The 111,480-nt window shown below is 57.0% G+C and carries 106 protein-coding genes, 5 tRNA genes, 3 other RNA genes and 1 riboswitch (2 of these 115 only partly in view); of the genes, 78 read left to right on the top strand and 36 right to left on the bottom strand.

Translation table 11 applies throughout. The features are described 5' to 3' along the window. Nucleotides 1-951, bottom strand: the 5' portion of a protein-coding gene (locus AB6T85_RS05540; RefSeq protein ID WP_253454882.1) for a citrate synthase. 330 nt of this gene lie to the left of the window's left edge; only the first 951 of its 1,281 coding nucleotides appear in the window; its start codon is at nt 949-951; its stop codon lies off the left edge, out of view. A gap of 607 nt (nt 952-1,558) precedes the next feature. Here AB6T85_RS05540 and sdhC point away from each other — a divergent pair. From sdhC to AB6T85_RS05410, 26 genes are all read left to right on the top strand, one after another. Then, a complete protein-coding gene (gene sdhC / locus AB6T85_RS05535; protein ID WP_253454881.1) occupies nt 1,559-1,948 on the top strand; it encodes a succinate dehydrogenase cytochrome b556 subunit in 390 nt (129 codons plus the stop codon). Next, nucleotides 1,942-2,289: a succinate dehydrogenase membrane anchor subunit gene (sdhD, locus tag AB6T85_RS05530; protein WP_125288605.1), complete on the top strand. Its 348-nt coding sequence runs from the start codon at nt 1,942-1,944 to the stop codon at nt 2,287-2,289. Before sdhC ends, sdhD begins: the two co-directional genes overlap by 7 nt. Nucleotides 2,290-2,292: 3 nt before the next feature. After that, nucleotides 2,293-4,059 carry a succinate dehydrogenase flavoprotein subunit gene (gene sdhA, locus AB6T85_RS05525; RefSeq protein ID WP_253454880.1) on the top strand — a complete coding sequence of 589 codons (1,767 nt, stop codon included), beginning with the start codon at nt 2,293-2,295 and terminating at the stop codon, nt 4,057-4,059. 15 nt (nt 4,060-4,074) lie between these two features. Continuing rightward, nucleotides 4,075-4,791 carry a succinate dehydrogenase iron-sulfur subunit gene (locus AB6T85_RS05520; RefSeq protein ID WP_253454879.1) on the top strand — a complete coding sequence of 239 codons (717 nt, stop codon included), beginning with the start codon at nt 4,075-4,077 and terminating at the stop codon, nt 4,789-4,791. A gap of 159 nt (nt 4,792-4,950) precedes the next feature. Further along, nucleotides 4,951-7,758: a 2-oxoglutarate dehydrogenase E1 component gene (gene sucA, locus AB6T85_RS05515; RefSeq protein ID WP_253454878.1), complete on the top strand. Its 2,808-nt coding sequence runs from the start codon at nt 4,951-4,953 to the stop codon at nt 7,756-7,758. Between the two features lie 14 nt (nt 7,759-7,772). Further along, nucleotides 7,773-8,987, top strand: coding sequence for a 2-oxoglutarate dehydrogenase complex dihydrolipoyllysine-residue succinyltransferase (gene odhB, locus AB6T85_RS05510; RefSeq protein WP_253454877.1), 1,215 nt, complete (start codon nt 7,773-7,775; stop codon nt 8,985-8,987). Between the two features lie 106 nt (nt 8,988-9,093). Beyond that, nucleotides 9,094-10,260 (top strand): ADP-forming succinate--CoA ligase subunit beta, encoded by a 1,167-nt coding sequence (gene sucC, locus AB6T85_RS05505; RefSeq protein WP_301253167.1) that lies wholly within the window; start codon nt 9,094-9,096, stop codon nt 10,258-10,260. Further along, nucleotides 10,260-11,132 (top strand): succinate--CoA ligase subunit alpha, encoded by an 873-nt coding sequence (gene sucD, locus AB6T85_RS05500; protein ID WP_125288610.1) that lies wholly within the window; start codon nt 10,260-10,262, stop codon nt 11,130-11,132. The genes sucC and sucD overlap by 1 nt, the downstream gene beginning before the upstream one ends. Before the next feature lie 561 nt (nt 11,133-11,693). Beyond that, complete coding sequence (gene cydA / locus AB6T85_RS05495) at nt 11,694-13,253, top strand: cytochrome ubiquinol oxidase subunit I (RefSeq protein WP_369894976.1); 1,560 nt, start codon at nt 11,694-11,696, stop codon at nt 13,251-13,253. 2 nt (nt 13,254-13,255) lie between these two features. Continuing rightward, on the top strand, nt 13,256-14,395 hold the full coding sequence (cydB, locus tag AB6T85_RS05490) for a cytochrome d ubiquinol oxidase subunit II (RefSeq protein WP_301729833.1): 1,140 nt from the start codon (nt 13,256-13,258) through the stop codon (nt 14,393-14,395). A gap of 15 nt (nt 14,396-14,410) precedes the next feature. Continuing rightward, the gene (gene cydX / locus AB6T85_RS05485; protein ID WP_253454874.1) at nt 14,411-14,506 is read left to right on the top strand and encodes a cytochrome bd-I oxidase subunit CydX; all 96 of its coding nucleotides are present in this window, start codon (nt 14,411-14,413) and stop codon (nt 14,504-14,506) included. Nucleotides 14,507-14,782: 276 nt separating this feature from the next. Next, a complete protein-coding gene (gene ybgC / locus AB6T85_RS05480) occupies nt 14,783-15,178 on the top strand; it encodes a tol-pal system-associated acyl-CoA thioesterase (protein ID WP_301289557.1) in 396 nt (131 codons plus the stop codon). 5 nt (nt 15,179-15,183) lie between these two features. After that, nucleotides 15,184-15,861 (top strand): Tol-Pal system protein TolQ, encoded by a 678-nt coding sequence (gene tolQ / locus AB6T85_RS05475; RefSeq protein WP_253454872.1) that lies wholly within the window; start codon nt 15,184-15,186, stop codon nt 15,859-15,861. A 9-nt stretch (nt 15,862-15,870) separates the two neighbouring features. Then, complete coding sequence (tolR, locus tag AB6T85_RS05470) at nt 15,871-16,299, top strand: colicin uptake protein TolR (protein WP_125288616.1); 429 nt, start codon at nt 15,871-15,873, stop codon at nt 16,297-16,299. Between the two features lie 26 nt (nt 16,300-16,325). Next, nucleotides 16,326-17,702: a cell envelope integrity protein TolA gene (gene tolA, locus AB6T85_RS05465; protein WP_301729831.1), complete on the top strand. Its 1,377-nt coding sequence runs from the start codon at nt 16,326-16,328 to the stop codon at nt 17,700-17,702. A gap of 133 nt (nt 17,703-17,835) precedes the next feature. After that, a complete protein-coding gene (tolB, locus tag AB6T85_RS05460) occupies nt 17,836-19,128 on the top strand; it encodes a Tol-Pal system beta propeller repeat protein TolB (RefSeq protein ID WP_253454869.1) in 1,293 nt (430 codons plus the stop codon). Between the two features lie 42 nt (nt 19,129-19,170). Next, complete coding sequence (pal, locus tag AB6T85_RS05455; protein WP_253454868.1) at nt 19,171-19,701, top strand: peptidoglycan-associated lipoprotein Pal; 531 nt, start codon at nt 19,171-19,173, stop codon at nt 19,699-19,701. Between the two features lie 9 nt (nt 19,702-19,710). Then, nucleotides 19,711-20,499 (top strand): cell division protein CpoB, encoded by a 789-nt coding sequence (cpoB, locus tag AB6T85_RS05450; RefSeq protein WP_301729830.1) that lies wholly within the window; start codon nt 19,711-19,713, stop codon nt 20,497-20,499. A 164-nt stretch (nt 20,500-20,663) separates the two neighbouring features. Continuing rightward, a tRNA-Lys gene (locus AB6T85_RS05445) sits at nt 20,664-20,739 on the top strand. A 13-nt stretch (nt 20,740-20,752) separates the two neighbouring features. After that, nucleotides 20,753-20,876, top strand: a non-coding RNA gene (locus AB6T85_RS05440) — RtT sRNA. A 32-nt stretch (nt 20,877-20,908) separates the two neighbouring features. Beyond that, nucleotides 20,909-20,984: transfer RNA gene (locus AB6T85_RS05435), tRNA-Lys, on the top strand. 82 nt (nt 20,985-21,066) lie between these two features. Then, nucleotides 21,067-21,142 (top strand) — tRNA-Lys (locus tag AB6T85_RS05430). Between the two features lie 12 nt (nt 21,143-21,154). Next, nucleotides 21,155-21,278, top strand: a non-coding RNA gene (locus AB6T85_RS05425) — RtT sRNA. A gap of 63 nt (nt 21,279-21,341) precedes the next feature. After that, nucleotides 21,342-21,417, top strand: a tRNA-Val gene (locus tag AB6T85_RS05420). A gap of 4 nt (nt 21,418-21,421) precedes the next feature. Continuing rightward, a tRNA-Lys gene (locus AB6T85_RS05415) sits at nt 21,422-21,497 on the top strand. A 31-nt stretch (nt 21,498-21,528) separates the two neighbouring features. Then, nucleotides 21,529-21,653, top strand: a non-coding RNA gene (locus AB6T85_RS05410) — RtT sRNA. Nucleotides 21,654-21,662: 9 nt separating this feature from the next. Here the strand turns inward: AB6T85_RS05410 and AB6T85_RS05405 are convergent. Beyond that, nucleotides 21,663-23,093 carry an AlkA N-terminal domain-containing protein gene (locus AB6T85_RS05405; protein WP_369894973.1) on the bottom strand — a complete coding sequence of 477 codons (1,431 nt, stop codon included), beginning with the start codon at nt 23,091-23,093 and terminating at the stop codon, nt 21,663-21,665. A gap of 167 nt (nt 23,094-23,260) precedes the next feature. Here AB6T85_RS05405 and AB6T85_RS05400 point away from each other — a divergent pair, with 167 nt between their 5' ends. The 3 genes from AB6T85_RS05400 to pnuC all read left to right on the top strand — a co-directional run bounded on the left by AB6T85_RS05400 (nt 23,261) and on the right by pnuC (nt 25,670). Next, a complete protein-coding gene (locus tag AB6T85_RS05400) occupies nt 23,261-23,758 on the top strand; it encodes a methylated-DNA--[protein]-cysteine S-methyltransferase (protein WP_253454865.1) in 498 nt (165 codons plus the stop codon). 135 nt (nt 23,759-23,893) lie between these two features. Then, complete coding sequence (gene nadA / locus AB6T85_RS05395; protein ID WP_253461066.1) at nt 23,894-24,934, top strand: quinolinate synthase NadA; 1,041 nt, start codon at nt 23,894-23,896, stop codon at nt 24,932-24,934. A gap of 28 nt (nt 24,935-24,962) precedes the next feature. Continuing rightward, on the top strand, nt 24,963-25,670 hold the full coding sequence (gene pnuC / locus AB6T85_RS05390; protein WP_253454864.1) for a nicotinamide riboside transporter PnuC: 708 nt from the start codon (nt 24,963-24,965) through the stop codon (nt 25,668-25,670). Here the strand turns inward: pnuC and zitB are convergent, their stop codons facing one another. Together zitB and AB6T85_RS05380 are read right to left on the bottom strand one after the other, a co-directional pair. Beyond that, nucleotides 25,671-26,600, bottom strand: coding sequence for a CDF family zinc transporter ZitB (zitB, locus tag AB6T85_RS05385; protein ID WP_301253501.1), 930 nt, complete (start codon nt 26,598-26,600; stop codon nt 25,671-25,673). 142 nt (nt 26,601-26,742) lie between these two features. Then, the gene (locus AB6T85_RS05380; protein ID WP_253454862.1) at nt 26,743-27,093 is read right to left on the bottom strand and encodes a YbgS-like family protein; all 351 of its coding nucleotides are present in this window, start codon (nt 27,091-27,093) and stop codon (nt 26,743-26,745) included. Between the two features lie 295 nt (nt 27,094-27,388). Between AB6T85_RS05380 and aroG the strand changes: the two genes are divergently transcribed. After that, on the top strand, nt 27,389-28,441 hold the full coding sequence (gene aroG / locus AB6T85_RS05375) for a 3-deoxy-7-phosphoheptulonate synthase AroG (RefSeq protein WP_253454861.1): 1,053 nt from the start codon (nt 27,389-27,391) through the stop codon (nt 28,439-28,441). 56 nt (nt 28,442-28,497) lie between these two features. On the opposite strand, the gene gpmA is transcribed toward aroG, so the two are convergent. From gpmA to galT, 4 genes are all read right to left on the bottom strand, one after another. Continuing rightward, the gene (gpmA, locus tag AB6T85_RS05370; protein WP_253454860.1) at nt 28,498-29,250 is read right to left on the bottom strand and encodes a 2,3-diphosphoglycerate-dependent phosphoglycerate mutase; all 753 of its coding nucleotides are present in this window, start codon (nt 29,248-29,250) and stop codon (nt 28,498-28,500) included. A 145-nt stretch (nt 29,251-29,395) separates the two neighbouring features. Next, complete coding sequence (gene galM, locus AB6T85_RS05365) at nt 29,396-30,427, bottom strand: galactose-1-epimerase (RefSeq protein ID WP_301729827.1); 1,032 nt, start codon at nt 30,425-30,427, stop codon at nt 29,396-29,398. Then, nucleotides 30,421-31,569, bottom strand: coding sequence for a galactokinase (galK, locus tag AB6T85_RS05360; protein WP_253454858.1), 1,149 nt, complete (start codon nt 31,567-31,569; stop codon nt 30,421-30,423). The genes galM and galK overlap by 7 nt, the downstream gene beginning before the upstream one ends. A 2-nt stretch (nt 31,570-31,571) precedes the next feature. Further along, on the bottom strand, nt 31,572-32,618 hold the full coding sequence (gene galT / locus AB6T85_RS05355; RefSeq protein WP_369894969.1) for a galactose-1-phosphate uridylyltransferase: 1,047 nt from the start codon (nt 32,616-32,618) through the stop codon (nt 31,572-31,574). A gap of 914 nt (nt 32,619-33,532) precedes the next feature. Here galT and AB6T85_RS05350 point away from each other — a divergent pair. Beyond that, on the top strand, nt 33,533-34,216 hold the full coding sequence (locus AB6T85_RS05350) for a hypothetical protein (RefSeq protein ID WP_253454856.1): 684 nt from the start codon (nt 33,533-33,535) through the stop codon (nt 34,214-34,216). A gap of 498 nt (nt 34,217-34,714) precedes the next feature. Here AB6T85_RS05350 and modF read toward each other — a convergent pair whose 3' ends face one another. After that, a complete protein-coding gene (modF, locus tag AB6T85_RS05345) occupies nt 34,715-36,178 on the bottom strand; it encodes a molybdate ABC transporter ATP-binding protein ModF (RefSeq protein ID WP_369894967.1) in 1,464 nt (487 codons plus the stop codon). 76 nt (nt 36,179-36,254) lie between these two features. Then, nucleotides 36,255-37,034 carry a molybdenum-dependent transcriptional regulator gene (modE, locus tag AB6T85_RS05340; RefSeq protein ID WP_253454854.1) on the bottom strand — a complete coding sequence of 260 codons (780 nt, stop codon included), beginning with the start codon at nt 37,032-37,034 and terminating at the stop codon, nt 36,255-36,257. Between the two features lie 144 nt (nt 37,035-37,178). Between modE and AB6T85_RS05335 the strand changes: the two genes are divergently transcribed. The 4 genes from AB6T85_RS05335 (at nt 37,179) to modC (ending at nt 39,994) form a co-directional block, all read left to right on the top strand. Next, nucleotides 37,179-37,334: an AcrZ family multidrug efflux pump-associated protein gene (locus tag AB6T85_RS05335; protein ID WP_253454853.1), complete on the top strand. Its 156-nt coding sequence runs from the start codon at nt 37,179-37,181 to the stop codon at nt 37,332-37,334. 145 nt (nt 37,335-37,479) lie between these two features. After that, on the top strand, nt 37,480-38,250 hold the full coding sequence (gene modA, locus AB6T85_RS05330; RefSeq protein WP_301729826.1) for a molybdate ABC transporter substrate-binding protein: 771 nt from the start codon (nt 37,480-37,482) through the stop codon (nt 38,248-38,250). After that, a complete protein-coding gene (modB, locus tag AB6T85_RS05325; protein ID WP_253454851.1) occupies nt 38,247-38,942 on the top strand; it encodes a molybdate ABC transporter permease subunit in 696 nt (231 codons plus the stop codon). The genes modA and modB overlap by 4 nt, the downstream gene beginning before the upstream one ends. Next, a complete protein-coding gene (gene modC, locus AB6T85_RS05320) occupies nt 38,936-39,994 on the top strand; it encodes a molybdenum ABC transporter ATP-binding protein ModC (RefSeq protein ID WP_253454850.1) in 1,059 nt (352 codons plus the stop codon). The genes modB and modC overlap by 7 nt, the downstream gene beginning before the upstream one ends. Before the next feature lie 324 nt (nt 39,995-40,318). Here the strand turns inward: modC and AB6T85_RS05315 are convergent, their stop codons facing one another. Next, the gene (locus tag AB6T85_RS05315; protein WP_253454849.1) at nt 40,319-41,137 is read right to left on the bottom strand and encodes a pyridoxal phosphatase; all 819 of its coding nucleotides are present in this window, start codon (nt 41,135-41,137) and stop codon (nt 40,319-40,321) included. A 149-nt stretch (nt 41,138-41,286) separates the two neighbouring features. Here AB6T85_RS05315 and pgl point away from each other — a divergent pair, with 149 nt between their 5' ends. Next, the gene (gene pgl, locus AB6T85_RS05310; RefSeq protein WP_301251304.1) at nt 41,287-42,282 is read left to right on the top strand and encodes a 6-phosphogluconolactonase; all 996 of its coding nucleotides are present in this window, start codon (nt 41,287-41,289) and stop codon (nt 42,280-42,282) included. A 33-nt stretch (nt 42,283-42,315) separates the two neighbouring features. On the opposite strand, the gene AB6T85_RS05305 is transcribed toward pgl, so the two are convergent. Genes AB6T85_RS05305 through curA form a run of 3 tightly spaced genes read right to left on the bottom strand, consistent with a single transcriptional unit; the run spans nt 42,316 to nt 44,541 of the window. Beyond that, nucleotides 42,316-42,792 (bottom strand): kinase inhibitor, encoded by a 477-nt coding sequence (locus AB6T85_RS05305; RefSeq protein ID WP_253454847.1) that lies wholly within the window; start codon nt 42,790-42,792, stop codon nt 42,316-42,318. Between the two features lie 14 nt (nt 42,793-42,806). Continuing rightward, a complete protein-coding gene (locus AB6T85_RS05300) occupies nt 42,807-43,487 on the bottom strand; it encodes a type 1 glutamine amidotransferase domain-containing protein (protein ID WP_253454846.1) in 681 nt (226 codons plus the stop codon). Between the two features lies 1 nt (nt 43,488). Next, nucleotides 43,489-44,541: an NADPH-dependent curcumin/dihydrocurcumin reductase gene (gene curA / locus AB6T85_RS05295; RefSeq protein WP_253454845.1), complete on the bottom strand. Its 1,053-nt coding sequence runs from the start codon at nt 44,539-44,541 to the stop codon at nt 43,489-43,491. 657 nt (nt 44,542-45,198) lie between these two features. Between curA and AB6T85_RS05290 the strand changes: the two genes are divergently transcribed. From AB6T85_RS05290 to AB6T85_RS05275, 4 genes are all read left to right on the top strand, one after another. Then, nucleotides 45,199-45,798 (top strand): fimbrial protein, encoded by a 600-nt coding sequence (locus AB6T85_RS05290; protein WP_369894962.1) that lies wholly within the window; start codon nt 45,199-45,201, stop codon nt 45,796-45,798. A 69-nt stretch (nt 45,799-45,867) separates the two neighbouring features. After that, a complete protein-coding gene (locus AB6T85_RS05285; protein ID WP_253454843.1) occupies nt 45,868-46,608 on the top strand; it encodes a fimbrial biogenesis chaperone in 741 nt (246 codons plus the stop codon). Between the two features lie 23 nt (nt 46,609-46,631). Then, nucleotides 46,632-49,106 (top strand): fimbria/pilus outer membrane usher protein, encoded by a 2,475-nt coding sequence (locus tag AB6T85_RS05280; RefSeq protein WP_301729823.1) that lies wholly within the window; start codon nt 46,632-46,634, stop codon nt 49,104-49,106. Nucleotides 49,107-49,143: 37 nt separating this feature from the next. Beyond that, on the top strand, nt 49,144-50,181 hold the full coding sequence (locus AB6T85_RS05275) for a fimbrial protein (RefSeq protein ID WP_253454841.1): 1,038 nt from the start codon (nt 49,144-49,146) through the stop codon (nt 50,179-50,181). Nucleotides 50,182-50,190: 9 nt separating this feature from the next. Here AB6T85_RS05275 and bioA read toward each other — a convergent pair whose 3' ends face one another. Beyond that, on the bottom strand, nt 50,191-51,480 hold the full coding sequence (gene bioA / locus AB6T85_RS05270; protein WP_253454840.1) for an adenosylmethionine--8-amino-7-oxononanoate transaminase: 1,290 nt from the start codon (nt 51,478-51,480) through the stop codon (nt 50,191-50,193). Nucleotides 51,481-51,566: 86 nt separating this feature from the next. Between bioA and bioB the strand changes: the two genes are divergently transcribed. The 4 genes from bioB to bioD are packed head-to-tail and all read left to right on the top strand — an operon-like array spanning nt 51,567 to nt 55,156. After that, nucleotides 51,567-52,598: a biotin synthase BioB gene (gene bioB, locus AB6T85_RS05265; protein ID WP_253454839.1), complete on the top strand. Its 1,032-nt coding sequence runs from the start codon at nt 51,567-51,569 to the stop codon at nt 52,596-52,598. Continuing rightward, a complete protein-coding gene (gene bioF / locus AB6T85_RS05260; protein WP_253454838.1) occupies nt 52,599-53,753 on the top strand; it encodes an 8-amino-7-oxononanoate synthase in 1,155 nt (384 codons plus the stop codon). Next, nucleotides 53,734-54,492: a malonyl-ACP O-methyltransferase BioC gene (bioC, locus tag AB6T85_RS05255; protein ID WP_369894961.1), complete on the top strand. Its 759-nt coding sequence runs from the start codon at nt 53,734-53,736 to the stop codon at nt 54,490-54,492. The genes bioF and bioC overlap by 20 nt, the downstream gene beginning before the upstream one ends. Further along, on the top strand, nt 54,485-55,156 hold the full coding sequence (gene bioD / locus AB6T85_RS05250) for a dethiobiotin synthase (protein WP_253454836.1): 672 nt from the start codon (nt 54,485-54,487) through the stop codon (nt 55,154-55,156). The genes bioC and bioD overlap by 8 nt, the downstream gene beginning before the upstream one ends. Nucleotides 55,157-55,191: 35 nt before the next feature. Here bioD and AB6T85_RS05245 read toward each other — a convergent pair whose 3' ends face one another. Then, on the bottom strand, nt 55,192-55,908 hold the full coding sequence (locus AB6T85_RS05245) for an ABC transporter ATP-binding protein (RefSeq protein ID WP_253454835.1): 717 nt from the start codon (nt 55,906-55,908) through the stop codon (nt 55,192-55,194). Between the two features lie 897 nt (nt 55,909-56,805). On the opposite strand from AB6T85_RS05245, the gene uvrB reads away from it, so the two are divergent. Further along, nucleotides 56,806-58,827 (top strand): excinuclease ABC subunit UvrB, encoded by a 2,022-nt coding sequence (gene uvrB / locus AB6T85_RS05240; RefSeq protein ID WP_369894959.1) that lies wholly within the window; start codon nt 56,806-56,808, stop codon nt 58,825-58,827. Between the two features lie 53 nt (nt 58,828-58,880). On the opposite strand, the gene AB6T85_RS05235 is transcribed toward uvrB, so the two are convergent. Next, complete coding sequence (locus AB6T85_RS05235; protein WP_301251295.1) at nt 58,881-59,789, bottom strand: gluconeogenesis factor YvcK family protein; 909 nt, start codon at nt 59,787-59,789, stop codon at nt 58,881-58,883. Between the two features lie 177 nt (nt 59,790-59,966). After that, nucleotides 59,967-60,100: riboswitch (molybdenum cofactor riboswitch) on the top strand. Between AB6T85_RS05235 and moaA the strand changes: the two genes are divergently transcribed. The 8 genes from moaA (at nt 60,087) to AB6T85_RS05195 (ending at nt 64,809) form a co-directional block, all read left to right on the top strand. Further along, nucleotides 60,087-61,076 (top strand): GTP 3',8-cyclase MoaA, encoded by a 990-nt coding sequence (gene moaA, locus AB6T85_RS05230; RefSeq protein ID WP_253461063.1) that lies wholly within the window; start codon nt 60,087-60,089, stop codon nt 61,074-61,076. Its footprint overlaps the riboswitch before it by 14 nt. A gap of 15 nt (nt 61,077-61,091) precedes the next feature. Further along, complete coding sequence (gene moaB / locus AB6T85_RS05225; protein WP_369894958.1) at nt 61,092-61,607, top strand: molybdenum cofactor biosynthesis protein B; 516 nt, start codon at nt 61,092-61,094, stop codon at nt 61,605-61,607. 3 nt (nt 61,608-61,610) lie between these two features. Further along, a complete protein-coding gene (gene moaC, locus AB6T85_RS05220; protein WP_253454831.1) occupies nt 61,611-62,096 on the top strand; it encodes a cyclic pyranopterin monophosphate synthase MoaC in 486 nt (161 codons plus the stop codon). Beyond that, on the top strand, nt 62,089-62,334 hold the full coding sequence (moaD, locus tag AB6T85_RS05215) for a molybdopterin synthase sulfur carrier subunit (RefSeq protein WP_253454830.1): 246 nt from the start codon (nt 62,089-62,091) through the stop codon (nt 62,332-62,334). The genes moaC and moaD overlap by 8 nt, the downstream gene beginning before the upstream one ends. 1 nt (nt 62,335) lies before the next feature. Then, nucleotides 62,336-62,788, top strand: a complete 453-nt coding sequence (gene moaE / locus AB6T85_RS05210; protein ID WP_125288839.1) for a molybdopterin synthase catalytic subunit MoaE — start codon at nt 62,336-62,338, stop codon at nt 62,786-62,788. Nucleotides 62,789-62,909: 121 nt separating this feature from the next. Then, a complete protein-coding gene (locus AB6T85_RS05205; protein ID WP_369894957.1) occupies nt 62,910-63,998 on the top strand; it encodes a DUF1615 domain-containing protein in 1,089 nt (362 codons plus the stop codon). Between the two features lie 108 nt (nt 63,999-64,106). After that, entirely contained in the window at nt 64,107-64,490 is a 384-nt protein-coding gene (locus AB6T85_RS05200) for a type II toxin-antitoxin system RelE/ParE family toxin (protein WP_253454828.1), read from the top strand. Continuing rightward, the gene (locus AB6T85_RS05195; protein WP_301251287.1) at nt 64,483-64,809 is read left to right on the top strand and encodes a helix-turn-helix domain-containing protein; all 327 of its coding nucleotides are present in this window, start codon (nt 64,483-64,485) and stop codon (nt 64,807-64,809) included. Before AB6T85_RS05200 ends, AB6T85_RS05195 begins: the two co-directional genes overlap by 8 nt. A 50-nt stretch (nt 64,810-64,859) precedes the next feature. Here AB6T85_RS05195 and AB6T85_RS05190 read toward each other — a convergent pair whose 3' ends face one another. After that, complete coding sequence (locus AB6T85_RS05190) at nt 64,860-66,803, bottom strand: methyl-accepting chemotaxis protein (protein WP_301729817.1); 1,944 nt, start codon at nt 66,801-66,803, stop codon at nt 64,860-64,862. Between the two features lie 227 nt (nt 66,804-67,030). Here AB6T85_RS05190 and AB6T85_RS05185 point away from each other — a divergent pair, with 227 nt between their 5' ends. Beyond that, a complete protein-coding gene (locus AB6T85_RS05185; RefSeq protein ID WP_125288836.1) occupies nt 67,031-67,741 on the top strand; it encodes a Bax inhibitor-1/YccA family protein in 711 nt (236 codons plus the stop codon). A gap of 29 nt (nt 67,742-67,770) precedes the next feature. Here the strand turns inward: AB6T85_RS05185 and AB6T85_RS05180 are convergent, their stop codons facing one another. From AB6T85_RS05180 to AB6T85_RS05170, 3 genes are read right to left on the bottom strand one after another with little or no spacing between them, the layout of a single operon-like run. Beyond that, nucleotides 67,771-68,739: a lysylphosphatidylglycerol synthase domain-containing protein gene (locus tag AB6T85_RS05180; RefSeq protein WP_369894955.1), complete on the bottom strand. Its 969-nt coding sequence runs from the start codon at nt 68,737-68,739 to the stop codon at nt 67,771-67,773. Beyond that, nucleotides 68,739-69,989 (bottom strand): cardiolipin synthase ClsB, encoded by a 1,251-nt coding sequence (gene clsB, locus AB6T85_RS05175; protein WP_301251285.1) that lies wholly within the window; start codon nt 69,987-69,989, stop codon nt 68,739-68,741. Before clsB ends, AB6T85_RS05180 begins: the two co-directional genes overlap by 1 nt. Beyond that, nucleotides 69,986-70,747 carry an endonuclease/exonuclease/phosphatase family protein gene (locus AB6T85_RS05170; RefSeq protein WP_253454823.1) on the bottom strand — a complete coding sequence of 254 codons (762 nt, stop codon included), beginning with the start codon at nt 70,745-70,747 and terminating at the stop codon, nt 69,986-69,988. Before AB6T85_RS05170 ends, clsB begins: the two co-directional genes overlap by 4 nt. A gap of 186 nt (nt 70,748-70,933) precedes the next feature. On the opposite strand from AB6T85_RS05170, the gene AB6T85_RS05165 reads away from it, so the two are divergent. The 4 genes from AB6T85_RS05165 (at nt 70,934) to AB6T85_RS05150 (ending at nt 75,374) form a co-directional block, all read left to right on the top strand. Further along, the gene (locus AB6T85_RS05165; RefSeq protein WP_253454822.1) at nt 70,934-71,314 is read left to right on the top strand and encodes a YbhQ family protein; all 381 of its coding nucleotides are present in this window, start codon (nt 70,934-70,936) and stop codon (nt 71,312-71,314) included. Between the two features lie 319 nt (nt 71,315-71,633). Then, nucleotides 71,634-73,046 carry an ATP-dependent RNA helicase RhlE gene (gene rhlE, locus AB6T85_RS05160; protein WP_301251284.1) on the top strand — a complete coding sequence of 471 codons (1,413 nt, stop codon included), beginning with the start codon at nt 71,634-71,636 and terminating at the stop codon, nt 73,044-73,046. A gap of 88 nt (nt 73,047-73,134) precedes the next feature. Then, nucleotides 73,135-74,082: a tRNA dihydrouridine(16) synthase DusC gene (dusC, locus tag AB6T85_RS05155; protein WP_301251283.1), complete on the top strand. Its 948-nt coding sequence runs from the start codon at nt 73,135-73,137 to the stop codon at nt 74,080-74,082. A 101-nt stretch (nt 74,083-74,183) separates the two neighbouring features. After that, nucleotides 74,184-75,374: an MFS transporter gene (locus tag AB6T85_RS05150; RefSeq protein ID WP_369894954.1), complete on the top strand. Its 1,191-nt coding sequence runs from the start codon at nt 74,184-74,186 to the stop codon at nt 75,372-75,374. Between the two features lie 34 nt (nt 75,375-75,408). Here the strand turns inward: AB6T85_RS05150 and AB6T85_RS05145 are convergent, their stop codons facing one another. Further along, nucleotides 75,409-77,016: an inorganic phosphate transporter gene (locus tag AB6T85_RS05145; RefSeq protein ID WP_253454818.1), complete on the bottom strand. Its 1,608-nt coding sequence runs from the start codon at nt 77,014-77,016 to the stop codon at nt 75,409-75,411. Between the two features lie 220 nt (nt 77,017-77,236). On the opposite strand from AB6T85_RS05145, the gene AB6T85_RS05140 reads away from it, so the two are divergent. Next, nucleotides 77,237-78,250, top strand: a complete 1,014-nt coding sequence (locus tag AB6T85_RS05140; RefSeq protein ID WP_253454817.1) for a DUF481 domain-containing protein — start codon at nt 77,237-77,239, stop codon at nt 78,248-78,250. 58 nt (nt 78,251-78,308) lie between these two features. Here AB6T85_RS05140 and treB read toward each other — a convergent pair whose 3' ends face one another. The 3 genes from treB to AB6T85_RS05125 all read right to left on the bottom strand — a co-directional run bounded on the left by treB (nt 78,309) and on the right by AB6T85_RS05125 (nt 83,190). Beyond that, on the bottom strand, nt 78,309-79,730 hold the full coding sequence (treB, locus tag AB6T85_RS05135) for a PTS trehalose transporter subunit IIBC (RefSeq protein ID WP_253454816.1): 1,422 nt from the start codon (nt 79,728-79,730) through the stop codon (nt 78,309-78,311). A gap of 247 nt (nt 79,731-79,977) precedes the next feature. Continuing rightward, nucleotides 79,978-81,204 carry a L,D-transpeptidase family protein gene (locus tag AB6T85_RS05130; protein ID WP_369894953.1) on the bottom strand — a complete coding sequence of 409 codons (1,227 nt, stop codon included), beginning with the start codon at nt 81,202-81,204 and terminating at the stop codon, nt 79,978-79,980. A gap of 171 nt (nt 81,205-81,375) precedes the next feature. Next, complete coding sequence (locus tag AB6T85_RS05125) at nt 81,376-83,190, bottom strand: glycoside hydrolase family 15 protein (protein ID WP_369894952.1); 1,815 nt, start codon at nt 83,188-83,190, stop codon at nt 81,376-81,378. 142 nt (nt 83,191-83,332) lie between these two features. Between AB6T85_RS05125 and AB6T85_RS05120 the strand changes: the two genes are divergently transcribed. After that, the gene (locus tag AB6T85_RS05120; protein ID WP_253454813.1) at nt 83,333-84,109 is read left to right on the top strand and encodes an SDR family oxidoreductase; all 777 of its coding nucleotides are present in this window, start codon (nt 83,333-83,335) and stop codon (nt 84,107-84,109) included. Nucleotides 84,110-84,148: 39 nt separating this feature from the next. Here the strand turns inward: AB6T85_RS05120 and AB6T85_RS05115 are convergent, their stop codons facing one another. Beyond that, nucleotides 84,149-84,724 (bottom strand): DedA family protein, encoded by a 576-nt coding sequence (locus tag AB6T85_RS05115; RefSeq protein WP_253454812.1) that lies wholly within the window; start codon nt 84,722-84,724, stop codon nt 84,149-84,151. A 219-nt stretch (nt 84,725-84,943) separates the two neighbouring features. Between AB6T85_RS05115 and AB6T85_RS05110 the strand changes: the two genes are divergently transcribed. The 3 genes from AB6T85_RS05110 to AB6T85_RS05100 all read left to right on the top strand — a co-directional run bounded on the left by AB6T85_RS05110 (nt 84,944) and on the right by AB6T85_RS05100 (nt 89,170). Next, nucleotides 84,944-85,531, top strand: coding sequence for a Yip1 family protein (locus AB6T85_RS05110; protein ID WP_125288822.1), 588 nt, complete (start codon nt 84,944-84,946; stop codon nt 85,529-85,531). Between the two features lie 179 nt (nt 85,532-85,710). Then, nucleotides 85,711-86,649, top strand: coding sequence for a D-alanyl-D-alanine endopeptidase (gene pbpG / locus AB6T85_RS05105; RefSeq protein WP_253454811.1), 939 nt, complete (start codon nt 85,711-85,713; stop codon nt 86,647-86,649). Nucleotides 86,650-86,734: 85 nt separating this feature from the next. After that, nucleotides 86,735-89,170 carry a DUF3772 domain-containing protein gene (locus AB6T85_RS05100; RefSeq protein WP_301251280.1) on the top strand — a complete coding sequence of 812 codons (2,436 nt, stop codon included), beginning with the start codon at nt 86,735-86,737 and terminating at the stop codon, nt 89,168-89,170. Between the two features lie 281 nt (nt 89,171-89,451). On the opposite strand, the gene dld is transcribed toward AB6T85_RS05100, so the two are convergent. Next, entirely contained in the window at nt 89,452-91,185 is a 1,734-nt protein-coding gene (gene dld / locus AB6T85_RS05095) for a D-lactate dehydrogenase (RefSeq protein WP_369894949.1), read from the bottom strand. A 148-nt stretch (nt 91,186-91,333) separates the two neighbouring features. Here dld and bglX point away from each other — a divergent pair, with 148 nt between their 5' ends. Then, nucleotides 91,334-93,631, top strand: a complete 2,298-nt coding sequence (bglX, locus tag AB6T85_RS05090; RefSeq protein ID WP_253454808.1) for a beta-glucosidase BglX — start codon at nt 91,334-91,336, stop codon at nt 93,629-93,631. 56 nt (nt 93,632-93,687) lie between these two features. On the opposite strand, the gene AB6T85_RS05085 is transcribed toward bglX, so the two are convergent. After that, nucleotides 93,688-94,173, bottom strand: coding sequence for a GNAT family N-acetyltransferase (locus AB6T85_RS05085; protein ID WP_253454807.1), 486 nt, complete (start codon nt 94,171-94,173; stop codon nt 93,688-93,690). A 153-nt stretch (nt 94,174-94,326) separates the two neighbouring features. On the opposite strand from AB6T85_RS05085, the gene AB6T85_RS05080 reads away from it, so the two are divergent. Continuing rightward, complete coding sequence (locus tag AB6T85_RS05080) at nt 94,327-94,503, top strand: hypothetical protein (RefSeq protein WP_253454806.1); 177 nt, start codon at nt 94,327-94,329, stop codon at nt 94,501-94,503. Between the two features lie 154 nt (nt 94,504-94,657). Here the strand turns inward: AB6T85_RS05080 and AB6T85_RS05075 are convergent, their stop codons facing one another. Both AB6T85_RS05075 and AB6T85_RS05070 read right to left on the bottom strand, forming a co-directional pair. Further along, the gene (locus AB6T85_RS05075; protein WP_369894948.1) at nt 94,658-95,032 is read right to left on the bottom strand and encodes a lysozyme inhibitor LprI family protein; all 375 of its coding nucleotides are present in this window, start codon (nt 95,030-95,032) and stop codon (nt 94,658-94,660) included. Beyond that, nucleotides 95,029-95,226: a hypothetical protein gene (locus tag AB6T85_RS05070; RefSeq protein ID WP_369894947.1), complete on the bottom strand. Its 198-nt coding sequence runs from the start codon at nt 95,224-95,226 to the stop codon at nt 95,029-95,031. Before AB6T85_RS05070 ends, AB6T85_RS05075 begins: the two co-directional genes overlap by 4 nt. A 221-nt stretch (nt 95,227-95,447) precedes the next feature. Here AB6T85_RS05070 and AB6T85_RS05065 point away from each other — a divergent pair, with 221 nt between their 5' ends. From AB6T85_RS05065 to idi, 3 genes are all read left to right on the top strand, one after another. Beyond that, nucleotides 95,448-96,320: an oxygenase MpaB family protein gene (locus AB6T85_RS05065; protein ID WP_369894946.1), complete on the top strand. Its 873-nt coding sequence runs from the start codon at nt 95,448-95,450 to the stop codon at nt 96,318-96,320. A 100-nt stretch (nt 96,321-96,420) separates the two neighbouring features. Then, the gene (locus tag AB6T85_RS05060; RefSeq protein WP_253454802.1) at nt 96,421-97,527 is read left to right on the top strand and encodes a suppressor of fused domain protein; all 1,107 of its coding nucleotides are present in this window, start codon (nt 96,421-96,423) and stop codon (nt 97,525-97,527) included. An 85-nt stretch (nt 97,528-97,612) separates the two neighbouring features. Next, complete coding sequence (gene idi / locus AB6T85_RS05055) at nt 97,613-98,161, top strand: isopentenyl-diphosphate Delta-isomerase (protein WP_369894945.1); 549 nt, start codon at nt 97,613-97,615, stop codon at nt 98,159-98,161. Here idi and AB6T85_RS05050 read toward each other — a convergent pair. Beyond that, nucleotides 98,130-99,620, bottom strand: a complete 1,491-nt coding sequence (locus AB6T85_RS05050) for an MFS transporter (protein WP_369894944.1) — start codon at nt 99,618-99,620, stop codon at nt 98,130-98,132. The genes idi and AB6T85_RS05050 overlap by 32 nt on opposite strands. 183 nt (nt 99,621-99,803) lie before the next feature. Here AB6T85_RS05050 and osmF point away from each other — a divergent pair, with 183 nt between their 5' ends. The 4 genes from osmF to AB6T85_RS05030 are packed head-to-tail and all read left to right on the top strand — an operon-like array spanning nt 99,804 to nt 103,546. Then, on the top strand, nt 99,804-100,721 hold the full coding sequence (gene osmF, locus AB6T85_RS05045) for a glycine betaine ABC transporter substrate-binding protein OsmF (protein WP_301251268.1): 918 nt from the start codon (nt 99,804-99,806) through the stop codon (nt 100,719-100,721). A gap of 14 nt (nt 100,722-100,735) precedes the next feature. Then, entirely contained in the window at nt 100,736-101,890 is a 1,155-nt protein-coding gene (locus AB6T85_RS05040; protein WP_369894943.1) for an ABC transporter permease, read from the top strand. Further along, nucleotides 101,887-102,819 (top strand): ABC transporter ATP-binding protein, encoded by a 933-nt coding sequence (locus AB6T85_RS05035; protein ID WP_301251265.1) that lies wholly within the window; start codon nt 101,887-101,889, stop codon nt 102,817-102,819. The genes AB6T85_RS05040 and AB6T85_RS05035 overlap by 4 nt, the downstream gene beginning before the upstream one ends. Nucleotide 102,820: 1 nt before the next feature. Further along, on the top strand, nt 102,821-103,546 hold the full coding sequence (locus AB6T85_RS05030; RefSeq protein WP_253454796.1) for an ABC transporter permease: 726 nt from the start codon (nt 102,821-102,823) through the stop codon (nt 103,544-103,546). Here the strand turns inward: AB6T85_RS05030 and AB6T85_RS05025 are convergent. Then, the gene (locus tag AB6T85_RS05025; protein WP_125288804.1) at nt 103,533-103,637 is read right to left on the bottom strand and encodes a protein YohO; all 105 of its coding nucleotides are present in this window, start codon (nt 103,635-103,637) and stop codon (nt 103,533-103,535) included. The two genes, AB6T85_RS05030 and AB6T85_RS05025, sit on opposite strands and share 14 nt — an antisense overlap. A 132-nt stretch (nt 103,638-103,769) precedes the next feature. Then, nucleotides 103,770-104,501 carry a MerR family transcriptional regulator gene (locus tag AB6T85_RS05020; protein WP_253454795.1) on the bottom strand — a complete coding sequence of 244 codons (732 nt, stop codon included), beginning with the start codon at nt 104,499-104,501 and terminating at the stop codon, nt 103,770-103,772. Between the two features lie 217 nt (nt 104,502-104,718). On the opposite strand from AB6T85_RS05020, the gene AB6T85_RS05015 reads away from it, so the two are divergent. The 6 genes from AB6T85_RS05015 to ybiB all read left to right on the top strand — a co-directional run bounded on the left by AB6T85_RS05015 (nt 104,719) and on the right by ybiB (nt 110,359). Beyond that, nucleotides 104,719-105,249: a GNAT family N-acetyltransferase gene (locus AB6T85_RS05015; RefSeq protein WP_369894941.1), complete on the top strand. Its 531-nt coding sequence runs from the start codon at nt 104,719-104,721 to the stop codon at nt 105,247-105,249. 152 nt (nt 105,250-105,401) lie between these two features. Beyond that, nucleotides 105,402-105,674 (top strand): type II toxin-antitoxin system RelE family toxin, encoded by a 273-nt coding sequence (locus AB6T85_RS05010; protein WP_301251263.1) that lies wholly within the window; start codon nt 105,402-105,404, stop codon nt 105,672-105,674. A gap of 70 nt (nt 105,675-105,744) precedes the next feature. Continuing rightward, nucleotides 105,745-106,113 (top strand): helix-turn-helix domain-containing protein, encoded by a 369-nt coding sequence (locus tag AB6T85_RS05005; protein ID WP_253454792.1) that lies wholly within the window; start codon nt 105,745-105,747, stop codon nt 106,111-106,113. 187 nt (nt 106,114-106,300) lie between these two features. After that, the gene (locus AB6T85_RS05000; RefSeq protein WP_369894939.1) at nt 106,301-107,077 is read left to right on the top strand and encodes a DUF3750 domain-containing protein; all 777 of its coding nucleotides are present in this window, start codon (nt 106,301-106,303) and stop codon (nt 107,075-107,077) included. 127 nt (nt 107,078-107,204) lie between these two features. Further along, nucleotides 107,205-109,367: an ATP-dependent DNA helicase DinG gene (dinG, locus tag AB6T85_RS04995; RefSeq protein ID WP_253454790.1), complete on the top strand. Its 2,163-nt coding sequence runs from the start codon at nt 107,205-107,207 to the stop codon at nt 109,365-109,367. 20 nt (nt 109,368-109,387) lie between these two features. After that, nucleotides 109,388-110,359 carry a DNA-binding protein YbiB gene (ybiB, locus tag AB6T85_RS04990; protein ID WP_253454789.1) on the top strand — a complete coding sequence of 324 codons (972 nt, stop codon included), beginning with the start codon at nt 109,388-109,390 and terminating at the stop codon, nt 110,357-110,359. 196 nt (nt 110,360-110,555) lie between these two features. On the opposite strand, the gene AB6T85_RS04985 is transcribed toward ybiB, so the two are convergent. The 3 genes from AB6T85_RS04985 to AB6T85_RS04975 form a co-directional block, all read right to left on the bottom strand. Beyond that, nucleotides 110,556-110,708, bottom strand: coding sequence for a hypothetical protein (locus tag AB6T85_RS04985; RefSeq protein ID WP_253454788.1), 153 nt, complete (start codon nt 110,706-110,708; stop codon nt 110,556-110,558). Further along, complete coding sequence (locus AB6T85_RS04980) at nt 110,689-111,264, bottom strand: hypothetical protein (RefSeq protein ID WP_253454787.1); 576 nt, start codon at nt 111,262-111,264, stop codon at nt 110,689-110,691. Before AB6T85_RS04980 ends, AB6T85_RS04985 begins: the two co-directional genes overlap by 20 nt. 95 nt (nt 111,265-111,359) lie before the next feature. After that, nucleotides 111,360-111,480 carry the 3' end of a M20 aminoacylase family protein gene (locus AB6T85_RS04975; protein ID WP_301251258.1) on the bottom strand. The gene runs 1,034 nt beyond the window's last position, so the window shows 121 of its 1,155 coding nt (coding positions 1,035-1,155); its start codon lies off the right edge, out of view; it ends in the stop codon at nt 111,360-111,362.

The following is a 111,480-nucleotide window of genomic DNA, read 5'->3' as shown; positions in this document are numbered from 1 at the left end:
CGTGGCGCGCGGATCGTAGTTCTTATACACGCGATGGCCGAAGCCCATCAGGCGGAAAGAGTCGTTCTTGTCTTTCGCACGACGCAGGAATTCCGGGATATGCTCAACCGTTTTGATCTCTTCCAGCATACGCAGGCAGGCTTCGTTGGCGCCGCCGTGCGCCGGTCCCCACAGGGAAGCGATGCCCGCAGCGATACAGGCGAACGGGTTAGCGCCGGAAGAACCAGCTGTACGCACGGTAGAAGTGGAGGCGTTCTGTTCGTGATCCGCGTGCAGGATCAGAATACGATCCATGGCGCGTTCCAGCACCGGGTTGACCACGTACTCTTCGCAAGGCGTAGAGAACATCATGTTCAGGAAGTTACCGGCATAGGAAAGGTCGTTGCGCGGATAGACGAACGGCTGGCCGATGGAATACTTGTAGCACATGGCGGCCACGGTCGGCATTTTCGACAGCAGACGGAAAGCGGCGATTTCGCGGTGACGCTCGATATTCACGTCCATCGCATCGTGATAGAAAGCCGCCAGCGCGCCGGTTACGCCGCACATGACCGCCATCGGATGGGAATCACGACGGAAGCCGCGGAACAGATGGTGGATCTGCTCGTGGATCATGGTGTGGCGGGTAACGATAGTGCTGAACTCTTCAAACTGCTCTTTGGTTGGCGCTTCGCCATTCAGCAGGATATAGCACACTTCCAGGTAGTTAGAGTGCAGCGCCAGCTGGTCGATAGGGTATCCACGGTGCAGCAGAACGCCTTCGTCGCCGTCGATATAGGTAATTTTGGATTCGCAAGAGGCGGTGGAGGTAAAGCCCGGGTCAAAAGTGAAATAACCTTTAGAACCGAGGCTACGGACATCGATCTCTTCCTGGCCTAGCGTGCCGCTCAGTACGTCGAGTTCGATAGCGTCTTCGCCGGGCAGGTTAAGCGTTGCTTTTTTATCAGCCATTTAAGTCTCCTTAGCGCCTTGTCGATGAATCTATGACATCTGAAACGCCGTTATGTCCACCGCTGCGGGTAAGCAGTATCAACTCTGTGGCATCTTATTACGTGCAGGGTACAGAGTGACGGCGCCTATGGGCCGGAAGGGCACAATCAGGCTTTGTTTAGCAGTTGTTAAAGATTCGGTATGGTCGTAACTTGTTAACCTGATGCTTAATAAGTTTAGCTCACCAATGTTACATAACTTGTGCTTAGGGGAAAGTGTATCCCCATAACTTTTGTGCATCATAGAACTTTTCGCGCTCAGTTTGTAACAAAAATGTTGAAGTTTTGTCAAATCAGATAATTAAATTTGTACAATTTGTGAAAAACGTGAGTGAGATCACTGTTCCATCTATTTTTCACCAAGATGTTTGTAGGGGAATTGTAATGAGATTGTGATCGACCTATACTGCCGCCAGGTCTCCGGAATACCCTGACACCAGGAGCCACCCAGCGTTTTAGCGCCACAATTAACACTGGATGTTGCTGTTTTGGTGCCGGTTCACAGTCCGAATGCTTATGTATTTGGCTGTCACCTTCAGGACCGGAGGAAGCAAAATAAGAAAGGCTCTGTGGGCAAAACCGTGAAAAAACAAAGACCTGTCAACCTGGATCTCTCAACGATCCGGTTTCCCGTTACCGCAATCGCGTCCATTCTCCACCGCGTGTCCGGCGTCATTACGTTTGTTGCCTTGGGCATACTGCTTTGGTTATTGGGCCTGTCGCTGTCGTCGCCCGAAGGCTTTTTGCAGGCGTCTGCCGTTATGCAAAGCTTCTTCGTTAAATTCATCATGTGGGGCATTCTCACCGCGCTGGCGTACCATACCGTCGGTGGGATACGTCATATGTTAATGGATTTTGGCTACCTGGCAGAGACGCAGGTGGTGGGAACGCGTTCGGCGCAAATCTGCTTTGGTATCACCGTCGTGCTTTCAATTCTGGCTGGAGTCCTCGTATGTTAAGCAACGCTTCCGCATTAGGACGCAATGGCGTTCACGACTGGCTGCTGGTGCGCGCCACATCTATTGTGATGACGCTCTACATCCTTTACATCCTCGGCTTTATCGTAATGACGGACACGCTGACTTACGACATCTGGCGCGGTTTTTTTGCCTCCTCCGTAACGAAAGTGTTCACGCTGCTGACGCTGTTCTCCATTCTGATGCATGGCTGGATAGGGATGTGGCAGGTGCTGACAGACTACATCAAACATCTGGCGACGCGTCTGCTGTTGCAGATGGCGATTGTGGTAGTGCTGTTTGTCTATGCGATTTATGGAACCGTCGTTGTGTGGGGTGTGTAAAAAATGAAGTTGCCAGTCAGAGAATTTGATGCCGTCGTAGTCGGCGCAGGTGGTGCAGGTATGCGTGCCGCACTGCAAATTTCCCAATCGGGCCAGACCTGTGCCCTGTTATCTAAAGTATTCCCGACCCGTTCCCACACCGTGTCCGCGCAGGGCGGTATTACCGTCGCGCTGGGCAACAGTCATGAAGACAACTGGGAATGGCATATGTACGACACGGTGAAAGGTTCCGACTATATCGGTGACCAGGACGCCATTGAATATATGTGCAAAACCGGCCCGGAAGCGATTCTGGAGCTGGAGCATATGGGCCTGCCGTTCTCCCGTCTGGACGATGGCCGTATCTATCAGCGTCCGTTCGGCGGCCAGTCGAAAAATTTCGGCGGCGAGCAGGCGGCACGTACCGCGGCAGCGGCTGACCGTACCGGCCACGCGCTGCTGCATACGCTCTATCAGCAGAACCTGAAAAACAAGACCACCATCTTCTCCGAGTGGTATGCGCTGGATCTGGTGAAAAACGCCGACGGCGCGGTGGTCGGCTGTACCGCACTGAATATCGAAGATGGCGAAGTCGTCTACTTTAAAGCAAAAGCCACCGTGCTGGCGACCGGCGGCGCAGGCCGTATCTATCAGTCCACCACCAACGCACACATCAATACCGGTGACGGCGTGGGCATGGCGCTGCGCGCCGGCGTGCCGGTGCAGGATATGGAAATGTGGCAGTTCCACCCGACCGGCATTGCTGGCGCGGGCGTGCTGGTGACGGAAGGCTGTCGCGGCGAAGGCGGCTACCTGCTGAACAAGCACGGCGAGCGCTTTATGGAACGCTACGCGCCTAACGCCAAAGATCTGGCCGGACGCGACGTGGTTGCCCGCTCGATGATGATCGAAATCCGCGAAGGCCGCGGCTGCGAAGGCCCGTGGGGCCCGCATATCAAGCTGAAGCTCGATCATCTGGGTAAAGATGTGCTGGAAGCGCGTCTGCCGGGTATCCTGGAGCTTTCCCGCACCTTTGCCCACGTCGATCCGGTCAAAGAGCCTATCCCGGTTATCCCGACCTGCCACTATATGATGGGCGGCATTCCGACCAAAGTGACCGGCCAGGCGATAACGCTGAACGAGCAGGGCGAAGACGTCGTGGTGCCGGGTCTGTTTGCCGTAGGCGAAATCGCCTGCGTATCCGTACACGGCTCTAACCGTCTCGGCGGCAACTCGCTGCTGGATCTGGTGGTATTTGGCCGCGCGGCTGGCCTGCATTTACAGCAGTCGATGCTGGAGCAGGGCGAGCTGCTGGACGCTACCGATGAAGAGATCGACGCCTCGCTGGCGCGCCTGAACCGCTGGAACAATAACGAAACCGGCGAAGATCCTGCCGAGCTGCGTAAAGCGCTGCAAACCTGCATGCAGAACAACTTCTCGGTATTCCGCGAAGGCGACGCGATGGCAAAAGGTCTGGAAGAGCTGAAAGTCCTGCGCGAGCGGCTGAAAAGCGCCCGTCTGGACGACCGTTCGCCTGACTTCAATACCCAGCGTATTGAGTGTCTGGAGCTGGATAACCTGATGGAAACGGCTTACGCCACCGCGGTTGCCGCCAACTACCGTACGGAAAGCCGTGGCGCGCACAGCCGCTTCGATTACCCGGAACGTGACGACGCAAACTGGCTGTGCCACAGCGTCTATCTGCCGCAGAGCGAAAGCATGACTCGCCGTGAGGTGAACATGGAGCCGAAACTGCGCGCGGCTTTCCCGCCGAAAGCCCGTACCTACTAGTTCGCGGAGCATATGATGAGAATCGAATTTTCAGTTTATCGTTATAACCCGGACGTCGATGACGCGCCGCGGATGCAGGACTATAGCCTGGAGTCGGAAGAAGGGCGCGATATGATGCTGCTGGATGCGCTAATCCGTCTGAAAGAGAAAGATCCGACGCTGGCTTTCCGTCGCTCCTGCCGCGAAGGCGTCTGCGGCTCCGACGGCATCAATATGAACGGTAAGAACGGCCTGGCCTGCATTACGCCGGTTTCCGCGCTCGGCGCGGGAAAACGTAAAATTGTGATCCGTCCCCTGCCTGGATTGCCGGTCATCCGCGATTTGGTAGTAGACATGGGCCAGTTCTACACTCAATATGAAAAAATTAAGCCTTACCTGTTGAATAATGGGCAAAATCCACCGGCTCGCGAGCACCTGCAGCAGCCGGAACAGCGGGAAAAACTGGACGGCCTGTACGAGTGTATTCTTTGTGCGTGCTGTTCCACTTCCTGCCCGTCGTTCTGGTGGAACCCGGACAAGTTTATCGGGCCGGCGGGGCTGCTGGCGGCCTACCGTTTCCTGATCGACAGTCGCGATACGGAAACCGGTGCACGCCTGGATGACCTTAACGATGCGTTCAGCGTATTCCGCTGCCACAGCATTATGAACTGCGTCAGCGTTTGTCCGAAAGGGCTGAACCCGACGCGCGCCATCGGCCATATCAAGTCGATGCTGCTGGCGCGAAGCGCTTAAGCGCAGACCGTCCGGGAGCCTGGCTCCCGGTCGTTTTATCAGGCCGGGTTTTGCTTAAGCGGAACACGGCCGAGGGCAAGCCGCTGACGCGGCGCGGGGCTTAGCTGTTCCGTTACATAATCACGGCAACAAAAAAGCGTAATGCTTTAAGGGATCACAATGCAGAACAGCGCGATGAAACCCTGGCTGGACTCCTCCTGGCTGGCCGGCGCGAATCAGACCTATATAGAGCAGCTCTATGAGGACTATCTGACCGATCCTGACTCTGTCGATGCGGCCTGGAAAACGCTGTTTCAGCAGCTTCCGGGTCACGGAGTCAGGCCAGAGCAATTCCACTCCACCACTCGCGAATATTTCAAGCGTCTGGCGAAAGATGCCTCTCGCTATACCTCTTCCGTCAGCGATCCCGACACCAACGCCAAGCAGGTGAAGGTGCTCCAGCTGATTAACGCCTTCCGCTTCCGTGGCCATCAGCAGGCCAATCTCGATCCGCTGGGCCTGTGGAAACAGGAGCCGGTGCCGGATCTGGATCCCGCGTTTCACGATCTGACCGAGGCCGATTTCCAGGAAACCTTTAACGTAGGTTCCTTCGCCTTCGGCAAAGATACGATGAAGCTGGCCGATCTGTTCAGCCTGCTGCAGCAAACCTACTGCGGCTCGATCGGCGCGGAATATATGCATATCACCAACACCGAAGAGAAACGCTGGATCCAGCAGCGCATTGAATCGGTGGCGGGCCAGGCCTCTTTCTCTACGGATGAGAAAAAAGGCTTTCTGAAACAGCTGACCGCTGCGGAAGGGCTGGAGCGCTATCTGGGCGCGAAATTCCCCGGCGCGAAACGCTTCTCGCTGGAAGGCGGCGATGCGCTGGTGCCGATGCTGAACGAGATGATCCGTCACGCGGGCAAAAGCGGCACGCGCGAAGTGGTGCTGGGTATGGCGCACCGTGGTCGTCTGAACGTGCTGATCAACGTGCTGGGCAAAAAGCCGCAGGACCTGTTCGACGAGTTCTCCGGCAAGCATAAAGAGCATCTCGGCACCGGCGACGTGAAATACCATATGGGCTTCTCGTCCGACGTGGAAACCGAAGGCGGCATGGTGCATCTGGCGCTGGCGTTTAACCCGTCGCACCTGGAAATCGTCAGCCCGGTAGTCATGGGATCGGTTCGCGCCCGTCTGGATCGTCTGGACGAGCCGCGCAGCAGCAAAGTGCTGCCGATCACCATCCACGGCGACGCGGCCGTTACCGGCCAGGGCGTGGTGCAGGAAACCCTGAACATGTCGCAGGCACGCGGCTATGAAGTTGGCGGCACCGTGCGCATCGTGATCAACAACCAGATTGGTTTCACCACGTCTAATCCGCAGGATGCGCGCTCCACGCAGTACTGTACCGACATCGGTAAAATGGTGCTGGCGCCGATCTTCCACGTCAACGCTGACGATCCGGAAGCGGTGGCGTTTGTTACCCGCCTGGCGCTTGATTTCCGTAACACCTTCAAGCGCGACGTCTTTATCGATCTGGTTTGCTACCGCCGCCACGGCCACAACGAAGCCGACGAGCCAAGCGCAACGCAGCCGGTGATGTACCAGAAAATCAAAAAGCATCCGACGCCGCGTAAGCTTTACGCCGACCGTCTGGAAGCGGAACAGGTCGCCAGCCTGGAAGACGCGACGGAGATGGTCAATCTCTATCGCGACGCGCTGGATGCCGGTGAATGCGTGGTGCCGGAATGGCGTCCGATGAGCCTGCACTCCTTTACCTGGTCGCCTTACCTGAACCACGAGTGGGACGAAAGCTATCCGGCGACGCTGGATCTGAAACGCCTGCAGGCGCTGGCCAAACGCATCAGCACCGTGCCGGAAGCGATTGAAATGCAGTCGCGCGTGGCCAAGATCTACAACGACCGCGCCGCGATGGCCGCAGGCGAGAAGCCATTTGACTGGGGCGCAGCGGAAAACCTGGCCTACGCCACGCTGGTAGACGAAGGCATTCCGTGCCGTCTGTCCGGCGAAGATATGGGCCGCGGCACCTTCTTCCATCGTCACGCGGTGATCCATAACCAGGCCAACGGCTCTACCTATACGCCGTTACAGCATATCCATAACGGTCAGGGCACGTTCCGCGTCTGGGATTCCGTGCTCTCTGAAGAAGCGGTGCTGGCGTTTGAATATGGTTACGCCACGGCGGAACCGCGCACGCTGACTATCTGGGAAGCGCAGTTCGGCGACTTCGCCAACGGCGCGCAGGTGGTTATCGACCAGTTCATCAGCTCCGGCGAGCAGAAATGGGGCCGCATGTGCGGTCTGGTGATGCTGCTGCCGCACGGCTATGAAGGGCAGGGGCCGGAGCACTCCTCCGCGCGTCTGGAACGCTATCTGCAACTCTGCGCCGAGCAGAACATGCAGGTTTGCGTGCCTTCCACGCCGGCGCAGGTTTACCACATGCTGCGTCGTCAGGCGCTGCGCGGGATGCGTCGTCCGCTGGTGGTGATGTCGCCGAAATCGCTGCTGCGTCATCCGCTGGCGGTCTCTTCGCTGGAAGAGCTGGCTAACGGCAGCTTCCAGCCGGCGATTGGCGAAGTCGACGATCTCGATCCAAAAGGCGTTAAGCGCGTGGTGCTCTGCTCCGGCAAAGTCTATTACGATCTGCTGGAAAAGCGGCGTAAAAACGAGCAGACCGACGTGGCTATCGTCCGCATTGAACAGCTCTATCCGTTCCCGCACAAAGCGGTGCAGGAAAAACTCCAGCAGTACGCGCACGTGCATGATTTTGTCTGGTGTCAGGAAGAGCCGCTGAATCAGGGTGCCTGGTACTGTAGCCAGCATCATTTCCGTGAGGTAGTGCCGTTTGGTGCTTCATTACGTTACGCCGGTCGTCCCGCTTCGGCCTCGCCGGCAGTTGGCTATATGTCCGTTCACCAGCAGCAGCAGCAAGATCTGGTTAATGACGCGCTGAACGTTAATTAATTAAAGGAAAAATAATGAGTAGCGTAGATATTCTCGTTCCCGACCTGCCTGAATCCGTCGCCGACGCCACCGTAGCGACCTGGCACAAAAAACCTGGCGACGCGGTCAGCCGTGACGAAGTGCTGGTAGAAATCGAAACCGACAAAGTGGTGCTGGAAGTGCCTGCTTCCGCCGACGGCGTGCTGGAAGCGATTCTGGAAGACGAAGGCGCCACCGTAACTTCTCGTCAGGCGCTGGGTCGCCTGAAAGAAGGCAACAGCGGCGGCAAAGAAAGCTCCGCCAAAACGGAAGAGAAAGAGTCTACTCCGGCGCAGCGCCAGAGCGCCTCGCTGGAAGAAGAGAGCAACGACGCGCTCAGCCCGGCTATCCGTCGCCTGATTGCCGAACACGGTCTGGAGCCGTCGGCGATCAAAGGCACCGGCGTGGGCGGACGTCTGACCCGTGAAGACGTAGAGAAACACCTGGCGAAAGCGCCAGCTGCCAAAGCCGCCGAGCCGAAAGCGGCTGAAGCCGCGCCTTCGCTGGCTGGCCGCAGCGAAAAACGCGTGCCGATGACTCGTCTGCGTAAGCGTATCGCCGAGCGTCTGCTGGAAGCGAAAAACAGCACCGCGATGCTGACCACGTTTAACGAAGTCAACATGCAGCCGATCATGAACCTGCGCAAGCAGTACGGCGAAGCCTTCGAAAAACGTCACGGCATCCGTCTGGGCTTTATGTCCTTCTACCTGAAAGCGGTAGTGGAAGCCCTGAAGCGCTTCCCGGAAGTTAACGCCTCTATCGACGGCGAAGATGTGGTTTACCACAACTACTTCGACGTCAGCATCGCGGTATCCACGCCGCGCGGCCTGGTTACGCCGGTGCTGAAAGATATCGATGCGCTGGGCATGGCGGATATCGAGAAAAAAATCAAAGAGCTGGCGATCAAAGGCCGTGACGGCAAGCTGACCGTAGACGAACTGACCGGCGGTAACTTCACCATTACCAACGGCGGCGTCTTCGGCTCGCTGATGTCCACGCCGATCATCAACCCACCGCAGAGTGCCATTCTGGGGATGCACGCGATCAAAGATCGTCCGATGGCGGTCAATGGTCAGGTGGTGATCCTGCCAATGATGTATCTGGCGCTCTCTTACGATCATCGCCTGATCGACGGCAAAGAGTCCGTGAGCTTCCTGGTCGCGATCAAAGAGCTGCTGGAAGATCCGTCTCGTCTGCTGCTGGACGTTTAATTCCTGTCGGGCGCGGTGAAAGCCGCGCTCAACCCTATGTGTGGCCAAAGCGCTGGCATACTGCCGGATTTGGCCAAGTCTTTTCCGAACTGGATGGATTAACAACATGAACTTACATGAATATCAGGCAAAACAGCTGTTTGGCCGGTATGGTTTACCGGCACCTGTCGGCTATGCCTGCACCACTCCACGCGAAGCAGAAGAAGCCGCTTCTAAAATTGGCGCTGGCCCGTGGGTCGTGAAATGTCAGGTTCATGCCGGAGGCCGTGGTAAAGCGGGCGGCGTGAAGGTAGTAAAAAGCAAAGAAGAGATCCGCGCATTTGCCGAGCACTGGCTGGGCAAGCGTCTGACCACTTACCAGACCGACGCTAACGGTCAGCCGGTCAACCAGATCCTGGTGGAAGCGGCAACCGACATCGATCAGGAACTTTACCTGGGCGCGGTCGTGGATCGCGGCACCCGTCGCGTAGTCTTTATGGCCTCGACCGAAGGCGGCGTGGAAATTGAAAAAGTGGCGGAAGAGACGCCGCATCTGATCCACAAAATGGCGCTGGATCCGTTAACCGGCCCGCAGCCTTATCAGGGCCGCGAGCTGGCGTTCAAACTGGGCCTGACCGGCAAACAGGTTGGTCAGTTCACCAAAATCTTTATGGGTCTGGCGACCATGTTCCTGGAGCGCGATCTGGCGCTGGTCGAAATCAACCCGCTGGTGATCACCAGGCAGGGCGATCTGATCTGCCTGGACGGCAAGCTGGGCGCAGACGGCAACGCGCTGTTCCGCCAGCCGGAGCTGCGTGAAATGCGCGATCCAAGCCAGGAAGACTCCCGCGAAGCGCACGCTGCGCAGTGGGAACTGAACTACGTGGCGCTGGAAGGTAATATCGGCTGTATGGTTAACGGCGCAGGCCTGGCGATGGGCACCATGGACATCGTGAAGCTGAGCGGCGGCCAGCCGGCTAACTTCCTGGACGTTGGCGGCGGCGCCACCAAAGAGCGCGTGACCGAAGCGTTCAAAATCATCCTTTCTGACGACGCGGTGAAGGCCGTCTTCGTCAACATCTTCGGCGGCATCGTCCGCTGCGACCTGATTGCTGACGGCATCATCGGCGCGGTAGCGGAAGTGGGTGTTAACGTGCCGGTCGTGGTGCGTCTGGAAGGAAACAATGCCGAGCTGGGCGCGCAGAAACTGGCGGACAGCGGCCTGAATATTATTGCAGCAACCAGCCTGAGCGACGCGGCGCAGCGCGTTGTTGCCGCAGCGGAGGGTAAATAATGTCCATTCTGATCGATAAAAACACCAAGGTAATCTGCCAGGGCTTCACCGGCGGACAGGGCACTTTCCACTCCGAGCAGGCGCTGGCTTACGGCACCCAGCTGGTTGGCGGCGTAACGCCAGGCAAAGGCGGCACCGAGCATCTGGGCCTGCCGGTTTTTAATACCGTGCGTGAAGCGGTAGAAGCCACTGGCGCCACCGCCTCCGTAATTTACGTTCCGGCGCCGTTCTGCAAAGACGGCATCCTGGAAGCGATCGACGCGGGCATCAAACTGATTATCACCATCACCGAAGGTATCCCGACGCTGGATATGCTGACCGTGAAGGTGAAGCTGGATGAAGCGGGCGTGCGTATGATTGGCCCGAACTGCCCTGGCGTTATCACCCCAGGCGAATGCAAAATCGGCATCATGCCGGGCCACATTCATAAGCCAGGCCGTATCGGCATCGTGTCCCGTTCCGGCACGCTGACCTATGAAGCCGTGAAGCAGACTACCGATATCGGTTACGGCCAGTCCACCTGCGTGGGCATCGGCGGCGACCCGATCCCTGGCTCTAACTTTATCGATATCCTGAAACTGTTCCAGGACGATCCGCAGACTGAAGCGATCGTCATGATCGGCGAGATCGGCGGCAGTGCGGAAGAAGAAGCCGCCGCCTTTATCAAAGAGCACGTGACCAAGCCGGTTGTCGGCTATATCGCAGGCGTTACCGCGCCGAAAGGCAAGCGTATGGGCCACGCGGGCGCGATTATCGCAGGCGGTAAAGGCACGGCGGACGAGAAGTTCGCGGCGCTGGAAGCGGCCGGCGTGAAAACCGTGCGCAGCCTGGCCGATATCGGCGATGCGGTGAAAGCGGTTCTGCCGCAGTAAGCCGGATCCATCTTCTCATCAGGGCTGCCTCAGGGCAGCCTTTTTTATTTTTGCATTCATGCCGGAATATTGGTTAAGCTTTCTTATTAATAAGCTAATATAATGCAAAGCTTTCTGTAAAATAACGCGATAAAATTAACCCCGCCGGTAAATATTACAAAATTGTTTTCTGTATTGAATATTAATTAAATTAAATAATCCTCTTTGTTAAAATAATCCCTTTCATATTTACTTTATCGCAATTAATTAATCGCGATCAAAGAAACGCAAGTTATTTACGCTTCGGAGGCTGGCTAAAAATCAGCTTTGGGATTAAATTGCTCTGCGTCAAAAAATCAGCTTTACGCTTTTAATTATAAAAAGGGACTTCCTGTGTCGATCGCAAATTTTCCCGATCTCTATCCTGCAAAAACAGCAACGGCGCGGGCCCGCTGATTTTTTCTCATTAACATTATTCACTTACCTACAGGGTTACGTCACCCCGATGAGGAGCGATCCTGTTGCGCCATACGCTGGCCGCCCGGCGCATGGACAAAACTGAGCACGGAGCAAGGAGTCAACATGTTAGATGTGGTCGAACTGTCGCGTTTACAGTTTGCGCTAACGGCGATGTACCATTTTCTGTTTGTCCCTTTAACGCTGGGAATGGCGTTTTTGCTGGCAATAATGGAAACGGTTTATGTGCTGTCAGGCAAACAAATCTATAAAGATATGACGAAATTCTGGGGGAAACTCTTCGGTATTAACTTTGCGCTTGGCGTGGCCACCGGCCTGACGATGGAATTCCAGTTCGGCACCAACTGGTCTTATTATTCCCATTACGTCGGCGATATATTCGGGGCGCCGCTGGCTATTGAAGGCCTGATGGCTTTTTTCCTTGAATCCACCTTTGTCGGCATGTTCTTTTTCGGCTGGGATCGGCTGAGTAAAGTGCAGCACCTGACGTGCACCTGGCTGCTGGCGTTAGGCTCTAACCTGTCGGCGCTGTGGATCCTGGTGGCGAACGGCTGGATGCAGAATCCCGTCGGCTCAGAATTCAATTTTGAAACCATGCGCATGGAGATGGTTAGCTTTTCCGAACTGATCCTCAATCCGGTGGCGCAGGTCAAATTTGTGCATACCGTTGCGGCAGGCTACACCTGCGGCGCCATGTTCATTATGGGCATCAGCGCCTTCTATCTGCTGCGCGGTCGCGATATCGCTTTTGCTAAGCGCTCTTTCGCTATTGCCGCCAGCTTCGGCATGGCAGCCGTTCTGGCCGTGATCCTGCTGGGCGACGAGTCGGGCTATGTGGTCGGCGACGTGCAGAAAACCAAGCTTGCCGCTATCGAAGCGGAATGGGAAACGCAGCCCGCGCCGGCGGCCTTTACGCTGTTCGGCCTGCCCGATCAGCAGGCGCAGCAAAACCGCTACGCCATTCAGATCCCCTGGGCGCTGGGCCTGATCGCTACCCGCTCTGTGGATCAACAGGTTACCGGCATCAAAGATCTGATGGCGCAGCATGAGATCCGCATCCGCAACGGGATGCGCGCTTACCAGCTGCTGGAACAGCTACGGGAAGGCAACAGCGATCCGGCAGTACGCGCCGCCTTTAACCAGGCGAAGCAGGATTTGGGTTACGGGCTGCTGCTGAAACGCTATACGCCAAACGTAGCCGATGCCAGCGAGGCGCAGATCCGTCAGGCCACGCAGGATTCCATCCCACGCGTCGCGCCGCTCTATTTCGCTTTCCGCATCATGGTGGCGTGCGGCGTGCTGATGCTGCTGGTTACCCTCTGCTGTTTCTGGAGCGTTATTCGCAACCGCATCGGTCATAGCCGCTTCCTGCTGAAATGCGCGCTGTACGGCATCCCACTGCCGTGGATTGCGGCGGAAGCCGGCTGGTTTGTCGCCGAATATGGCCGCCAGCCGTGGGCGATTGGCGAAGTGCTGCCGACGGCCGTAGCCAACTCATCGCTGACCACGGGGCAAATCCTGTTTTCGCTGCTGCTTATCTGCGGGCTTTACACGCTGTTTTTGCTTGCCGAGATGTACCTGATGTTTAAGTTCGGCAGGCGCGGGCCAAGCAGCCTGAAAACAGGGCGTTATCACTTTGAACAGGCCACCGGAACAGGAGTTTAACCATGATCACCTATGAACTGTTGCGTTTCGTCTGGTGGGTACTGATTGGCGTGCTGCTGATCGGCTTCGCGGTTACCGACGGGTTTGATATGGGCGTTGGGATGCTTGGCCGTCTGATTGGCCGCAACGACGTTGAGCGCCGTATTATGATCAACACCATCGCGCCGCACTGGGACGGCAATCAGGTATGGCTTATCACCGCAGGCGGCGCGCTGTTTGCCGCCTGGCCGATGGTCTACGCCGCCGCCTTTTCCGGCTTTTATGTGGCGATGATGCTGGTGCTGGCCTCGCTGTTTTTCCGGCCGGTAGGATTCGACTACCGCTCCAAAATAGAAAATCCGCGCTGGCGCGGCATGTGGGACTGGGGCATTTTTATCGGCAGCTTTGTGCCGCCGCTGGTTATTGGCGTGGCGTTTGGCAATCTGTTACAGGGCGTGCCTTTCTATGCCGATGAATATCTGCGTCTGTTCTACACCGGCAGCTTCTTCCAGCTGCTGAACCCGTTTGCGCTGCTGGCAGGCGTGGTCAGCGTCACCATGATCCTGACTCAGGGCGCCACTTACCTGCAAATGCGCACCACGGGTGAGCTGCATCTCAGATCCAAAACGATCGCGCAGATCGCCACGCTGGTGATGATGGCGGGCTTCGTGCTGGCCGGTATTTGGGTGAAGTACGGCATTGAAGGCTATCAGCTGGTGTCCACGCTGGATCACAATGCGGCTTCCAATCCGCTGGCGAAAGAAGTGACCCGCGTAGCGGGCGGCTGGCTGGTAAACTTTACCCATCAGCCGCTGCTGTGGATTATCCCGGCGCTGGGCGTGCTGCTGCCGCTGTTTACCGTTATCTGTTCACGGATGAATAAAGGCGGCTGGGCGTTTCTTTGCTCTTCGCTGACGGTAGCCTGCGTGATCCTGACGGCGGGCGTGGCGATGTTCCCGTTTGTGATGCCTTCCAGCAGCATGATGAACCATAGCCTGACCATGTGGGACGCCACTTCCAGCCTGCTGACGCTGAAAATCATGACCGTTACGGCCGCGATCTTTGTGCCGCTTATTCTGATTTACACCAGCTGGTGCTACTACAAAATGTTTGGCCGCATCACGCGCGCGCAGATAGAAGCCAACACGCATTCCCTTTACTGATTAAGGAGCAGAACGATGTGGTATTTTGCCTGGATCCTCGGCACGCTGCTGGCCTGCGCCATCGGGGTGATTACCGCGCTGGCTATCGAACATCTCGATAAGCGCGCATAAAAGAATTTTACTGCCTGCCGTAATAAAAGCGGGATAATAACGGATCGGTTCGCCGGTCCGTTTTTCCTGCTCGTCGCCGCTGCTCTCCTTCGTTAACCCGGCTTTTTTCAGCCCTGGGTTATGTCAGTAAACGTTTAAGATTTCTCCCTAAATCCACATAATTGTTTCCGGAAGATAATTATTTTGTTTAGCCTCTGGCAATCCATTCCAAAGGCGTATGCTCTTGCGTATAGTAGCAACGTTTAAAAAGTTATACCGGGATGTAGAGTGAGTACAATGCTTTTTCGATGGCCGGTGCGTGTCTACTATGAAGACACCGACGCCGGTGGCGTGGTTTACCATGCCAGCTATGTCGCTTTTTATGAACGGGCACGAACCGAGATGCTGCGCCAGCACCATTTCAGTCAACAGACGCTGCTGGAACAGCAGGTCGGTTTTGTCGTGCGTCGTCTCACGGTTGATTACCTGGCCGCCGCGCGTCTTGATGAACTTCTTGAGGTGCAGAGCGAGGTCGTCAACATGACCAGAACGACCATGACATTCGCACAACGTATTGTTAATGCAGAAGGCCGGACGCTGAATGAAGCCGAAGTCCTGATCGCCTGCATCAATCCACATCTGATGAAGCCCATTGCGCTTCCCAAGTCTATTGTCGCGGAGTTCAAGCAGTGACTGACATGAACGTTCTTGATTTGTTCCTGAAGGCGAGCCTTCTGGTCAAACTTATCATGTTGATTTTGATTGGCTTTTCTGTTGCCTCCTGGGCAATCATTATTCAGCGCACCCGTATTCTGAATGCGGCGGGCCGTGAAGCCGACGCGTTTGAAGACAAATTCTGGTCGGGCATTGAGCTGTCGCGCCTGTATCAGGAAAGCCAGGCGCGCCGTGATGAGCTGGCCGGATCTGAACAAATTTTCTATGCCGGCTTTAAAGAGTTCGCCCGGTTGCATCGTGCCAACAACCACGCGCCGGAAGCGGTGGTGGAAGGCGCAACGCGCGCCATGCGCATCTCGCTGAACCGTGAGCTGGAAGCGCTGGAAAACCATATTCCTTTCCTGGGCACGGTTGGCTCGATCAGTCCTTACATCGGCCTGTTCGGTACGGTCTGGGGCATCATGCACGCCTTTATCGCGCTGGGCGCGGTAAAACAGGCCACGCTGCAGATGGTGGCGCCGGGGATTGCCGAAGCGCTGATCGCGACCGCTATCGGTCTGTTTGCCGCTATTCCGGCAGTTATGGCGTATAACCGCCTCAACCAGCGCGTGAACAAGCTGGAGCAGAATTACGATAACTTTATGGAAGAGTTCACCGCTATTCTGCACCGTCAGGCTTTCTCCAGCGAGAACAGCAGGTAGGAGTGACCTATGGCCAGAACGCGCGGTCGCCGTAAACGCGACCTGAAGTCCGAAATCAATATTGTTCCGCTGCTCGACGTTCTGCTGGTACTGCTGCTGATCTTTATGGCGACGGCGCCGATTATCACCCAGAGCGTAGAGGTGGATCTGCCGGACGCCACGGATTCCAAAACGGTGTCCAGCGACGATAATCCGCCGGTGATTGTTGAAGTGGCGGGCGTGGGACAATACACCCTGGTGGTCGATCACGATCGCATGGAACAGCTGCCGCCGGAGCAGGTCGTCGCTGAAGCGCAGCGCCGTATCGAAGCGAATCCGAAGACGGTGTTTCTGATCGGCGGCGCGAAAGAGGTGCCTTACGATGAGATCATCAAGGCGCTGAACCTGCTGCATCAGGCGGGCGTGAAGTCGGTTGGATTAATGACGCAGCCGATTTAATTTCGGACCGTTTTTGGGAATCGAAAGTGTCGAAGGTAACCGAACAGAACGATAAGTTAAAACGCGCCATCATCATTTCAGTGATCCTGCATATCTTTCTGATTGCGTTACTGATCTGGAGCTCGTTTGACGAACATATCGACGCCAGCAGCGGCGGCGGCGGGGGTAGCGACATTGATGCCGTCATGGTCGATCCTGGCGCTATCGTCGAGCAGTACAACCGCCAGCAGAATCAGCAGAGCGACAGCCAGCGCGCCGAGCAGCAGCGTCAAAAGCAGGCGAAGCAGCAGGCGGAAGAGCTACAGCAGAAGCAGGCTGCGGAACAGCAGCGTCTGAAAGCGCTGGAAAAAGAGCGGCTGGAGGCGAAGCAGGAAGCGGCGCAGGCTGCGGAACAGAAGAAAGCGGAAGAGGCCGCGAAGCAGGCCGCAGAACAGCAAAAAGCTGAGGAAGCGGCGAAGCAGGCGGCCGAGCAGCAGGCCGCGGCGCAGGCAGAGGCGAAAGCCAAAGCCCAGGCGGATGCCAAAGCGGCCGCGGCGGCAGAAGCGAAAGCCAAAGCCCAGGCGGATGCCAAAGCGCAGGCCGATACGCAGGCGAAAGCCGCGGCGGACGCGCAGAAGAAAGCGGAAGCCGAAGCGAAAAAAGCCGCGGCGGATGCTAAAAAAGAAGCGGAAGAAAAAGCGGCCGCGGCGGCGCAGGCGGCTAAAGTGAAAGCGGCGCAGGAGGCAAAAGCCAAAGCGCAGGCCGATGCGAAAGCCCAGGCTGCTGCCGAAGCGAAGGCGGCGAAAGAGAAAGCCGCCGAAGAAGCCAAAGAGAAAGCGGCGCAGCAGGCGAAAGAAGCCAAAGAAAAAGCGGCCGAGGCGGCGAAGGCAAAAGCGGCTGAGGAAGCAAAAGAGAAAGCCGAAGCGGCGGCGAAAGCGAAGGCCGAAGCGGCGGCAAAAGCCAAAGCGGACGCAGCCGCAAAAGCGAAAGCGGCGGCCGATGCGAAGAAGAAAGCCGCGGCGGAAGCGGCTAAAGAGAGCAGCGACGTCGACGACCTGCTGGGCGGCCTGACCTCCGGCAAGAACGCGCCAAAAGAGGGTAAAACCGGCGGCGCGGGCGCGGCGGGGCAGGGCAACCAGAAGAAATCGGGTGCCTCCGGCGCCGCTATCGACAGCTACCTTGGCCAGGTACAGAGCGCTATCCAGAGCAAGTTTTATGACGCGGATACGTTTAAAGGACGCACCTGTAACGTGCATATCAAGCTGGCGCCGGACGGGCTGTTGATTTCGGCCACCCCGGCAGGCGGCGATCCGGCGCTGTGTCAGGCGGCTATTAACGCTGCCCGCATGGCGAGGATCCCAAAACCGCCAAGCACGGATGTGTATCAGGCGGTGAAAGAGGCTACGTTAATCTTCAAACCGTAAGATTAGCTGTAAGAAGATGCCAGGACGCGGCAGGTTGAACTATGGTCAACTTGCCGTACTCTATAAATGCACCATTGGTTTGTTGAAACACTGCTAATTATCGTGGACGTAGCGTTCAGGTAAGGGAGAGAAGATGAAGCAGGCATTACGAGTAGCACTAAGTTTCCTGATGCTGTTTGTCGCTATGGCGCATGCAGAAGTTCGCATCGAGATTACCCAGGGCGTTAACACCGCACGTCCTATCGGCGTAGTCCCGTTTAAATGGGCTGGCCCGGGCGCAGCCCCGGAAGATATTGGCGGCATTGTGGCGGCGGATTTACGCAACAGCGGCAAATTCAATCCGCTGGATCGCGCTCGTCTGCCACAGCAGCCAGGCACCGCAGCGGAAGTGCAGCCTGCTGCATGGACCGCGCTGGGTATTGATGCGGTGGTGGTCGGGCAGATCCAGCCTGGCGCCGACGGCAGCTATACCGTTTCTTATCAGCTGGTGGATACCTCCGGTAATCCGGGCACCGTGCTGGCGCAGAATCAGTACAAGGTGACTAAACAATGGTTGCGCTACGCGGCGCATACGGCCAGCGATGAAAGCTTTGAAAAGCTGACCGGCATCAAAGGCGCGTTCCGTACCCGTATCGCCTATGTGGTGCAGACCAACGGCGGCCAGTTCCCGTATGAGCTGCGCGTATCCGACTATGACGGCTATAACCAGTTTGTGGTGCACCGTTCGCCTGAGCCGCTGATGTCTCCGGCCTGGTCGAAAGATGGCAGCAAGCTGGCCTATGTGACCTTTGAAAGCGGCAAATCGGCGCTGGTGATCCAGACGCTGGCCAACGGCGCTATCCGCCAGGTTGCTTCTTTCCCTCGTCATAACGGCGCGCCTGCGTTCTCGCCTGACGGCAGCAAGCTGGCGTTCACCCTGTCGAAATCCGGCAGCATGAATCTTTACGTGATGGACTTAGGTTCAGGCCAGATGCGTCAGATCACCGACGGCCGCTATAACAGCACTGAACCTACCTGGTTCCCGGACAGCCAGACGCTGGCCTATACCTCGGATCAGGCCGGTCGTCCACAAATCTATAAAATTGGTGTAAACGGCGGCGCGCCGCAGCGTCTGACCTGGGAAGGCTCTCAGAATCAGAACGCCGATGTCAGCACCGATGGAAAATCTCTGGTGATGGTAAGCACCAACGGCGGTGCGCAACATATCGCCAGACAAGATCTGGAAACGGGAGCCGTTCAACAATTAACGGACACGTTCCTGGATGAAACGCCGAGCCTCGCGCCAAACGGCACTATGGTTATCTACAGCGCTACTCAAGGCATGGGATCCGTACTGCAGCTGGTGTCGACCGACGGTCGTTTCAAAGCGCGTCTTCCGGCTACTGATGGACAGGTAAAATCACCTGCCTGGTCGCCGTATCTGTGATGCATATAAATATGTATGGCAAACAATAATAGGATTGTAGAAATGCAACTGAATAAAGTGCTGAAAGGCTTAATGCTGGCACTGCCAGTTATCGCAGTGGCTGCATGTAGCTCACACAAAAACAACAACAACGACCAGACCAGCGGTATGGGTATGGGCGATGACGCAAACGGCGGCATGAACAGCGGCATGAACGGCGGCAATATGTCCTCCGACGAGCAGGCGCGCCTGCAGATGCAGCAGCTGCAACGCAACAACATCGTGTACTTCGGTCTGGACAAGTATGACATCCAGTCTGAGTTCGCTCAGATGCTGGACGCGCACGCTACTTTCCTGCGTAACAACCCGTCTTACAAAGTGACTGTAGAAGGTCATGCGGATGAGCGTGGTACGCCAGAGTACAACATCGCCCTGGGCGAGCGTCGTGCTACTGCCGTTAAAATGTACCTGCAGGGCAAAGGCGTTTCTGCTGACCAGATCTCTATCGTTTCTTACGGTAAAGAGAAGCCAGCCGTACTGGGCCACGACGAATCGGCTTACGCCAAAAACCGTCGTGCCGTACTGGTATACTAAGAGAATCATATGATTAGTAACTTCAGACTTCACTTGCTGGGTCTGTCGTTACTGGTTGGCGTAGCGGCCCCCTGGGCCGCTAATGCCCAGGCGTCAATCAGTAACGTAGGTTCAGGCTCGGTCGAAGACCGCGTCACCTCGCTTGAGCGTATCTCTAACGCGCAGGCACAGCTTCTTCAGCAATTTCAGCAGCAGCTTGCCGACAACCAGCGTGACATTGATTCGCTGCGTGGTCAGATTCAGGAAAACCAGTATCAGCTTAACCAGATCACCGAACGCCAGAAGAATCTCTATCAGCAGATAGATACGCTGAGCAGCGGCGCGTCTGCGCAGCCTCAGGCGGCTTCAGGCGCTACGGCTCCGGCAGCGGCCGCAGAAGGCGCTACAGCCAGCGACAGCGCTTCTGCTGCGCCGACGCAGGGTGGCGACGCCAACAGCGACTACAACGCGGCTGTGGCGCTGGTATTGGAGAAAAAGCAGAACGAGCAGGCTATCGCTGCGTTCCAGGCTTTTATCAAGAAGTATCCGGATTCAACCTACCAGCCGAATGCTAACTACTGGCTGGGACAGCTGAATTACAACAAGGGTAAAAAAGACGACGCGGCCTACTATTTCGCCACCGTAGTGAAAAATTACCCTAAATCGCCGAAAAGCGCGGATGCGCTGTATAAAGTGGGTGTGATCATGCAGGAGAAGGGCGACAGCGCGAAAGCGAAAGCCGTCTACCAGCAGGTGATCAAACAGTATCCAAACACCGACGTGGCGAAACAAGCGCAAAAACGTGCGGCTGCGCTGTAATTAACCGCTTACGAACGGGTTTAGCCTAATTTATGGCCCGGTCGGGTGAAACTCAGGCAGTTGAACAAGTTATCTGAAAATAGTGGTTGCGCTGAAACGGTAAATCAGTAATATATGCCGCCGTTGCCGGGACATATGTTAAAACGTTCTGACAGCGTAAAAGTGGGTCGTTAGCTCAGTTGGTAGAGCAGTTGACTTTTAATCAATTGGTCGCAGGTTCGAATCCTGCACGACCCACCACTAATTAAGTAGTGACAAAAGGTAAGCGTGAAGGATTTGAACCTGCAGCAGGTTCGGTTAAGCGAAGCGAAACAACGTTGCGTTAAGCAACGGGCCGACAGGCCGAGGGACGCCGAGTCATCCTGCACGACCCACCACTAATTAAGTAGTAAGCAGTACCGCATGATGCGGGTCGTTAGCTCAGTTGGTAGAGCAGTTGACTTTTAATCAATTGGTCGCAGGTTCGAATCCTGCACGACCCACCACTTTTAAAATGGTATCTGATGCAAGACGTGAAGGATTTGAACCTTCCGGTCTTCAGGCATTAAGCGGCAGGCAGTACACAGCGGGTCGTTAGCTCAGTTGGTAGAGCAGTTGACTTTTAATCAATTGGTCGCAGGTTCGAATCCTGCACGACCCACCATTACTAAATGGTAACCGCTGTAAAACGTGAAGGATGTGAACCTGCAGCAGGTTCGGTTGAGCAAAGCGAAACAACGTTGCCATAAGCAACGGGCCGTCAGGCCGAGGGACGCCGAGTCATCCTGCACGACCCACCACTTTTAAGTGGTATCTGATGTAAAACGTGAAGGATTATCTTTCACGAAAAGAAGTACCGAAGTGGGTGATTAGCTCAGTTGGTAGAGCATCTCCTTTACACGGAGGGGGTCGGCGGTTCGAGCCCGTCATCACCCACCACTTCGGGTCGTTAGCTCAGTTGGTAGAGCAGTTGACTTTTAATCAATTGGTCGCAGGTTCGAATCCTGCACGACCCACCAATGTAGAAAGGCGCCCTAAAGGCGCCTTTTTGCCGTTTGTAATTCGGGCGGGGTTCGAACCTGCCGCAGGTCGAGTCGACCAAAGGGAGACAGCGTTGCCGCAGGCAACGACCCGAAGGGCGAGGCTTTAGCCGGGTTAACCTGCATCCTCCTCTGACTGCCGTGCTACTTCAGCGGCGTCAGGTTTTTCCAGATATGCATCACCGCGTAGCTGCGCCACGGCCGCCAGGCTTCTGCCAGCCGTTCCGCTTCTTTTGCCGTCACGCTACCCAAATTTTTTCGCACCACGATATCCGCCGCCGGAAACGCATCGGGCCAGCGTAAGGCGCGCATAGCTATGTAATGTGCCGTCCACTCGCCGATGCCCGGCAAGGCGGTCAGCCTGGCTATCATCAGCTCCGGCTGCGCGGCTGTTTCTGGCATGCCCTGCGCGCAGGCATCTGCCAGCGCCAGCAGCGTTCTGGCTCGCGTACGTACGATGCCAAGGCTGGCTATTGCTTCAGGCGTGCTGCACGCAACTGTAGACGCCTCAGGCGACAGATGCGTCAGACCGGGAACAGGCGTGGTAATAACCTCGCCAAAAGCGTCAGCAAAGCGCCCGCCAAGCGTTGTGGCTGCCTTTACCGTAATCTGCTGGCCCAGTACGGCCCGCACCATCATTTCAAAGCTATCGAAAGCGCCAGGCACGCGCAGGCCGGGGTTTTTCAGCAGGCTTTCGCTCAATAAAGGATCCTGACCAAGATGCTCCGCAACGATCTGCGGATGCGCATCCAAATCGAATAAATTTCGCAGCCGCAAAAGCAAAGCAGACAAAACCGGCACGAGTGAATGCGTAAAGGTTACCTGAAGCGAGTTTCCTGTGTGGATGACGCGGATCCAGCCCCGATGCGCGCCCAGACGCACCGTACGGGCATAGCTGACGTCATCGACCGCTTCCACGCCTTTTAGCGCGCGCAGGCGAAGAAAATCCAGCAGGGCCACCCAGTCAAAAGGGGGGCGGTAATGCAGTAACAGCGTCGAGGTATCGCTATCCGCAGGTATCTGTTTGCGCAGGCGGCCGGGCGGCATCCGGTAGCGCTTGCTAAAGGCATCGTTGAAGCGGCGCAGGCTGGCAAAACCGCTGGCCAGCGCAATTTCCGTCACCGGCAGCGCGGTTTCAGTCAGCAGCTGTTTTGCCAGCAGCAGCCGGCGAGTCTGCTTTAGCTCCAGCGGCGATACGCCCAGTTCTTTATGCACAATGCGCCGCAGCTGCCGCAGGCTGACAGAATAACGGGCCGCCAGCGTTTCCAGACTGGCGTCTTCTTCCAGCACGCCCTCGGCAATATGCTGGATAAGGCTGTCCGCAATACGTCTGCCGTTATCAATAGGCGCATTGCCGGGTGCCAGTTCAGGCCGACAGCGCAGGCAAGGGCGGAAATGCGCTTTTTCGGCGGCGGCAGCGCTGTCAAAGAACAGACAATTTTTCGCCAGCGGCGCCTTTACGGGACAGACCGGGCGACAGTAAATCCCCGTCGAGATCACGCCTACATAGAACACGCCATCGAAACGGCTGTCGCGCGAGGTAAGCGCAAGGTACGCGATTTTTGCATCAATCATCATCTTTTCCCGTCAGGCAACCTGTCTGGCAGAGTAGGCCGCTTTTCGATGCCGTGCCAGCCATTTTCGGACAGCTAACTATTTCAGATCGATGACCGAAAACGGCTGGCAACTCGGGCCGTTACGCGGATAATTACTGTCCGTAGCACGGAGGAGGAGGAAATAAGATGAGTCATTTTTACACGCTTATGCCGTCGCCGGTCGGCACGTTAAAACTGATTGCCAGCGATAAAGGGCTTGCAGCCGTACTGTGGGAAAACGAAGATCCCAGGCGTTACCGACTTCCCGAGCTGTTGCGGGAAGGATCGCATCCGATTTTGCTGGAAACGGCGCGCCAGCTTTCGGAATATTTTGCTGGCAAACGCAGGCAGTTCGCGCTGCCGCTTGATTTTGTCGGCACGGAATTTCAGAAAAAAGTCTGGGCCGCGCTGGTGGCGATCCCCTTTGGCGAAACCCGCAGCTATCGGGAGATTGCCTGCGAGATTGGGCATCCAGCCGCAGTACGCGCGGTAGGCGCGGCTAACGGCAAAAATCCCGTATCGATTATTGCGCCCTGCCATCGGGTGATCGGCGCCAACGGCAAGCTGACCGGTTTTGCCGGTGGGCTTGAGGTTAAGGCTTATTTACTGAAGCTGGAGGCGACGGATAACTTCCAGCTTCGTTAAGGGCAGCAAATAATCCGCGACAGCGGTGAAAGTTTCGGCTATCTTGTTTAGCATATAAAACAAGCCGGGCGGATAAGCGCGTAACGAACGTTATGGCCGCCACTCTGGTTAAGTGCACAAAACGAGAGCCGTGTGATGAGCCTGATGTTCGATCCCGAAACCGCTGTCTATCCTTTTCCGCCTAAGCCTGCCCGCTTAACGCCTGATGAAAAGCAATTTTATCGCAGCAAAATCAAAAGGCTGCTGAAAGAACGCGATGCAGTGATGGTCGCGCATTACTATACCGATCCGGAAATCCAGGCGCTGGCGGAAGAGACCGGCGGCTGCGTGGCGGATTCGCTGGAGATGGCGCGCTTTGGCAGCCAGCATCCTGCCTCCACGCTGCTGGTGGCGGGCGTACGTTTTATGGGCGAAACCGCAAAAATACTCAGCCCGGAAAAAACCATTCTGATGCCGACGCTTCAGGCGGAATGCTCGCTGGATTTGGGCTGTCCGATTGACGAATTCACCCGGTTTTGCGATGCGCATCCCGATCGTACCGTTGTCGTGTATGCCAACACTTCCGCAGCGGTAAAAGCGCGCGCGGACTGGGTAGTGACCTCCAGCATCGCCGTTGAACTGATTGAACACCTTGACGGTCTGGGGGAAAAAATTATTTGGGCGCCGGATCGCCATCTTGGCCGCTACGTTACCCGCCAGACCGGCGCGGATATTCTGTGCTGGCAAGGGGCCTGTATCGTCCATGACGAATTCAAAACCCAGGCGCTGGCGCGGATGAAAGCGCTCTATCCCGATGCGGCGGTACTGGTGCACCCTGAGTCGCCGCAGGCCATTGTCGAGCTGGCCGATGCAGTAGGCTCAACCAGCCAGCTGATTCAGGCGGCGAAAACGCTGCCGCAGCGGCAAATGATTGTGGCAACCGATCGCGGTATCTTTTACAAAATGCAGCAGGCCTGCCCGGACAAAGAGCTGCTGGAAGCGCCAACGGCGGGCGAGGGCGCAACCTGCCGCACCTGCGCGCACTGTCCGTGGATGGCGATGAACGGGCTACAGGCTATTGCAGAAGGGCTGGAGCACGGCGGCAGCGAACATGAAATTAACGTTGATGCGGCGCTGCGCGAAGGCGCGTTACGGCCGCTGGATCGTATGCTAACCTTTGCTGCATCATTAAAATAACGCCCGTTTTCAGCTACAAGGTGCCAATATGGATTTTTTCAGCACGCAAAATATTCTGGTTCACATCCCTGTAGGGGCGGGCGGCTACGACCTCTCCTGGATTGAAGCGATCGGCACGCTGGCGGGTTTGCTCTGTATCTGGCTCGCCAGCCTTGAAAAAAACATCAACTACGTTTTTGGTTTGATCAACGTCACGCTCTTCGCGGCGATCTTTTTCCAGATCCAGCTTTATGCCAGCCTGCTGCTGCAGCTCTTTTTCTTCGGCGCTAACGTTTACGGCTGGTATGCATGGACGCGGCAGACCACCGACAACCAGCAGGCGCTGCAAATTCGCTGGCTGGGCCTGCCAAAAGCCCTTGGCTGGGCGCTGTTCAGCGTGGTGGCGATTGCCCTGATGACCCTGTATATCAACCCGGTTTTTGGCTGGCTGACGGAAGTCGCCGTTAAGCTGATGCAGACGCTGGGACTGGCGGTGGCGATGCCGCAGCTTCAGCCGGACGCTTTCCCGTTCTGGGATTCCTGTCTGCTGGTGCTGTCGGTGGTGGCGATGATTTTAATGACGCGGAAATATGTCGAAAACTGGCTGCTGTGGGTGGTGATTGATGTGATTAGCGTGATGATCTTCGCTCGTCAGGGGGTTTATGCAATGTCGCTGGAATATGCCATTCTGACGTTAATTGCGCTGAACGGCTCGTGGCTCTGGATTAAAAGCGCCCGCAGGCAGGCGCTGGCTTAATCAGTGATGATGGTGGGCATGGTCGTGCCCGCTTTTTCCCCATGACAGCTCGCAGTCGCCATCGTCACAGCTCTGGTATTCCATCTGCACCGTGGCGTGCTCGATCTGATAGTGCTCGTGCAGGTAGTCATGAATACGGTGCAGCAGGGCGTCGTGATCGTAAGGCGGGATCACCTGCGTATGCAGCGTGATCACCGGCTTTTCGCCCACCAGCCACAGGTGAACGTGGTGCACGTTGCGTACCTCAGGAATATCACGCGTTAACGCCCGCTTCAGCTTCTCCACGTCCAGCTGCGGCGGCGTCCCTTCCAGCAGTTCATGAAAACTCTCTTTCAGCAGCGCCCAGGCGCTGCGCAGCACCAGCACCGCCACCAGCAGCGACAGGATCGGGTCGATGGGCGTCCAGCCGGTAAACATAATAATCAGCGCGGCAGCAATGGCGCCGACGGAACCCAGCAGATCGCCCAGCACGTGCAGCGCGGCGGCGCGAACGTTAATGTTCTTCTCTTCACTACCGTGATGCAGTAGCCAGAAAGAGAGCAGGTTCGCCAGCAGGCCCGCTACGGCAATGCCCAGCATAAAGCCACCGGCCACGGGTTCGGGATGCATAAAGCGCTGGACGGCTTCCCAGACGATCAGCGCGGTAATCACGATCAAAGCGATAGCATTGATAAACGCGGCCAGCGTAGTCAGCCGCAGCAGACCGAAAGTGTGGCGTGCGTTTGGCTTGCGGCTGGCGAACTGCACGGCCAGCAGCGCCATCAGCAGCGCGGCGGCGTCCGTGAGCATGTGTCCGGCATCGGCCAGCAGCGCCAGCGAGCCGGAAAGCAGGCCGCCAACAACTTCCGCGACCATAAAAACAGCCGTGACCAGAAAGGCGGCCAGTAAACGATTGCGGTTTCCGCCGCTATGAGAATGCGAATGCGCCATAAGTATCCATCTTTTCAATAAACCTGCTTTATCATAACAAGGAATGGAGCATGCCCGTGACGGGCTTTTTTATTGTGAATGCGCTGGGACGGCCAATAAAAAAAGGAGAGCCTCAGCTCTCCTTTTGTCATCCGCGGCTAACTTACTGCGAGGTGCCGTCGGTTTTTCTGTCAGTGCCCGGGCCTACTTTCTGGTTAATGTCAGGACATTTACCGTCTTTGCACTGGGTATTTTTATCGATCTCATCCGCGGTCATTTTCTTTTTAGCGTGATGGGTCGTTTTGTGCGTGGTATCGGCAGTGGCGTCGCCGGTATTATTGATATGACTGTTATCAACGTTGTTCGGCGCAATATTCTGTTTTGCGCTGCCCGCTGCGGCCCCGGCGTCTGCCGCCTGGTTAGCGGTACCGTTGTTGCTGCCCGCCGCCATGGCGGAAGCGCTACCCAGAGTCATTGCTGCTGTCAGGAAAACGATTGCAAACTTTTTCATCATCTTACTCCGTTAATTTTTTTTGCGTCTTGGCGAACCAAACCCTGCTAAAAAAGCGGTTTGCATAAAGTGGAAGAGGCAACCTCTCCTTACGCAAGCGATACGCGGCGATAAAGCAGGCGATCCCTGTGCGTTTTTTTTAAGTATTAACAAGTTAAAGTGTAGTAAAAAGCGCGAAAACGGCAACTCCTACTGATAATAATTTGTGCAAAGTCGATTTACAGGCTGGGGTTCACGCGATAAATTGGTCTGGATGCGCCTGGTGTGCAGTACGGCTCAGTAACTATCTGGAAATATTATGAATTATCAGAATGATGACTTAAGAATTAAAGAAATAAAAGAACTTTTACCTCCCGTTGCGCTGCTTGAAAAATTTCCTGCCACGGAGACGGCGGTTAAAACTGTCGCTGATACCCGCCAGGCCATTCACCGTATCCTGCAAAAAAATGACGATCGCCTGCTGGTGGTGATCGGCCCTTGCTCAATTCACGATACCGAGGCCGCAAAGGAGTATGCTGCCCGTCTGCTGAAGCTGCGCGCAGAGCTGAGCGACTCGCTGGAAGTGGTCATGCGCGTTTACTTTGAAAAACCGCGCACCACGGTTGGCTGGAAAGGGCTGATCAACGATCCGCATATGGATAACAGCTATCAGATCAACGACGGTCTGCGCATTGCGCGCAAGCTGCTGGTGGACATCAACGATACCGGCCTGCCGGCGGCGGGCGAATTTCTGGATATGATCACGCCGCAGTACGTGGCCGATCTGATGAGCTGGGGCGCGATTGGCGCGCGCACTACCGAATCTCAGGTGCACCGCGAGCTTTCCTCCGGGCTTTCCTGTCCGGTCGGCTTCAAAAACGGCACCGACGGCACCATTAAAGTGGCTATTGATGCGATCAATGCCGCCAGCGCGCCGCACTGCTTCCTGTCGGTGACCAAATATGGACACTCCGCCATTGTGGAAACCAGCGGCAACGGCGACTGCCATATCATTCTGCGCGGCGGCAAAGAGCCGAACTACAGCGCGCAGCATGTGGAAGAAGTGAAGACAGGCCTGGCGAAAGCGGGCCTGGAGCCGCAAATTATGATCGACTTCAGCCATGCCAACAGCAGCAAGCAGTTTAAAAAGCAGCTGACCGTGGCGGACGACGTGGCGCAGCAGATTGCGGGCGGCGAAAAAGCGATTATTGGCGTAATGATCGAGAGCCATCTGGTTGAAGGCAATCAGAGCCTGGAAAGCGGCGAGCCGCTGGTCTACGGCAAGAGCGTGACCGATGGCTGCATCGGCTGGGAAGATACTGAAACCGTGCTGCGCCAGCTGGCAGAGGCGGTGAAAGCGCGTCGCGGATAAGTTTCCCGTACGCGACATAAAAAAATCCGCCTTTCGGCGGATTTTTTTATTGGCTCTTACTTCGCTTTACCCTGATTCGCTACGGCGGCGGCTTTAGCCGCGATCTCGTCCGCATCGCCCAGATAGTAGTGCTTGATTGGCTTGAAGTTTTCGTCGAACTCATACACCAGCGGCACGCCGGTTGGGATGTTCAGCTCAAGGATCTCTTCTTCGCTCATGTCGTCCAGGTATTTCACCAGCGCGCGCAGCGAGTTGCCGTGTGCAGCAATGATCACTTTCTCGCCTTTCTTCATGCGCGGCAGAATAGACTCGTTCCAGTAAGGCAGCACGCGATCGATGGTCAGCGCCAGGCTTTCGGTAGTCGGCAGCTGCTCGGCAGTCAGCGCGGCGTAGCGCGGGTCGTGGCCAGGGAAACGTTCGTCAGCGCGATCCAGCTCCGGCGGCGTGACGGCAAAGCCGCGACGCCACTGTTTAACCTGCTCGTCGCCATATTTCTGCGCGGTTTCCGCTTTATCCAGACCCTGCAGCGCACCGTAGTGACGCTCGTTCAGACGCCAGGATTTTTCAACCGGCAGCCAGGCCTGATCCACTTCGTCAAGAATGTTCCACAGCGTGTGGATGGCACGTTTCAGCACGGAGGTATAAGCGAAATCGAAGGTAAAGCCTTCTTTTTTCAGCAGCTGACCCGCCGCTTTCGCTTCGGTACGCCCTTTATCGGACAGATCGACATCGTACCATCCGGTAAAGCGGTTTTCGTTGTTCCACTGGCTTTCGCCGTGACGTACCAGAACCAGCTTAGTTACAGCCATAGCTTAACTCCTTAATAATCTGACGTTTCTAAGATAACGGAAAGCGAAAATTGCCGACGCAATTTTAACTGGTCATTACCATAGCGGAAATCTGCGCGCCACGTAAGCCTGCCGCAGGCGCGATGCACGTTTTTCATGCGCTTAATCAAAGCGGCGTCAGGCGATAACGCGTTTCTGACTGATACGATTCACCTGGCTGCAGCCAGCAGTCGGGCTGCGGCCATTCCGGATGATTAGGCGAGTCGGGTAAAAACTCGCTCTCCAGCGCAATGCCCTGAAAGGCAGTATAGACGTCCTGCTCGCGAGCCGGAGTGCCTTCCAGATAATTTCCCGAATAGAACTGTAGCGCAGGCGCGGTGGTAAACACGCTGAGCTTCAGCCTGCCGTCGGCCGACCACAGCTCCGCGTCCGGCTGCGTATCGTCGCCGCCGTTCAGCAGAAACGCGTGATCGTAGCCTTTGACCGCGCGCTGATCGTCATCCAGCAGGAAGTCCTGCGCCACCGTTTTGATCTCTCTGAAATCAAAGCCGGTATCGGTGACGTCGGTCAGCAGGCGGTTGGGAATGCCTTCGCTGTCGACCGGCAAATAATGGTCGGCACGCAGGCGCAGGCGATGATGGCGCGCGTCGCCGTGCTGCGCATCCAGATTGAAATAGGCGTGGTTGGTCAGATTAACCGGACAGGCCTGGTCCACCGTGGCGTGATAGCGGATCGTGAGCGTATTGTCCTCTTCCAGCCGATAGCGCAGGGTAACCTGGAGATGGCCGGGATAGCCCTGATCGCCGTCAGGGGAATCCAGCTGATATTCGACTTCCTGGCCGGTCTGGCTGACGATGTGCCAGCGACGGGCGTGAAAGCCCTGTGGCCCGCCGTGCAGCTGATGTTTCCCCTGATTGGCCGCCAGCTGCCAGCGCTGCTCGCCTGCACTGATAGCGGCGTTAGCGATACGGTTGGCGTAGCGGCCAACCGTTGCGCCCAGATAGGCGGTCTGATTAAGGTAGTCGGCCGGCGTGGCACAGCCCAGCAGCGCTTCGCGCACGCTGCCGTCTTTCATCGGCACGCGCGCGGAAAGCCAGGTGGCGCCCCAGTCCATAAAGGTCGCTACCATGCCGCCCGCGTTGCGCAGCGTTGTGATGCGCCACGGCTGGCCGTCTGGCGCATGCGAGTGACTCAGCATGGGCCCGCTCCTTCAGAGGCTTTGCAGACGTAGAAAGTTTCTTTAATGCCGGACTGCGCCTCGTACTGCTCCGCCACGGCCGCTTTCACGCTGTCGACCAGATCCAACGGCATCAGCGCCACCACGCAGCCGCCAAAGCCGCCGCCGGTCATGCGCACGCCGCCGCGATCGCCCAGGCTGTTTTTCACAATGGTTACCAGGGTATCGATTGGCGGCACGGTGATTTCAAAATCGTCGCGCATGGAAGCGTGAGATTCCGCCATCAGCACGGCGATGCGCGCCAGATCGCCCTTCGCCAGCGCATCCGCCGCTTCCAGCGTGCGGGCGTTTTCGGTCAGCACGTGGCGCACGCGTTTGGCGACCAGCGGGTCAAGCTCATGCTCCATCGCTGCAAACTGCGCCAGATCGACATCGCGCAGCGAACTTTTGTTAAAGAATTTTGCGCCCGCTTCGCACTGCTGACGGCGAGTGTTGTACTCACTGCCCACCAGGTTACGGCGGAAGTTAGAGTTGATGATCACTACTGCGATATCTTCCGGCATCGGCACCGGACGCGTGCCCAGCGTGCGGCAGTCGAGCAGCATCGCATGATCTTTCTCGCCCAGCGCCGAGATCAGCTGATCCATGATGCCGCAGTTACAGCCGACAAACTGGTTTTCCGCTTCCTGGCCGTTTACGGCAATCTGCGCGCCGTCCAGCGGCAGCGCATACAGATGACGGAACACGGTGCCGACCGCCACTTCCAGCGAGGCAGAAGAGCTGAGGCCCGCGCCCTGCGGCACGTTGCCTGCAATCACCATATCCACGCCGTTGAAGTCAGGAATGCGTTTTTGCAGGTGCTTGACCACGCCGCGCACGTAGTTTGACCACATCTGCGTGTCATGCGGAGTAATCGCCTCGTCCAGCGAAAAAATATCTTCCTGATTTTCATAGTCGGCGGCGATGACGCGTACCTGGCGATCGTCGCGTTTGGCGCAGGCGATCACGGTCTGATAATCAATAGCGCAGGGCAGCACAAAACCATCGTTATAGTCGGTGTGCTCGCCAATCAGGTTAACGCGGCCCGGCGCCTGGATAGTTTGCGGCGCGGCATAGCCAAATTTTTCGCTGAAAATCTGTTGGGTCAGGGTTTTTAAACTCATGGTTATGCTCCGGTCTCGCGGAAATGAATATCGCTGACGGCACGCAGCCGTTCAGCCGCCTGTTCCGCCGTTAAATCACGTTGGGTTTCGGCCAGCATTTCATAGCCAACCATAAACTTGCGCACCGTGGCGGAACGCAGCAGCGGCGGGTAAAAATGCGCGTGAAGCTGCCAGTGGTCGTTGGCGTCGTCGTTGAACGGCGCGCCGTGCCAGCCCATAGAGTAGGGGAAGGAGCACTGGAACAGGTTGTCATAGCGGCTGGTCAGCTTTTTCAGCGCCACGGCCAGATCGGCCCGCTGCGCGTCCGTTAAGTCGGTCAGGCGCTTGACGTGCGCTTTCGGCAGCAGCAGCGTCTCGAACGGCCAGGCGGCCCACCAGGGCACCACGGCCAGCCAGTAGTCGGTTTCCACCACCGTGCGGCTGCCGTCATTCAGCTCGCGACTGGCGTAATCCACCAGCATCGGCGACTGCTTTTTCGCAAAATAAGCGCGCTGGAGATCGTCCTCGCGTTTGGCTTCGTTAGGCAGGAAGCTGTTGGCCCACACCTGGCCGTGAGGATGCGGATTGGAGCAGCCCATCGCTGCGCCTTTGTTCTCAAACACCTGTACCCATGGGTAGTGCTGACCCAGATCGGCAGTCTGCTCTTGCCAGGTGCGAACCACGTCTTCCAGCGCGGAAACCGACAGCTCCGGCAGCGTTTTGCTGTGATCCGGTGAAAAGCAGATCACCCGGCTGGTGCCGCGCGCGCTTTCACAGCGCATCAGCAGGTCGTCGCTCTCCGGCGCGTCCGGCGTATCGGTCATCAGCGCGGCAAAGTCGTTGGTAAACACATAGGTGCTGGTGTAATCGGGATTTTTATCGCCGGTTACGCGCGTGTTGCCGGGGCAAAGAAAGCAGTCCGGATCGTGCGCAGGCAGCTTCTCCTGAGAAGGCGTCTCCTGTGCGCCCTGCCAGGGGCGTTTGGCACGATGCGGAGAAACCAGAATCCACTGATCGGACAGTGGGTTATAGCGGCGATGCGGATGATCGACCGGATTAAATTTCTGCATATTGAGTCCTGATTACTTTGTAATGCCTGCAAGCCTGAAAGAAAAATAGCACAGCGCGAAACGATAAAGCGTGATCGAGTGTGAATAAATGGAATCGTTTACACAAGATGAAAATTCCTAAGAGGCAGGTTTCAAGGCTGTTTAATCCATAAATTCCTTTCCCGCTACGGTTGAAAGTGGTAGCGGTTACACAGGGCGTGCCGCCTGTCGACAGGGCAGGGGAAATCTATGGCGGGTAAATATCAGATTAATCGGATGACGCTCTGACACACCGGCATCTTAAAACCATCGTTGGTGTTTAGTGCCAACATACTAAGGCTGCGCGAACTATTAGTGCCAACATACTAAAAGAACGAAAAGAGTAGCGCTAACATCCAGGCAGGCGAACGTTCGCCGCTTGTCAGGACGTATAGACGAGGCCCGACCGTCGAACACAGGGATACGCGTGCCGAGGCTCCAGGAACGGACTTACGCCATGTCTACGTCATGCATGGCGCAGTTGGTATATACCAAAAAGTGTAGCGGTACTATACGCGGTTATTCAGGCCGTACAGGGGCAGATAATCATGGCTTTACTCGGTAGAATAATGTCGAAATCTACGAACCAGATATGAGCGACTGTGTTACTGGCCATTATGGGAGTGCGCCTTTTTTTAAAGGCACTAAGTGTTGGGGATGAAATAAACGGTCTGTTCTTAATTCAGGCTACAATCACAAGAAAACAATCATTATAAAAATACAGTATATTTTGGGTGGTCGAAGGTACTCATATGTCGTATAAAACATGCGTAAGGACTGATTTGTCAGATAAGTAAAGCATAGTGGAACGCACGTTTTAAAATTTCTTTGGTACTCAACAAGGCGAGGGTTTCTGATATTAACGCTCAGTTTTATTGAGCAGCATAGAGAAATAAATGGAGATTTTTTATATGGATATGCGTAACTTTGAACAATGCAGGAAGATGACAAAATCCCCTTCATGGACTTTCCTTGATGTATTCCGTTGGAAAATACTTCCTGAAAGATTCGGCGGTGGCAGATCTTATGCCAGAGGTTTTAAAGATACCTGGGTCAAAAAACAGAGTTTGCTTATCAGATCGGCTGCTCTTCGCTATAAACTGCCCCCAGAATTACTTGCTGGTGTCTGCTGGATTGAGGTAGGCGGTGATCCAGATATTATAGATCGTTTTGCTTTTGAAGTTCGCTTCATAGACTGGAGCGGCCCAGTCTGTATCGATCGTAATCTTACTGTAACCTCTCCGCCGGCTAAAACCTCGTTTGGCTTTGTCAGCATGCAACTGCGTACAGCAGCTAAAACTATGGGCCTTAATGCAGACAAGATGAGTACATCAGAACTCCGCTCGCTATCACGGTGTCTTGAAAAAGATGCCTATAACATTACCCTCGCGGCTATGCACTTACGCCAGCTTGCTGACTATGACAAGTTACCCTCTCGGCTCAGTATGAATGATGTGAGAATTATTGGAGCCAGATATAACCGGGGCACCAATCCGAGTCTGGAAAGCATCAAAAAAGATACGCGATATGGTGATTTTATTGTCAAAAACTGGCAGCATTTTACCAGACTGGTCTCGTAACAGGGTCATGATTTTATGAATAAGTTTTTTAGAATTGCATTTATTCTTTTTTATCTGGTTTGCATGGTGCTGATTTATTTATCTATGGTTGATAAATACGATGTTATCTACGATATGGATTCGACTATCCCGCAAGGTTCATTAAATAATAACAGGGGTAATGGAAACGTTTTTGGTGGGCTGGCACTATCATTTATATTCATACTTTACATGGTCTTTTTTTACGTTGAAAAATCCAAAAAATGGAAATGTTTAACAGGCATCATGACGGCACTGATATGTCTGTTTTTCTTCATCAGATAAGCCTTATATAGATTTTTGCAAAATTTTAGCAGGCTTCAGATTTACATATTCATCCCGCGCCCACGCCAGCCAGACTGGCCCTACATACTATGCAAGAGTTGCCCACGTACATCACGCCATGCCGTTACTTCGATGCGCTATCCTTTCTTTGAACAGGCAGCCTGAGCCAGCCTGACGGCTGGCCCTGAGCTCGCCTCAGAGCCTGTCCTGCTGATAGCGATAGCCGTCACCGTCCGGCACGAACGTCAGGCGATGGGTGATGCACTGTGGCGCATCTTCAGCATGGTGCGAAACGAAAAGAAGCTGCGTGGCGCCTTCGCCAATCAGCACGTCAACAAAGCGGCGCACGAGCTGGCGGTTGATCGAATCCAGCCCCTGTAGCGGCTCGTCCAGGATCAGCAGAGCCGGATGCTTGACCAGCGCGCGGGCTATCAGCACCAGCCGCTGCTGCCCCCATGACAGACTCTGAAAAGGCGCGTCCGCCACGGCACGCATCCCCAGCAGCTGTAGCCACTGCTCCGCCAGCTTTTGCTGCCGATCGGAAACGGCCTGATAAATACCGATAGAGTCAAAATAGCCGGAAAGGATCACGTTGCGCACGCTGCTGCTGACGCGGTAATCCAGATGCAGGCTGCTGCTGACGTAGCCAATATGCTGTTTGATATCCCAGATGGTTTCGCCGCTGCCGCGACGGCGGCCAAACAGCGTTAAGTCATTGCTGTAGCCCTGGGGATGATCGCCCGTTACCAGGCTCAGCAACGTTGATTTTCCCGCGCCGTTCGGGCCGACGATCTGCCAGTGCTCGCCCGCCTGCACCGTCCAGTCAAGATGGTTAAGAACAGGGCGATCGTTATAAGAGACTACGCCGTCCCGCAGCACCACTAGCGGCGTCTGCGATGACAGCGCCGTTTTTGCCGATGCGTCGTCCGCTTCCGGTAGCGCCATCCCCTGCAGGTTTTCACTGTGTGCCAGCTGGGCGACCAGCGCCTCGGCCAGGATTGCTTCGCGTGCGCCTACATGCGTCAGCTCACATTCGGCCAGCACGCCAACCCGTTCGACAAAGTCGGGAATATCGTCAAAACGGTTCAGCACCAGCACCAGCGTGTGCCCCTGCTGGTGGAGCTGCGCCAGAACCTGGGCCAGATTGGCGCGCGACGCAACGTCCAGCCCGTCAAAAGGCTCGTCGAGGATCAGCAGGTCCGGCTCGGCCATCAGCGCCTGGCAGAGCAGCGTCTTGCGGGTTTCCCCGGTCGAGAGATATTTAAAACGACGATCGAGCAACGAAGCGATGCCAAAGGTTCCCGCCAGCTGACGACAGCGTGCCTCATCGCGCACCTCCTGCTGAATAATGTCGGCAGCGGTGCGGCCGGTATCTTCTTCATCCGGGCTGAGCATATCGGTGTTGTTACGCTGCCATTCCTCGGAAACCAACTTTTGTAACTGCTCAAGCGAAAGACGAGTGGGGCGGAAAGTGTTGACGACTTCGCCTCGTGCGGCGGCAAGCTCGCCCGCAAGGGCGCGCGCGAGGGAAGATTTGCCGCTGGCGTTAGCGCCCACAAAAGCCCAGCTTTCGCCAGCCCGGATCGTCAGCGACGGCAGCATCAGGTTACGGGTCGCGCTAAGATGAAACGTGCCTTGCGAAATTTGCAACGTAGACATTGTTTATTCCATTTTATGCATTATTCCCTTCACTATCGACGCTGAGCGGCGGCGCTGTCAAATGGTGCCGCCGTTTTCAGAGCAGCGTGGCGATAATCACGCGATCGGCATTAAAATGTGCTGTTACCGCCGCGCCAGGCTGAAGATTTTGCTCCTGCGCGCGCTGGTTGGTTAAGGTAGCGCACAGCGTTTCGCCGCCCGGCAGCGCGATCAGCGCTTCACTGTGGGTCTCGCCCTTAATCAACTCGCTCAGTACGCCGTCGAGCTGGTTATCGGCCTTGCTCGCGGATTGGGTCACGTCTATCCACGGCGCTTTTATCAGCACCAGCACCTCTTTGCCCGGCGTGAGTTCAAGGCGATTGGCGCTCTGTTCAGTCAGCGCGGCTTTGATGCGCGTCTCGCCGTTGGCCAGCAGGATCTCAACATGCTGCTGCACCGTCTGCGCGTCGCGCTGCACCAGCGTGCCGAAAAGCTGGTTGCGGGCGCTGGTTTGCAGCGAAAACCGGGCGATGGCGCCCAGCAGGCTGCCCAGCGGCACGTCATCCTGCAATACATCGAAGGCTTTCTGCTGAATCTGCTCCAGCAGCGCGAAAAGCTGAATCAGTCTGTCACCGTAGGCGGTGACCTGCGCGCCGCCGCCGCCTTTGCCGCCCGTGGCGCGCTCTACCAGCGTGCGGTCGGCCAGCGTGTTCATCTCGTTAATTGCATCCCAGGCGCTTTTATAGCTGATCCCGGCCATTTTCGCGCCCTGGCTGATGGAGCCGGTCGCGGCGATCTGTTTAAGCAGTTCGATACGGCGGGGATCGGCGAAAAGCCGCTGCTGTAATTTCAGGATCAGGGAAAGCTCAGCCTGCATGGTCGCTCCTGGCAAAAAAGGGTTTCCGGAATTGTACACTGTTGCGCAGGCGGGGCGTAAAAACAGGTAAAACGCACAAAAGGTCAGTGCACTTTTATCCGCTACGGATACAATAACTTCTTTTATTCAGTGAGGAAAAATACCATGCTGGAATTACTCATCGGTCTTGCAGAAGCGATCCTCATGGTTCCCGTGGTGATGGCGATAATCCTTGGCCTGATCTATGGCCTTGGCGAAGTCTTTAACGTCATTTCAAAGTTTGGTCATCGCAACGAGCAGCCTGCGAAAGAACGCCGCTAGATCCCTGCCCGATACGCCCGGCGACACCGGGCGCTATTTTTTGCGAGCCGCCTCAACTTCTCTCCGTTTATGCCGATAATCTTTATGACACCGGTTGTTAAATCGTTATAGTGAAGGCTACATAACGAGACCTTCGGAGAAGACCATGTCTGTGAAATTACGCCATTTCTTGATCGGTGCCGTGGTAACGGCAAGCCTGACCGGCCAGGCCGTAGCGGCTGAAAAAATTACCGTTTTTGCCGCCGCCTCCTTAACCAACGCGTTGCAGGATATCGCTAATCGCTACCAGCAGGGAAAAGAGGTAAAAATTGTCTCCTCTTTTGCCTCTTCTTCTACGCTGGCGCGGCAGATAGAGCAGGGCGCGCCCGCCGATCTTTTTATCTCTGCCGATCAGCAGTGGATGGATTACGCGGCGCAGAAAAAAAGCATTGAAGAAGCCAGCCGCTATACGCTGTTAGGCAACGAGCTGGTGCTGGTAGCGCCGAAAGAAGCGAAATCGCCGCGAGTCACGCTGTCGAAAAACACCGACTGGAAAAGCCTGTTGCAGGGCCAGCGTCTGTCCGTAGGCGATCCCGATCATGTTCCGGCAGGGCTCTACGCCAAGGAAGCATTGCAGTCGCTGGGCGCCTGGTCAACGCTGGAGCCGATGCTGGCGAGAGGCAACAGCGTGCGCGCCGCGCTGGCACTGGTGGAGCGCAATGAAACGCCTTACGGCATCGTGTATGGCTCCGATGCGGTAGCCAGCAGCAAAGTGGCCGTGGTTGGCGTTTTCCCGGCAGACAGCCACAAGCCGGTGGAATATCCAATGGCGAAAGTGAAAGGGCATGATACCGCCGGCGTCGCCGCGTTTTATCATTATCTGAAAGGGCCGGAAGCTGCGGCCGTGTTTAAACACTACGGATTTACGCCTCTGTGATATTAAGCGATCCCGAATGGCAGGCGGTTCTGCTCAGCCTGAAAGTCTCCAGCGTGGCGGTGCTGTTCAGCCTGCCGTTGGGCATAGCAGCGGCCTGGGTGCTGGTACGCTGCCGGTTTCCCGGCAAGACGCTGCTCGACAGCCTGATCCACCTGCCGCTGGTGCTGCCGCCGGTGGTGGTCGGCTATCTGCTGCTGATTGGATTCGGCAGACGCGGCTTTATCGGCCAGTATCTCTACGACTGGTTCGGCTTTACCTTCGCCTTTAGCTGGCGCGGCGCGGCGCTGGCCTCTGCCGTGGTCGCTTTTCCGCTGATGGTACGGGCAATTCGCCTGGCGCTGGAAGGCGTTGACGGTCGGCTGGAGCTGGCGGCGCGCACGCTGGGCGCAGGCCGCTGGCGGGTGTTTTTCACCATCACCTTGCCGCTGACGCTGCCCGGCATTATCGCCGGCACGGTGCTCGCCTTCGCCCGTTCGCTGGGCGAATTCGGCGCGACCATCACCTTTGTGTCCAATATTCCTGGCGAAACCCGCACGCTTCCTTCCGCCATGTATACGCTGATTGAAACGCCGGGCGCGGAAAACGCGGCGGCCAGGCTTTGCCTGATCGCTATTGCGCTGGCGCTTTGTTCGCTGTGGCTGGCGGAATGGCTGGCGCGTCGGGGACGCAAAAAGTTGGGGATGCCATGTTAGAGCTTGATATTGTCCAGCGCCTTGGCGACCACACTTTGCAGGTAAACGCAAACATACCGGCGCAAGGCATCACGGCTGTTTTCGGCGTCTCTGGCGCCGGCAAGACGTCACTTATTAACGCTATCGGCGGCCTGACCACGCCGCAGGAAGGACATATTTCCCTGAACGACAGGGTGCTGTTCGATGCTCAGACCAGCGTGAACCTGCCGCCGGAAAAGCGCCGTATCGGCTATGTTTTTCAGGATGCGCGCCTCTTTCCGCACTACAAGGTGAAAGGCAACCTGGAATACGGCATGGCGAAAACGATGCGCTCGCAGTTCGATGAACTGGTAGCGCTGCTAGGCATCGGCGAGCTGCTGTCGCGTTTTCCTTTTTCGCTGTCCGGCGGAGAAAAACAGCGGGTGGCGATAGGCCGCGCTCTGCTCAGCGCGCCGGAAATTTTGCTGATGGATGAGCCGCTGGCCTCGTTGGATCTGCCGCGCAAGCGTGAGCTGCTGCCCTATTTGCAGGCGCTGGCGAAACAGGTGGCCATTCCGGTGCTGTACGTCAGCCACAGCCTTGAAGAGATTATCCAGCTGGCGGATAACGTGCTGGTGCTGGATAAAGGCGAAGTGAAAGCGCTGGGCGCGCTGGAAAAAGTCTGGGCCAGCAGCGCCATGCGGCCGTGGCTGCCGCGCGCGGAGCAAAGCAGCGTGCTGCGCGTTCAGGTGCTGGAGCAGCATCCGCACTATGCGATGACGGCCCTTTCGCTGGGCGATCAGCATATCTGGGTTAACCGCATCGACGCGCCGCTGAAAACGCCGCTGCGCATTCGCATTCAGGCCGCCGACGTCTCGCTGGTGCTGCAGCCGCCGCTGAACAGCACTATCCGCAACGTCATTCCGGCGCAGGTCGGCGAGCTGCTGGATATCGATAATCAGGTCGAGGTGAAGCTGCTGATAGGGCAAAGCGAACTCTGGGCGCGCATTACGCCCTGGGCGCGGGATGAGCTGATGATTAAACCGGGCATGTGGCTCTACGCCCAGATCAAAAGCGTGGCGATCGCCGCCTGACGCGCCGCTTATACATTTTGCCGTCGCGTTGACGCAGATATCGCTTTCAGGGCGATGCCCGCGTCAACAGGCGGACATCGTCAGCCAGGCTGGCAGCACTTCCTGACAGATAGTCTGTGCAATCCCCAGCGCCAGACTGCTGCCGATCGCCTGCCATCGGCAAGGCCGCTACAGCACTTCCTGATAAATAGTCTGTGCGATACCCGGTTCCAGACTGCTGCCGATCGCCTGCCACCGGCAAAGCCGCTACAGCACTTCCTGATAAATAGTCTGTGCGATACCCAGCGCCAGACTGCTGCCGATCGCCTGCCATCGGTAAAGCCGCTACAGCACTTCCTGATAAATAGTCTGTGCGATACCCGGCTCCAGATTGGTGCCGATCGTCCGATGCGCGCGCGCCTTGATGGCATCGTCGGCGTTGCCCATCGCCACGCCCAGCCCGACGTTTTCCAGCATGCTCAGGTCATTATAGTTATCGCCAAAGGCCAGCACATCGCTCATCCGATAGCCTTCAGATTCAACCCACTCCGCCAGCCGTTTGCCTTTGCTGTTGCCCGCTTTGGCAATATCGACCTGATCGTGCCAGGACCATTCGCAGGCCAGGCCCATTTCCTGCTCCACGCTGTCGGCAAACTGTTGCAGCGCGCGGGTATCGGGATGGGATATGGCAAATTTCCAGATCGATTCCGCTTCTTCTGCCGCCTTGCTCAGGCTCGGCACCTTAATAAACACCGGACGCTGATGTTCCGGCAGCGACAGCCCCCAGTTAATGGTGCGGGTTACATGGCCGGTTTCGGCCTGGTAAAGCATCGCGTTATCAACATACAGCAGGCCATGAATGGCGGCCTCGTCCAGCATCTCAATCACCCGCAGCGCCTGATCCTGCGGCAGCGGATCGGCAGATATCACCTTTTTTGCTTGATAATCATACAAATAGGTGCCATTACAGCAGATTGCAGGTGTGTCGAGCGCCAGCGCCTGATAAAAAGGGTGGATAGCGACGTGATGGCGGCCGGTCACTATCACAATTTTTACGCCAGCCTGCCGGGCCTTTTGCAGCGCTTCCAGCGATTCAGGAAGAATGGTCTTACGCGGCGTCAGCAGCGTACCGTCCAGATCTAAAGCAATAACGCGATAACTCATAAATCGTTCCGAATGTGGTTTGAAAACGAATTTTTGAGTCTACACCCTGTGGCGGCGCTGACAAAATCGTCCGGCACAAATCCGCCTGCGTGGCCTGCGAAAACGCGCTACGCTGAAGCAGACCCGATTGACCTGAAAAAGGAGCATTTATGAAACAAGTCGTTTATACCGCCAGCCCGGAAAGCGGGCAGATCCATGCCTGGCAGCTTGACCCGCAGGGCGCGCTGACGCTGCTGCAGGTGGTCGATCTGCCAGGCCAGGTTCAGCCAATGGTGGTCAGCCCGAATAAAGCTTTTCTGTATGTCGGTATCCGTCCTGATTTCCGCGTTATCGCTTTTCATATCGACAGCGAAGGCAAGCTGACCAAAGCGGCAGAAGCGCCGCTGCCGGGCAGCCCGACCCATATTTCTACCGATCGTCAGGGACGCTTTATTTTTACCGGTTCCTATAACGACGCCTGCGTCAGCGTCACGCCGATCGATGCGCAAGGCCTGCCGGGCGAACCGTTGCAGGTGATTAAAGGGCTGGATGGCTGCCACTCGGCTAACATCGATCTTAAAAACGAAACGCTGTTCGTCCCGGCGCTAAAACAGGATCGCATCTGTCTGTTTGATTTACAGGAAGACGGTCAGCTGCTGCCGCACGCGCAGCCTCAGGTCAATACGGTTGAGGGCGCTGGCCCGCGCCATATGGTGTTTCATCCGAACCAGCAGTACGCCTACTGCGTAAACGAACTGGACAGTACGGTTGACGTCTGGCAGCTGAATAACGCGCATGGCGAAGTCGAACGCGTGCAGAGCCTGGATATGATGCCCGCAGGCTTCAGCGACACGCGCTGGGCGGCGGATATTCGCCTGACCCCGAACGGTCGTCACCTTTACGCCTGCGACCGTACCGCCAGCGTACTGACCACGTTCAGCGTCAGCGAGGACGGCGGACTGTTGACGATTGAGGGCCATCAGCCAACGGAAACGCAGCCGCGCGGCTTTAACATCGACGCCAGCGGTCGCTACCTGATTGCGGCGGGACAGAAGTCGCACCATATTGCAGTCTATAGCATTGCGGAAGAGAGAGGGCTGCTGACGCCGCTGGGACGTTATGCGGTAGGGCAGGGGCCGATGTGGGTGACCATCACGGAAATTTAAAGGACAGGCGGCGATAAGGCCGCCTGTTTTTTATCAGCTGTAGATAGCGGTAAGCGAAGCGCTCGCCAGCTGATGGAAATGCACGTTAAAGCCCAGCATCGCGCCGCTCGCCTGCTCGTCCACGTCCAGCTTTTCCACGTCCAGCGCATAGACGGTGAAAATGTAGCGATGGCTTTCGCCTTTTGGCGGTGCCGCGCCGCCATAGCCCGCTTTGCCGAAATCCGTGCGGGTCTGCACCGCACCGGAAGGCAGTTCGGCCACGCCGGAGCCTGCGCCCTGCGGCAGCACGCGCGTGTCGGCAGGCAGGTTGGCCACGCCCCAGTGCCACCAGCCGGAGCCAGTTGGCGCATCGGGATCAAAACAGGTGACGACAAAACTTTTGGTGCCGGCGGGCACGTCATCCCAGGTCAGATGCGGCGACAGGTTATCGCCTTCGTAGCCCATCCCGTTAAAAACCTGGCGCGCCGGTAGCTTGTCGCCGTCGTTAAAATCCTGACTAAAGAGTTTCATTTCCCCTCCTGGCATTATTGATGAAGCAGTTTCAGCAGCTCCTCGGCTGCGGCGACGGAGGATGCGGGATTCTGGCCGGTCACCAGGTGACCGTCCGTAATGGCGAAACTGCCCCAGTCATGGGTTTTTTCATAGTTGCCGCCCAGCCCTCTCAGCGCATCCTCAACCAGGAAAGGTACCACATTCGTCAGCCCGACGGCGCTTTCTTCACTGTTGCTGAAGCCCGTCACGCGTTTTCCGGCCACCAGTGGCGAACCGTCCGGCTTTTTCGCCCGCTTCAGCACGCCCGGCGCGTGGCAGACCGCGCCGACCGGTTTGCCGTTAGCGTAAAAACTCTCAATCAGTTCAATGCTCTGCCGATCCTCCGCCAGATCCCAGAGCGGGCCGTGGCCGCCGGCATAAAACACCGCGTCGAATTTGCTGCTGTCGATGTTGCCCAGCTGCTGGGTATTGGCCAGCGCCTGCTGAGCGGCAATATCTTTACGGAAGCGTTCGGTATCGGCGCTTTGCGCATCCGGCTCGTCGCTTTTGGGATCCAGCGGCGGGTGTCCGCCAGCGGGCGACGCCAGCACCACGTTGATGCCCGCATCGCGGAAAATGTAATAAGGCGCTGCGAACTCCTCCAGCCAGAAACCGGTTTTTTTGCCGGTTTCGCCAAGTCGGTCATGCGAAGTCAGCACCATTAAAATTTTCATTTCAGGCTCCTGTTGGCGTGTCGCCAGCCACTTTAATCAGCACTTTACCGAAGTTTTTACCTTCGAGCATGCCGATAAAGGTTTCCGGCGCGTTGTCCAGACCCTCTACTATGTCTTCGCGGAAAACAAAACGATCCTCCGCGACCCACTGACTCATTTGCTGGAAAAATTCGTTAAAGCGATGACCGTAATCCTGATTGATAATAAAGCCCTGAACGTGCAGGCGCTTACGCAGGATGGCGCTCTGGAAAAGCGGCAGGCGATTTGGCCCTTCCGGCGCATCCTTGCTGTTGTAGTCGGCGATCAGGCCGCAGACCGGGATACGGCCTTTGGTATTCATCAGCGGCAGGACGGCGTCAAATACCGGGCCGCCGACGCTTTCAAAATAGACGTCGATACCGTCGCGGCAGTAGCGTTTAAGCGATTCTGATAAGTCGCCTGACCGATGGTTGAGGCAGCGGTCAAAGCCCAGCACATCTTCGGCGTAGCGGCATTTTTCTTCGCCACCGGCAATACCCACCACGTAACAGCCTTTCAGCTTCGCTATCTGGCCTACCATAGAGCCGACCGCGCCGGTTGCCGCCGCCACGACCACGGTTTCGCCCGGCTGCGGATTACCAATATCCAACAGGCCCATATAGGCGGTAAAACCGGTCATCCCCAGCATGCCGAGCGCCCACGAAGGGTGTTTCAGCACGGGGCCGCTGAGCTTAAACAGATCTTTGCCGTCCGACAGGGCAAAATCCTGCCAGCCGCTCTGGCTGACTACCCAGTCGCCAGGCTGGTAATCTTCATGATTTGATTGTTCAACGATGGCGACGGTGCCCGCGCCCATGACGTCGTTAACGGCGATCGGCGGCACATAGGAAGGCGCGTCGCTCATCCGGCCACGCATATAAGGATCCAGCGAGAGCCAGATCGTCCGAAGTAGAATCTGGCCTTTCCCTGGCGTTGGTACGTGCTGTGACTCCAGACGAAAGTTAGCTTCAGTCGGTGCGCCATGCGGGCGCGAGGCGAGCACGATACGGCGATTTGTCTGTTTGTCTTGCGGCATAGTTTTTCTCCTTTACAAAATACAACCCGTAAAAAGCGTAGTGCATATGTCTCGTGCTCGCTTTGCTCTGGGCCGTAAAACAGGTAAAACAGCGCCACTGAAATTTAGTGAGGCTTTTTAATCTTTTTCTGCTTGCCTGTGGGTTAAAACCGGGGCGGCAACGCAATTATTATTAACAATTTTTAAAAGCTTTATCGCGCAATCAATGTAAAAGCGTTCATATAATTAACGCAAAAATAGAGCTTGTATTGGGATATAAATAGGTTAGTTATTGCGTATTTCCTGATGAAGATGTGCGTTTCATTAACAATGTTTTAATTATTGTCCGGGCGAGAAATTCAGAATTTTAGGTATAAATTATGAATCTTCTGACAAAACTTAGTTTAACTTAAGAGTATTGTTAGTTAATTAATGTATTTATATTTATTTTTATCGTTACCCTTAACATAATTTACTATTTATCTAAACAATAGCTAAGCTTTTTGATGGGACTGTTTAATTAGATTTGTCCTAAAAACTATTTACAAGAAATTAGAAATAGGGCGATAATAAGGCTCGGGGCCTTCTTAAGGAATGCTATATTCCTGAGCTGGAATGTTCCTGATGAATTTATATCTAAAAAGTCAGCCACATAAACATGTGAAGTAGAGGGAATTTATGGAAGAATTTAAAAAATTATTATTAGCTACCGCTATGGCGGGTACCCTTTTTACTGGCAGCGTATATGCAGCAACCGGCACCTCTGTCGCCGGGGGCACTATTACCTTTAACGGCGCGGTCAGCGACACAACCTGTAATGTCACCACGAATAGCGGGTCGGACTTTACCGTTAACGTGTCGCCTGTCACTAAAGAAGACATGGGCACCACGCCAGGCGTGATCGGCAGCAGCGCCACGCCTTTTACGATTACCGTTTCGGGCTGTAGCGGTTTTGATAACGCCAGCACGGCTGCACAGTCGTTGAATATTGTCTTCACCGGCGCCAATGTTTCGGATGATATGAATTACCTGAAAAACGAATCGGGTTCAGCCGAAGGTGTCGGTATCGCCATCACTAAAAACGGTAGCGATCTGGTAAAAATGAACGAGGCTCTGGCAACAGGACTGGCTACAAGCCAATCCGCTGCCAGTGGGAATTACGATACGGCTGCGGCAGGCGACATTAATCTTTACGCGCATTATTACAACTACGGCGGCAGCAACGTTTCTACTGGTTCAGTAGTGACTACCGCAACTTATACGTTCAGCTACGAATAATCTACCTTGCACCCGGACAGGAGAGCGTCGGCTTTCCTGTCTCTTCCGGACGGCATTTCAGGAGTGTTTGTGAAAAAGTTTTTGCTTATTATCGTCTGTTATGTCTTCAGCTGCGCCGCCAGCGCCAATGTTATTATTAATTCAACCCGCGTGATCTTTCCTGCCGACGCTAAAAGTGTTTCAGTGCAGCTAATCAATAAAAGTAAAGAACAGCATCTGGTGCAGGCATGGATAGATGACGGCAGACAAAACGAAAAGCCTGAAAACATCTCAACGCCCTTTATGGTGGTTCCCCCGGTGGTAAAAATTCAGGGTAACGATGGCCAGGTTTTAAGGATTAATCACAACGATCAGGTCAGAACCCTGGCCAAAGATCGCGAGTCGCTGTACTGGCTGAACGTGCTGGATATTCCTCCTGTACCGAAAAAGCTGGATGCGGCGGCTAACTATATGCAGGTCGCTATACGCAGCCGGATAAAAATTTTTTGGCGTCCGACAGGACTAAAGATCTCGCCTGAAAATATTGGTCGGTACCTGAGCCTGAAAAGGAAAAACCAGAATGTCTGCATCAATAATGCATCGCCTTTTTATCTGACTGCCATACAGCTGATGAGATGGGACGGAAAAAGCACGCGCGTTCAGCAAGGAAAAAAACAGGATAATCTGATTAGTAAAACCGTTTCGGTACCGCCTTTTACCTGTCAGCCTCTTGATGCAGGAAAAGTATCCGCTTCAGGCGGCAAGTATCAGCTGACTTATATTGACGACTATGGCAGCAGAGTCCCTGTTACAATTGATTTAGTAAAATAAAAGGAATTATTCAGGAGCAAATAATGAAGGCGACAGTAAATTTGCTTGCCCCAACAGGCTATGGAAAGCTATTTTATCTCACATGTATTATTCTGAACTGCTCTGTAGTCAACGCGGCTGAAACATTCAATACCAGTTTGATGGTAGGGGATTCTTCTCAGGCTGACTGGAATAATCAGGGGCAGACCATTTTATCCGGAGTTTACGATCTGGATATTTATATTAACGGCAGCTGGAGCGGTAATTTTCCGGTGAAAGTGGATTCAGGGGAAGCTTTCTGGCTGTCAGGCGCAACGCTTAAAGCTCTGCCAATTAAATATATTGATAAAAAAGCGATAACTAAAAAAGAGTGGGTGCCGGTAGCCGAAATACTTTACGGCGGACAGGCCACGCTTAACAGAGGAATGCTGCGCCTGAATCTGACTATTCCTCAGGCCAGGATAGATAAAAAAGATCGCCGCTGGATCGCGCCGGAACTGTGGGATGCAGGGATTAATGGCGCTTTTACCAATTACAGCCTCAGCTATAATAACCTCCAACAGCATAACAACGATGGCAATGCGGATAACGTTTTTCTTTCGCTCAGCAGCGGCATTAATTTAGCCCACTGGCAGTTGGTCGATAACAGCCAGTTTCAACGTACGCGTAGTCGCCAGGGAGAATGGAATACGCAATCCCGCTATGTCGAACGCGCGCTGCCAGCTATTAATTCGTTATTCAGGATAGGGGACAGCTATACCAATTCGCCCTGGTTCGATAACGTACGTTTTCGCGGCATCACCTTAAAACAAGACCAGCGCATGTATCCCGATTCTTATCGTACCTATATGCCGGTTATTCGCGGTAACGCCACGGCGAACGCCGTAGTCAGCGTTTATCAAAACGGCAGCGCCATTTATCAAACAAACGTGCCGCCGGGCCCTTTTGTTATTGACGATCTTATGCCTGGCGGATCGCGCAGCGATCTCACGGTAGAAGTTGCCAACGCTGGCGGCATCACCGAGCGTTTTACCGTCCCTTACTCTACCGTTTCCGATATGTTGAGAAGCGGCTCGTCAGAGTGGCTGTTAACGGCGGGTAACGTTCAGCTGCATGACGTGGATTTACACCCGGCCTTTGTTCAGGGCAATGGCTCACACGGCATTAATAACTATCTGACGCTCTATAGCGGCGCCACGCTAAGCCAGGATTATGCTTCTTTTCTGCTGGGCGGCGCGTTCAGTTTGCCACGGGTCGGATCATTTTCAACCAATGTGGACATGGCCCGCGCGCATCTGAACAGTGGGGAATCGATGCAGGGAGAGCGCTGGAAATTAGCTTACAGCCGCTTCTTTATGACCAAAACCAACCTGACGCTGGCGACTTACTATTACAACACGGCGCGCTATCTTTCCCTGTATGACACGGTACAAACCAATGCGCTAGCGCGTGAGGAGAACGGTAAGCAATACCTGCGAAGCAAACAGAGCTTCAGCGTTAACCTCGATCAGACCCTGCCGCCGGGCTGGGGACGGATTGCGATTGACGGCTTGTGGCGTCAGTACTGGAACAGCGATCGCATGCTAAAGCAATACAGCCTGACCTACAGCAACCTGTACAAAAAAGCGACGTGGAGCCTGGCCTTTCGCCGCAATCATTATGAATATGACGGCAGCGAAGAAGAGCGGCGTTACAGCAGCAAAAGCTACGATGAGCAGCGGATCGACCTGGCCGTTACTATTCCACTCTCTCTGTCCGGCAACCGCCACAGCGTCACGCTGCGTACCTCGTCGCAGGACGGTAAATATAGCGGTATGGAAGCCGGGGTCAACAGCTCGCTGGAAAGCCTGGACTACAGCCTTAACTTCAGCCATGACCGTACCGGACACAGCGCAAAGTTTGGTGCCTACAGCGCCTGGCGCACGCCTTATGCAAAGTTAACGGGTCAGTACAGCGAGGCGAGCGATTTCCGTCAGCTTGGCATAGGCGCCAGCGGCAGCGCCGTACTCTGGCGCGATGGCGTGCTGGCTTCAGGCAACACGGGCAATACTTTTGTGATCCTGGACGCGCCGGGTATTGCTCAGGCCACGGTCAACGGCAATCCCAATATGAGAACCAACCGCGCAGGCCGGGTTCTGGTTCCTTCCGTCACGCCTTACCGTATGAACACTTATCTGTTGGATAACCCTCGCGGTGAAAGCGAGGGCGAACTGCTGGGCAATATCGGACGCGTGACGCCCTGGGCAGGCAGCATTAACTATGTGCAATATAAAACCGACACGCGTGCCGTGTTTACCTTCAAAGCGCTGTTTGATAACGGGCAGCCTTTGCCTTTTGGGGCCGGCGTCACCGATGCAGAAGGCAACTCGCTGGGCTACGTAGCGCAGGGCAGCCTGATTTATCTCAAAGCGAAGCAGCTCCCCGAATGGCTGCACGTGCAGCTGACGGAAGGGCAGGAAAGTAAAACGTGCCGGATCCATTTAGCCAACGCGGCGCAGACCTCTTTTTGCGTGCGCTAAGCCGAAAAGGCGCCGCATTCATTTTCAGGGAGTCATCATGAAAAAATACTGGATAGCGTTACTGCTCGGGTTGTGCGCTGTTTCCGCAGGCGTGCAGGCGGGCTGTACCCTTATAAGCGGTTCGACGGTAAAGGCCAACGACAGCCTGAACCTTTCAGGTTTGCTGACCGCGCAGGATAGCCACAGCGAAACCCGAACGGCAACCTGGTCAGTGCCGGTAACATGCTATCTTATTTTCAATAGCAACGCGGTGCACTTTGTCAGCCCGATACAAAATGGCTTTTGGGTGAAGTTTGTTAACGCAGCGGGCACGGCACGCTGGATAAAACTTCAGACCAGTGGATTTATCGAAAAGATAGATTATGAAAACGGCGACAGAACGCTGCAAGGCTCGGATTTTAGCTATCAGCTTACCGCCACCTTACTGGACAGCGATCCGGGCGTAACCGACAGCAAATTTTACAAGGTGACCGACGCCGGGAGCGCGGAGATCGTGACCATGGTGATGCATAACGCCAACTTTATTGGCTCCACGCCTACGGTGGAGCAGGCGGCTGAAGTGGCGGCTTCGGGCAACTGGAACAATGATTACCTGGGCTATCAGTCCCTGACGGTGACCTTTAACCCGGCGGAAACCACCTGTGAAATGCCGGATCAGCAGGTGACGCTACCCAGGGTGTCGTTGAATATGCTGCGTAACGGCATTGCCACCGACAGTACCTCTTTTACGCTGCCGATCAGCTGCTCTGCAACCCTGGCGGGTGGCGCTACGCGTTCGGTTAATGCCTGGCTCTATAGCGCCGACCTGGTGGAGAACAGCCAGCAGATTATGCGTAACAGCCGCTCCAGCTCGCAGGGCGTCGGCATCGTCTTGAGCGACAGCGCCGGTAAGGCCGTTTCTCTGTCAGGCGGGACGGCGGCAGGTGAAGCCACTTCGCTGCTGTCGATTACCAAAGGCGCCGACATTCATGCCAGCGCCATTAACCTGAACGCTGCCTATAAGGTGTTCGATCCGGCTAATCTCAGTCCAGGGTCGGTCGTTGCCACCGCGACTATTTATTTTGACTATGACTGATCGCCGTCGTCAGGATAAAAACAGCGTGGGGCAGGCAACCGCCGCCGCTATCGCTGTCGTCAGCTTTTGCAGCGCTTCCGGCTCGATAACGTAAGGCGGCATTAAATAGATAAGCCTGCCGAAAGGACGGATCCAGACGCCGCGCTCAACGAAAAAGCGCTGCAGCGCCGCCATATTCACCGGTCGACGAGTTTCGATAACGCCAATCGCACCCAGTACCCTGGCATCCGCCACTTCCGGCTGCGCTTTTAGCGGCAGCAGCGCGGCTTTCAGCTGCGCTTCAATCGCGCTTACCTGCCGCTGCCAGCGATTTTCCTGCAGCATCGCCAGGCTTTCGCTGGCCACCGCGCAGGCCAGCGGATTGCCCATAAACGTCGGGCCGTGCATAAAACAGCCCGCCTCGCCGTTGCTGATGGTATTGGCAACCTCGCGCGTGGTCAGCGTGGCGGAAAGCGTCATGGTGCCGCCGGTCAGCGCTTTGCCAACGCACAGAATATCAGGCGATATGCCGGCGTGATCGCAGGCGAAAAGCTTGCCGGTACGGCCAAAGCCTGTTGCGATTTCATCGGCTATCAGCAGCACGTTGTGGCGATCGCACAGCTCGCGCACGCCTTGCAGATAGCGCGGATGATAGAAGCGCATTCCGCCCGCGCCCTGCACGATGGGTTCCAGGATCACCGCGGCCAGCTCGTGCGCCTGTTCGCCAATCAGACGGGCAAAATCGGCGATATCGCTTTCCTGCCACTCATCGTCGAACCCGCAGCCCGGCGCGGCGGCGAACAGGTGGTTCGGCAGATAGCCCTGATAGAGCGAATGCATGGAGTTCTGCGGATCGCATACCGACATCGCGGCAAAGGTATCGCCGTGATAGCCGTTGCGCAGCGTCAGAAAGCGCTGACGCCTTTCGCCGCGCGCCTGACAATATTGCAGCGCCATTTTCATGGCAACCTCAACGGCTACCGAGCCCGAATCCGCCAGAAAAACGCACTCCAGCCCCTGCGGCGTCATCTCTACCAGACGACGACAGAGCGCCACGGCCGCAGGATGGGTGATCCCGCCAAACATCACGTGCGACATCTGCTCGATCTGCGCGTGCATCGCCTGGTTCAGGCGCGGATGGTTATAGCCGTGGATAGCTGCCCACCAGGAAGACATGCCGTCCACCAGCTCGCGGCCGTCAGCCAGCTGCAGCGAGGTGCCAGAGGCCGCGACCACCGGATACACCGGCAGCGGTTTGCTCATTGACGTGTAGGGATGCCAGATATGGTCGCGGTCAAAAGCGAGGTCGAGAGGGGTCATAAAATACTTGTAAACCAAAATTAAAAAATTTAGTTTACAAGTATAACCGTAAAATGAACATGAGATCTTTTCTTTTGGAGCAAGCAATGGCAAATCGCTGGACAGTCGCCCAGGCCCAGGCCCTTTTCGACAAGCCTTTTCTGGAGCTGATGTTTGAAGCGCAGCAGGTGCATCGTCAACATTTCGATCCGCGTCAGGTGCAGGTCAGCACGCTGCTGTCGATCAAAACCGGCGCCTGTCCGGAAGACTGTAAATATTGTCCGCAGAGCGCCCGCTACAAAACCGGCCTGGAAGCGGAGCGCCTGATGGAAGTGGAAGAGGTGCTGACCTCTGCCCGCAAAGCCAAAGCCGCAGGATCCGACCGCTTCTGCATGGGCGCGGCGTGGAAAAACCCGCACGAACGCGATATGCCTTATCTGGAGCAGATGGTCAAAGGCGTTAAAGCAATGGGGCTGGAAACCTGTATGACGCTGGGCACGCTGAGCGATGAGCAGGCGCAGCGGCTGGCGCACGCCGGGCTGGATTTCTACAACCATAACCTGGATACCTCGCCGGAATTCTACGGCAGCATTATCACCACCCGCAGCTATCAGGAGCGCCTGGACACGCTGGGCAAGGTACGCGACGCGGGCATTAAAGTCTGCTCCGGCGGCATCGTCGGCCTGGGCGAAACCGTTAACGATCGGGCCGGTCTGCTGGTGCAGCTGGCTAACCTGCCGGTGCCGCCGGAAAGCGTGCCGATCAACATGCTGGTCAAGGTCAAAGGCACGCCGCTGGCCGACAACGACGATGTCGATCCTTTCGATTTTATCCGCACCATCGCCGTGGCGCGCATTATGATGCCGACCTCCCACGTGCGTCTTTCCGCCGGCCGCGAGCAGATGAGCGAGCAGACGCAGGCGATGTGCTTTATGGCTGGCGCTAACTCGATTTTCTACGGCTGCAAGCTGCTGACCACGCCGAACCCGGAAGAGGACAAGGATCTGATCCTGTTCCGCAAGCTGGGCCTGAATCCGGCGCACACCACCACGGAAGCGGGCGACAACGAGCAGCAGCAGGCGCTGGCGGGCCAGCTGCTGAATGCCGATACCGACCAGTTCTATAACGCGGCCGTGTAAATGGGCTGGCAACAACGCATCAGCCTGGCGCTTGCGGAGCGCCGGGAGAAGCAGCAGTTTCGCCAGCGCCGCGTCAGCCAGCACGACGACGTGCGCACCCTGTGCGTGAACGACCGTCGCTACCTGAACTTCTCCGCTAATGACTATCTGGGGCTGAGCCGGGATCGGAACGTTATCGCCGCCTGGCAGCAGGGGGCCGAACGCTACGGCGTCGGCGCAGGCGGATCGGGTCACGTTACCGGCTATGGCGCGCCTCATCAGGCGTTTGAGCAGCAGCTGGCCGACTGGCTGGGCTATCCGCGCGCGCTGCTGTTTATTTCAGGCTTTGCGGCGAATCAGGCAATCATTGCCGCAATGCTGCAGAAAAACGATCGCATCTTCGCCGATCGCCTGGCGCACGCTTCGCTGCTGGAAGCGGCCTCGCTCAGTCCGGCTACGCTGCGCCGCTTTGCGCACAATCAGCCGGAAGCGCTGGCGAAACTCTTCAGCCCTGCCGACGGCGGCGAAACGCTGGTGGTGACGGAAGGCGTTTTCAGCATGGATGGCGACAGCGCGCCGCTGCAAGAGCTGCATCAGCTTACCGCTCTGCACAACGGCTGGCTGCTGGTGGATGATGCGCACGGCATCGGCGTAACGGGCGAGCAGGGGCGCGGCAGCTGCTGGCAGCAGAACGTGCGTCCGGAACTGCTGATCGTGACTTTCGGCAAGGCATTTGGGCTGAGCGGCGCCGCAGTGCTCTGTAGCGAAGAGACGGCGGACTACCTGTTGCAGTTCGCGCGTCATCTGATCTACAGCACGGCGATGCCGCCCGCGCAGGCTTTCGCGCTCCAGACGGCTTTACGCGCCGTACAGCAGGGCGACGACCTGCGCGCGCGGCTGCAAAAGAATATCCGCCTGTTTCGCGAAGGCGCAGCGGCTGGCGGGCTGGCGATCCTGCCTTCTTCAACGGCTATTCAGCCGCTGCTGGTAGGTGAAGAGCAGGCGGCGCTGCGGCTGGCGGAACGGCTGCGGGAAAGGGGATGCTGGGTAACGGCTATCCGCCCGCCCACCGTGCCGCCGGGAACGGCGAGGCTGCGCATCACGCTGAGCGCGGCGCATCAGGAAGAAGATATTCAACGACTGCTGGAGGCGCTGCATGACGCAAACGGTCAATAAAGCGGCGATCGCCAGAGCCTTCGGCCGGGCGGCGCAGAGCTACAACCGGCACGCGGAGCTGCAGCGTCTGAGCGGCGAAGCACTCTTTTCGCTGGCGCGCGGCCGTGAGCAAAAGCAGGTGCTGGATGCGGGCTGCGGGCCGGGCTGGTTCAGCAAGCGCTGGCGCAGTGCGGGCAACAGGGTCACCGCGCTGGATCTTTCTCCGGCCATGCTGAACGAGGCGCGGCTTGGCGACACCGCCGACGCCTATCAGCTGGGCGATATCGAAGCGCTGCCTTTTACCGATGCCGCCTTCGACGTGTGCTGGAGCAACCTTGCCGTGCAATGGTGCAGCGACTTACGGCTGGCGCTGGCCGAAATGCGCCGCGTGACCCGGCCTGGCGGCCAGGTGCTGTTTTCAACGCTGGCCGCCGGCTCGCTGAACGAGCTTAACCAGGCCTGGCAGGCGCTGGATCTGCCCGCGCCCGTTAACCGTTTTCTGAGCGAGGCGCAAATAGCGGAAGCGGGAAGCTCGCTCGGGCTTCGGCTAATCACGCAGACGCAGACGCTGGCTTTCCCGGACGTGCTCGGCGCGCTGCGCTCGCTGAAGGGCATCGGCGCCACGCATCTGCATCAGGGCCGCCGTGACGGCCTGCTGAGCCGTCATCATCTGAGTCAGCTGGCGCAGAGCTGGCCGCGCGACGAGCGCGGTTTCCTGCTCAGCTATCATCTGCTGTATGGAGTGATTGATTGTGAGTAGCTGGTTTATTACCGGAACGGATACGGAAGTAGGGAAAACGGTCGCCAGTACCGCGCTGTTGCAGGCTGCCCGCGCCGCCGGATTGCGCAGCGTAGGCTATAAGCCCGTTGCTTCCGGCTGTGAAATGACGGCGGAAGGTATCCGCAACAGCGACGCGCTGGCTTTACAGCGCAACAGCGTGCTGACGCTGCCTTATGAGCAGATCAATCCGCTGGCCTTTCTGGAGCCGACGTCTCCGCATATCGTCAGCGCGGAAGAGGGCAGGCCCATTGAGTTTACTCAGCTTTCGGCTGGCCTGGCGGCATTGCGCGAGCAGGCGGAGTGGGTGCTGACCGAAGGCGCGGGCGGCTGGTTTACGCCACTTTCAGCCACGACGACCTTCGCGGAGTGGGTGACGCTGGAACAGCTGCCCGTGGTGCTGGTGGTCGGCGTCAAGCTGGGCTGCATCAATCACGCCATGCTGACGGCGCAGGCCGTCACGGCCAGCGGTCTGCGTCTGGCTGGCTGGATAGCCAATACGGTGCAGCCGCCGGGCAGGCGTCATGCGGAATACATGGCGACGCTGCAACAGCGGCTGCCCGCGCCGCTGCTGGGTGAAATCCCTTATCTCACCGACAGCGCCGATTTTGACCGGCTTGGTCACTACGTGCGCCTGCCGGAATAAGGCGATGCCCTCTGGCAGCGCGCCGGAGGGCATGACTAAACGGTAAGCCAGGTGTTGACTATTCTCTCATCCAGCTGCGCCACGCTGCCGTGGGCCACGTTGCGCCCACGATGCAGCAGCAGGAAATAGTCCGCCACCTTACGGATAAAAGAGATCCGCTGCTCCAGCAGCAGAATGGTCAAACCGAAATCGTGATTCAACCGATGGATCAAATTCCCCATCTCCTCTTCCAGCCACGGCGACATGCCCTCCGTCGGCTCGTCCAGGATCAGCAGCTTCGGCTGGAGCACCAGCGCTCTGGCCAGCGCCAGCTGCTGCTGCTGGTCGAGCGGCAGTTCGCCGCTGCGCCGGTGACGAAGCGAATAAAGCGCGGGAAAAAGATCGAAAACCATCGGCGGAATGGCCGGATGGCGCTGTTGTCCTGCGCCCGCCAGCAGCGCTATCTGCAAGTTCTCCTCGACGCTGAGCTGTGAGAAAATATGCCGCCCCTGAGGCACATAGCCGATGCCGAGCGCCGCGCGTTTTTCTACCGGCTGCTGCAGCAGATTTTGCGGCGGCAGATTGCCTTCCTGCCACATAATGGTGCCGCTGTTAATTGGCAGATGGCCCATAATGCAGTTGACCAGCGTGGTTTTCCCCATTCCCGGCCTTCCCAGCACGCCCGTACAGGTGCCCGGCGGCAGTTCCAGATCCACATCCCATAAAATATGATCCTGCCCGTAAAACTGATTTATCGCATGTAAGCTCAGCATCTGACACTCTCCTCCAGACAGTTTTCGAGCGCGCCTTCGTAGCGTGACGAAGGATTGACCATGGACGCAGCGTCCATGGCTTGGGCTTCTCGCTCTGGTATGTTGAAAGCGTGAGGCGGTCAACAGGAACTGCAATTCGCAGGCCAGGTTTTAAAATGCAGAAAAAAACGACCGGCAAATCAGGAAAGCAGGGCGGGTAATTGGTCAGAAAAGGTTAACAATTGCCGACGGAAATTTCCGACTGCACTTTGATGGTGCCGTAAACCCAACATTTATGGTGCAGGCGCCTGCCTGTAAGGCAGATCGGCCGCCCGACCCGCTGAAAAAAAAGCCTTAATGGGGATAGCCCTGAAGGCAGAAGTATGCTTCAGGTCGGACAAGACCGCGCAGGACAGGTAAAAAATTTAAGGAAAAAATTTTTTTTGCGTACGCGCTCACAGGACGCTGCGTTTTATACACAGCAGACGGGTTGGGCGTTGAAATCAGTTATCCACCATTCCTGTGGATAACCATGTGTATGAATGACTGAAAACCTGTAAAAGGCGAGAGCCGGCGCGGCTTAAGCTTGAGTTGGTGCTAAACTCGGCTGAAATAACATTGCATTAAATTTCAAAGCGTTAGTGAAAATCAAGCGGGGAAGGATCGCAGCATATTTTGCCCGCGCCATTTTGTCAGGATGTCTTGACAAATGTTAAAGTTTCAGTCCGGCTGGGGATAACCCCTTCACTTTCTTGCCGCTTAAGCATCCGTTCAACGCTGTTGGCCCACACGCGCGCTGCCTTCCCTTTGTTCTAATCGATAACTGGAGATATATCCAGTATTTTTTGCTGGCAAAATCGTCATAGCAGAGTAAAATTACCACCCTGTCCGCGCTTTTCATCATCAGGTAGCCATGCAATGAGCAAAGTCTTTAAACTTAATTCCGCCTTTCAACCTTCCGGCGATCAGCCTGAAGCCATTCGCCGCCTTGAAGAAGGGCTGCAGGATGGACTGGCGCATCAGACGCTGCTCGGCGTAACGGGGTCGGGCAAAACGTTTACCGTTGCCAACGTCATCGCCGATCTCAATCGGCCTACGATGGTGCTGGCGCCGAATAAAACCTTAGCGGCGCAACTTTACGGGGAGATGAAGGAATTCTTTCCGGAAAACGCCGTGGAGTATTTCGTCTCCTACTACGACTACTATCAGCCGGAAGCCTACGTGCCCAGTTCGGATACCTTTATCGAAAAGGACGCCTCCGTTAACGAGCATATTGAACAGATGCGTCTGTCGGCGACCAAAGCGCTGCTGGAGCGTCGGGATGTCATCGTGGTGGCGTCGGTGTCGGCGATTTACGGCCTGGGCGATCCGGATTCCTATCTGAAAATGATGCTGCATTTGACGCGCGGTATGGTTATCGATCAGCGCGCCATTCTGCGGCGTCTGGCGGAGCTGCAATACAGCCGCAACGACCAGGCTTTTCAGCGCGGGACTTTCCGCGTACGCGGCGAAGTGATCGATATCTTCCCGGCGGAATCGGACGACTATGCGCTGCGCGTCGAGCTGTTTGACGAAGAGGTCGAACGGCTGTCGATTTTCGACCCGCTGACGGGCCAGATCACCTCGGTGATCCCGCGCTATACCATCTATCCAAAGACGCACTACGTGACGCCGCGCGAGCGCATCATACAGGCGATGGAAGACATTAAAGTCGAGCTGGCCGATCGCCGCAAAACGCTGCTGGCGAACAATAAACTGCTGGAAGAGCAGCGTATTTCCCAGCGCACGCAGTTCGATTTAGAAATGATGAACGAGCTGGGCTACTGCTCGGGCATTGAGAACTACTCGCGCTACCTTTCCGGCCGTGGGCCTGGCGAGGCGCCGCCGACACTGTTTGACTATCTGCCGGCGGATGGCCTGTTGGTGATTGACGAATCGCACGTCACCATCCCGCAGATCGGCGGCATGTATCGCGGCGACCGGGCGCGTAAAGAAACGCTGGTGGAGTACGGCTTCCGCCTGCCGTCGGCGCTGGATAACCGTCCGATGAAGTTTGAAGAGTTCGAGGCGCTGGCGCCGCAGACCATCTATGTTTCCGCCACGCCAGGCAAGTACGAGCTGGAAAAATCGGGCGGCGAAGTGGTGGATCAGGTGGTGCGTCCGACCGGCCTGTTGGATCCGCTGATCGAAGTGCGGCCGGTCGCTACTCAGGTTGACGATCTGCTGTCGGAAATCCGCAAGCGCGTGGCAATCGACGAGCGCGTGCTGGTGACGGTGCTGACCAAGCGTATGGCGGAAGATTTAACGGAATATCTGACCGAGCACGGCGAGCGGGTGCGCTATCTGCACTCGGATATCGACACCGTAGAGCGTGTGGAGATTATCCGCGACCTCCGCCTCGGCAAGTTTGACGTGCTGGTCGGCATCAACCTGCTGCGTGAGGGTCTGGATATGCCGGAAGTTTCGCTGGTGGCGATCCTGGATGCCGACAAAGAGGGCTTCCTGCGTTCCGAACGCTCGCTGATCCAGACTATCGGCCGCGCCGCGCGTAACGTTAACGGCAAGGCTATTCTCTACGGCGATAAAATTACGCCGTCGATGGAAAGGGCGATTGGCGAAACTGAACGTCGCCGCGAGAAGCAGGAGATCTACAACAAGGAAAAAGGCATTGTGCCGCAGGCGCTCAACAAGAAGATCGCCGACATTCTGGAGCTGGGCCAGGGCATCAACAAAAATAAACCGAAACGCCTTAAATCGCCTCGCGATGTGGTGGAGGACGATGCGGCGGTGGTCGATTTATCGCCAAAAGGGCTGCAGAAGCGTATCCGCGAGCTGGAAACGAGAATGCAGGAGCACGCCAAAAACCTGGAGTTTGAAGAGGCCGCCAACGTACGCGATCAGCTGCATCAGGTACGCGAGCTGTTTATTGCCGCTTCCTGAGACGCGGCACCAGGCCGTCGCCGTCTCGTCCTGGGAGCAAGGGTTTCGGCGCGCTAGCCCAGTCGCTGGATCGCGTGCTCCAGCGCGCTGTGCAGCAGCTGGCGGTCGTGGCGGTATTTGATATCCGCCGCCTCCAGCGGCTCCTGCACGATCAGGCGTTCGCTGACGCCCGTAGTATCCACATGCGGGCCGACCACGACGGCATCAATCACCTTCCTGCCGATATATTTTTCCATGACGGTCAGCTTATCCGCCAGCGTCAGCTGTGCCGCCGCCGGGCTAAGCTCTTTGCCCAGATTACCGATAAACACCATCGGCGCGGGCGTGCGTCTGAGCGCCTGCGCCATATCCGGCAGCAGCAGCACCGGCATCAGGCTGGTATAGAAACTGCCTGGCCCAATCAGGATCAGGTCGGCCTCGTGGATTGCCTCAACCGCTTCTTTGGTCGCGTTGGCTCTGGCCGAAAGCAGCAGCTCGCGCGGCGGCATGGCAAGCTTGTCGATCGCCGTTTCGCCGTAAACCTGCTGACCCCGATCGTCAAGGGCTATCAGGTCGACCGGCTGTTCGGACATGGGGATCAGAAAAGCATCCACCTTCAGCAAACTGCGGATCAGATTGATCGCCTCGATCGGCCGCACGCTCAGGTGATCCAGCGCTTTCAGCATCAGATTACCCAGGTTATGTCCGGCCAGCTCGCCCTGGCCACCGAAGCGATACTCGAACATGGCGGAGGCCACGCTGGGTTCGGTAATCAGCTGGTTCAGGCAGTTGCGCATATCACCCCAGGCGATGCCGCCTTCCGCATGACGAATACGTCCCGTGGAGCCGCCGTTATCGGTGGTCGTGACAATGCCGGTCAGGCGTGAGCCGAGCGACGACAGCGCGGATAAAACACGGCCCAGGCCATGCCCGCCGCCAAGCGCCACGACGCGATCGAGATCGGCCAGAGTACGGTTACGCATAAAATTCCTTCAATATGTTAACAGTGCAGCCAGCCTGTCAGTGGTTTTTGCCTTATTTTACGCTAAGGTGCCGTAAAACGGCGGTAAAAAAACGTTATATATCAAAATACATAGCGAAATTCCTTACTGGCAACCGCGCTTCGTTAGCAGTAGACTTTTACTACCATGGCTTACCATACCGGTAAGTCACACTTAGCCCTGGCGCCTAAGTCTTCGGATAGGGTGCTTTGGCCGCAACTTTACGTTGCCAGGGTGCAGAAAGAAATGCCTGCATCTCCCGATATTTGGAAAGGTGTTCTGGTGTCACAATTTACTGATAATTTCGACCGCAGCTTTTACTATCTGCGCCTGTCGATCACGGACGTTTGTAATTTCCGCTGTACCTATTGCCTGCCGGATGGCTACAAGCCGCAGGGCGTCACCAACAAAAGCTTCCTCTCGCTGGATGAAATCCGGCGCGTCACCCGTGCCTTTGCGGCGGCGGGCACGGAAAAGGTGCGCCTGACGGGCGGTGAACCTTCGCTGCGTCGCGATTTTACCGACATTATCGCCGCGGTGCGCGAAAACAGCGCTATTCGTCAGCTGGCGGTCACCACTAACGGCTACCGGCTGGCGCGTGACGTGGCGTCCTGGCGTGAAGCGGGGCTGACGGCGCTGAACGTCAGCATCGACAGCCTTGATGCCCGTCAGTTTCACGCTATCACCGGTCAGGACAAATTCCATCAGGTCATGGCGGGTATTGACGCGGCCTTTGACGCAGGCTTCAGCAAGGTCAAAGTCAACACCGTGCTGATGCGCGACGTTAACCATCACAGCCTGCAAACCTTCCTTGACTGGATCCGCGACCGGCCAATCCAGCTACGCTTTATTGAGCTGATGGAAACCGGCGAAGGCGGCGATCTGTTCCGTAATCACCACGTATCAGGCGAGGTGATCCGCGACCAGCTGCTCCAGCAGGGCTGGGTTCGCCAGCTACGCGGGCGCAGCGACGGCCCGGCGCAGGTGTTCTGCCATCCGGACTATGCCGGTGAAATCGGCCTGATCATGCCCTACGAGAAAAATTTCTGCGCCAGCTGTAACCGCCTGCGCGTGTCGGCCGTCGGCAAGCTGCACCTCTGTCTGTTTGGCGATGGTGGCGTGTCGCTGCGCGATCTGCTGCAAAGCGACGATCAGCAGGCAGAGTTGCAGGCGCGCATTGCCGCCAGCCTGAAAACCAAAAAGCAGACGCATTTTCTGCATCAGGGCAACACCGGCATCACGCAGAATCTCTCTTTTATCGGCGGCTAACGCATGGAGTCTACAATGGCAAAATCGACGGCGGAATTTATCCCGCTTAACGTGGCGGTGTTGACCGTCTCCGACAGCCGCGACGCGGCGGAAGATACCTCGGGCGACTATCTGCGTGAAGCGCTGGCGGAAGCCGGGCATCAGGTGCTGGATCACGCGCTGGTGAAAGACAACCGCTACCGCATTCGCGCCGTGGTCTCCAGCTGGATCGCCAGCGCGGATGTCCAGGTGGTGATCGTGAACGGCGGGACGGGCTTTAACAGCAAAAACAGCACGCCGGAAGCGCTGCTGCCGCTGTTCGATCGTGAAATCGACGGCTTTGGCGAGCTGTTCCGCATGGTTTCCTGGGAAGATGTCGGCAGCGCGACCATTCAGTCGCGCGCCGTCGCGGGCATGGCCAACCAGACGGTGATTTTTGCCGTTCCCGGCTCCACCCGCGCCTGTCAAAGCGCCTGGGAAAGCATTATCCGCGAGCAGCTCGACGCCCGCACTCGTCCCTGTAATTTTGTCTCGCACCTGAAGAAGCCCTGAACTATGTCCCAACTGACCCATATTAACGCCTCCGGCGAGGCGCACATGGTGGATGTCTCCGCCAAAAACGACACCGTACGTGAAGCGCGTGCGGAAGCCTTTGTGGTGATGCATCCCGATACGCTCCAGATGATCCTGGACGGCAGCCATCACAAGGGCGATGTCTTCGCCACGGCGCGCATTGCGGGTATTCAGGCCGCCAAGCGTACCTGGGAGCTGATCCCGCTGTGCCATCCGCTGCTGCTAAGCAAGGTCGAAGTGACGCTGAGCGCCGATACCGCCAACAGCCGCGTGCGTATCGAATCGCTGTGCCGTCTGACCGGCAAAACCGGCGTAGAGATGGAGGCGCTGACGGCGGCCTCGGTGGCCGCGCTGACCATTTACGACATGTGCAAAGCGGTGCAGAAAGATATCAGCATTGAACAGTGCCGACTGCTGAGTAAAAGCGGCGGCAAATCCGGCGATTTTAAGGCGGATAAGCATGATTAACGTCCTTTTTTTTGCGCAGGTGCGCGAGCTGGTCGGCACCGACAGCATCAGCGTTACCGAAGACTACGCCACCGTGGAAGCGCTGCGTGCGGCACTGGCGCAGCGAGGCGATCGCTGGTCGCTGGCGCTCTCGTCAGACAAGCTGCTGGCGGCGGTCAATCAGACTTTGGTTTCCGCCCAGCATCCGCTGAAAGCGGGCGACGAGGTCGCGTTTTTCCCACCGGTAACCGGAGGCTAAAATGGAAACCCGGATCAGAGTAGGGCAGGCGCCGTTTGAGATGGCCGAAGAGTACCGCTGGCTGGCCGCCTGTGATGAAGATGGCGCGGTGGTGACCTTTACCGGCAAAGTGCGCAATCACAACCTGGGCGATAACGTTTCTGCGCTGACGCTGGAGCATTATCCGGGGATGACCGAAAAGGCGCTGGCGGAGATTGTGGCCGAAGCGCGCGAACGCTGGCCGATGCAGCGCGTGACGGTGATCCATCGTATCGGCGAGCTGTTTCCCGGCGATGAAATCGTGCTGGTTGGCGTCAGCGGCGCACATCGAGGCGCGGCTTTTGCGGCGGCGGAATTTATTATGGATTATCTGAAAACCCGCGCGCCGTTCTGGAAAAGAGAAGCCACGCCGGAAGGCGAGCGCTGGGTTGATGCCCGCGACAGCGATAAAGAAGCCGCCTCGCGCTGGGCATAGCGGTTCTTTGCCGCCGGTCGGCAAGGGCGGGCCGTTCCGGGGCTGTTTTAGCCCGCTCTGATGGATTAATCATGTTTCGCTGTGTAACCTTGAGGTAAATTTTTTTTACACAGGGAAAGTCATGGTTTACTCCGCCGTTAAACGTCTGTCGCTGCTGGCCTTGCTGGTGCTGGCAGGCTGTAGCATTCAACCTGAAAAGAAGCTGCCCGAGCGGCGCCCGGCCGATGTAAAAGCGCAGATCACCCGGCTGCTGCCGTCCAAAGTCAGCGATCGTCAGGGCTGGACTGACGACATCTTCGCCGCGTTCACCAGCCAGAAGCTCGATCCTTCCGTCAGCAACGTCTGCGCCGTTATTGCCGTCGCCGATCAGGAAACCACCTTTAATGCTAACGCCAGCGTGCCGGGCCTGCCGAAAATCGCCTGGGGCGAAATCGACCGCCGCGCGGGCAAGCTGCATATTCCCTCCTTCGTGGTGCGTACCGCGCTGCGGATCAAATCGCCGAACGGCGAGAGCTATACCGACAGGCTGGACAAGGTGCGCAGCGAAAAAGAGCTGAGCGCCATTTTTGATGATTTTATCAATATGGTGCCGATGGGGCAGACGCTGTTTGGCAACCTCAACCCTATCCACACCGGCGGCCCGATGCAGGTCAGCATTGCCTTTGCCGAGGCCCATGCCGATGGCTACCCTTACCCAATCGATGGCACTATTCGTCGGGAAGTGTTCAGCCGTCGCGGCGGCGTCTGGTTCGGCACCCGCCATCTGCTTGGCTATCCGGCTAACTACAGCAAAACGCTTTACCGCTTCGCGGATTTTAACGCGGGCTGGTATGCCAGCCGCAACGCGGCGTTTCAGGCTGCCGTGGCGCGGCTTAGCGGCATTAAACTGGCGCTGGACGGCGATTTGATCCAGTACGGTTCGGATGCGGCCGGCTCCACCGAGCTGGCGGTACGGGCGTTGCACTTAGGGTTAAGCGACGGCGCCATCCGCAGCGCGCTGGAGAAAGGCGAAACGCTGGCGTTTGAAAAAACCGACTTATGGCAGCAGGTGTTTGCCCGGGCGGATAAAAATGCCGGCAGGCGTCAGCCGCGCGAGATGCTGCCCGGTATTAAGCTGGAAAGCCCGAAAATTACCCGCAGTCTGACTACCGCCTGGTTCGCGCAGCGCGTGGACGGACGTTATCAAAGCTGTCTGGGACGGGCAAACTAAGTCGATATGGTTAAATATTGCGCTTTGCTACTGTCCTTAGTACTATAGTAAAGTGAGGTCTGTCAGGGCGCAGGAAGCGCCGGGTAATTGATAGCAAGGATAGCGATAATGGCGATTTTTGTATTAAAGCCGTTCGACAGAAATCTCAAGGGGACGGGTATTGATAACGATAAGATTCGGCAGGCCGCCAGAGAAGTAATAGCCGGTTATTATGAAGCCAGTCTGGGCGGCCATGTCTATAAAAAGCGCATTCCGCTGGAGGCTGGAAAAAGCGGAGGCGCGCGTGCTGTGGTGGTGTTTAAATTGCAACAGCATCTTTTCTTTGTTAACGGTTACCCTAAATCCGCTGCAAAAAAAGCGGGTAAGGAAATTTCAGCCAGCGAGCTTGAAGCATACAGAAAAATTGCGGCGGAGCTGTTCACTATGTCGCCTGAAATAGTGGAAAAAGCGCTGGCCGCAGGAAAAATGCGAGAGGTTAAATTTGATGGTTGACCATTTAAAGGACTTACAGGAAATCGCCCACGACTTTCATGAAGTCGGCGGCGTTTCTGCTGAAACCGTGCACTACATTGATGCCCGTGTTCGATTGCAGGAGCTACGCCAGCGTCTTCCGGCGGTGCAGGATATGCCCGGCCAGGCGATACGGCAGCTGCGCGAGCGTTTCGATCTCAGCCAGGCGATGCTGGCCGAATACGTCAATATGTCGGTGGTAACCATTTCCAAATGGGAGCGGGGCGAAAAGAAACCTAACGGCGCGGCGTTAAGGGTACTGAATACGCTGGCGCGCAAAGGCCCGGATGCTTTTGCCTGACGTTATCCTGAGCGATTAAGGCAGCCTCACTAAGAGGCTGCCATCTTCCGTTATGCCGATTCCAGCCTGAAAATTTGTACCGTTTGCGCCAGCTGTTTCGCCTGATCTTCCAGCGAAGCGGCGGCGGCGGACATTTGCTGAACCAGCGCGGAGTTCTGCTGCGTCGCGCCGTCCATCTGGTTGACGGCCACCGTCACCTGGCCAATGCCCTGCGACTGCTCGTCGGAAGCGTGCACGATCTCGCCGATAATCGTCTTCACGGAATTCACGGCGGTATTCATCTCCTGCATGGTTCTGCCCGCGTCCTGCACCAGCGAAACCCCGGTATTCACGCGCTGCGTTGATTCGCCAATCAGCGCCGAGATGTCTTTTACCGCGTTGGCGCTGCGCTGCGCCAGACTGCGTACTTCCGACGCCACCACGGCGAAACCACGGCCCTGTTCGCCAGCCCGAGCGGCTTCCACCGCGGCGTTAAGCGCCAGAATATTGGTCTGGAAAGCAATGCCGTTAATGATGCTGGTGATCGCACCGATTTTCTGCGAGCTTTCGTCAATCTGCTGCATGATTTCCACCACCTGCTGCACCAGCTGCTCGCCTCGCTGTGCGATAGCGGTGGCGTTATCGGTCAGCTCGGTGGCGCTGTGCGCGTTATCGGCATTGTGCTTCACCGTGGCGGTAAGCTGTTCCATGCTGGCGGCGGTCTCTTCCAGCGCGGCGGCCTGCTGTTCGGTACGTGATGCCAGATCGAGGTTGCCGGAAGCGATCTCTTCTGCGCCCTGGCGGACGGAATCGCTGGCGGAAATGATCTCGCCAACCATCGTGCGCAGCTGCTGCTGCATGGTCTGCATGGCGAAGAAAATGCTTTGCCTGTCCTGCGCACCAACCGGAATATCCGCGCTGAGGTTGCCTTCCGCCACGCCAAGCGCGATTTCTGCGGCCTGAGAGGGTTCGCCGCCCACCGGCCGGGAGATTTTTCGGCTGAACAGCACACCCAGCACGGCGCAGACAATCACAATGCTCAGCACCATCATAATCAGCGCATGGATCAGCTGACGGTTGGCCTCAGCCATTACCGCACTGACCGGCGCCACCACGCCCAGATACCAGGGCTGCTGGCTGTTGCCGATGGTCACAGGGCGCCAGGTTTCCAGCACATCCTCGCCCAGCACGCGGTCAAAATGCTGCACCACATCCTGGGTAAAGCCGTTGGTTTCGCCTTTATACGCCTTGCCCGCTTCCGCTTTGTCAGGGCTGGACACCACCAGGCCTTTGTTGGAAAGCAGCAGCGCATAGCCGGTGCCGCTCCAGGGCTTCACCGCGCCCACGCTTTTTTGCAGCGAGGCGAGCGAGATATCGGACGTGGCGACCGCTTTCAGCTGGCCGTTATCCATAATCACCGCCGCCACCGAGGTCAGCAGCGTCGGCACGCCGTTATAGGCGTAGCTGTAAGGTTCAATCAATACATCCTTTTGCAGCTTTTGCGGGATCAGATAGTAGTCGCCCTGGCCGGGCGTGAAGATGGATTCCAGATTATGCATGGCGAAATTGCCCGCGCTGTCGCGATCGACAAAGCGCGCGAAACGTCCCTGCGGCGGCGTACCGGGCTGGGCGGCGAATTCCGCATCTTTGCCGTCAAAGGCATTGGCTTCAAAGGTGATCGACAGCGACAGATAGTCCGGATTCTGCTTCATGGCTGCCTTCATTAACTCTTCCGCGACTTTGCGGTCGGGCACGCCAGCGGCGGGCAGGGCGAGAATGCTCTGGCCCATATCTCTGGCTACCGTGCGGGCGTAATCAAGGCTTTGCTGCACGCTGAGCGCGTTGCTTTGGGCAATTTGTCCCAGATACTGCTCGGCGATTTTGCGCTGCTGCTGGCTGGACTGCCAGCTGAGCAGACCAATAGTGATGGTAAAACCGAGCGTGATAGTTAATGCGCCGGTCAGGAGCATCATGGTGCGCGTGCTCATTTTTCGCTTCTGGTGTGGCTTGTTCATCAGGAACCCCTGGAGTGAATTAAATTGTTCTCAGACTTCCCGGTAAGCGTTCTCCCTGTGTTCACTCTATCGGCAAAAAATGGTTGACCTTTATACAGTCGCGGGGCGTCAGGCCAGGTTTGTGGTGCAAGGGGAATTTTTGTCACGAAAAAGCTACAGGCGCTGCTGGCCCAACCCGGCCGGACTGTGCCAGACTTAGCAGTAAATTCACCTTAAAGGAGAGCATCATGGAAAGATATCCTCGTTCCAACGGTTCTATTGTTTCCGGCGCCACCACGGGCCTGCAAACCTACATGGCGCAGGTCTACGGCTGGATGACCTGCGGTCTGCTGCTGACCGCTTTCGTGTCCTGGTTTGCCGCCAACACCCCTGCGGTCATGCAGCTGGTTTTTGCCAATAAAATTACCTTTTACGGGCTGATTATCGCCCAGCTGGCCGTGGTCTTTGTGCTGTCCGGCATGGTGCACAAGCTGAGCGGCGCGGTCGCGACCGGTCTGTTTATGCTCTATTCGGCGCTGACCGGGCTGACGCTGGCCAGCATCTTTTTGCTATATACCTATTCGTCTATCGCCAGCACTTTTGTGGTCACCGGCGGGATGTTCGGCGTAATGAGCTTCTGGGGCTATACCACTAAGCGCGATCTGAGCCGGATGGGCAGTATCCTGTTTATGGCGCTGATCGGTATTCTGCTGGCGTCGCTGGTTAACTTCTGGCTGAAAAGCACCGCGCTGATGTGGGCCGTTACCTATATCGGCGTGCTGGTGTTCGTCGGGCTGACCGCGTATGACACGCAGAAGCTGAAAAATATCGGTGAGAATATTGATGTGCGGGATAAAGAGAATCTGCGCCGCCACTCGATTATGGGCGCGCTGACGCTGTATCTGGACTTTATTAACCTGTTCCTGATGCTGCTGCGGATTTTCGGCAACCGCCGTTAATGAACAAGGGGCGTTTACCGCCCCTTTTTTTACGCCTGCTTTTGCATATCCTGCTGGTTTTTATGCCTCAGGCTTTTCGCCCGGCTCTCCAGCCACAGATAAAGCACCAGCGCCAACAGCAGCGGCGCGATAAAGTAGATGACGCGATAGGCCAATAGCCCGGCGATAATGGCGCCGTGCGACAGATGCTCGCCGCTCAACAGCGCCAGGAATACCGCTTCCAGCACGCCAATCCCGGCAGGGATATGAATAATCACGCCCGCAATACTGCTGATCAGCAGCACGCCCAGCACCTGAGGATAATCAACCTGCTGCGCAAACAGCAGCCAGATAATCATCCCCATCACCAGCCAGTTAGCGCTGGACACCGCAAACTGCAGCATCGCCATGCGGAAAGAGGGCAAAGCCAGCTTGTGGCCTTTTACCGTCCAGCGGCGACGTTTGGAGAAGGCGCAGAGCGCAAGATAAAACACCACAAAGGCCAGCAGCCCCACGCCGATCGCGCGCAGCGTGCCTTCGCCGATAAACCAGCCTTTGGGGATCGGCACCGCGCCGCTGCTGAAGACGATACCGGCCACCAGCACGTAGCCCAGCCAGTTGGTAGCGATACTGAGCGAAAAAATACGCGTAATGGTGCTGCCGCTCAGGCCGAGCCGCGAATAGAGCCGGTAGCGCATCGCCACGCCGCCTACCCAGGTACTGAGCGTCAGGTTAAAGGCGTAGCAGATAAACGACACCAGCATCACCTGCCGCTTTTGCAGCTTGTGGCCGCAGTAGGCCTGGCCGATTAAATCGTAGAGGCCATAGGTCAGATAGCTGACCATCACCAGAGCTACGGAGGCGAGAATAGCCGTGCGGTTATAGTTGGTAATAACGTTAAGCACGTCATGCCAGTTAACCTTGCGGGCGTAAATCACCAGCAGCACGATTACCGCGATAAAAAACAGGCCGGTCAGCCCTTTTTTTATCCATTTCCAGCGAGCATGTGACTGAGACATCAGGATTTAGCCCTCTCTTTTTCACTGTCAGATTCGACGCGATCCTGGGTTTCCATTTCAGGCTGCACCGGCGGCGCGATCTGCGCCAGCTTAGGCGTATGCGCGGGCAGCCAGCCGGCAATCGCCGGGAAATGCCGCAGGAAGTGGAAGACCACAATGCTTTTCCCCAGCTGCCACCAGTTTTGAGGAGGGAGCTTATCTTCATCCACCCGTACGCAATCCTCGGCCAGCAGACGCGTCAGTTCGGTGCGCAGGGTCTGGTTGAATGCGCGATCGTGAATGATCAGATTCGCCTCCAGGTTCAGCGACAGGCTAAGCGGATCGAGATTGCTGGAGCCAACCGTTGACCAGAAGTTATCCTGGATGGCAATTTTGGCATGGAGCGGACGCCGGATATATTCGTACACCTCCACGCCGCCGCCGACCAGGTAGTTATACAGCAGCTCTGCGCCGACCTTGACGATCGGCATATCGGGCTTGCCCTGCACGATCAATTTCACCGATACGCCGCGCTGGGCCGCCGAGCGCATTTCGCGCAGCAGACGATAGCCGGGGAAGAAATAGGCGTTGGCGATAATCACCTCTTCTTTGGCCTCGCGCAGCATATCGATATAGTGTTGCTCGATATCGTCGCGGTGCTCGTCGTTATCGCGCCAGACAAACAGCACCTGCGCATCGCCCGGCGCACGGTTGCGCACGGCGCGGTGCGACCGTCCGTTCCACCAGCGCCTGACCGGCTGTTCGCTGTTGATCGCCTCCTTGACGTAGCGGGCAATATCTTCCACCACCGGGCCTTTGACCTCGACGGTGTAGTCCTGCTTCGCTTCCTCGCCGTAGCTGGAATTATGCTCGGCGGAATAGTTAATGCCGCCGACAAAAGCGATTTCACCGTCGCAAACCACGGTTTTACGGTGCATGCGGCGGAAAACGTTGGTTCTCATGCCAAACACCAGCGGGCGCGGATCGTAAAAGATAAAGCGCACGCCAGCGGAGGTGAGACTGCGGATAAATTCCGGCGAAAGGTCGTTAGAGCCATAGCCGTCCAGCAGCATTTCAACCTTCACGCCGCGCGTGGCGGCATCCAGAATAACTTCCTGCAGAGCTTTTCCGACTTCATCCTCAAAAAGAATAAAAGTTTCCAGCAGCACGCTCTCTTTTGCGCGGCGGATCGCCTCGAAGACGCGGGGAAAATATTGTTCGCCATTGGCCAACAGGCGCAGGTGATTACCGTCACGCCATTCCGTTTTCATAAGTGTATCTCCACAGCCAGAGGCGCGTGATCGGACAGGTGCGACCAGGGTCGCAGCGGTATTTTGTGCGGATGACTGACGGCGGCATTACGGACGTAAATTCGATCCAGTCGTAACAGAGGAAAGCGGGCAGGGAAGGTACGTGCCGGGCGGCCGTTTTTCTGGCTGAATACCTCTTCCATCCCCGCTCCTCGTTGTAATATTTTATTGGCTTTTTGCTGCCAGTCGTTGAAGTCGCCCGCCACCACCACGGGTTCATCCGGCGGCAGACTATTAAGCAGCTCGCAGAGCATGGTTAGCTGAGCGGCGCGATGCGCGTCCCGCAGGCCCAGATGCACGCAGACGGTATGCAAAATCTTGTCGCTGTCGGGGAGCGTTATTTTACAGTACAGGAGGCCCCGCTTTTCCGTGCCCTCTACGGAGATATCCCGGTTTTCATAGGACAAAATGGGAAAGCGGGACAGCAGCGCGTTGCCATGATGGCCTTCAGGATAGACGGCGTTGCGCCCATAGGCGAAATCTTGCCACATCATCTCGGCAAGAAATTCGTAATGGGGCGTGTCGGGCCAGTTCTGCACCTTAATAGAGTGCAGATCGTGAGAGCCCATGACCTCCTGCAAAAAGACAATATCGGCCGAGGTATCTCTGACCGCATCCCTTAATTCCGGCAAAATAAAACGCTTATTGGTCGCGCTGAAACCCATGTGCGTATTGATCGTCAGGACTTTTAATGAAAATCCTTGCGGTTTTTGTGACATACTGTGCGCGCTCTCCTCTTCGGATCAGGAAGAGTAAAGTGTAGTCCTTGTCACAAAAGTGTGCCGCTAAGTGCAGAAATTTACGGCATTAATTAAGAACTACGGTAGTCTGATGAAATGCGTTGTCACTTACTGTGACAGCCAGGCTTGGGCAGACCTCAGTCAGGTCTGTCGGGAGATAAAATAATGAAATGGTCCAATCGTGTTCAGATTGTTACCGGACAAACCTGTGTCCATATCACGCTGCACCTGCTGCTGATTGCCGCCCTTGTCTGGGGCTGGCAGCATCATGCGCTGTTCCAGGTCAGCTCGGTGTTACTGGCGATGTACGCCAGCGTCTTTATCGTCATGCTGCCGGCCCAGCGCCTGCCGCGTTTACGTCGCCTGGGCGACTTCCTGGAAGACGTCACCACCACTTACTATTTTGGCGCCGCGATGCTGGTGCTGTATCTGCTGTCCCGCGTAGTGCATAACAACCTGCTGCTGGGCTGCGTTGGCGTGGTCATGCTGACCGGGCCCGCCGTGGTTTCGCTGCTGGCTAAAGAGCCGGTGCGCGTTCGCCGTTAACGCCGGGCGGGCCGCGACGGCCCGCCATCCTGCCGCTTCCCGCCATCCTGCCGCTTCCCGCCATCCTGCCGCTTCCCGCTATCCTGCCGCTTCCCGCTATCCTGCCGCTTCCCGGCCCCCGTTCCCGTGATAAACCCGCCGCTTTTTTGGCCGTGAAAGAATATTTCGCGCCGGGCGTGGAACATCTGTTATAATCCGGCCCTTACGCACCGTGGTTTGTGCCCCCTTTCAAGCGTCAGGCTGAGCCTGGCGTCATATTCTCCCCCTGGAAACTACACCGCTTGTCGCGGTCAGGGCGGAACCGGAGTCAGTCAACTTTATGTCATTTGATTCTCTCGGCCTTAATGCCGATATTTTGCGTGCAGTTAACGAACAGGGCTATAACGAGCCAACCCCTATTCAGCGTCAGGCGATCCCTGTCGTACTGGGCGGGCGCGACCTGATGGCCAGCGCCCAGACCGGTACCGGTAAAACCGCTGGTTTTACGCTGCCGCTGCTGCAGCTGCTGAGCAGCTCAAGCCCGCATCCAAAAGGTCGCCGCCCCGTTCGCGCGCTGATCTTAACCCCAACCCGCGAGCTGGCCGCGCAGGTTGGCGAAAACGTGCGCGATTACAGTAAATATCTGGATCTGCGCTCGCTGGTCGTCTTTGGCGGCGTCAGCATTAACCCGCAGATGATGAAGCTGCGCGGCGGCGTTGACGTGCTGGTGGCAACTCCGGGCCGTCTGCTGGATCTGGAGCATCAGAACGCGCTGGATCTGTCACAGGTTGAAATCTTGGTGCTGGACGAAGCGGACCGTATGCTGGATATGGGCTTTATCCACGATATCCGTCGCGTGCTGTCCAAGCTGCCGGCTAAGCGTCAGAACCTGCTGTTTTCCGCTACCTTCTCCGACGAGATCAAAACCCTGGCGGAAAAACTGCTGCATAACCCGGAGCAGGTGGAAGTGGCTCGCCGCAACACCGCTTCCGAGCAGATTACCCAGCACGTGCACTTTGTGGACAAAAAGCGCAAGCGGGAACTGCTTTCTTTCCTGATTGGTCGCGACAACTGGCAGCAGGTGCTGGTGTTTACCCGCACCAAGCACGGCGCTAACCATCTGGCTGAACAGCTGAATAAAGATGGCATCACCGCCGCCGCCATCCACGGCAACAAGAGCCAGGGCGCGCGTACCCGTGCGCTGAGCGACTTTAAAGACGGCAACATTCGCGTACTGGTGGCGACCGACATCGCCGCGCGCGGTATCGATATTTCCGAACTGCCGCACGTAGTTAACTACGAGCTGCCGAACGTGCCGGAAGATTATGTGCACCGTATCGGCCGTACGGGCCGTGCTGCCGCCACCGGCGAAGCGCTGTCGCTGGTCTGCGTGGACGAGCACAAGCTGCTGCGCGATATCGAGCGCGTGCTGAAGCGTGAGATCCCGCGTATCGCTATTGAAGGCTACGAGCCGGATCCGAGCATCAAAGCGGAGCCGATTCAGAACGGTCGTCAGCAGCGTGGCGGCGGTGGCGGCGGTGCAGGCCGTGGTCGCGGCGCGCCGCAGGGCAATCGCGGCGGCGAACGCGGTCAGAGCGGCAACCGTAGCGGTAACGGCGGTGGCCGTGGCCAGGCAGCCAGCGGCGAGCGTAGCCAGTCGGAGCGTCAGGGCAGCGGCCCACGTCGTCAGGGCGAAAGCGCTGGCGCACCGCGCACCAACAAAACCCGTCAGCGTCGCTCTAACCCGGCGTAACGGTAAATAAGGGGGATCGCCCGATCCCCTTGTTTTCGCTGGCGGTTAAGCCAGCCTCCTCTTTCCTTTATCAGCAACGGTTTGTGACATGCGCGTTTTACTTGCCCCGATGGAGGGCGTGCTTGATTCACTGGTGCGCGAACTGCTCACCGACGTCAACGATTACGATCTCTGTATCACCGAGTTTCTGCGGGTGGTCGATCAGCTTTTGCCTGCCAAATCCTTTTACCGGCTCTGTCCGGAGCTGCTTCACGCCAGCCGTACGCCTTCCGGCACGCTGGTGCGTATTCAGCTGCTGGGTCAGTATCCTGAATGGCTGGCGGAAAACGCGGCGCGCGCGGCGGAGCTGGGCTCCTGGGGCGTCGATCTGAACTGCGGCTGTCCTTCCAAAACCGTTAACGGCAGCGGCGGCGGCGCCACCCTGCTGAAAGATCCCGAGCTGATTTATCGCGGCGCGAAAGCGATGCGCGCAGCCGTTCCTGCGCATTTGCCGGTGACGGTGAAGGTGCGGCTGGGATGGGAGTCAGGCGCGCGACAGTTTGAAATCGCGGATGCGGTAGAGCAGGCCGGCGCCAGCGAACTGGTGGTGCACGGGCGCACCAAAGAAGATGGTTACAAGCCGGAGCGGATTAACTGGCAGGCGATTGGCGAGATCCGCCAGCGTCTGACTATCCCGGTTATCGCCAACGGTGAAATCTGGGACTGGCAAAGCGCGCAGGATTGTCTGCGGGTAACGGGCTGCGACGCCGTGATGATCGGGCGCGGCGCGCTTAATGTCCCCAATCTGAGCCGGGTGATTAAATACAACGAACCGCCTTTGCCCTGGCCGCAGGTAGTGACGCTGCTACAGCGCTACGTGCAGCTGGAAAAACAGGGTGATACCGGGCTTTATCATGTTGCCAGGATCAAACAGTGGCTGGGCTATCTGCGCAAAGCCTATCAGGAAGCCAGCGATCTGTTTAGCCAGGTACGCGCGTTGAAAACCTCAGGCGAGATCGCGCTGGCGGTGGATCGCTATGCGTTAACGGTGAGATAACTCGCCGTTCCTATTACAAATTTGTAACATTTAGCCGCAGGATCTCACCTTGTGCTAAGGGTATGATGTGAGGCTTATCACACTTATTTTCCGGCTCTGACATGTCTGCGATCCCAGCCTTATCCAGCGCTCAGCTCAACAAGCGCATTATTTCCGTGGTGATTTTCACCTTCTTTTGCTACCTCTCTATCGGTCTGCCGCTGGCGGTTCTGCCTGGCTACGTGCATAACCAGTTGGGCTACAGCACCTTTATCGCTGGCTTAATTATCAGCCTGCAATACTTCGCTACCCTGATCAGCCGTCCACAGGCCGGGCGCTATGCCGATCTGCTCGGCCCGAAAAAAGTGGTGCTGATGGGCCTGGTGCTGTGCGGCGCCAGCGGTTTGTTCAGCATCCTGGCGGTGATGTTTAGCACGCCGCTAACCAGCCTGATTTTATTGGCTATCGGGCGCGTTATGTTAGGGCTGGGCGAAAGCCTGACCGCCACCGGCTCCATTCTCTGGGGCATTAATATTGTCGGCACCACGCAAAGCGCGCGGGTAATCTCCTGGAACGGCGTGGCGACCTATCTGGCGATGGCGATGGGCGCGCCGCTGGGCGTGATGCTTAACGCCGCCTTCGGCATCCCTGGTTTTGCCGGATTGATTGTGCTGATGGCGGTTTTTGGTTTCTGGCTGGCGTCTCGCCGTGCGGCGGTGGTGGTCACTACAGGCCAGCGCATTCCGTTTAACCAGGTGTTTTCCCGTATCTGGCCGTACGGACTCTGTCTGGGGTTGGGCACTATCGGCTTCGGCGTTATCGCCACCTTTATCACGCTCTATTTTGCCAGCCACGGCTGGCGCGGCGCGGCCTTTTCGCTGACGCTGTTCAGCGCGGGTTTTGTGGCGATGCGTCTGGTGTTCAGCAACTTTATCAGCCGGTTTGGCGGCCTGCGCGTTTCCGCCTGCTCTTTCGCTATCGAGTGCGTTGGCCTGCTGATTATCTGGCAGGCGCACTCGTCGCTGGTGGTGGATATCGGCGCGTTTCTGACCGGCTCCGGCTTTTCGCTGATCTTTCCGGCGCTGGGCGTGGAGGCTATCAGGCAGGTGGCGCCGCAAAACCAGGGATCGGCGCTCGGCCTCTATTCTGCCTTTCTGGATTTTGGCCTGGGCATCACTGGGCCGGTGGCGGGACTGCTGATAGGGCGCTGGGGTATTGATACCGTTTATCTGGCAGCGGCTGTGGTGGTGGCTTTTGCGCTGGTGGTGATTATGCGGTTACGCCTGCGGGCGGGCGCAGCGTTAGAAAACTAAGGCTGCATCAAGGTGATGCAGCCTGAAGCGGCGGTTAAAAGCGGGTAAAAAGCCAGTAAAGCGAGGCGGAAAGCAGGATCGACACCGGCAGCGTTAATATCCAGGCCATGGCCAGGTTGCGCAGCGTGGCAAGCTGTAGCCCGGAACGGTTAGCGGCCATGGTGCCCGCCACGCCGGAAGAGAGCACGTGCGTGGTGGAAACCGGCAGGCCAAAACCATCTGCGGCGCCGATAGTCGCCATTGCCACCAGCTCCGCGCTGGCGCCCTGGGCGTAACTCAGGTGCGTTTTGCCGATTTTTTCACCCACCGTTACCACGATCCTGCGCCAGCCCACCATCGTCCCCAGACCCAGCGCGATAGCGACCACCACCTTCACCCACCAGGGAATAAAGCGCGTGGCGTTATCCAGCTCTGCCTTCAGCGCATCCAGATCCCGCTGCGTCTGCGCGGGCAGCCTGAACTGCGGTTCGCTCTTCAGATGCTTGATGGTTTCCGAAGCCAGATACATAGTATTGCGGGTATTAGAAACGGCCTGCGCCGGGATCTTATCCACGGTGCCGTATTGTCGGATCTGATCGCCAATAGCGCCGGTTAGCTGCGCCAGCGCGGGAAGAACCTGCGGCGTCAGCGTGGTGGTGCGCACGTAGGCCGTCAGCACGTCGTAGGGCGAAGCGGGCATCGGCACGCCGGACGACTGGCGCAGCAGCTCCTGTTGCGTCACGGTAGCCAGCGCCGCCACGCGCGGGCTTTGTTCAGCAGGGATAGAACGGTTCAGCGCGTAGGCCATCGGCATGGTGCCGACCAGGATCAGCATTATCAGCCCCATGCCTTTCTGACCGTCGTTGGAACCGTGCGCGAAAGAGACGCCGGTACAGGTTAAAATCAGCAGCCCGCGTATCCACACCGGCGGCTTGCGGTTGCCCTGCGGCGCGCTATACAGGCGACGATTTTTCACCACGCGCTTCATCACCAGCAGCAGCAGGCCCGCGCAGACAAAGCCCACTACCGGCGACAGCAGCAGCGCATAGCCCACTTTCAGCGCCTGATCCCAGTCCACGCCGCTGGTGCCGGTACGGCCGTGGATCAGCGCGTTCGCCACGCCGACGCCGATAATAGAGCCGATAAGCGTATGGGAAGAGGAGGCGGGCAGGCCAAACCACCAGGTGCCCAGGTTCCAGAGAATAGCGGAAAACAGCAGCGCATAAACCATCGCGAAGCCGCCGCCGCTGCTCGCCTGTAAAATCAGCTCCACGGGCAGCAGCGAAATAATGCCGAAGGCGACCACGCCGCTGGAAAGCAGCACGCCCAGGAAGTTAAAAAATCCCGACCAAATCACCGCCACGGTTGGCGTCAGCGAGTGGGTATAGATCACCGTCGCCACGGCGTTGGCCGTATCGTGAAAGCCGTTGACGAACTCAAAGCCCAGCGCAATCAGCAGCGCCATGCCGAGCAGCAGATAGGGAACGTAGCTGGTGCTGGCGCCGCCCGCGTCGCTGACGTCACGAAAGAGGTTCACGCCGGCGAAGGCGATGCCCAGCACGAGCAGCAGAATAAACAGCAGCACGGAGAGCCGACTGTTCTTTTGGAAAACGGGGCGACTGCTGGCCGCCGGATAGTGCGGTACTGCGCTATTGTCGCTCATAAATCCTCTCAGCCGTCAGCGAAAAAGAGACACCTGTCTGAAGATGTACGCAGGCTTGATGACAGTAAGATGACCGAAATAGCATCTGATAACGTCTACTAACGCAGCATATAACGTTAATCACCTTATTTATCAGATATATTCCCGTGCTTAGCGCCCGCGTTATCAATTAGGGTATAAAGACATTCGCCCGCCGTTTCAGAGGATTCTGTTCACGCCTATGTCTTTTTCTTTATTTCGCTCGCCGCTTACCGGCCTGCTATTACTGCCCGTGCTGGCGACGGGGGCTGCCCGCGCCGATACGGTCTGGATGAAAAATGGCGATCGCCTCAGCGGTACCATCCGTTCGTTAAGCGACGGCAAACTGGTGATGGACAGCAGCTACGGCGGTACGCTTTCGCTGGACTGGGGGGCGGTCAGCACGCTTTCCAGTGAAAAGGCGATAGATCTGCGCAGCGGCGATACGGTGTTTAAAGCGCAGCTGGAAGCCGCCGATCGGGGCTATATTGTGGTGCGGCGCGGCGATGACGAGCAGCGCGTTCAGGTTGCGAAGTTCGACGAATTTATGAAGCCTAAGCCTAAAACCGACGCGCTGACCTGGACCGGCAATATCGATGTGGGCGTCAGCCTGAAAAAAGCCTCTACCCATACTCAGGACTCGCATTTCGCTTACAACAACAAGGTCAACGTGGGCAAATGGCGTAACGATTTCGGCGGCACCTATACGCGCGAAAAAGAAGACGACAGCATGAACACCGAAAACTACAGCCTGCGCTACGCGCTGGACTATAAGTTTCAGGATCGGCTGTTCTGGCAGGGCAGGGCCAGCTACAAGCGCGACTGGGTGGAGGATCTTTCCGAACAGGCGCTGCTGGGCACCGGTCCTGGCTATCAGTTCTGGGATGACGAGCTGGGTTCTTTCTCGCTGGCCCTGCTGGGCGGCGCGTTTACCTATGGCTATAGCGACGGCAGTTATGACAGCCATTTAGGCGCGTCGCTGCGCTGGGACTATCAGCGCTTTCTTGAGGGCAGAAAGATTGCGCTGTTCAGCCACGGCGACGCGGGGCATTCGCTGGATGGCAACATCTTTACGCTGGATGCGGAAGTCGGCCTGCGTTACCAGCTGACCAGCTGGTCTTCGCTGAACGTCAGCTACGGCCATAACCTGGTCAGCGGCACGCGCGATACGCTCAACGAGCGTAACTTTACCACCGGCCTGGGCCTGAAATGGTAGCGCCCGGAGGTCTTCGCCGCAGACGGACTAACGCTCCGTCATTTTTAGCGGCCTTTTCTCAGACTACCAGCAGCTTGCCGGCGGCCTGTTTGCGTTTGTAAATCGCCATCGTAAGCAGCAGCGGAATAACAATAGCGACGACCATCGCCATGCCAAACACGGCCCAATATTGCGTTTTAACCGACAAAATAGCCGGCAGCCCGCCAACGCCAATCCCGTTCGCCATCACGCCGGAAAGCCCGCAGATAAGACCGGCGCAGGCCGATCCCACCATGCCGCACAGCATGGGAAAACGGTATTTCATGTTGATCCCGTACATGGCCGGTTCGGTTACGCCCAGATAAGCGGAGATAGCCGCTGGTACGGAGATTTCACGCTCGTTCACTTTTTTGCTCATAAAGATGATGCCGAGCACCGCTGACCCCTGCGCCATGTTCGACAGGGCGATAATGGGCCAGACCGGTGTGCCGCCAAGATTCTGGATCAGCTGTAAATCTACCGCCAGCGTGGTCTGATGCACGCCGGTGATAACCAGCGGGGCATACAAAAAGCCAAACAGCGCGGAGCCGACGGGGGCAAAAGGCCCGGTCATCAGGTGGCTTACGCCCCAGGCGATACCGTTACCGACAATGCGGCCAAAAGGCCCAATAAGGGTATGCGCCAGAAACACCGCGATCAGCAGCGATACCACCGGCACCACCACCAGCGTTAAATAATCCGGCACGATACGCTTCAGCTTAAGCTCAATCCATGCCAGCGTCAGGCCAGCCAGAATTGAAGGGATAACCTGAGACTGATAGCCGACCTTATCGATAGTAAACCAGCCAAAATTCCACGACTCAGGCACCTGCTGGCCTAACAGGTAAGCATTCATCAGCTGCGGCGAAACCAGGGTGATCCCCAGCACGATCCCTAAAATCGGGGTACCGCCCATTTTTTTAACCACAGACCAGCACAGGCCTACCGGAATATAAAAGAAGATCGCCTCGCCAATTAACCACAAGAAATCGTAAACGCTTTTCCATACTACCGATGCGGCGGTAAGCGGAGCATCGTTATAAAGCGGTAAATCCCCAATCAGATTACGGAAGCCTAATATTAACCCTCCGCTGATAAGCGCCGGCAGCAGCGGGAAAAAGATTTCGGCAAAGTGCGAGATCAGGCTTTCGTGCCATTTCATATTCTGCCTGGCGACCCGCTTGGCGCTTTCTTTATCGGTGCCGCTAAGCTGTGTTTGTTTGAGCAATACCTGATACCAGTCATCGACATCCGTGCCGATAACCACCTGAAACTGACCGGCATTGGTAAAACAGCCTTTCACCATCGGCAGCGTTTCAATCTCTTTGGGCCTGGCTTTCGCCGGATCGTTAAGCACAAATCTGAGCCTCGTAATACAATGGCTCACCGTTGCTATATTTTCTTTTCCGCCCACCAGTTCGATCAGTTTATCAATATCCTGAGCATTACTTTTTTTTGCCATTTTTGCCTTCCAGAGGTGAAAGATAAGTCTTGCTGGCCATTATTGTTTTAATGGGATGTCGTTGCGTTTTTAAAACGTAGCCGTTTAAAAAATAATCTCTGGCAGGAATGTAGTAATTATTGAAAACGATCACAGAACAGGTTGAGAAAAAAATGAAAGTTGCGGGAGAGAACGGTCAGAAAGCCCACGGCGTGCAATAAAAAACGGGCCATAAGGCCCGTTTTTGCTGGTGAGTGAGCGAGTTCGGTTACGACTGCGCTGGCACCGCGACTTTCGCTGCCGGTTTGGTGGTCTTATCGTAAACCGGGCCAGGCTGCGCCGGCACGACAAAGCCGTTGTCGCCTGCCGCCGGTGCCTGCGGCGCGTCGGTTGCGCCTTCGCCGGTGGCCTGACCGTCTACGGTCGCGGGCTGGCCGTCTACCGTAGCCGCCGGAGCCGCCTCGCCGCCCACGTTAGCGCCCTGCGGCGTAACTGGCGTGGTTGGCTGCTCTGTTGGCTGCGCGCTGTTGTTCTCCTGAACAGGGATCGGGGCCGCATAGCCGTTGCCGGACGCGCCGTTGACCTTGGTCGGCATGCCGGTACGGGCTTTCAGCGCGGCTTCGAGGCTTGCGCTGTCCACGCTGGCGTCGCCAACCACTTTATTCACGGCGGCGGTCAGCGTCAGCGGCACCGGCTCGCGAGAGTTGAACTGCTCTTCGGTCTGCGACAGCGGGTTGTGCACCTCGATATAGCGGGTGCCGTCCGGCTCCACGCTCGCCTTCAACGGCTGGTCGATAAACTGTACGCGCGTACCCACAGGCACGTTGTCGAACAGCCATTTGATATCGTCGGCGCGCAGGCGCACGCAGCCGTGGCTGACGCGCAGGCCGATGCCAAAGTTAGCGTTGGTGCCGTGGATAGCGTACAGGCGGCCGATATAGAGCGCGTAAAGGCCCATCGGGTTGTCCGGGCCGGCCGGGAAGATCGGCGGCAGCGGCGAACCGGCCGCCGCGGCGTCTTCATGCATCTTTTTCGTCGGCGTCCAGGTTGGGCCGTCTTTCTTGCTTTGTACCGTTGTCGTCCAGTTTACCGGCGTATCTTTACCCAGTTCGCCCACGCCGACCGGCAGCACGACCACGGTCTTACCGCCTTTCGGATAGTAATAAAGACGCATTTCAGCGCTGTTGATCACCACCCCTTCGCGCGGCGCGTCGGGCAGGATCAGCTGCTGAGGCACGATCAGTTTTGAGCCTGCTTTCGGCAGATAGACATCCACGCCGGGATTGGCTTCGAGCATATTGCTCAGGCCCATCTGATACTGTGCGGCAAACGCCTCCAGCGGCAGTTTGCTGTCCTGAGGCACGGTAATTTCAATGTTTTCGCCAATAAGACGGCTGTTGGCGGCGGGCAGATTATAAACCACGGCAAAAGCAGACTGGCTGTAAGCGGTGGCGGCCAGCAGTAAAGTGGCTAACGCGCGGATGCTTTTTTTCATATTCTTCAAGGTATTGCGCCATGTAAACTGTGGATAAAGGAGCCTGTGCAGGTCGGCTGTGACCGGCTGCACATTATATGGTCATAACTCAGCAGGAATAAACCTGCATTTGCGGCCAAAGGCCAGCTTTACGTAAATTTAGCCGCAGAGCGTTCTCTGCGGCACGCCGCGTCAGGGCTGCCATAGCGGATCGTCGCCGTTCAGCTTGCGGTTCAGGAAAAAGGCCGCGCTGATCAGCGCCAGATGGCTGAGCGCCTGCGGCGTATTGCCCAACGCATAGCCCTGGTGATCGAACTCCTCGGCATAAAGCCCGAGCGGATTGGCATAGCTTAGCAGTTTTTCAAATTCAAAATGGGCTTCGTAAACCCGCCCGGCGCGCGCAAGGCACTCTACGTACCAGAACGAACAGGCGGTAAAGGAGCCTTCCGTGCCTTCCAGCCCGTCAGCCGGCGTTTCGGTTCGGTTATAGCGTTTAACCAGGCCGTCACTGACCAGCTTATCTTTAATGACGTCGAGCGTCGCCAGCCAGTCAGGATCGGTCGCGCCGACGAACCTTACCAGCGGCATCAGCAGCATTGAGGCGTCAACAAAGTCGCCGTGGCGTGTGGCAACGAAATGGCCCTGTTCTTCATTCCAGAAGTTTGTCCAGATATCTTCGCGGATCTCGTCGCGGATGCGTAGCCAGCGCTCATAGGGAAACGACAGCGAGCGCTTCTGGCCCAGCCGTATCGCCCGATCCAGCGCCACCCAGCACATCAGGCGCGAATGCAGAAAATGCTCCGGTTCACCGCGCATTTCCCAAATCCCCGCATCGGGCTTGTTCCAGTTTTCGCCGACGTGATCGATCATTTTACTGACGTGTAGCCAGCCGCGATGGGAGATGGCCTCGCCATATTTATTAGCCAGGTAAACAGCGTCCATCAGCTCGCCATAGATATCCAGCTGCGTCTGATTCCAGGCGTCGTTGCCGATGCGTACCGGCGTGGAGTTCGCGTAGCCGGAAAGATTAAGCAGCTCGCTTTCGTGCAGCTCGGTACCGCTGTCGATGCGATACATTACCTGAAGTTTTTCCACGTCGTGATGGCTGTTTTCGACGCAGCGCCCAACCCAATGCGTAAAGTGGCGGGCTTCATCGACGTAGCCCAGCCGCATCAGCGCGTACATGCTGAAAGAGGCGTCGCGCAGCCACGAGGCACGATAGTCCCAGTTGCGTTCACCGCCCAGCTCCTCCGGCAGGCCGAAGGTGGCGGCGGCGGCGATCGAGCCGTGCTTCCACGAGGTCAGCAGCTTCAGGGTCAGCGCCGAACGGGTCACCATTTCCTGCCAGCGGCCGCGATAGGTGCTTTTCGCGCTCCAGTCCCGCCAGAAACGCAGCGTATCCTGGAAACACAGGGCGGTCTTTTCCTCATCCACCTTCTCGTCGTCCGCGCAGCCCAGCACGAACTCGCGGTGTTCGCCAGCCTGTAAGGTAAAAGTAGAAGTTGCCGCGTTGTGCGCCAGCTGGAAGTCAGCTTTACCGCTCAGCCGCAGCGTGGGCTGGTTCTCTGCACTGAACAGCACGTCGCCCTCGCTCAGGCTGGCCGTGGTCTCCGCGCGGGCATAGTCATGAACCGGCGCGCAGCGCAGCGTAAACGTTGCTTCGCCATGAATGACCTTAACCCGTCGGATCAGGCGTGGCTGCCGGTCTTCCGGCTGGCAGAGCGGCATATAGTCGGTAATTTCCGCCACGCCTTTGCGATCCAGCCAGCGGGTTTGCAGAATATTGGTATCAGGCAGATAAAGCTGCTGGCGGCGCGCCTCCGGCCAGTCAGGCTCAATGCTGAACAGGCCCGCTTCGTCGCCGTCCAGCAGCGCGGTAAACACGGACGGGCTGTCCAGATCCGGCCAGCAAAAGTAGTCGATTGCGCCATCGTTGGCGACTAAAGCACAGGTGCGTAAATCCCCGATAACGCCATGATCCTCGATCTTTCTTTTTATCTTGCTCATGCCCCTTCCTCGGGTAGCCGGTTGTTTTTTAACTATAGCCAGCGTCCGGCGGGACGGGCGTCAGGAAGCGCAAGCAAGTGTAAATGCCGCTGAATCTCCCTCATCTATACTTAGCTTTTTTACAGCGACCGAGGAGAAACCCATGAGTAAAGCAGAGCAGAAAGTTGCCGTTGTTACCGCTTCCGATTCCGGGATAGGCAAGGCCAGCGCGATTATGTTAGCGGAGCAGGGGTACGATATCGGCATTACCTGGCGCTCGGATGAAAAGGGCGCGCAGGATACGGCGGAACGGGTGCGTGCACTGGGCAGGAGAGCGGAAATTCAGCATCTTGACCTGGCGGATCCGCAGGAGGGCGGCAAGGCGCTGGAGGCGTTAATCAGTAAACTCGGCCGCATTGACGCCCTGGTCAATAACGCCGGCACCAACGATAAATCTCCTTTTCTGGAAACCTCGTTTGATTCGTGGCGGAAAGTCTTTACCGTGGACGTGGACGGCGCTTTTATCTGTGGGCAAATTGCCGCGCGCCATATGGTTGAACAGGGCGAGGGCGGCAGGATTGTCAATATTACCTCTGTACACGAGCACACGCCGCTGCCGGATTCGACGGCCTACACCGCTGCCAAACATGCGCTGGGCGGCCTGACCAAATCGATGGCGCTGAGCCTGATGCCGCATAACATTCTGGTAAATTCGGTAGCGCCCGGCGCGATCGCCACGCCGATGAACGACATGAGCGATGATGATGCCCGTAACGTTTCTATTCCGGAGATCCCGGCAGGCCGACCGGGCGATCCGCGTGAAATAGCCAGCATGGTCGCCTGGCTCTGTTCCGAATGGGCCAGCTACACTACCGGGCAGTCTTTTGTGATAGACGGCGGCTTTACGCTGGCGAACCCGCAGTTCTATATTCAGAAGTAGCCGATGACAAAGGGCGACCTCGCCCTTTATCTGTCAGCGTTACTCTTCATCCGTCTGGTGCGCCGCGCGGCGCTTAAACCAAATCCTTACTCCCCAGACCAGCGCCACAATCAGCACCACCCAGAAAATCTGCTTGAGGTGGCGATCCAGCGTATGCAGCCACGGCGCGATAACCTGGCCGCCGATATAGCCCAGCGAAACGAAAATCAGCGCCCACAGCACCGCGCCAATCACGTTCAGCAGCATAAATTTTTGCGGCTTCAGGCGGCTGGAACCGATGATAATCGGGCCGACAATTCTCAGGCCGTACATAAAGCGTACGCCGATCACAAACAGCACCGGCCGCTTACGGATTAACGAGTTGGCTTTTTTGATCTGCTTCTGGTGTTTTGTAAATTTTTTAAGGATATTTGCGCCGTAGTAACGGCCGAGGAAAAAGAGCGCGGTATCGCCCAGAATGCCGCCCGCCATCGCCACCAGCACCACCAGACCGTAATGCAGCAGGCCTTCATGCGCCGCCACGCCGCCCAGCAGCGTGAAGGTTTCCCCTTCGGCAATACAGCCTAAAAACAGCGCCACGTAACCGTACTGCGTGATCAGTTGATTGATATCCATTTGGCTTTGCTCCTGCGGTTAATGCGCTAAAAGCTCTTAGTCTAAACGTTGATGGCCAAAGCGGGACAAAAGTTGCCGTAAAGCGCACTTTTTTTCGTAACAAACAGAACCGCTTAGCCTGAGGATGCAGTGTTTAAAAAATAAACAGTTTACGATCGTTTATACTTTATCCTGACCCGCCAGTCCGCTGCGGCCTCTCAAAGCTAAAGGAGTGAAGATATGAACCATGTCTGGGGACTTCTTGCGCATCCTGACCGTGAAATGCGCGATATCCGGCAAGAAAACGAAACCGTTTCGCACCACTATACCCATCACGTTTTATTGATGGCGCTGATCCCGGTGATTTGTGCGTTTATCGGAACCACCCGATTAGGTTGGGACTTTGGCGCGCAGCGTACCGTTCAGCTGTCACTGATGACTGCTTTTGCCCTCGCCATTCTGTTTTATGGCCTGATTTTAGGCGGCGTTGCGGTGATGGGCCGGGTGATCCACTGGATGGCGCGGAACTATCCGCAACGTCCCAGTCTGCAACGCTGTACCGTTTTTGCGGGCTATGTCGCTACGCCGCTGTTTATCAGCGGGCTGGTCGCGCTTTATCCGCTGGTCTGGCTTTGCGTTTTTGTCGGCGCGCTGGCGCTGGCCTATACCGGCTATCTGCTGTACCTCGGCATCCCTATGTTTCTGAATATCGACCGGGAAGAAAGCCTGCGCTTTTCCGGCTCGACGCTGGCGATTGGCGTGCTGGTCTTTGAAGTGCTGCTGGCCATGACCGTGGTTCTTTGGGGCTACGGCTATCGCCTGTTCTGACTGTCGCCGCCGTCGGGTCGCCGACGGCGGATTCGTTACGCCCGGATACGAATATCCCTTAGGAAAAAGATGAGTCACCATCGTATGATGACGCCGCCAGCCCCCGCGTGGCGTGCATTGTGCGGCGGCGGCGTATGGCCTGGCCATACCTGAATCACTACCCGATTAAGTTTTCAATAATGCCTGCAAAAATTCGCTTGTCTCTTTTAAGTTTGGCCCTGCTTTTTTCCGGACAGGTTGCTGTGCATCAGGCCGCTGCCAGCCCGCACGAGGTCTCGCTGGCGCAACCGCAGATTGCCTCCGGCAGCGCGATGATTGTCGATCTCAATACGAATAAAGTGATCTACGAAAGCCATCCAGATCTGGTACGGCCGATGGCCTCTATCACCAAGCTGATGACGGTGATGGTGGCGCTCGATGCGCATCTGCCGATGAACGAGATGCTGAAAGTGGATATCAGTCATACGCCGGAAATGCGCGGCGTATTTTCCCGCGTGCGTTTAAACAGCGAAATCAGCCGCAAAGATATGATGCTGCTGGCGCTGATGTCCTCGGAAAACCGGGCGGCCGCCAGCCTGGCGCATCACTATCCCGGCGGCTACGACGCCTTTATCCGGGCGATGAACGCGAAAGCGCGCGAGCTGGGCATGACCCATACCCGTTACGTAGAGCCTACCGGGCTGTCGATTCAGAACGTGTCGACCGCGCGCGATCTCACTAAGCTGCTGATCGCCAGCAAGCGCTATCCGCTGCTTGGGCAGCTGAGCACCACCCATGAAGAGATGGCGACCTTCGCCAATCCACCCTATACGCTGCCGTTCCGCAACACTAACCATCTGGTTTACCGGCCGGACTGGAATATCCAGCTGACCAAAACCGGCTTCACCAATCAGGCGGGCCACTGCCTGGTAATGCGCACCGTCATCAAACAGCGTCCGGTGGCGCTGGTGGTACTGGACGCTTTTGGAAAATATACCCACTTTGCCGACGCTAATCGTCTGCGCAGCTGGCTGGAAACGGGGAAAGTTTCGCCGGTTCCCGCCGCCGCCCTGAGCTATAAAAAGCAGCGCGCGGCGGAAATGGTCAGCAATGGCGGTAACGGCGACGTTACTGAATAGTTAAGCATCTGCTGGTTTTCAGGCGGGCAAACCCCTAAAATAGCGCGCGTTTGCCCGTCCGATTGTCTGATATCTGGAACTTTTCATGTCTACCATAGTGACTTTTTTACGCGCCTGTCTGTTTGCGCTGATCGCGTTTTCGCCCGCGCTGAGCTGGGCCGCTGACGATGATGCCAGCCAGCAAACCGCCGAGGCACCGGCCAAACTCAACGCCGCCGTTGAGCTGCCTAAAATGCAGAAGGTGCTGGATAAAATCAAACAGCAGGTTTCCGGCGAAACCAACGACAGCAAGCTTAGCGCGCTGAACGAGATGGCGCAGGAGCTGTCCGGCGACGCCGACACGCTGGTGCAGGCCATTACGCCGCAGCGTGCTCAGCTTCAGGCCCAGCTTGACGTGCTCGGCCCGCCGCCGAAGCCGGAAAGCGGTGTCAAAGAGACTTCGGAAGTCACCAGCAAGCGTAAAAATCTGCAAAACCAGAAGGCAAAAATCGACGATCAGATTAGCCAGGCGGAAGCGATTAAAAGCGGCGCGACCAACCTGTCTACGCAGATCGTCAGCCTGCGCCGCGATGCGTTAAAGACCCAGCTGGCCCTGAACGCGGGCAGTATTTTCGGGCCACGCTTCTGGTCGCCGCTGTACAACAGCCAGAGCAACGACAATGAGAAAGTGAAAGGCTTTCTTGACGAGCTGGCCGATACGGCGGTGCTGGCCTGGCAGCCGGACTGGCGCATGGGCACGGTGGTGTGGATAGTGTTAGCGGGCCTGGTGGCGACGTTCGGACGCCGCTATATGGAAGAGTTTCTGGCGTGGGTGGGTATTCATCGTCTGCCGGAAGGACGTTTGCGCCGCAGTTTTCTTGCCGCCGCGATTGCGCTGACCACGCTGGCCGCCGTGGTGCTGGCCTTTAACTTCCTCAACCTGGCCTTTACCCGTCATCCTGACGTGACGGACGACGTGCGCGCCTTTGCCGATAAGCTGGTCGGCCTGAGCATCTTCTGCGGTCTGATTGCGGGCCTGGGCCGGGCGTTTCTCTCCACGCGTCGGCCTTCCTGGCGTCTGCCGACGATTTCCAACGAAGTAGCGCTGGCGTTAAAACCCTTCCCGCCGCTGATGGCGGGACTGGTGTTTGTGTTTCAGGCGCTGGAAAACCTTAACAGCAGCGCCAATACCAGCGTCGCCACCACGGTGATGGCAAACGGCATCACCGCGCTGCTGATCGGCGCGGCGGCGCTCTCTATCAGTTTCCGCACCAATCGCGTGCGCCGCAAACTGGCGCTGGAAGGCGCGCAGCCGGAAGCCAAATCGACGCTGGTTGGCCTGATCCAGATGGCGATCACGCTGACCGGCGTGGCGATTATGGTGGCGCTGGTGATCGGCTACGTCACGCTGGCGCGCTTTCTGAGCTACGAGCTGGTTTGGGCGGGGATCGTCTGCGGCTCGTTTTATATTCTCAGCCACCTGGTGGCCGACGCCAGCGAATCGCTGTTTTCTACCAGCAACGCCACCGGCAAAGGCATTCAGCGCTCGCTGAATATCGACGAGCGCCACCTTTCCCAGGTCGCTGCGCTGCTGGGCGCGCTGGGTAAAACCGTGCTGGTGCTGATCGCCGCGATAGCCTTGCTGAACGGCACCTTCAGCAGCGCCACGCCGATTGAGCTGGTGCAAAAAGCCATTGAGTTCTGGGGCGGCAAAGGGCTGGAGTCGCTGAACATCGTGCCGGCGCACGTGCTGAACGCGCTGCTGTGCCTGATTGTCGGCATCTACGTGCTGCGTTCGGCTCGCCGCTGGCTGGATCAGGATTTCCTGCCGAAAACCACTATGGACACCGGGATGCGGGTGTCGCTGATTACGCTGTTCAGTAACCTGGGCTATGTGTTGGTGATCCTGCTGGCGCTGTCGGTGATGGGGCTGCAATGGAACAAGCTGGCCTGGATCGTCAGCGCCTTATCGGTCGGTATCGGTTTCGGCCTGCAGGAAATCGTTAAAAACTTTATCTCTGGTCTGATCCTGCTGACCGAACGGCCGGTAAAAGTGGGCGATCTGGTCAGTATCAGCGGCATTGAAGGGGATATCCGTCGTATTAACGTGCGCGCCACCGAGATCCAGCTGGGCGATAAATCCACGGTGATCGTGCCGAACTCGCAGTTTATCTCGCAGAACGTGCGTAACGCGACAATGGGTAACGCGCAGGGCGTGGCGACCATTACGCTGACGTTCCCGCTGGATATCGATCCGGTCAAGGTGCGCCAGCTGCTGCTGGACGTTTATGTCGATAACGAGCGCATTCTGGATACGCCGGAGCCTTCCGTCACCTTTAAGGATCTTACCCCGGCCGGCATTGTGCTGTCGGTGACCGGCAACGTCACCAGTCCGCGCCAGGTTTCCGGCGCGAAGAGCGATCTGCTGTTTGATATTCTGACGCGGCTGCGCAAAGAAGGCATCGTGCTTTCCACGCCGCAGACGATGATCGTCGAGCAGCGTAACGGTCAGAAAGTGGTGGTGCAGGACGGCGAGGCGTAAACGCCAGGCGGCATATGCCGCAGGAGATTACTGACAAACTCATATGCTGTCACCAGGTCGCGTTCGGGCCGGTGAAAAGCAGCAGAGGCAGATCGGAACACGGACGCGCACGTCCCTCCAGGCTCGTTTGGCGCGTCCATGCGCCAAAACGGTCCGCTTATCCGCTCAGCCTCTGCTGCTGCGGGGCTGCGGTTTCGCTGCAAAAAGTCCGGTTCGCACGTATTCTTTATCTTTGTCAGCAGTCTGAGGCGGCATGCCTATCGGTCATGCCGCTATCTGGCTTAGCGTTCCGCTTTCCCTGTACAGCCACACTCCGCCCAGTTTTTCGCCCGGGTGGTTTTGCCGATGCCGGGGTTAAAACTGTTGGTGGGATCGAGCTGCTGATAAAAAGCTTTCAGCTGCGGTTTGGCCTGGTAAAGATGGCCTACGTTATGTTCGGCAGGATATTCCGCGCCGCGCTCGCTGAGGATCTGCAACATCTTCTCCTTCAGGGCATGCGCGTCAACGCCCTTTTTCACGATGTAATCCTGATGGAAGACGTGGCAGAAAAAGTGGCCGTAATAGAGACGATGCACCAGCGCGTCGTCAAATTCCGGCGGCAGCTTTTCAAACCAGTCTCGATCGTTGCGGCGCAGGGCGATATCCAGCGCCAGAATATCCTCCACTTCCTGCTGATGCACCGCATGATAGCGAACGGCCGCGCCCGCTGCGGCAAAGCGATGCAAAAAGGCCTTGCCGCCTTCTTCCGGCGTGCACTCAAAATAGTCGCCGTCCGCCTGCTGAAAGTAATCTTTCAGGTACTGGCGCGCTTCCTCCACGCCCGGCCCGGCCATTTTTAACATCAGATGATGCTCGAAACGATCGCGGTAAGCTTTCAGCCTGGCGGGAAGGTGTGAAGGTAGCAGGCCGCTGATTTTTTGCATCACGCGGTCGGTAAGGTTGGGCTTAATAAACGAGAAGCGCTTCAGCAGCGCGTCGATATGGCCTTTCAGCGCGAAAAACAGCGGCATTTTATCGGTGCCGAGTTTATCGATCATCACAAAGGTGTCTTTACCGTAAGTTTCGGCAATATCAAACATATCGCGGTGCAGATATTCGCCTGCCACCGGCAGTTCGTTAAAGTGTTGCAGGATATGGCGGCGCAGCTCGTCCAGCACGGCAGGCTGATTGGTGCCGATATAAAAAACCTGCTGGGCTTTTTCGCTGGTGAAGGTATCCAGCCGCACGGCGAAAACGGCCAGCTTGCCCGCACAGCCGGAAGCCTCAAACAGCCGCCGCGCATCGGCGTTAAAGCGGGAAGGCGTATCCGCCTCGACTTCGCGCACGCGTTCCGCGTAGTCGTGATCCGACGCGTGCCGCCTGTCGTAGCGCACATCTTCAGGCCGCCAGGTTTCATCATCAAGCCGACTGAGAATTTGCTCCGGCGTGCTGCCCAGCTCAATACCGAGATGGTTTACCAGCACCAGCCTGCCGCTGGCATCTTTTTGCGCATAGAGCGCCATTTCGCTGTAGGCCGGGCCGCGCTTAATCAGCGAACCGCCGGAGTTGTTGCAGATGCCGCCCAGCACCGACGCGCCAATGCAGGAGGAGCCAATCACCGAATGCGGTTCGCGCCCCAGCGGCTTAAGGATTTTTTCCAGCTGATAAAGCGTGCTGCCGGGAAACGCCAGCACCTGTTTGCCGTCATCCAGCAGCTGAATTTTATCCATCCGGCGGGTGCTGACAATCACGATGTCGCGATCGTAATCGTTGCCGTTTGGCGTCGAGCCTTCGGTAAGGCCGGTATTGGCCGCCTGCATCAGCACGATGACGTCTGCCGCCACGCAGGCCTGTAAAATGCGCCACTGTTCCAGCAGCGTGCCGGGAAACACCACGGCCAGCGCTTCGCCTTCGCCAGAGCGGAAGCCTTTGCGGTAGCGTTCGGTTTTTTGCGGATCGGTCAGCAAGTGGGCGCGGCCGACGATGCGGCCCAGTTCCGAAACCAGCCTGCTGCCGGTTGATGAGGGTCTGTTCATATCCTTGTGTCCTTTTTTATCGCACGCCCTAACTTTAGCACCGCTGAACTAAAGCAGGCTCAACCGGCTTGAAAACTACCTGCTATCCTCAACTTATGGCACACTCGCCGCACGATTTTCTGTCGTTTACCTGAGAGAAACTACCCTGATGAAATGGATTTGTTCTGTTAGCTTCGCCGTTGCGCTGGCGCTACAGCCTGCCTTTGCCGACGATAACCACGGGCAGCACCCGCTGACGCCCGAAGCTCGCGATGCCTTTGTGAGCAACCTCCTGCAGAAAATGACGCTGGATGAAAAAATCGGCCAGCTCCGGTTAATCAGCGTCGGCCCGGATAACCCGAAAGAGGCTATCCGGGAAATGATCAAGCAAGAGCAGGTCGGCGCGATCTTTAATACCGTCACGCGCCACGATATCCGCGCGATGCAGGATCAGGCGATGCAGCTCAGCCGCCTGAAAATTCCGCTGTTCTTTGCCTATGACGTGGTGCACGGTCAGCGTACCGTTTTCCCTATTCCGCTGGCGCTGGCGGCAAGCTGGGATCTGGATGCTATCGCAACCGTGGGGCGCGTGTCGGCTTATGAAGCGGCGGACGACGGCCTGAACATGACCTGGGCGCCGATGGTGGACGTCACGCGCGAACCGCGCTGGGGCAGGGTATCGGAAGGGTTCGGCGAGGATACCTGGCTGACCTCGGAGATGGGCCGCATGCTGGTGGAATCCATGCAGGGCAAAAGCCCGGCGGATCGCTATTCGGTGATGACCAGCGTGAAGCACTTCGCCGCCTATGGTGCGGTAGAGGGCGGTCGCGATTACAACACGGTGGATATGAGCCCGCAGCGGCTGGCGCAGGACTATCTGCCGCCTTACAAAGCGGCGCTGGACGCGGGCAGCGGCGGCGTGATGGTCTCACTGAATTCAATCAACGGCGTGCCTGCCACTTCCAATAGCTGGCTGCTGAAAGATTTGCTGCGGGATGACTGGAAGTTCAAAGGTATCACCATCAGCGATCACGGCGCGATCAAAGAGCTGATGAAGCACGGCGTGGCCAGCGATCCGCAGGATGCCGTACGTGTCGCCATCCAGTCCGGCGTGAATATGAGCATGAGCGACGAATACTACAGTAAGTATCTGCCGAACCTGGTAAAAAGCGGCGCGGTCAGCATGGCGGATATCGACGATGCCACGCGCCATGTGCTTAACGTCAAATATGATATGGGACTGTTTAACGATCCCTACAGTCATCTTGGCCCGGCGGAGAGCGATCCCAAAGACACCAATGCCGAAAGCCGCTTACACCGGCCGGAAGCGCGTGATGTCGCTCGCAAAAGCATCGTGCTGCTGAAAAACCGCAATGACACGCTGCCGCTGAAAAAAGCGGGCACTATCGCGCTGATCGGCCCGCTGGCCGACAGCCAGCGCGATATTATGGGCAGCTGGTCGGCGGCAGGCGTCGCCTCGCAGTCCGTTACCGTCATGCAAGGCATTAAAAACGCTACCGCAGGCAAAGCCACGCTGCTTTACGCCAAAGGCGCTAACGTCAGCGACAACAAGGGCATTCAGGACTTTCTGAACCTCTATGAAAAAGCGGTCACGGTAGATGCGCGCACCCCGCAGCAGCTGTTGGACGAAGCGGTAGAGACGGCGAAAAAAGCGGATGTGGTGGTTGCCGTCGTGGGCGAAGCGCAGGGCATGGCGCATGAAGCGTCCAGCCGCAGCGATATCACCATTCCGCCTTCGCAGCAGGCGCTGATTAGCGCGCTGAAGGCGACCGGCAAGCCGCTGGTGCTGGTGCTGATGAACGGGCGCCCGCTGGCTATCGTTAAAGAGAGCCGCGAAGCGGATGCGCTGCTGGAAACCTGGTTCAGCGGCACCGAAGGCGGCAACGCCATCGCGGACGTGCTGTTCGGCGATTACAATCCGTCCGGCAAGCTGCCGATGTCTTTCCCTCGTTCGGTAGGGCAGATCCCAATCTACTACAACCACCTGAACACGGGGCGGCCTTACGATCCGGCAAGGCCGAACAAATATACCTCGCATTACTATGATGCAGAGAATGGCCCGCTTTATCCGTTTGGCTACGGGCTGAGCTATACCAGCTTTACGGTATCGCCGGTCACGCTTTCGGCTAAAACCATGCCGCGTAACGGTCAGGTTTCGGCTTCGGTCACGGTGACCAACACCGGCAAGCTTGACGGCGCGACCGTGGTGCAGCTTTACCTGCGTGACCAGGTCGCCAGCGTTAGCCGCCCGGTGAAGGAGCTGAAGGGCTTTAAGCGCATTATGCTGAAAGCGGGCGAGTCGCAGACCGTGACCTTCCCTGTTGACGTGAAGGCGCTTAAATTCTGGAACGCCAAAATGCAGCAGGTGGCGGAACCGGGTAAATTCAGCGTGATGATCGGGCTGGATTCTGTTCACACCAGCGATGCGGAATTTAATTACCTGTAAAAACCGGGCGTGAAGGCCCGGCTGTAGACATCAGGAGGCGAATATTCGCCTCCTTTTCACTTTCCTGCTTCGGCAAATTTCAGCAGCGCGTCGCCGTCCAGGCGATAACGCACCCATTCGCTTTGCGCCACGGCGCCAATGCTTAAATAGAAGTCGATAGCGGGCTGATTCCAGTCCAGCACGCTCCACTCCAGACGACCGCAGCGGCGCTGCACGGCCAGCTGCGCAATATGCTTAATCAGCGCTTTGCCCGCGCCGTTGCCGCGCGCATCGGGCGAAATATAGAGATCTTCCAGATAAATGCCGTTGCGGCCAAGCCAGGTTGAGTAGCTGGTAAAAAACACCGCATAGCCGACGGCGGTGCCGTCCACTTCGCAAATCAGCGCTTCGGTTTTGCTTTCTGCGCCAAACAGCGTCTCGCGAATTTCCTCCGGCGTGGTCACAACTTCTTCCGGCGCTTTTTCATAAACGGCCAGTTCATAAATCATCGCGTAAATGGTTTGCGCGTCTGCCGGACGGGCCTGGCGGATAGTGATACTCATGGCTTTTCCTTTTCCCTGCGGGTTAAAGCGGATAAGCATAAAGGTTATTGCGTGCGGAATTAAGCGCAATCAAACTTTTTACCTGCGCCCGACTCTCCCTGTGATGCGAAGTTTCCGCACCGATATGGTGGATTTTTCAGTCAGGAACCACGCGTGACCTTTTTACATAATCTGGATAACAGCTGGAAAGCTTTCGCCGCCGCTACGATCGCCAGCTTGCCGCTGCAGAGGGCATTTGTGCATTTCGTCGTGGTATGGCCGCCGATTTGCTACCGTAGACGGCGTTTGTACATTCCTGCCCCCTGGCGGCAAGAAAATCCGGGCAACTAACGGTGAGCATACCGGCTGGCGTGGCTTGTACTGGTTAAATATTGGCTATCATTTCTGCCAGCTCCGGACTCTTTTTTCCGACATATCAGTAACTCCGGGCAACTAACGGTGAGCATACCGGCTGGCGTGGCTTGTACTGGTTAAATATTGGCTATCATTTCTGCCAGCTCCGGACTCTTTTTTCCGACATATCAGTAACACATTGATTAATTGCCGCGGTATGACGCTGGTTATTTTCGTCGATCTGAAAGGCATAAATATCACAAGTAGCGTGCATATAATTAAGCCATGCTACCTGAGATTTTTTAATTTTAGCCAGAAGATCCTCACCAATATTTTTATGCTCAGTGTAGCTATGAGTAACTTCAGTTAAATACTTACTGTAAACAGCATCCAGCCTTTTGGTAGCGGCCTCCTTTTTGATATATGAGCAGTTATAGTACTGCTCGCTATTGGTGATCGTCGCGCAATTCTCCTGAGCAAAGCTCGCCTGGCAGATAAGTAATACGAACGCGAGAGATTTTTTCATCGCGACTCCAGTAAATAGTTTTCTCTTTGTCTGGCAGGCTCATCATCACGAAGGGCCGGCGTATTTCTTATATAATTAATAAGTTCCTGTGGATTATTATGTGCACCAGCCAGCATAGGGCGCGCGCTTTTGTTATATTTACTATTGCTGCCTTCAGCTCTGAAGGTTAATAATCCTTTTTCTGGTTTAAGCATATTCCCTTATCCTTTTGATATCTGATTTAAAGGCTGAGTAAGCTACTCGAGAAATATAACGAAGTATCATCTTGCTTGCAAAGTCTAAAAAAGAACAAAGGAATATTATATAATTTATTACATCGGCAAGGCCGGATGTCACGTTGGCACGAAGATGAACTGCCCGAAAACGCAGCCTGGGCTGTATCAGACGTCATTAACGCCCCAAAATCAGGAAAATAATGCTTTCACTCAGAGACAGGATCCAGCAGCAGGTCTTTCGCCTGAACGGGCTGGCGATGAACGACTTCGACCTCAGCCAGCCGCCTGGCGATCCCGGTCTTTACGGGCCGGACAGCGTTATCTGGCAGGTGCACGGCGATTTCTCGTCGATGCTGTGCGGCGGTATCTCCGCGCTGCTGATGCAGATGCTGCATCCGCAGGCGCTGGCAGGCGTCTGGGATCACTCAACCTTTCGCGAGGATATGTCAGGCAGGCTGCGGCGCACCAGCCAGTTTATCGCCGTGACCACCTTTGGCAACACGGCGGACGCCCATACGTTAATTGAGCGCGTAAAACGGATCCATCTGCGGGTAACGGGCGTTGATGGCCAGGGCAACCCCTATGCCGCCAGCGATCCGGCGCTGCTGACCTGGGTGCACGTCGCAGAGACCAGCCGCTTTCTGGCTGCCCATCTGCGCTATAAAAATCCGCTGCTCAGCAGAGAAGATCAGGATCGCTATTATGCGGAAGCCGCCGTGGTGGCCGAAGCGCTGGGTGCGAAGCAGGTGCCGAAAACGGTACAGGAAGTCGAGGCTTATCTGACGGCGATGCGGCCGCAGCTGCGCTGTGACGAGCGCACCAGAGCGGTGCTCGCCGTGCTGCTGACCATGCCCGCGCCGAGCTGGCAGGCGCGTCCGGCCATGCGCACTATGATGATGGCGGGCATTGAGCTTTTGCCCGAATGGACGCAGCAGCAGTTTGGCTTTCGCTTTTCCGGCTGGCGGCGGGCGCTAATCCGCCAGCGGATGAAATGGCTGGCGTCCGGGCTGCGCTGGTGCGTGCGTCGCGGCGGCTATTATCGTGCCATGCAGCGCATGGGGCGCGAAATTTGAGATTATTACCCTTGTTGTGACATGGCGCGCACGGGCATCCTGCTCTATTCTCCGGGAAATTCCGGGAAAAGGGATGACCCTGAACCCTTGTCGAGGCGCTATGACACAGACGTACCGGCTGGCTGAAGTCTTTAATCAGCAACAAACCCTTATTGCCACGGTTGAGCAGGATGAGCGCACCGCCTATTTTTACATTCGTCCGGCCGAGCCGTTTCGCGGCCAGTTTGCCGTGCGCGGCTGTTGGCTGAGAAACCTGCTGCCTGCGCCCGCGCAGGAAGACAGCGAGGCGATGGCGCAGGGCATTCCGCCGCTGCTCAGCGCCGAATACTGCCGCACGCTGGAAGCGGAGCCGATATTGCATCCGGCAGGCCTGCAGGTTATCTGGACGCCCGGCGATGACGGTGCGGCGCTCTGGTATCAGGGGCAGCTGCTGGCGGTTATTCCCGGCTGGAGCCTGTATCAGGATAAACAGGTCAGCTTTTCCGCTGGCTGCATCAAAGAGAACCGGCTGACCGCGCCGCTGGGTTCCGCCTCTACCAACAGCTGGTACGCGCGGGCGGAGAAAGATCGTCTTTTCTGGCGCGACTGGCAGGATGCCCAGCCGTGGGAAGGCATTCAGCGAGAAATGCTGCGCTGCTACGAGGCGCAATATGGTGAGTCGCTAAAGTACTACGCTATCGACCAGGGCAGCTGGCCGCCAATGGCCATCTCGCAGCACTATCATCAGGGCAACTGGTATTTTCTGACGCTGGGTATGAGCATCCGGCCCATGCCGTGGATCGATTTCCTCTATAAGGATAAAGACGCTGCCGATCATCGCCGTATCGAGCTGGCGATGGCGATCGACGGCGAGGTGATGAGCGAAGAGAACGCGGTGCAGATGGCCAGCGCGCTGGCAAGCTTTGCGCATTTTCCCTGGGCGCGCCTCAGTTGGCTGGGCGAAGGGCACACGCTCTCTTCCGCCGTCGCGCCGATAGGTTTTGAAGGCTTTTTGCTTTCGGCCACGCTGGGCGACAGTTTCACACTGCCGCCGCGCGAAGGAGAAAAAGTGACGCTGTTATGGGCCACGCCGGTGACGGCCGCCGAGCAGGAATTCGTCGAACAGGAACCACAAGGCGGCCTGCAATTAGTGGAACGCTTAACCGAGGCGGGGTGTAATCCTGTCTTCCGGGCGCGGCCCGAGCTGGTGGATCCGCCGGCTGGCTAAGCCGTCATACTTTCGCACGATTTTACCCAGCCACGACCGCCAAAGATATGCCACAATTATCTGAGATAATTCTTAAGAGGTGTGCATGTCTGCAATCGAAGTTATCCTGGTCGATGACCAGGATCGCGCCATCGGTCGAATGGAAAAGCTTGAGGTTCATCAGAAAGGATTGCTGCATCGCGCGGTCACCGTTTACGTGTTTAACTCCCACCATCAGCTGCTGCTGCAACAGCGCGCCAGCGGTAAATACCACTGCGGCGGGCTGTGGAGCAACACCACCTGCGGCCATCCTTACCCGGAAGAGTCGACGCGACACGCGGCCGAGCGACGCCTCAATGAAGAAATGGGGTTATCGCTGAGGCTACAGCCCATGTTTGAGCTGAGCTATTACCTGCCGCTGGCAAATGGCCTGATCGAACATGAATATGGTCACGTCCTGTTTACCCTGAGCGATGAGCTGCCGCAGCCTAATCCGGAAGAAGCAGACGACTGGCGCTACGCTTCGCTGCCGGAAATTCAGCAGGAAATGGCGGCGCACCCCGAGCGTTTTACGCCGTGGTTTCTGCATACCTTTGCCCGCATCCCCGCCGAATTTGCCCGCTTTACTGCGGCCGCGCTGGCGGTTCAGCCGTAAAATCCTCGGCGTCCACGTCGTAGCCTGACGGCTCCCAGCGTACCAGCAGCAGCGCCAGCAGGCCCGCCAGCGGCGCAAAGCCGATAACCCAGAATACGTTAGTACCCAGCGCCGCCGACAGCAGCGGAAACAGAAACAGCGACAGGGTAGAGCTGCCGCGCATCAGCGTCTGGTTCATACCCACGCCCACGCCGCGTAGCGAGGTTGGATAGCTAAGCGAGGCAAAAGTCATGGTATGCGAGCCTGGCCCAAAGCCCTGGCCCAGCAGAAACAGCGCCAGCATGGCGACAGACACCGCCGCCTGCGTGCCGTCGTCCGGCCTGCCTACCAGCGCCAGGCCGAGCAGCGCCACAAACTGGCAGCCGTAGCCAGCTACCGTCATCCGCCAGGCGCCCAGACGCGGCACTAAACGTACCGCCAGCAGCCCGCCAACAAAGGCGAACAGCAGATTCAGCGCCAGCGAGACCAGGATGGTGGTCAGCATCGACTGCGCCAGAAAGCTGGAGAGGATCACCGGCAATCCAAACGCAACGGCGTTATAGGCGAAAGCCGAAGCGACGGCGGTAACGGTAGCGAGCAGCGTACGACGCAGGTAAATGCCCTTAAACAGTTCGCCATAGTTGCGCCAGCTGGCGCGACGAACCGGCACGGCGGGCGTCAGATCGGCTTCTTTCGCCACCTGTGCATTGATGCCGTAAGAGCGCCGTAAAATAGCGGCCGCACCATGCAAATCGCCCTGGTTAGCGGCCCAGACGGGCGATTCGCTCATATAGCGGCTGCGAACGGCGATAATCAGCAGCGCGGGTACCGCGCCAAAGCCCAGGATAATCCGCCACAGCCAGCCCGCCTGTGCTTCCGGTAGCACCGAGTAAAAAAACAGCACCAGCAGATAAGAGACAGAAATAGCGGCATACCAGGTAGGGCACCACATGGCAATGCTGGCCGCCTTGTTGCCTCGTCCTTTCAGCTTTGAGAACTCCGCTAAAAAAGCCATCGCTACCGGCAGATCGATGCCCACGCCCAGCCCCATCACAAAACGCGCGCCCGCCAGTACGTATTCGTTTGGCGCAAAAGCGCAGGCCAGCGCGGCCACCACAAAGAAAAACATATCGGCCATAAACACGCGGTAGCGGCCAATTTTATCGGTGAGATAGCCGCCAATCAGCGCGCCGACGATAGCGCCAAAGGCAATAGCGGAAGCCACCATGCCTGCGCCCGCAGGCGTCAGGCCAAACTCTTTGGTTACGTCCTTCATGCCAAACGCCAGCGCGCCCAGATCGTAGGCGTCCAGAAACACGCCACCCAGCGCAATCGCGATCACGATATGCGCATTGCTACGCGCCTGGGTACTGTTGTTGACCAGCGTTGCAACGTCCGCAGCCTGACGGATAAACAACGTTTCGCCCGTTGGCTCGCTCCCTGCCGTGGCGACATGCGATTCAGCCGTTAAGTCAGTCATGAGGTTATATTCAGTTTTAGTGGTGTGGTTTGTGAGCATACTCCCGGCGCTGGCAGAGTTAAATTCCCGCTCGTTATAAGTTACAACCAAACGGCGCAATGTAATTTAGTTGTAAGGCGGCGGTTTTAAGTGGTTAATTCTTCAGCTACTCTTGAAGCTGAGTCGATAACAGGGAAACGCGAAATGGCTAAAAGCATAAGATTGGGCGGCGCGCTGGCGCTGGCGGTTTGGCTGGCGATGGCGGGCGGCGCGCAGGCGGCGGAGGCGGTAAAGGTCGGGTCGAAAATTGATACGGAAGGTTCGCTGCTGGGCAACCTGATTTTACAGGTGCTGGATAAACACGGCGTAAAAACCGTGAACAAAATTCAGCTGGGAAATACGCAGGTCGTCAGGGGCGCCATCACGGCGGGCGAACTGGATATCTATCCGGAATATACCGGCAACGGCGCTTTCTTCTTCCACGACGAGAAAAACCCCGCCTGGAAAAATGCCCAGGCAGGCTATCAGCTGGTTAAGAAGCTCGACGGCGAGAAAAATCATCTGATCTGGCTGACGCCGTCGCCCGCTAACAATACATGGACCATCGCGGTACGCGGCGATGTGGCGCAGAAAAACAAGCTCGCCACGCTGGCCGATCTCAGTGCCTGGCTGAAAAGCGGCGGCGAATTTAAGCTGGCGGCCTCGGCGGAGTTTATCGAAAGGCCCGACGCGCTGCCCGCTTTTGAGCGTGCCTATCAGTTTAAGCTGGATCAGGATCAGCTGCTGTCGCTGGCGGGCGGCGATACGGCCGTTACGCTGAAAGCGGCAGCGCAGCAAACCTCCGGCGTTAACGCGGCGATGGCTTACGGCACCGACGGCCCGGTAGCGGCGCTTGGCCTGCAAACGCTGAGCGATCCCAAGGGCGTGCAGCCCGTATACGCGCCGACGCCGGTTATCCGCGAAGCGGTGCTGAAAGCGTATCCGCAAATCGGCGACTGGCTGAAGCCGGTTTTCGCCTCGCTGGATGAAAAAACGCTGCAGCAGCTTAATGCCAAAATTGCGGTAGAAGGGATGGACGCGAAAAAAGTGGCCGCCGACTATCTGCAACAGAAAAATCTGTAGCCACGCGCGGCAAAATGACTATTCGGGTACATAACCGCGTCACATTGACGCTGGCGCTGCTGCTGATGGCAGCGCTGACGGCGCTGCCGTTTCTCAACTGGGCGCCGAACCGGCTTGTTTCCGGTCAGCCGCTTGGGCTGCAACAGGTAGCCAACGGCCTGGGCTGGTGGCTGTTGCTGCCCGCATTGTTACTGATGCTGCTCGCTTTTTGGCCGCAGAAGCGCACCAGCCTGGCCTTAACGCTGCTCTGTAGCGAAACGCTGTTTATCGCGCTGATCGCCGCTGGCGGTTATGCGGCCGCCTCGCTGGCGCAGCAGGGCCATCCGCTGGCAAGAACCTCTCTGGGCAGCGGCTTCTGGCTGGCAGCCGCGCTGGCGCTGCTGATGGCGACAGATGCCATCAGCCGTTTGACCCGACAGGCGCTATGGCGTTTGCTGCTGAACGCGCAGATCTGGCTGCCGGCGGTCTTTTTGCTGCTGAGCGGCCAGCTCGACGCGCTTTCCCTGCTGAAAGAGTATGCCAACCGGCGCGATGTCTTCGACCAGGCGCTGTCACGACACCTGCTGATTTTGGGCGGCACGCTTTTGCCGGCGCTGCTGATCGGCGTGCCGCTGGGCTGGTACTGCTGTCGTCGTCCGGCCATACAGTCATCGGTTTTCGCCACGCTGAATATCATTCAGACCGTGCCTTCCGTCGCGCTATTTGGCCTGCTTATCGCCCCGCTCAGCGGGCTGGCGCGCGAGTTTCCGGCACTGACCACGTTCGGCATCAGCGGCATCGGTATGGCGCCCGCGCTAATCGCGCTGGTGCTCTATGCGCTGCTGCCGCTGGTGCGTAGCGTTGTGAGCGGGTTGCAGAACGTGCCGCAAGCGGTGATTGAAACCGCGCGGGGCATGGGCATGAGCGGCGGCCAGATATTCCGCCAGGTCGAGGTGCCGCTGGCGCTGCCGGTACTGCTTGCCGGTCTGCGCGTCACGGCGGTGCAAACCATCGGCATGGCGGTTATCGCCGCGCTGATCGGGGCGGGCGGCTTCGGGGCCGTCATTTTTCAGGGGCTGCTCAGCAGCGCGCTGGATCTGGTCATGTTGGGGGTGATCCCTGTTATCGCCCTGGCGGTGGCGGTGGATACGTTATTTAAGCTGTTGCTCTCCGGGATACAACGCCAGTGATTGAATTCAAAGAGGTGAGTAAATATTTTGCGGGCAAGGCGGCGGTCAGCGATTTGACGCTGCATATCGCCAAAGGCGAATTTACCGTGCTGATCGGCACGTCCGGCTGCGGTAAATCGACCACGCTGAAGATGATTAATCGTTTGATCGAACACGATAAGGGCGCGATACGTTTTGGCGGCGAAGAGATCCGTCGCTTCGACCCGCAGGCGCTGCGGCGGCGAATGGGCTACGTTATCCAGTCCACCGGGCTTTTCCCGCACTGGACGGTAGAAAAAAATATCGCCACCGTGCCGAAACTGCTGGGCTGGAGCAAGCCGCAAATCGACGCGCGCGTCAGTGAACTACTGGCCTTGCTGAATATGGAAGAGACGTTTCGCCATCGCTATCCGCATCAGCTTTCCGGCGGGCAGCAGCAGCGTATTGGCGTGGCCAGAGCGCTGGCAGCCGATCCGGAAGTGCTGCTGATGGATGAGCCTTTCGGCGCGCTCGATCCGGTGACTCGCGCCACGCTTCAGCAGGAAATTGCCCGTATTCATCGCCTTTCCGGCAAGACGATAGTGCTGGTAACGCACGATATCGACGAGGCGCTGGCGCTGGCAGACCGGCTGGTCTTAATGGACGGCGGCAAAGTGGTGCAGCAGGGCACGCCGACGGCGCTGCTGACAAAACCCGTTAATGACTTTGTGCGTCGCTTTTTCGGCCAGAGCGAATGGGGTATTCGCCTGCTTTCGCTGGGGCTGGCAGGCGAGGCGGCGCGGCGAGACGAATGGCTGGAGGAGGAAGGCATTGCGGAAACGCTGACGCTGCGCGAAGCCCTGTCGCTGTTTATCGCGCGTGGAACCGACCGGCTGGCGGTACGGGACAGCAATCAGCAGCCGCTCGGCGTGCTGCATTTTGCCGATTTACTGCGGCAAAAGAAGCCATAATATGCGCCTGCTTCGCGATCCGCTCCTCTGGCTGATTTTACTGTTTGTAGCGCTGCTGCTGCTGATGCCCTATAGCGGCCCGCTGTTCGCGCGCGCTTTTCCCCAGCTCGACAGGCCGCTTTACCAGCAGGAAAGCTTTATCCGGCTGGCGCTGGCGCATATCCGGCTGGTGGCGTTCTCCAGCTTCGCTGCGGTGATAGTGGGTTTGGGCGCCGGTATTGCGGTAACGCGCCGGGCGGGAAAGGCGTTTCGCTCGGTAGTAGAAACGCTGGTGGCCGCAGGTCAGACCTTCCCGCCGGTGGCCGTGCTGGCGCTGGCGGTGCCGGTTATCGGCTTTGGCGAACAGCCTGCGATGGTCGCGCTGCTGTTGTATGGGCTGCTGCCGATCTTACAGGGCACGCTGGCCGGTATTGACGCGGTGCCGCCGACTTTGCGCGAGGTGGCGGCGGGCGTCGGTATGAGTCCGCGTCAAATACTGTTTAAGGTAGAGCTGCCGCTGGCCGCGCCGGTGATCCTGGCCGGGATCCGCACTTCGGTGATTATTAATATCGGCACGGCCACCATCGCTTCAACGGTGGGCGCTAACACGCTGGGATCGCCGGTGATTATCGGTCTGAGCGGCTTTAATACCGCCTATATCTTACAGGGAGCCTGCCTGGTAGCGCTGCTGGCGATCGTGACGGACCGCCTTTTCGAGCGCCTGCTACGGCGGTTTAAGCGCGAATAAGAATGGTGTAGCCGGTCAGCATGACGCCGCCGATACCGCCCAGCGCCATCATTAAGAAGATAAAAATTACGCCGATTTTTTGCCAGTTCATACCGTTATCCGCCTGCCGTAAAAAAGAGAGCAAAGTATATCGCTTTTACTGAGCGGACGTTAAGCCTTTGCTGGTTTTTAGCAGGAGAAAACAGGCAAGGCCAGCAGGGCGCTGGCGACGATGACCCTCAAGCTAAGCGGCCTGATGCGCCACGGCATAGCCCTGTTCCTGCCAGTGGGCGATCTGCTCCTGCTGGCGGCGCGTCAGAGGCTTACCGGTGAAAATAAACAGCTGCTGGCCGGGAAAGAGTTCGGGACGCGGCATCTCCAGCGGTTCGGCCAGCACTTCCATACGCCAGCCCTGCTGCGACAGACGCCAGGCCTCCAGCCAGATGCGCGTACGATCTTCCGTGCCCCAGCCAATAATCAGCGCATCCTTGCCGGGCTTCTTGCGGCTGCCTGCAAGGCAGAAGGTCACGTAATCGATCAGGATGCCGTCAAGCAGGCTGCACATTGTTCTGGCCGTGTTTTGATCCAGGTTCAGTCGCTGACGGATAGGAATAAAAACATGGTCAATCAGCGCCGCCGCCGGATGTTCCCGACCTGCCGTTGCCACTTTTGCTCTGAGCTTAGCGGGCCTGACGTGACGCAATACCGTCATCATCTCTTCCTGTAGCGTCATCCAGCCGTCGTGCGCGTTAACGCTTTCGCCTTCCAGCAGCGCTTTAACTTTGCCTACCGGTACGCCGCTCTCTATCCAGCGTTTAATCTCTTCAATACGCTGTATATCTTCATCATCAAACTGACGATGGCCGCCTTCGGTGCGCTGCGGTTTCAGCAAACCGTAGCGGCGCTGCCACGCACGAAGCGTAACAGGATTTATCCGACAGCGTTCGGCGACGTCACCAATACTGTATAAAGCCATGCCTTTCCTTAAACCTGTTTGACTCCCCTGAGCCTAACCAACTCTCTATTGTTGTACAACTATTATTTAATTGTACAACTTGCCGGGCGAGGCGCCACGTCGTATATCTTGTTGAAACGTGGCGGGAAACCCTCAGTCTCCGTCACGCACGATAACGGTAGTCTACCCGTTAATCCACGTGTCGCCAAAGCACGATTTACAGGACGATCTGCTACTTATGACCACTATCACTTATTCGCTTCTTACCGCAGAAGAGGCCGCTAAAGGCCAGGATGAATTATACAATGTATTGAGCGCTTGTGTTGCGCTGGGCGCCAGTATCGGCTTTGTCAGTAACGAACCTGCACCTATGAAACAGTTCTGGACAGGGGTAATCGCCAGCCTCGCCAGCGGCGAAAAGCGGCTGCTGGTTGCACGTCGACAGCAGAAAATTGTCGGCACGGTCATCGTAGAATTTTGTGGCAAGCCAAACGGCTCTCATCGCGCAGAAATTGCCAAATTGCTGGTACATCCTGATGCCAGACGGCAGGGCATCGCTCGTGAGCTGTTAGGCCGCGCTGAACGGCTGGCGGAGCAGGAGGGCAAAACGCTGCTGGTGCTTGATACGCGCTCCGGCGATGCGGCCGAGCAGCTTTACCTGGCGCAGGGCTGGCAGGTTTGCGGGCAGATCCCGTATTTTGCTCTCTCGACCCGTGGCGAACCGGAAGCGACTACCGTTATGTACAAACAGGTCACGGCGGGTGTATAGCTACAGCCCTCGCAGTCCCGGATACAATAGCCGTCGCCAGTTTTTATAGATAAAAACACGACGTAGTTCTATTTTTATGTTGTTCTCATAGAATATAATATCTATATTTATCGAGTTTGATAAGGATGTATCCTTTAAAAGGTGGGCAAGGAATGCCGGAACTGAAATGGCGCAAAGCAGCGCGGAAACAACTTCTTGCTATCAAAAGCAAAAGCGACAGAGAAGCGATTAACGCAGCGGTGAATGAGTTAAAAAATTTTCCGCTGCACACGCCAAATCTGGACGTAAAGCCCTTGACGGCAGGTGAAGCCGATTACCGGCTAAGATGGGGTAACTATCGGGTATTATTCGACTATGTAAAAGACGGGGAACCCAAAATCATTGCCATCCAGCAAATTGCGAGGCGTACCAGCAAAACTTATTGAATAAAATTCGATTTGCCGAATTTGTCTTAAATAACTTCATTATTGCCGGTCTACTACAATGAGAAACGATATGATTGAATTCATCACTGACAGCGCCGGAAATCGCAAGGCGGCAATAGTGCCAATAGCGCTATTTGAAAAACTAACGCAAAGCGCCGATCTGGCTGAATTATGGGAATCAGTACCCTATGTTGCGGGAAAAAATGATGATGCTTTTATCCCCGGCGAGGTAGTCGATATTTCTGTGCAAAAAGGCGTAACGCTTCATGCGGCGTGGCGTCTTTATCGTGGCCTGACCCAAAAGCAGGTCGCTGAGGCGCTGAACATTACTCAGGCTTCTGTATCAGCCATGGAAAAAAGCGAGAGACCACGCAATTTTAATTTGCACAAGCTGGCGGAGCTGTACGGTTGCCAGCCAGAGCAATTAACTGACGAATAACTAAAAGGCCGGGCAACCGGCCGGTTTTTGTGAATTTTACTCACGACGGCATGCGGTGGACAAAGATTGAATGCCGCGCCGGTTTTCAGTAATGTGATTCTGCTCACACCTTAAGCGACAGCATGCTGCTCGCTGATGTTATCCCACTCTCTGATCCGACCCGCAGCTGCGGGCAGCCAAAGGTATTATGTTCCTTGTAAAAGTGATAGGTATCAGTTTTATCTGTATGCTGCTGCTCTCTTTCGCGCAGAGCTACGTTAAGGCGACCCACAGCGGCGTCGCCATCAATGGCCAACATTGGTCCACAGCCAGACGTGATTCGGCAGAGATGGCGCCCGATCCGCAGAAGTTTATCGATACGGCCATCGTGCAGGTTTATACCGCGCCGACCTTTGGCTGGCGTGGACTGTTCGCCGTCCATCCGTGGATCATTTTTAAAAAGGCCGGCGAGAGCCAGTATCACCGCTACGAGGTGGTCAGCTGGGGCAGCAGCAACGTTATTCGCCATAATTACGCTTTGCCCGACGGCTACTGGTTTGGCGCTAAGCCCAGACTGCTGGTCGATCATCGCGGCGAACGCGCGGCGGCGATGATCCCGTCGATCGAAGCCGCTATCGGCAGCTATCCCTGGCCGCACAGCTATCGGGTCTGGCCCGGCCCCAACAGCAATACTTTTCTGGCCCATATCGGCAGAGAAGTGCCGAAGCTGAAGCTCGATCTGCCTGCGAACGCCATCGGTAAAGATTTCCGCCCGCTGAGCCGTCCGGTGGGGCTGCCCGCCTCAGGCAAAGGCTTGCAGGTTTCACTGCTGGGCGTGCTTGGGCTGACGCTGGGTGCGGAGGAAGGCGTAGAGTTTAACGTGCTGGCCTTTAATTTCGGCATCGATTTTAAGCATCCGGCGCTGCGGCTGCCTTTTACCGGCAGGCTGGGCACCAATAAAATCGAAACGGACAGCGGCGAGTAAATTCGGCCCGTCAGCAGGCGCGGACAGCACCAGGTTGCGAGCCGTGCCGCAGGATTAACCTTCAGGGACTATTGCTGAACGAAATACTGTGTAAAAATACAGGCCGTTTCAATAAAAAGTGATTGATATGGCGCTAACTGCCGCGTTAAAAGCGCAAATTGCCGGCTGGTATAAGGCTCTCCAGCAGCAAATCCCCGATTTTATTTCCCGAGCGCCGCAGCGGCAGATGATTGCCGAAGTGGCGAAAACGCTGGCGGGCGACGAAGGGCGCCATCTGGCGATTGAAGCCCCGACCGGCGTCGGCAAAACGCTCTCCTATCTGATCCCCGGTATCGCCGTCAGCCGTGCGGAAGATAAGCCGCTGGTGGTCAGCACCGCCAACGTGGCGCTGCAGGATCAGATCTTCACGAAAGATCTGCCGCTGTTGCAGAAGATCATCCCCGATCTGCGTTTTACCGCCGCGTTTGGCCGGGGTCGCTACGTCTGCCCGCGCAACCTGTCCGCGCTGGGCGGCGATGAAGAAAAGCAGGGCGATTTGCTGCTGTTTCTTGATGATGAAATGACCGCCAGCAAGGATGAGCGGGCGCTCTGTACTACGCTGGCGAAAAACCTCGATCGCCATCAGTGGGACGGCCTGCGCGACCACTGCGAAGAGACGATTGAAGATTCGCTCTGGCAGCGCATCAGTACCGATAAAGCCAACTGTCTGGGCAGCAACTGTCACTGGTTCCGTGAATGCCCGTTCTACCTGGCCCGGCGGGAAATCGAAAACGCCGACGTGGTGGTGGCTAACCATGCGCTGGTCATGGCGGCCCTGGAAACGGAATCGGTGCTGCCGCCGCCGAAAAATCTGCTGCTGGTACTTGATGAAGGACACCACCTGCCGGACGTGGCGCGCGACGCGCTGGAAATGAGCGGGGATATCACGCCCGCCTGGAGCACGTTACAGCTCGACCTTTTCTGTCGTCTGGTTGAACAGTGTATGGCGCAGTTCCGGCCGAAAAAGCCGCCGCATCTTGGCAATCCGGAGCGGCTTAAAGCCCACTGTGAAGAGGTGCGCGAGCAGCTGCAACAGCTGTCGCAAATCCTGGTGCAGCTGTTGCCGCCCGGCAATCAGGAAGGCGAATACCGTTTCGAGATGGGCCAGCTGCCGGAAGAGGTGATGACGCTGTGCGCGCGCCTGTTCAAACTCAGCGACGGGCTGCGCGGGCTGGCAGAGGCGCTGCTGAACGATCTCAGTGAAAAAACGGGGCAGTTCGACGTAGTGCGCCTGCACCGTACGCTGATCCAGATGAACCGCGCGCTGGGCTGGTTCGAGGCCAGCAGCAAGCTGTGGCGGCTCGCCTCAATGGCGCAGGCCTCCGGCGCGCCGGTGTCCAAATGGGTGACGCGCGAGCTGCGTGAAGGTAACCCGCACCTGCTGTTTCACTGCGCCGGTATCCGCGTCAGCGAGCAGCTGGAAAAACTGCTGTGGCGTAAAATCCCGCACGTGGTGCTGACCTCGGCCACGCTACGCTCGCTGAACAGCTTTCAGCGCCTGCAGGAAATGGCGGGCCTGAGCGAAAAGCCGGGCGATCGCTTTGTCGCGCTGGATTCGCCTTTTAACCACGTTGAGCAGGGCAAGCTGATTATCCCGCAGATGCGCTACGAGCCGATGCTGGCTAACGAAGTGGAACACCTGGCGGAAATGGCGCACTTTTTCCGCCAGCAGATTAAAGAAGGCAAACACAAAGGGCTGCTGGTGCTGTTTGCCAGCGGGCGGGCGATGCAGCAGTTTATCTCTTACCTGCCGGAGCTGCGGCTGATGCTGCTGGTGCAGGGCGACAGGCCGCGTCCGGCGCTGGTGGCGCTACATCGTAAAAAGGTGGAGCAGGGCGAAACCAGCGTGCTGGTGGGCCTGCAATCCTTTGCCGAAGGGCTGGATCTGAAGGGTGACCTGCTGTCGCAGGTGCATATCCATAAAATTGCCTTTCCGCCGGTGGACAGTCCGGTTATTTTGACGGAGGGCGAATGGCTGAAAAGCCTGAAGCGCTATCCTTTTGAAGTACAAAGCCTGCCGAGCGCCTCCTTTAACCTGATCCAGCAGGTGGGCAGGCTGATCCGCAGCCACGACTGTTTCGGCGAGATAGTGATTTACGATCGTCGTTTGCTGACCAAAAGCTATGGCGCGCGCCTGCTGGGCGCGCTACCGGTTTTCCCCATTGAGCAGCCGCCTATGCCGCCGGGGGAGCCGCCAAAAGCCGTTGCGGCCGTACCGGGTAAGAAAACCGTACGTCGCCGCCGTCGCTAACAACCCAACAGAGCAGAAGCATGGACTATACAAAAATTATTAAAGAGATCGGCCGAGGGAAAAATCATGCCCGCGACCTCGATTTCGCTACCGCCAGCGAGCTTTACAGCCGGATGCTGGCGGACGAGGTGTCGCCGCTTGAGATGGGCGCTATCCTGATTGCGCTGCGAATCAAAGGCGAGGGCGAGGAGGAGATGCTCGGCTTTTATCAGGCCGTACAGGCGCGCGTGCTGAAACTACAGCCGCCTGCCAGCCTGCCTATGCCGGTGGTGATCCCAAGCTATAACGGCGCGCGTAAACAGGCGAACCTGACGCCGCTGCTGGCGCTACTGCTCTCCCTGCTCGGTTTTCCTGTGGTGGTGCACGGCGTTAGCGATGACCCGACTCGCGTTACCAGTGAGGCGGTGTTTGCCGCGCTGGGCGTTAAGGCGGTATCGGACATGCAGGAAGCGCAGCAGCGGCTGGAAGAGGGCAAACTGGTCTTCGTGTCGGTTGAAACGCTTTGCGCGCCGCTGGCGCGGCAGCTCTCGCTGCGCTGGCTGCTGGGCGTACGCAACAGCGCGCATACGCTGGCGAAGCTGCTGACGCCGTTTGGCGAAGATGCGGCGCTGCGGCTTTCCAGCGTGTCGCACCCGGAATATATCCCGCGCGTGGGCAAATTCTTCCAGGCCATCGGCGGCCGCGCGCTGCTGCTTAACGGTACGGAAGGCGAGGTTTATGCCAATCCGCAGCGCTGCCCGGCGCTGAACCTGATTGCCGGAGAGGAGCCAGAGGTGCTGTTACCACGCCAGCCGGAAAGCCATATCGCCCGCGACGCGCTGCCTGCGGGTAAAGAGGCTGAAACAACGGCTGAATGGATCAGGCGTTGCCTCAATCGCGAAGTAGCGGTACCGCAGTCGCTGCGTCAGCAGATCGCCTGCTGTTACGTCGCTACGGGCCGCGCGGTGGACGTAGAGAGCGCGCTGGAGCAAATCGCGAAGGCCGGATACTGAGGCGGACCGAGCGTTTTAGCCAGGGCGGCGATAAGCTGTTTATCGGGGAAACGATTTTGCCGGGCTGAGGCTGAACGTTTCGCCTGACTGAGATTGAACGCTTCGCCGGGCTGAGGTTGAAAGTTTTGCCGGGTGAATGGCTTCGCCGGGCAGGTAAGCGTTCGAAAGGTAAGGCTTTGCAAGCCTTACCTGGCGGTTACGCATCCGGCCTGAAAAAAATAACGGATGCGCTGCGCTTTTTGTCCTGCTTCTGAAAGTGCTCATAAACAGCTTTCATCCGCCGGGCTTTAAGCGCGATGGCCTCTTCCAGCGTCAGCGGCCTGGTGGGTTTATCTGAGTTTAACGGCATAACCCCTCCTGTGAGGATCAAGGTTTGGGTAAACGGCGGCTATCCGCTGCGGCTGGCTTCTGCTGAGCTGTAGTATTCGCAAGCGATAAGCTCGTGAAAGCAGTTCGTCAAAAGCCAAAAACGTATAGCAATAAGGCCGGTACGCAGTGTAGTGCTTGTCGATTATATAATCAATAATGCAGTTCAGAGCCTGCGCGCGCTGACCCCTAAATCGCCTTTTAAAAAAGGGCGTGTCGGCTTCGATATTATCCAGGCTGTCAAAAGCGATATCATAACAGCCGCCCTTCAACGTTAGCCTGTGCGGTCGTTTACCTGTCAGTAGCCCCTGCGGCAAATTAATAAGTGAATCCTCAACCGTAACAATTTCCGTTAACTGCACCAGGTAAACGCCCGCTTCGCCTGCCTCAACCCGATATAACATGGCGTGTCTGCCATCCGGCAGTACGCTTCGCGTTCTGTGCATAAATCCCGCCTTCCCTGAAAAATCTGCCGTCAGGATAAAGCGGTTTGGCCGTGAAGTCAGCGACGTTTTCATGAAGCGGAACAGGTCACGCAAAGTTTTTTACGTGCCTGCCTGCTTCTTGCATTCTTTTTTGAAGTGGATCTAAAAAGCGAGGCAGCCTTCCCGTCGGGCCGGAAAGCGCATGGCGCTTATCCGAGCGGCAGAAGCTTTTCCGCCAGCGCCGTCCAGAACGTAACGCCTTCCGGGATAACATCATCGTTAAAATCGTAGCGGGCGTTATGCAGCGGAGCAGAAGGCACCTCGCCGTCT

Source organism: Erwinia aeris (genome assembly GCF_041224955.1).
Classification (GTDB): Bacteria; Pseudomonadota; Gammaproteobacteria; order Enterobacterales; family Enterobacteriaceae; genus Erwinia; species Erwinia aeris.
The sequence above is the reverse complement of the archived record's forward strand: the minus strand, read 5'-3'. Positions and strand labels throughout refer to the sequence as shown.

Excerpts from the sequence above, each read along its gene's own strand:
- sdhD (WP_125288605.1), top strand. The coding sequence starts at position 1,942 with ATGTTAAGCAACGCTTCCGCATTAGGACGCAATGGCGTTCACGACTGG.
- sdhA (WP_253454880.1), top strand. The coding sequence starts at position 2,293 with ATGAAGTTGCCAGTCAGAGAATTTGATGCCGTCGTAGTCGGCGCAGGT.
- AB6T85_RS05520 (WP_253454879.1), top strand. The coding sequence starts at position 4,075 with ATGAGAATCGAATTTTCAGTTTATCGTTATAACCCGGACGTCGATGAC.
- sucA (WP_253454878.1), top strand. The coding sequence starts at position 4,951 with ATGCAGAACAGCGCGATGAAACCCTGGCTGGACTCCTCCTGGCTGGCC.
- odhB (WP_253454877.1), top strand. The coding sequence starts at position 7,773 with ATGAGTAGCGTAGATATTCTCGTTCCCGACCTGCCTGAATCCGTCGCC.
- sucC (WP_301253167.1), top strand. The coding sequence starts at position 9,094 with ATGAACTTACATGAATATCAGGCAAAACAGCTGTTTGGCCGGTATGGT.
- sucD (WP_125288610.1), top strand. The coding sequence starts at position 10,260 with ATGTCCATTCTGATCGATAAAAACACCAAGGTAATCTGCCAGGGCTTC.
- cydA (WP_369894976.1), top strand. The coding sequence starts at position 11,694 with ATGTTAGATGTGGTCGAACTGTCGCGTTTACAGTTTGCGCTAACGGCG.
- cydB (WP_301729833.1), top strand. The coding sequence starts at position 13,256 with ATGATCACCTATGAACTGTTGCGTTTCGTCTGGTGGGTACTGATTGGC.
- cydX (WP_253454874.1), top strand. The coding sequence starts at position 14,411 with ATGTGGTATTTTGCCTGGATCCTCGGCACGCTGCTGGCCTGCGCCATC.
- ybgC (WP_301289557.1), top strand. The coding sequence starts at position 14,783 with ATGCTTTTTCGATGGCCGGTGCGTGTCTACTATGAAGACACCGACGCC.
- tolQ (WP_253454872.1), top strand. The coding sequence starts at position 15,184 with ATGAACGTTCTTGATTTGTTCCTGAAGGCGAGCCTTCTGGTCAAACTT.
- tolR (WP_125288616.1), top strand. The coding sequence starts at position 15,871 with ATGGCCAGAACGCGCGGTCGCCGTAAACGCGACCTGAAGTCCGAAATC.
- tolB (WP_253454869.1), top strand. The coding sequence starts at position 17,836 with ATGAAGCAGGCATTACGAGTAGCACTAAGTTTCCTGATGCTGTTTGTC.
- pal (WP_253454868.1), top strand. The coding sequence starts at position 19,171 with ATGCAACTGAATAAAGTGCTGAAAGGCTTAATGCTGGCACTGCCAGTT.
- cpoB (WP_301729830.1), top strand. The coding sequence starts at position 19,711 with ATGATTAGTAACTTCAGACTTCACTTGCTGGGTCTGTCGTTACTGGTT.
- AB6T85_RS05405 (WP_369894973.1), bottom strand. The coding sequence starts at position 23,093 with ATGATTGATGCAAAAATCGCGTACCTTGCGCTTACCTCGCGCGACAGC.
- AB6T85_RS05400 (WP_253454865.1), top strand. The coding sequence starts at position 23,261 with ATGAGTCATTTTTACACGCTTATGCCGTCGCCGGTCGGCACGTTAAAA.
- nadA (WP_253461066.1), top strand. The coding sequence starts at position 23,894 with ATGAGCCTGATGTTCGATCCCGAAACCGCTGTCTATCCTTTTCCGCCT.
- pnuC (WP_253454864.1), top strand. The coding sequence starts at position 24,963 with ATGGATTTTTTCAGCACGCAAAATATTCTGGTTCACATCCCTGTAGGG.
- zitB (WP_301253501.1), bottom strand. The coding sequence starts at position 26,600 with ATGGCGCATTCGCATTCTCATAGCGGCGGAAACCGCAATCGTTTACTG.
- AB6T85_RS05380 (WP_253454862.1), bottom strand. The coding sequence starts at position 27,093 with ATGATGAAAAAGTTTGCAATCGTTTTCCTGACAGCAGCAATGACTCTG.
- aroG (WP_253454861.1), top strand. The coding sequence starts at position 27,389 with ATGAATTATCAGAATGATGACTTAAGAATTAAAGAAATAAAAGAACTT.
- gpmA (WP_253454860.1), bottom strand. The coding sequence starts at position 29,250 with ATGGCTGTAACTAAGCTGGTTCTGGTACGTCACGGCGAAAGCCAGTGG.
- galM (WP_301729827.1), bottom strand. The coding sequence starts at position 30,427 with ATGCTGAGTCACTCGCATGCGCCAGACGGCCAGCCGTGGCGCATCACA.
- galK (WP_253454858.1), bottom strand. The coding sequence starts at position 31,569 with ATGAGTTTAAAAACCCTGACCCAACAGATTTTCAGCGAAAAATTTGGC.
- galT (WP_369894969.1), bottom strand. The coding sequence starts at position 32,618 with ATGCAGAAATTTAATCCGGTCGATCATCCGCATCGCCGCTATAACCCA.
- AB6T85_RS05350 (WP_253454856.1), top strand. The coding sequence starts at position 33,533 with ATGGAGATTTTTTATATGGATATGCGTAACTTTGAACAATGCAGGAAG.
- modF (WP_369894967.1), bottom strand. The coding sequence starts at position 36,178 with ATGTCTACGTTGCAAATTTCGCAAGGCACGTTTCATCTTAGCGCGACC.
- modE (WP_253454854.1), bottom strand. The coding sequence starts at position 37,034 with ATGCAGGCTGAGCTTTCCCTGATCCTGAAATTACAGCAGCGGCTTTTC.
- AB6T85_RS05335 (WP_253454853.1), top strand. The coding sequence starts at position 37,179 with ATGCTGGAATTACTCATCGGTCTTGCAGAAGCGATCCTCATGGTTCCC.
- modA (WP_301729826.1), top strand. The coding sequence starts at position 37,480 with ATGTCTGTGAAATTACGCCATTTCTTGATCGGTGCCGTGGTAACGGCA.
- modC (WP_253454850.1), top strand. The coding sequence starts at position 38,936 with ATGTTAGAGCTTGATATTGTCCAGCGCCTTGGCGACCACACTTTGCAG.
- AB6T85_RS05315 (WP_253454849.1), bottom strand. The coding sequence starts at position 41,137 with ATGAGTTATCGCGTTATTGCTTTAGATCTGGACGGTACGCTGCTGACG.
- pgl (WP_301251304.1), top strand. The coding sequence starts at position 41,287 with ATGAAACAAGTCGTTTATACCGCCAGCCCGGAAAGCGGGCAGATCCAT.
- AB6T85_RS05305 (WP_253454847.1), bottom strand. The coding sequence starts at position 42,792 with ATGAAACTCTTTAGTCAGGATTTTAACGACGGCGACAAGCTACCGGCG.
- AB6T85_RS05300 (WP_253454846.1), bottom strand. The coding sequence starts at position 43,487 with ATGAAAATTTTAATGGTGCTGACTTCGCATGACCGACTTGGCGAAACC.
- curA (WP_253454845.1), bottom strand. The coding sequence starts at position 44,541 with ATGCCGCAAGACAAACAGACAAATCGCCGTATCGTGCTCGCCTCGCGC.
- AB6T85_RS05290 (WP_369894962.1), top strand. The coding sequence starts at position 45,199 with ATGGAAGAATTTAAAAAATTATTATTAGCTACCGCTATGGCGGGTACC.
- AB6T85_RS05280 (WP_301729823.1), top strand. The coding sequence starts at position 46,632 with ATGAAGGCGACAGTAAATTTGCTTGCCCCAACAGGCTATGGAAAGCTA.
- AB6T85_RS05275 (WP_253454841.1), top strand. The coding sequence starts at position 49,144 with ATGAAAAAATACTGGATAGCGTTACTGCTCGGGTTGTGCGCTGTTTCC.
- bioA (WP_253454840.1), bottom strand. The coding sequence starts at position 51,480 with ATGACCCCTCTCGACCTCGCTTTTGACCGCGACCATATCTGGCATCCC.
- bioB (WP_253454839.1), top strand. The coding sequence starts at position 51,567 with ATGGCAAATCGCTGGACAGTCGCCCAGGCCCAGGCCCTTTTCGACAAG.
- bioF (WP_253454838.1), top strand. The coding sequence starts at position 52,599 with ATGGGCTGGCAACAACGCATCAGCCTGGCGCTTGCGGAGCGCCGGGAG.
- bioC (WP_369894961.1), top strand. The coding sequence starts at position 53,734 with ATGACGCAAACGGTCAATAAAGCGGCGATCGCCAGAGCCTTCGGCCGG.
- AB6T85_RS05245 (WP_253454835.1), bottom strand. The coding sequence starts at position 55,908 with ATGCTGAGCTTACATGCGATAAATCAGTTTTACGGGCAGGATCATATT.
- uvrB (WP_369894959.1), top strand. The coding sequence starts at position 56,806 with ATGAGCAAAGTCTTTAAACTTAATTCCGCCTTTCAACCTTCCGGCGAT.
- AB6T85_RS05235 (WP_301251295.1), bottom strand. The coding sequence starts at position 59,789 with ATGCGTAACCGTACTCTGGCCGATCTCGATCGCGTCGTGGCGCTTGGC.
- moaB (WP_369894958.1), top strand. The coding sequence starts at position 61,092 with ATGGCAAAATCGACGGCGGAATTTATCCCGCTTAACGTGGCGGTGTTG.
- moaC (WP_253454831.1), top strand. The coding sequence starts at position 61,611 with ATGTCCCAACTGACCCATATTAACGCCTCCGGCGAGGCGCACATGGTG.
- moaD (WP_253454830.1), top strand. The coding sequence starts at position 62,089 with ATGATTAACGTCCTTTTTTTTGCGCAGGTGCGCGAGCTGGTCGGCACC.
- moaE (WP_125288839.1), top strand. The coding sequence starts at position 62,336 with ATGGAAACCCGGATCAGAGTAGGGCAGGCGCCGTTTGAGATGGCCGAA.
- AB6T85_RS05205 (WP_369894957.1), top strand. The coding sequence starts at position 62,910 with ATGGTTTACTCCGCCGTTAAACGTCTGTCGCTGCTGGCCTTGCTGGTG.
- AB6T85_RS05200 (WP_253454828.1), top strand. The coding sequence starts at position 64,107 with ATGGCGATTTTTGTATTAAAGCCGTTCGACAGAAATCTCAAGGGGACG.
- AB6T85_RS05195 (WP_301251287.1), top strand. The coding sequence starts at position 64,483 with ATGGTTGACCATTTAAAGGACTTACAGGAAATCGCCCACGACTTTCAT.
- AB6T85_RS05190 (WP_301729817.1), bottom strand. The coding sequence starts at position 66,803 with ATGAACAAGCCACACCAGAAGCGAAAAATGAGCACGCGCACCATGATG.
- AB6T85_RS05185 (WP_125288836.1), top strand. The coding sequence starts at position 67,031 with ATGGAAAGATATCCTCGTTCCAACGGTTCTATTGTTTCCGGCGCCACC.
- AB6T85_RS05180 (WP_369894955.1), bottom strand. The coding sequence starts at position 68,739 with ATGTCTCAGTCACATGCTCGCTGGAAATGGATAAAAAAAGGGCTGACC.
- clsB (WP_301251285.1), bottom strand. The coding sequence starts at position 69,989 with ATGAAAACGGAATGGCGTGACGGTAATCACCTGCGCCTGTTGGCCAAT.
- AB6T85_RS05170 (WP_253454823.1), bottom strand. The coding sequence starts at position 70,747 with ATGTCACAAAAACCGCAAGGATTTTCATTAAAAGTCCTGACGATCAAT.
- AB6T85_RS05165 (WP_253454822.1), top strand. The coding sequence starts at position 70,934 with ATGAAATGGTCCAATCGTGTTCAGATTGTTACCGGACAAACCTGTGTC.
- rhlE (WP_301251284.1), top strand. The coding sequence starts at position 71,634 with ATGTCATTTGATTCTCTCGGCCTTAATGCCGATATTTTGCGTGCAGTT.
- dusC (WP_301251283.1), top strand. The coding sequence starts at position 73,135 with ATGCGCGTTTTACTTGCCCCGATGGAGGGCGTGCTTGATTCACTGGTG.
- AB6T85_RS05150 (WP_369894954.1), top strand. The coding sequence starts at position 74,184 with ATGTCTGCGATCCCAGCCTTATCCAGCGCTCAGCTCAACAAGCGCATT.
- AB6T85_RS05145 (WP_253454818.1), bottom strand. The coding sequence starts at position 77,016 with ATGAGCGACAATAGCGCAGTACCGCACTATCCGGCGGCCAGCAGTCGC.
- AB6T85_RS05140 (WP_253454817.1), top strand. The coding sequence starts at position 77,237 with ATGTCTTTTTCTTTATTTCGCTCGCCGCTTACCGGCCTGCTATTACTG.
- treB (WP_253454816.1), bottom strand. The coding sequence starts at position 79,730 with ATGGCAAAAAAAAGTAATGCTCAGGATATTGATAAACTGATCGAACTG.
- AB6T85_RS05130 (WP_369894953.1), bottom strand. The coding sequence starts at position 81,204 with ATGAAAAAAAGCATCCGCGCGTTAGCCACTTTACTGCTGGCCGCCACC.
- AB6T85_RS05125 (WP_369894952.1), bottom strand. The coding sequence starts at position 83,190 with ATGAGCAAGATAAAAAGAAAGATCGAGGATCATGGCGTTATCGGGGAT.
- AB6T85_RS05120 (WP_253454813.1), top strand. The coding sequence starts at position 83,333 with ATGAGTAAAGCAGAGCAGAAAGTTGCCGTTGTTACCGCTTCCGATTCC.
- AB6T85_RS05115 (WP_253454812.1), bottom strand. The coding sequence starts at position 84,724 with ATGGATATCAATCAACTGATCACGCAGTACGGTTACGTGGCGCTGTTT.
- AB6T85_RS05110 (WP_125288822.1), top strand. The coding sequence starts at position 84,944 with ATGAACCATGTCTGGGGACTTCTTGCGCATCCTGACCGTGAAATGCGC.
- pbpG (WP_253454811.1), top strand. The coding sequence starts at position 85,711 with ATGCCTGCAAAAATTCGCTTGTCTCTTTTAAGTTTGGCCCTGCTTTTT.
- AB6T85_RS05100 (WP_301251280.1), top strand. The coding sequence starts at position 86,735 with ATGTCTACCATAGTGACTTTTTTACGCGCCTGTCTGTTTGCGCTGATC.
- dld (WP_369894949.1), bottom strand. The coding sequence starts at position 91,185 with ATGAACAGACCCTCATCAACCGGCAGCAGGCTGGTTTCGGAACTGGGC.
- bglX (WP_253454808.1), top strand. The coding sequence starts at position 91,334 with ATGAAATGGATTTGTTCTGTTAGCTTCGCCGTTGCGCTGGCGCTACAG.
- AB6T85_RS05085 (WP_253454807.1), bottom strand. The coding sequence starts at position 94,173 with ATGAGTATCACTATCCGCCAGGCCCGTCCGGCAGACGCGCAAACCATT.
- AB6T85_RS05075 (WP_369894948.1), bottom strand. The coding sequence starts at position 95,032 with ATGAAAAAATCTCTCGCGTTCGTATTACTTATCTGCCAGGCGAGCTTT.
- AB6T85_RS05070 (WP_369894947.1), bottom strand. The coding sequence starts at position 95,226 with ATGCTTAAACCAGAAAAAGGATTATTAACCTTCAGAGCTGAAGGCAGC.
- AB6T85_RS05065 (WP_369894946.1), top strand. The coding sequence starts at position 95,448 with ATGCTTTCACTCAGAGACAGGATCCAGCAGCAGGTCTTTCGCCTGAAC.
- AB6T85_RS05060 (WP_253454802.1), top strand. The coding sequence starts at position 96,421 with ATGACACAGACGTACCGGCTGGCTGAAGTCTTTAATCAGCAACAAACC.
- idi (WP_369894945.1), top strand. The coding sequence starts at position 97,613 with ATGTCTGCAATCGAAGTTATCCTGGTCGATGACCAGGATCGCGCCATC.
- AB6T85_RS05050 (WP_369894944.1), bottom strand. The coding sequence starts at position 99,620 with ATGACTGACTTAACGGCTGAATCGCATGTCGCCACGGCAGGGAGCGAG.
- osmF (WP_301251268.1), top strand. The coding sequence starts at position 99,804 with ATGGCTAAAAGCATAAGATTGGGCGGCGCGCTGGCGCTGGCGGTTTGG.
- AB6T85_RS05040 (WP_369894943.1), top strand. The coding sequence starts at position 100,736 with ATGACTATTCGGGTACATAACCGCGTCACATTGACGCTGGCGCTGCTG.
- AB6T85_RS05030 (WP_253454796.1), top strand. The coding sequence starts at position 102,821 with ATGCGCCTGCTTCGCGATCCGCTCCTCTGGCTGATTTTACTGTTTGTA.
- AB6T85_RS05025 (WP_125288804.1), bottom strand. The coding sequence starts at position 103,637 with ATGAACTGGCAAAAAATCGGCGTAATTTTTATCTTCTTAATGATGGCG.
- AB6T85_RS05020 (WP_253454795.1), bottom strand. The coding sequence starts at position 104,501 with ATGGCTTTATACAGTATTGGTGACGTCGCCGAACGCTGTCGGATAAAT.
- AB6T85_RS05015 (WP_369894941.1), top strand. The coding sequence starts at position 104,719 with ATGACCACTATCACTTATTCGCTTCTTACCGCAGAAGAGGCCGCTAAA.
- AB6T85_RS05010 (WP_301251263.1), top strand. The coding sequence starts at position 105,402 with ATGCCGGAACTGAAATGGCGCAAAGCAGCGCGGAAACAACTTCTTGCT.
- AB6T85_RS05005 (WP_253454792.1), top strand. The coding sequence starts at position 105,745 with ATGATTGAATTCATCACTGACAGCGCCGGAAATCGCAAGGCGGCAATA.
- AB6T85_RS05000 (WP_369894939.1), top strand. The coding sequence starts at position 106,301 with ATGTTCCTTGTAAAAGTGATAGGTATCAGTTTTATCTGTATGCTGCTG.
- dinG (WP_253454790.1), top strand. The coding sequence starts at position 107,205 with ATGGCGCTAACTGCCGCGTTAAAAGCGCAAATTGCCGGCTGGTATAAG.
- ybiB (WP_253454789.1), top strand. The coding sequence starts at position 109,388 with ATGGACTATACAAAAATTATTAAAGAGATCGGCCGAGGGAAAAATCAT.
- AB6T85_RS04985 (WP_253454788.1), bottom strand. The coding sequence starts at position 110,708 with ATGCCGTTAAACTCAGATAAACCCACCAGGCCGCTGACGCTGGAAGAG.